Annotated in this window: 107 protein-coding genes and 1 tRNA gene; 50 read left to right on the top strand and 58 right to left on the bottom strand. The window is 66.7% G+C overall.

What is annotated here, in order from left to right:
- The coding region (locus C666_RS02070; RefSeq protein WP_004333093.1) for a murein hydrolase activator EnvC family protein at window positions 1-836 on the bottom strand (836 nt) is incomplete at its 3' end.
- 144 nt (window positions 837-980) lie between these two features.
- On the opposite strand from C666_RS02070, the gene C666_RS02065 reads away from it, so the two are divergent.
- From C666_RS02065 to C666_RS02040, 6 genes are read left to right on the top strand one after another with little or no spacing between them, the layout of a single operon-like run.
- Window positions 981-1,310, top strand: coding sequence for an ArsR/SmtB family transcription factor (locus tag C666_RS02065; protein ID WP_004333092.1), 330 nt, complete (start codon window positions 981-983; stop codon window positions 1,308-1,310).
- A gap of 34 nt (window positions 1,311-1,344) precedes the next feature.
- Complete coding sequence (locus C666_RS02060; protein ID WP_004333089.1) at window positions 1,345-1,761, top strand: rhodanese-like domain-containing protein; 417 nt, start codon at window positions 1,345-1,347, stop codon at window positions 1,759-1,761.
- A 2-nt stretch (window positions 1,762-1,763) separates the two neighbouring features.
- Window positions 1,764-2,033, top strand: coding sequence for a glutaredoxin 3 (grxC, locus tag C666_RS02055; RefSeq protein ID WP_004333087.1), 270 nt, complete (start codon window positions 1,764-1,766; stop codon window positions 2,031-2,033).
- Between the two features lie 39 nt (window positions 2,034-2,072).
- A complete protein-coding gene (secB, locus tag C666_RS02050; RefSeq protein ID WP_004333085.1) occupies window positions 2,073-2,531 on the top strand; it encodes a protein-export chaperone SecB in 459 nt (152 codons plus the stop codon).
- Window positions 2,532-2,545: 14 nt separating this feature from the next.
- Window positions 2,546-3,010 (top strand): SH3 domain-containing protein, encoded by a 465-nt coding sequence (locus C666_RS02045; RefSeq protein WP_004333083.1) that lies wholly within the window; start codon window positions 2,546-2,548, stop codon window positions 3,008-3,010.
- Entirely contained in the window at window positions 3,007-4,011 is a 1,005-nt protein-coding gene (locus C666_RS02040; protein ID WP_004333081.1) for an NAD(P)H-dependent glycerol-3-phosphate dehydrogenase, read from the top strand. The genes C666_RS02045 and C666_RS02040 overlap by 4 nt, the downstream gene beginning before the upstream one ends.
- Window positions 4,012-4,044: 33 nt before the next feature.
- Here C666_RS02040 and C666_RS02035 read toward each other — a convergent pair whose 3' ends face one another.
- Both C666_RS02035 and C666_RS02030 read right to left on the bottom strand, forming a co-directional pair.
- Window positions 4,045-4,509 carry a tRNA (cytidine(34)-2'-O)-methyltransferase gene (locus C666_RS02035; protein WP_004333080.1) on the bottom strand — a complete coding sequence of 155 codons (465 nt, stop codon included), beginning with the start codon at window positions 4,507-4,509 and terminating at the stop codon, window positions 4,045-4,047.
- Between the two features lie 49 nt (window positions 4,510-4,558).
- Window positions 4,559-5,290, bottom strand: coding sequence for a ComF family protein (locus C666_RS02030; RefSeq protein ID WP_281169776.1), 732 nt, complete (start codon window positions 5,288-5,290; stop codon window positions 4,559-4,561).
- Between the two features lie 146 nt (window positions 5,291-5,436).
- On the opposite strand from C666_RS02030, the gene C666_RS02025 reads away from it, so the two are divergent.
- Both C666_RS02025 and C666_RS02020 read left to right on the top strand, forming a co-directional pair.
- Entirely contained in the window at window positions 5,437-6,357 is a 921-nt protein-coding gene (locus tag C666_RS02025) for a methyltransferase domain-containing protein (RefSeq protein WP_004333076.1), read from the top strand.
- Window positions 6,358-6,382: 25 nt separating this feature from the next.
- The gene (locus C666_RS02020) at window positions 6,383-7,030 is read left to right on the top strand and encodes a pyrimidine 5'-nucleotidase (protein WP_004333074.1); all 648 of its coding nucleotides are present in this window, start codon (window positions 6,383-6,385) and stop codon (window positions 7,028-7,030) included.
- On the opposite strand, the gene C666_RS02015 is transcribed toward C666_RS02020, so the two are convergent.
- From C666_RS02015 to yihA, 3 genes are all read right to left on the bottom strand, one after another.
- A complete protein-coding gene (locus tag C666_RS02015) occupies window positions 7,027-7,551 on the bottom strand; it encodes a GNAT family N-acetyltransferase (RefSeq protein WP_004333072.1) in 525 nt (174 codons plus the stop codon). The two genes, C666_RS02020 and C666_RS02015, sit on opposite strands and share 4 nt — an antisense overlap.
- Complete coding sequence (hemB, locus tag C666_RS02010; RefSeq protein ID WP_004333070.1) at window positions 7,548-8,564, bottom strand: porphobilinogen synthase; 1,017 nt, start codon at window positions 8,562-8,564, stop codon at window positions 7,548-7,550. The genes C666_RS02015 and hemB overlap by 4 nt, the downstream gene beginning before the upstream one ends.
- 210 nt (window positions 8,565-8,774) lie before the next feature.
- On the bottom strand, window positions 8,775-9,437 hold the full coding sequence (gene yihA, locus C666_RS02005) for a ribosome biogenesis GTP-binding protein YihA/YsxC (RefSeq protein ID WP_004333068.1): 663 nt from the start codon (window positions 9,435-9,437) through the stop codon (window positions 8,775-8,777).
- A gap of 122 nt (window positions 9,438-9,559) precedes the next feature.
- On the opposite strand from yihA, the gene C666_RS02000 reads away from it, so the two are divergent.
- The 4 genes from C666_RS02000 to phoU all read left to right on the top strand — a co-directional run bounded on the left by C666_RS02000 (window position 9,560) and on the right by phoU (window position 13,143).
- Window positions 9,560-10,189 carry a c-type cytochrome gene (locus C666_RS02000; RefSeq protein WP_004333065.1) on the top strand — a complete coding sequence of 210 codons (630 nt, stop codon included), beginning with the start codon at window positions 9,560-9,562 and terminating at the stop codon, window positions 10,187-10,189.
- Window positions 10,190-10,424: 235 nt separating this feature from the next.
- On the top strand, window positions 10,425-11,663 hold the full coding sequence (gene moeA / locus C666_RS01995) for a molybdopterin molybdotransferase MoeA (RefSeq protein ID WP_028792144.1): 1,239 nt from the start codon (window positions 10,425-10,427) through the stop codon (window positions 11,661-11,663).
- Between the two features lie 16 nt (window positions 11,664-11,679).
- Entirely contained in the window at window positions 11,680-12,342 is a 663-nt protein-coding gene (gene rpiA, locus C666_RS01990; protein ID WP_004333061.1) for a ribose-5-phosphate isomerase RpiA, read from the top strand.
- A gap of 99 nt (window positions 12,343-12,441) precedes the next feature.
- The gene (gene phoU, locus C666_RS01985) at window positions 12,442-13,143 is read left to right on the top strand and encodes a phosphate signaling complex protein PhoU (RefSeq protein WP_028792145.1); all 702 of its coding nucleotides are present in this window, start codon (window positions 12,442-12,444) and stop codon (window positions 13,141-13,143) included.
- Between the two features lie 98 nt (window positions 13,144-13,241).
- On the opposite strand, the gene C666_RS01980 is transcribed toward phoU, so the two are convergent.
- From C666_RS01980 to C666_RS01960, 5 genes are all read right to left on the bottom strand, one after another.
- Window positions 13,242-13,514, bottom strand: a complete 273-nt coding sequence (locus C666_RS01980; RefSeq protein WP_004333056.1) for an oxidative damage protection protein — start codon at window positions 13,512-13,514, stop codon at window positions 13,242-13,244.
- A 2-nt stretch (window positions 13,515-13,516) separates the two neighbouring features.
- On the bottom strand, window positions 13,517-14,962 hold the full coding sequence (locus C666_RS01975; protein WP_004333055.1) for a diguanylate cyclase domain-containing protein: 1,446 nt from the start codon (window positions 14,960-14,962) through the stop codon (window positions 13,517-13,519).
- A complete protein-coding gene (gene argA / locus C666_RS01970; RefSeq protein WP_245603915.1) occupies window positions 14,959-16,317 on the bottom strand; it encodes an amino-acid N-acetyltransferase in 1,359 nt (452 codons plus the stop codon). Before argA ends, C666_RS01975 begins: the two co-directional genes overlap by 4 nt.
- Before the next feature lie 116 nt (window positions 16,318-16,433).
- On the bottom strand, window positions 16,434-17,918 hold the full coding sequence (pap, locus tag C666_RS01965) for a polyphosphate:AMP phosphotransferase (protein WP_004333050.1): 1,485 nt from the start codon (window positions 17,916-17,918) through the stop codon (window positions 16,434-16,436).
- A gap of 37 nt (window positions 17,919-17,955) precedes the next feature.
- On the bottom strand, window positions 17,956-18,678 hold the full coding sequence (locus tag C666_RS01960; protein WP_004333048.1) for a 16S rRNA (uracil(1498)-N(3))-methyltransferase: 723 nt from the start codon (window positions 18,676-18,678) through the stop codon (window positions 17,956-17,958).
- Window positions 18,679-18,728: 50 nt separating this feature from the next.
- Here C666_RS01960 and C666_RS01955 point away from each other — a divergent pair, with 50 nt between their 5' ends.
- The 5 genes from C666_RS01955 (at window position 18,729) to C666_RS01935 (ending at window position 25,056) form a co-directional block, all read left to right on the top strand.
- On the top strand, window positions 18,729-19,538 hold the full coding sequence (locus C666_RS01955) for an inositol monophosphatase family protein (protein WP_004333046.1): 810 nt from the start codon (window positions 18,729-18,731) through the stop codon (window positions 19,536-19,538).
- Between the two features lie 109 nt (window positions 19,539-19,647).
- Window positions 19,648-20,523, top strand: coding sequence for a phosphoribulokinase (locus C666_RS01950; protein WP_004333044.1), 876 nt, complete (start codon window positions 19,648-19,650; stop codon window positions 20,521-20,523).
- A 126-nt stretch (window positions 20,524-20,649) separates the two neighbouring features.
- Complete coding sequence (gene tkt, locus C666_RS01945; protein WP_004333042.1) at window positions 20,650-22,680, top strand: transketolase; 2,031 nt, start codon at window positions 20,650-20,652, stop codon at window positions 22,678-22,680.
- A 95-nt stretch (window positions 22,681-22,775) separates the two neighbouring features.
- Window positions 22,776-23,804 (top strand): type I glyceraldehyde-3-phosphate dehydrogenase, encoded by a 1,029-nt coding sequence (gap, locus tag C666_RS01940; RefSeq protein WP_004333038.1) that lies wholly within the window; start codon window positions 22,776-22,778, stop codon window positions 23,802-23,804.
- Window positions 23,805-23,871: 67 nt separating this feature from the next.
- Complete coding sequence (locus tag C666_RS01935; protein WP_004333036.1) at window positions 23,872-25,056, top strand: phosphoglycerate kinase; 1,185 nt, start codon at window positions 23,872-23,874, stop codon at window positions 25,054-25,056.
- Window positions 25,057-25,160: 104 nt separating this feature from the next.
- Here C666_RS01935 and C666_RS01930 read toward each other — a convergent pair whose 3' ends face one another.
- On the bottom strand, window positions 25,161-25,559 hold the full coding sequence (locus C666_RS01930) for a hypothetical protein (RefSeq protein WP_004333034.1): 399 nt from the start codon (window positions 25,557-25,559) through the stop codon (window positions 25,161-25,163).
- A gap of 214 nt (window positions 25,560-25,773) precedes the next feature.
- On the opposite strand from C666_RS01930, the gene pyk reads away from it, so the two are divergent.
- Entirely contained in the window at window positions 25,774-27,231 is a 1,458-nt protein-coding gene (pyk, locus tag C666_RS01925) for a pyruvate kinase (RefSeq protein ID WP_028792146.1), read from the top strand.
- A 26-nt stretch (window positions 27,232-27,257) separates the two neighbouring features.
- On the opposite strand, the gene C666_RS01920 is transcribed toward pyk, so the two are convergent.
- From C666_RS01920 to aspA, 5 genes are all read right to left on the bottom strand, one after another.
- Window positions 27,258-28,586: a sigma-54-dependent transcriptional regulator gene (locus C666_RS01920; RefSeq protein ID WP_004333031.1), complete on the bottom strand. Its 1,329-nt coding sequence runs from the start codon at window positions 28,584-28,586 to the stop codon at window positions 27,258-27,260.
- Window positions 28,579-30,444, bottom strand: a complete 1,866-nt coding sequence (locus C666_RS01915) for a sensor histidine kinase (protein WP_004333028.1) — start codon at window positions 30,442-30,444, stop codon at window positions 28,579-28,581. Before C666_RS01915 ends, C666_RS01920 begins: the two co-directional genes overlap by 8 nt.
- 87 nt (window positions 30,445-30,531) lie before the next feature.
- Window positions 30,532-31,287 carry a sulfite exporter TauE/SafE family protein gene (locus C666_RS01910; RefSeq protein WP_004333027.1) on the bottom strand — a complete coding sequence of 252 codons (756 nt, stop codon included), beginning with the start codon at window positions 31,285-31,287 and terminating at the stop codon, window positions 30,532-30,534.
- 102 nt (window positions 31,288-31,389) lie between these two features.
- A complete protein-coding gene (locus C666_RS01905) occupies window positions 31,390-32,691 on the bottom strand; it encodes a dicarboxylate/amino acid:cation symporter (protein WP_004333025.1) in 1,302 nt (433 codons plus the stop codon).
- Between the two features lie 37 nt (window positions 32,692-32,728).
- Window positions 32,729-34,126 (bottom strand): aspartate ammonia-lyase, encoded by a 1,398-nt coding sequence (gene aspA / locus C666_RS01900; RefSeq protein WP_004333023.1) that lies wholly within the window; start codon window positions 34,124-34,126, stop codon window positions 32,729-32,731.
- 522 nt (window positions 34,127-34,648) lie between these two features.
- Between aspA and fba the strand changes: the two genes are divergently transcribed.
- The 3 genes from fba to C666_RS01885 all read left to right on the top strand — a co-directional run bounded on the left by fba (window position 34,649) and on the right by C666_RS01885 (window position 37,853).
- Complete coding sequence (gene fba, locus C666_RS01895; protein WP_004333022.1) at window positions 34,649-35,713, top strand: class II fructose-bisphosphate aldolase; 1,065 nt, start codon at window positions 34,649-34,651, stop codon at window positions 35,711-35,713.
- Between the two features lie 146 nt (window positions 35,714-35,859).
- Window positions 35,860-37,158: a DUF3422 family protein gene (locus C666_RS01890; protein WP_028792148.1), complete on the top strand. Its 1,299-nt coding sequence runs from the start codon at window positions 35,860-35,862 to the stop codon at window positions 37,156-37,158.
- Window positions 37,159-37,259: 101 nt separating this feature from the next.
- On the top strand, window positions 37,260-37,853 hold the full coding sequence (locus C666_RS01885; protein WP_004333018.1) for a LysE family translocator: 594 nt from the start codon (window positions 37,260-37,262) through the stop codon (window positions 37,851-37,853).
- Here the strand turns inward: C666_RS01885 and C666_RS01880 are convergent.
- Both C666_RS01880 and C666_RS01875 read right to left on the bottom strand, forming a co-directional pair.
- Window positions 37,785-38,657, bottom strand: coding sequence for a helix-turn-helix transcriptional regulator (locus C666_RS01880; protein WP_038000533.1), 873 nt, complete (start codon window positions 38,655-38,657; stop codon window positions 37,785-37,787). The two genes, C666_RS01885 and C666_RS01880, sit on opposite strands and share 69 nt — an antisense overlap.
- Window positions 38,658-38,723: 66 nt before the next feature.
- On the bottom strand, window positions 38,724-39,779 hold the full coding sequence (locus C666_RS01875; RefSeq protein ID WP_004333014.1) for a choice-of-anchor A family protein: 1,056 nt from the start codon (window positions 39,777-39,779) through the stop codon (window positions 38,724-38,726).
- 175 nt (window positions 39,780-39,954) lie between these two features.
- Here C666_RS01875 and C666_RS01870 point away from each other — a divergent pair, with 175 nt between their 5' ends.
- The 3 genes from C666_RS01870 to C666_RS01860 all read left to right on the top strand — a co-directional run bounded on the left by C666_RS01870 (window position 39,955) and on the right by C666_RS01860 (window position 44,033).
- On the top strand, window positions 39,955-40,890 hold the full coding sequence (locus C666_RS01870; RefSeq protein ID WP_004333012.1) for a phosphoribosylaminoimidazolesuccinocarboxamide synthase: 936 nt from the start codon (window positions 39,955-39,957) through the stop codon (window positions 40,888-40,890).
- Between the two features lie 176 nt (window positions 40,891-41,066).
- Entirely contained in the window at window positions 41,067-41,840 is a 774-nt protein-coding gene (locus C666_RS01865) for a DUF2189 domain-containing protein (protein WP_004333010.1), read from the top strand.
- Between the two features lie 123 nt (window positions 41,841-41,963).
- Window positions 41,964-44,033, top strand: coding sequence for a M3 family metallopeptidase (locus C666_RS01860; RefSeq protein ID WP_004333008.1), 2,070 nt, complete (start codon window positions 41,964-41,966; stop codon window positions 44,031-44,033).
- A 265-nt stretch (window positions 44,034-44,298) separates the two neighbouring features.
- Here the strand turns inward: C666_RS01860 and C666_RS01855 are convergent, their stop codons facing one another.
- Genes C666_RS01855 through C666_RS01840 form a run of 4 tightly spaced genes read right to left on the bottom strand, consistent with a single transcriptional unit; the run spans window position 44,299 to window position 46,991 of the window.
- Window positions 44,299-45,216 carry a ZIP family metal transporter gene (locus tag C666_RS01855; protein WP_004333006.1) on the bottom strand — a complete coding sequence of 306 codons (918 nt, stop codon included), beginning with the start codon at window positions 45,214-45,216 and terminating at the stop codon, window positions 44,299-44,301.
- A 13-nt stretch (window positions 45,217-45,229) separates the two neighbouring features.
- A complete protein-coding gene (locus C666_RS01850) occupies window positions 45,230-45,853 on the bottom strand; it encodes a superoxide dismutase (RefSeq protein ID WP_004333004.1) in 624 nt (207 codons plus the stop codon).
- A gap of 38 nt (window positions 45,854-45,891) precedes the next feature.
- Window positions 45,892-46,353 carry a DUF2753 family protein gene (locus C666_RS01845; protein WP_051019859.1) on the bottom strand — a complete coding sequence of 154 codons (462 nt, stop codon included), beginning with the start codon at window positions 46,351-46,353 and terminating at the stop codon, window positions 45,892-45,894.
- Between the two features lie 17 nt (window positions 46,354-46,370).
- The gene (locus C666_RS01840) at window positions 46,371-46,991 is read right to left on the bottom strand and encodes a DUF2325 domain-containing protein (protein ID WP_004333000.1); all 621 of its coding nucleotides are present in this window, start codon (window positions 46,989-46,991) and stop codon (window positions 46,371-46,373) included.
- 474 nt (window positions 46,992-47,465) lie between these two features.
- Between C666_RS01840 and xth the strand changes: the two genes are divergently transcribed.
- Together xth and C666_RS01830 are read left to right on the top strand one after the other, a co-directional pair.
- Window positions 47,466-48,230 (top strand): exodeoxyribonuclease III, encoded by a 765-nt coding sequence (xth, locus tag C666_RS01835; RefSeq protein WP_004332998.1) that lies wholly within the window; start codon window positions 47,466-47,468, stop codon window positions 48,228-48,230.
- Between the two features lie 4 nt (window positions 48,231-48,234).
- On the top strand, window positions 48,235-48,909 hold the full coding sequence (locus tag C666_RS01830; RefSeq protein ID WP_004332996.1) for a Crp/Fnr family transcriptional regulator: 675 nt from the start codon (window positions 48,235-48,237) through the stop codon (window positions 48,907-48,909).
- Between the two features lie 55 nt (window positions 48,910-48,964).
- On the opposite strand, the gene C666_RS01825 is transcribed toward C666_RS01830, so the two are convergent.
- Window positions 48,965-51,454 (bottom strand): TonB-dependent siderophore receptor, encoded by a 2,490-nt coding sequence (locus C666_RS01825; protein WP_004332994.1) that lies wholly within the window; start codon window positions 51,452-51,454, stop codon window positions 48,965-48,967.
- Between the two features lie 505 nt (window positions 51,455-51,959).
- On the opposite strand from C666_RS01825, the gene C666_RS01820 reads away from it, so the two are divergent.
- Window positions 51,960-52,151, top strand: coding sequence for a YgaP family membrane protein (locus C666_RS01820; protein ID WP_004332993.1), 192 nt, complete (start codon window positions 51,960-51,962; stop codon window positions 52,149-52,151).
- Window positions 52,152-52,282: 131 nt separating this feature from the next.
- Here C666_RS01820 and rsmA read toward each other — a convergent pair whose 3' ends face one another.
- From rsmA to C666_RS01800, 4 genes are read right to left on the bottom strand one after another with little or no spacing between them, the layout of a single operon-like run.
- Complete coding sequence (rsmA, locus tag C666_RS01815; protein ID WP_028792150.1) at window positions 52,283-53,086, bottom strand: 16S rRNA (adenine(1518)-N(6)/adenine(1519)-N(6))-dimethyltransferase RsmA; 804 nt, start codon at window positions 53,084-53,086, stop codon at window positions 52,283-52,285.
- A gap of 22 nt (window positions 53,087-53,108) precedes the next feature.
- Window positions 53,109-54,140: a 4-hydroxythreonine-4-phosphate dehydrogenase PdxA gene (pdxA, locus tag C666_RS01810; RefSeq protein WP_038000535.1), complete on the bottom strand. Its 1,032-nt coding sequence runs from the start codon at window positions 54,138-54,140 to the stop codon at window positions 53,109-53,111.
- Window positions 54,137-55,453: a peptidylprolyl isomerase gene (locus C666_RS01805; RefSeq protein ID WP_004332988.1), complete on the bottom strand. Its 1,317-nt coding sequence runs from the start codon at window positions 55,451-55,453 to the stop codon at window positions 54,137-54,139. Before C666_RS01805 ends, pdxA begins: the two co-directional genes overlap by 4 nt.
- Before the next feature lie 31 nt (window positions 55,454-55,484).
- On the bottom strand, window positions 55,485-57,995 hold the full coding sequence (locus C666_RS01800) for an LPS-assembly protein LptD (RefSeq protein WP_004332987.1): 2,511 nt from the start codon (window positions 57,993-57,995) through the stop codon (window positions 55,485-55,487).
- Between the two features lie 98 nt (window positions 57,996-58,093).
- Between C666_RS01800 and C666_RS01795 the strand changes: the two genes are divergently transcribed.
- From C666_RS01795 to C666_RS20295, 5 genes are all read left to right on the top strand, one after another.
- Entirely contained in the window at window positions 58,094-59,128 is a 1,035-nt protein-coding gene (locus tag C666_RS01795; RefSeq protein WP_004332986.1) for an aminoglycoside phosphotransferase family protein, read from the top strand.
- Window positions 59,129-59,135: 7 nt separating this feature from the next.
- Entirely contained in the window at window positions 59,136-59,852 is a 717-nt protein-coding gene (murU, locus tag C666_RS01790) for an N-acetylmuramate alpha-1-phosphate uridylyltransferase MurU (RefSeq protein ID WP_028792151.1), read from the top strand.
- 299 nt (window positions 59,853-60,151) lie between these two features.
- Window positions 60,152-61,522 carry an aminopeptidase P N-terminal domain-containing protein gene (locus C666_RS01785; RefSeq protein ID WP_004332983.1) on the top strand — a complete coding sequence of 457 codons (1,371 nt, stop codon included), beginning with the start codon at window positions 60,152-60,154 and terminating at the stop codon, window positions 61,520-61,522.
- A complete protein-coding gene (locus C666_RS01780) occupies window positions 61,515-62,720 on the top strand; it encodes an FAD-dependent monooxygenase (RefSeq protein ID WP_004332982.1) in 1,206 nt (401 codons plus the stop codon). Before C666_RS01785 ends, C666_RS01780 begins: the two co-directional genes overlap by 8 nt.
- 50 nt (window positions 62,721-62,770) lie before the next feature.
- Complete coding sequence (locus C666_RS20295) at window positions 62,771-62,947, top strand: hypothetical protein (RefSeq protein ID WP_154666170.1); 177 nt, start codon at window positions 62,771-62,773, stop codon at window positions 62,945-62,947.
- A 231-nt stretch (window positions 62,948-63,178) separates the two neighbouring features.
- On the opposite strand, the gene C666_RS01775 is transcribed toward C666_RS20295, so the two are convergent.
- A complete protein-coding gene (locus tag C666_RS01775; protein WP_004332981.1) occupies window positions 63,179-65,527 on the bottom strand; it encodes a TonB-dependent siderophore receptor in 2,349 nt (782 codons plus the stop codon).
- A 94-nt stretch (window positions 65,528-65,621) separates the two neighbouring features.
- Window positions 65,622-66,914 carry a sigma-70 family RNA polymerase sigma factor gene (locus C666_RS01770; RefSeq protein ID WP_028792153.1) on the bottom strand — a complete coding sequence of 431 codons (1,293 nt, stop codon included), beginning with the start codon at window positions 66,912-66,914 and terminating at the stop codon, window positions 65,622-65,624.
- 213 nt (window positions 66,915-67,127) lie between these two features.
- Between C666_RS01770 and dusB the strand changes: the two genes are divergently transcribed.
- From dusB to arsC, 7 genes are all read left to right on the top strand, one after another.
- The gene (gene dusB, locus C666_RS01765) at window positions 67,128-68,150 is read left to right on the top strand and encodes a tRNA dihydrouridine synthase DusB (RefSeq protein WP_028792154.1); all 1,023 of its coding nucleotides are present in this window, start codon (window positions 67,128-67,130) and stop codon (window positions 68,148-68,150) included.
- Window positions 68,147-68,386, top strand: coding sequence for a helix-turn-helix domain-containing protein (locus C666_RS01760; RefSeq protein ID WP_004332978.1), 240 nt, complete (start codon window positions 68,147-68,149; stop codon window positions 68,384-68,386). Before dusB ends, C666_RS01760 begins: the two co-directional genes overlap by 4 nt.
- A 91-nt stretch (window positions 68,387-68,477) precedes the next feature.
- Entirely contained in the window at window positions 68,478-70,085 is a 1,608-nt protein-coding gene (purH, locus tag C666_RS01755; protein ID WP_004332977.1) for a bifunctional phosphoribosylaminoimidazolecarboxamide formyltransferase/IMP cyclohydrolase, read from the top strand.
- Between the two features lie 42 nt (window positions 70,086-70,127).
- Window positions 70,128-71,423, top strand: a complete 1,296-nt coding sequence (gene purD, locus C666_RS01750; RefSeq protein ID WP_004332976.1) for a phosphoribosylamine--glycine ligase — start codon at window positions 70,128-70,130, stop codon at window positions 71,421-71,423.
- A 110-nt stretch (window positions 71,424-71,533) separates the two neighbouring features.
- Entirely contained in the window at window positions 71,534-71,866 is a 333-nt protein-coding gene (locus tag C666_RS01745) for a YegP family protein (RefSeq protein ID WP_004332975.1), read from the top strand.
- Between the two features lie 6 nt (window positions 71,867-71,872).
- On the top strand, window positions 71,873-72,781 hold the full coding sequence (gene hemF / locus C666_RS01740) for an oxygen-dependent coproporphyrinogen oxidase (protein ID WP_004332974.1): 909 nt from the start codon (window positions 71,873-71,875) through the stop codon (window positions 72,779-72,781).
- A 48-nt stretch (window positions 72,782-72,829) separates the two neighbouring features.
- Window positions 72,830-73,201, top strand: a complete 372-nt coding sequence (arsC, locus tag C666_RS01735) for an arsenate reductase (glutaredoxin) (RefSeq protein ID WP_004332973.1) — start codon at window positions 72,830-72,832, stop codon at window positions 73,199-73,201.
- Window positions 73,202-73,264: 63 nt separating this feature from the next.
- On the opposite strand, the gene C666_RS01730 is transcribed toward arsC, so the two are convergent.
- Genes C666_RS01730 through hemC form a run of 4 tightly spaced genes read right to left on the bottom strand, consistent with a single transcriptional unit; the run spans window position 73,265 to window position 77,499 of the window.
- Window positions 73,265-74,488, bottom strand: coding sequence for a heme biosynthesis HemY N-terminal domain-containing protein (locus C666_RS01730; RefSeq protein ID WP_004332972.1), 1,224 nt, complete (start codon window positions 74,486-74,488; stop codon window positions 73,265-73,267).
- A 10-nt stretch (window positions 74,489-74,498) separates the two neighbouring features.
- Window positions 74,499-75,731: a uroporphyrinogen-III C-methyltransferase gene (locus C666_RS01725; RefSeq protein ID WP_004332971.1), complete on the bottom strand. Its 1,233-nt coding sequence runs from the start codon at window positions 75,729-75,731 to the stop codon at window positions 74,499-74,501.
- A gap of 9 nt (window positions 75,732-75,740) precedes the next feature.
- Window positions 75,741-76,544 carry a uroporphyrinogen-III synthase gene (locus C666_RS01720; protein WP_004332969.1) on the bottom strand — a complete coding sequence of 268 codons (804 nt, stop codon included), beginning with the start codon at window positions 76,542-76,544 and terminating at the stop codon, window positions 75,741-75,743.
- A gap of 22 nt (window positions 76,545-76,566) precedes the next feature.
- Window positions 76,567-77,499 carry a hydroxymethylbilane synthase gene (gene hemC / locus C666_RS01715; protein ID WP_004332966.1) on the bottom strand — a complete coding sequence of 311 codons (933 nt, stop codon included), beginning with the start codon at window positions 77,497-77,499 and terminating at the stop codon, window positions 76,567-76,569.
- A 254-nt stretch (window positions 77,500-77,753) separates the two neighbouring features.
- On the opposite strand from hemC, the gene ppc reads away from it, so the two are divergent.
- Window positions 77,754-80,504, top strand: a complete 2,751-nt coding sequence (gene ppc / locus C666_RS01710; RefSeq protein WP_004332965.1) for a phosphoenolpyruvate carboxylase — start codon at window positions 77,754-77,756, stop codon at window positions 80,502-80,504.
- Here ppc and C666_RS01705 read toward each other — a convergent pair whose 3' ends face one another.
- Both C666_RS01705 and C666_RS01700 read right to left on the bottom strand, forming a co-directional pair.
- Window positions 80,505-81,290 (bottom strand): LytR/AlgR family response regulator transcription factor, encoded by a 786-nt coding sequence (locus tag C666_RS01705; protein WP_004332963.1) that lies wholly within the window; start codon window positions 81,288-81,290, stop codon window positions 80,505-80,507.
- Complete coding sequence (locus C666_RS01700) at window positions 81,287-82,312, bottom strand: sensor histidine kinase (RefSeq protein ID WP_004332961.1); 1,026 nt, start codon at window positions 82,310-82,312, stop codon at window positions 81,287-81,289. The genes C666_RS01705 and C666_RS01700 overlap by 4 nt, the downstream gene beginning before the upstream one ends.
- Window positions 82,313-82,398: 86 nt before the next feature.
- Here C666_RS01700 and argH point away from each other — a divergent pair, with 86 nt between their 5' ends.
- Genes argH through C666_RS01670 form a run of 7 tightly spaced genes read left to right on the top strand, consistent with a single transcriptional unit; the run spans window position 82,399 to window position 89,011 of the window.
- On the top strand, window positions 82,399-83,832 hold the full coding sequence (gene argH / locus C666_RS01695; RefSeq protein WP_004332959.1) for an argininosuccinate lyase: 1,434 nt from the start codon (window positions 82,399-82,401) through the stop codon (window positions 83,830-83,832).
- A gap of 9 nt (window positions 83,833-83,841) precedes the next feature.
- Window positions 83,842-85,128 (top strand): serine/threonine-protein kinase, encoded by a 1,287-nt coding sequence (locus tag C666_RS01690; RefSeq protein WP_004332957.1) that lies wholly within the window; start codon window positions 83,842-83,844, stop codon window positions 85,126-85,128.
- On the top strand, window positions 85,125-86,027 hold the full coding sequence (locus C666_RS01685; protein WP_004332955.1) for a fructosamine kinase family protein: 903 nt from the start codon (window positions 85,125-85,127) through the stop codon (window positions 86,025-86,027). Before C666_RS01690 ends, C666_RS01685 begins: the two co-directional genes overlap by 4 nt.
- Before the next feature lie 34 nt (window positions 86,028-86,061).
- Complete coding sequence (locus C666_RS20290; RefSeq protein ID WP_154666171.1) at window positions 86,062-86,775, top strand: hypothetical protein; 714 nt, start codon at window positions 86,062-86,064, stop codon at window positions 86,773-86,775.
- Window positions 86,768-87,046 carry a hypothetical protein gene (locus C666_RS19505; protein WP_081593361.1) on the top strand — a complete coding sequence of 93 codons (279 nt, stop codon included), beginning with the start codon at window positions 86,768-86,770 and terminating at the stop codon, window positions 87,044-87,046. Before C666_RS20290 ends, C666_RS19505 begins: the two co-directional genes overlap by 8 nt.
- A 4-nt stretch (window positions 87,047-87,050) precedes the next feature.
- Window positions 87,051-87,923, top strand: coding sequence for an HprK-related kinase A (locus C666_RS01675; protein WP_028792156.1), 873 nt, complete (start codon window positions 87,051-87,053; stop codon window positions 87,921-87,923).
- Window positions 87,920-89,011 carry a nucleotidyltransferase domain-containing protein gene (locus C666_RS01670; protein WP_004332950.1) on the top strand — a complete coding sequence of 364 codons (1,092 nt, stop codon included), beginning with the start codon at window positions 87,920-87,922 and terminating at the stop codon, window positions 89,009-89,011. Before C666_RS01675 ends, C666_RS01670 begins: the two co-directional genes overlap by 4 nt.
- A 74-nt stretch (window positions 89,012-89,085) precedes the next feature.
- On the opposite strand, the gene grxD is transcribed toward C666_RS01670, so the two are convergent.
- The 11 genes from grxD to groES all read right to left on the bottom strand — a co-directional run bounded on the left by grxD (window position 89,086) and on the right by groES (window position 100,099).
- Window positions 89,086-89,415, bottom strand: coding sequence for a Grx4 family monothiol glutaredoxin (grxD, locus tag C666_RS01665; RefSeq protein WP_004332948.1), 330 nt, complete (start codon window positions 89,413-89,415; stop codon window positions 89,086-89,088).
- A gap of 109 nt (window positions 89,416-89,524) precedes the next feature.
- Entirely contained in the window at window positions 89,525-90,373 is an 849-nt protein-coding gene (gene prmC / locus C666_RS01660; protein ID WP_028792157.1) for a peptide chain release factor N(5)-glutamine methyltransferase, read from the bottom strand.
- An 11-nt stretch (window positions 90,374-90,384) separates the two neighbouring features.
- The gene (gene prfA / locus C666_RS01655; RefSeq protein ID WP_004332944.1) at window positions 90,385-91,464 is read right to left on the bottom strand and encodes a peptide chain release factor 1; all 1,080 of its coding nucleotides are present in this window, start codon (window positions 91,462-91,464) and stop codon (window positions 90,385-90,387) included.
- A gap of 55 nt (window positions 91,465-91,519) precedes the next feature.
- Window positions 91,520-92,773, bottom strand: a complete 1,254-nt coding sequence (gene hemA, locus C666_RS01650; protein WP_004332942.1) for a glutamyl-tRNA reductase — start codon at window positions 92,771-92,773, stop codon at window positions 91,520-91,522.
- 254 nt (window positions 92,774-93,027) lie between these two features.
- Window positions 93,028-93,103, bottom strand: a tRNA-Phe gene (locus C666_RS01645).
- Window positions 93,104-93,278: 175 nt separating this feature from the next.
- Complete coding sequence (locus tag C666_RS01640; RefSeq protein WP_004332940.1) at window positions 93,279-94,997, bottom strand: cation acetate symporter; 1,719 nt, start codon at window positions 94,995-94,997, stop codon at window positions 93,279-93,281.
- Complete coding sequence (locus C666_RS01635; RefSeq protein ID WP_004332938.1) at window positions 94,994-95,302, bottom strand: DUF485 domain-containing protein; 309 nt, start codon at window positions 95,300-95,302, stop codon at window positions 94,994-94,996. Before C666_RS01635 ends, C666_RS01640 begins: the two co-directional genes overlap by 4 nt.
- Window positions 95,303-95,486: 184 nt before the next feature.
- Entirely contained in the window at window positions 95,487-96,971 is a 1,485-nt protein-coding gene (locus tag C666_RS01630; RefSeq protein WP_004332936.1) for a sensor histidine kinase, read from the bottom strand.
- On the bottom strand, window positions 96,946-97,632 hold the full coding sequence (locus C666_RS01625; protein ID WP_004332935.1) for a response regulator transcription factor: 687 nt from the start codon (window positions 97,630-97,632) through the stop codon (window positions 96,946-96,948). Before C666_RS01625 ends, C666_RS01630 begins: the two co-directional genes overlap by 26 nt.
- Window positions 97,633-98,101: 469 nt before the next feature.
- The gene (gene groL / locus C666_RS01620) at window positions 98,102-99,754 is read right to left on the bottom strand and encodes a chaperonin GroEL (protein WP_028792158.1); all 1,653 of its coding nucleotides are present in this window, start codon (window positions 99,752-99,754) and stop codon (window positions 98,102-98,104) included.
- Window positions 99,755-99,808: 54 nt separating this feature from the next.
- Window positions 99,809-100,099 (bottom strand): co-chaperone GroES, encoded by a 291-nt coding sequence (gene groES, locus C666_RS01615; RefSeq protein WP_004332931.1) that lies wholly within the window; start codon window positions 100,097-100,099, stop codon window positions 99,809-99,811.
- Window positions 100,100-100,544: 445 nt separating this feature from the next.
- Here groES and C666_RS01610 point away from each other — a divergent pair, with 445 nt between their 5' ends.
- Both C666_RS01610 and C666_RS01605 read left to right on the top strand, forming a co-directional pair.
- Window positions 100,545-101,717 (top strand): glycoside hydrolase family 2 TIM barrel-domain containing protein, encoded by a 1,173-nt coding sequence (locus C666_RS01610; RefSeq protein WP_004332929.1) that lies wholly within the window; start codon window positions 100,545-100,547, stop codon window positions 101,715-101,717.
- Window positions 101,718-101,836: 119 nt separating this feature from the next.
- Window positions 101,837-102,478, top strand: coding sequence for a DUF938 domain-containing protein (locus C666_RS01605; protein ID WP_306415760.1), 642 nt, complete (start codon window positions 101,837-101,839; stop codon window positions 102,476-102,478).
- Between the two features lie 36 nt (window positions 102,479-102,514).
- Here C666_RS01605 and C666_RS01600 read toward each other — a convergent pair whose 3' ends face one another.
- Both C666_RS01600 and C666_RS01595 read right to left on the bottom strand, forming a co-directional pair.
- Window positions 102,515-104,278, bottom strand: a complete 1,764-nt coding sequence (locus C666_RS01600; protein WP_004332924.1) for an autotransporter assembly complex protein TamA — start codon at window positions 104,276-104,278, stop codon at window positions 102,515-102,517.
- A gap of 9 nt (window positions 104,279-104,287) precedes the next feature.
- Window positions 104,288-105,289, bottom strand: coding sequence for a class 1 fructose-bisphosphatase (locus tag C666_RS01595; protein WP_004332920.1), 1,002 nt, complete (start codon window positions 105,287-105,289; stop codon window positions 104,288-104,290).
- A 264-nt stretch (window positions 105,290-105,553) separates the two neighbouring features.
- On the opposite strand from C666_RS01595, the gene C666_RS01590 reads away from it, so the two are divergent.
- Window positions 105,554-106,804 carry a D-amino acid dehydrogenase gene (locus C666_RS01590; RefSeq protein ID WP_004332919.1) on the top strand — a complete coding sequence of 417 codons (1,251 nt, stop codon included), beginning with the start codon at window positions 105,554-105,556 and terminating at the stop codon, window positions 106,802-106,804.
- A gap of 52 nt (window positions 106,805-106,856) precedes the next feature.
- On the opposite strand, the gene C666_RS01585 is transcribed toward C666_RS01590, so the two are convergent.
- From C666_RS01585 to C666_RS20285, 9 genes are all read right to left on the bottom strand, one after another.
- Window positions 106,857-107,345, bottom strand: coding sequence for a hemerythrin domain-containing protein (locus C666_RS01585; RefSeq protein ID WP_004332918.1), 489 nt, complete (start codon window positions 107,343-107,345; stop codon window positions 106,857-106,859).
- 9 nt (window positions 107,346-107,354) lie between these two features.
- Window positions 107,355-107,843 carry a ClpXP protease specificity-enhancing factor gene (locus C666_RS01580; protein WP_004332916.1) on the bottom strand — a complete coding sequence of 163 codons (489 nt, stop codon included), beginning with the start codon at window positions 107,841-107,843 and terminating at the stop codon, window positions 107,355-107,357.
- A 60-nt stretch (window positions 107,844-107,903) separates the two neighbouring features.
- The gene (locus C666_RS01575; RefSeq protein WP_004332914.1) at window positions 107,904-108,500 is read right to left on the bottom strand and encodes a glutathione S-transferase N-terminal domain-containing protein; all 597 of its coding nucleotides are present in this window, start codon (window positions 108,498-108,500) and stop codon (window positions 107,904-107,906) included.
- Between the two features lie 108 nt (window positions 108,501-108,608).
- Complete coding sequence (locus C666_RS01570; RefSeq protein WP_004332912.1) at window positions 108,609-109,364, bottom strand: cytochrome c1; 756 nt, start codon at window positions 109,362-109,364, stop codon at window positions 108,609-108,611.
- Entirely contained in the window at window positions 109,361-110,629 is a 1,269-nt protein-coding gene (locus tag C666_RS01565; RefSeq protein ID WP_004332909.1) for a cytochrome b, read from the bottom strand. The genes C666_RS01570 and C666_RS01565 overlap by 4 nt, the downstream gene beginning before the upstream one ends.
- Before the next feature lie 3 nt (window positions 110,630-110,632).
- Entirely contained in the window at window positions 110,633-111,226 is a 594-nt protein-coding gene (petA, locus tag C666_RS01560; protein WP_004332907.1) for a ubiquinol-cytochrome c reductase iron-sulfur subunit, read from the bottom strand.
- Window positions 111,227-111,408: 182 nt separating this feature from the next.
- Window positions 111,409-112,002 carry a recombination mediator RecR gene (recR, locus tag C666_RS01555; RefSeq protein ID WP_004332905.1) on the bottom strand — a complete coding sequence of 198 codons (594 nt, stop codon included), beginning with the start codon at window positions 112,000-112,002 and terminating at the stop codon, window positions 111,409-111,411.
- Between the two features lie 13 nt (window positions 112,003-112,015).
- A complete protein-coding gene (locus C666_RS01550; RefSeq protein ID WP_004332903.1) occupies window positions 112,016-112,339 on the bottom strand; it encodes a YbaB/EbfC family nucleoid-associated protein in 324 nt (107 codons plus the stop codon).
- 57 nt (window positions 112,340-112,396) lie between these two features.
- Window positions 112,397-113,279, bottom strand: an 883-nt coding sequence (locus C666_RS20285; RefSeq protein ID WP_442478143.1) for a DNA polymerase III subunit gamma/tau C-terminal domain-containing protein, incomplete at its 5' end; no start/stop codon positions are given.

Here is a 113,279-nt window from a genome sequence, read left to right as displayed (position 1 = left end):
GCCGCCGCGGCGCGCGCCTCGGCGGCCCGGCGTTCGGCAGCGCGCTGTTCGGCCAAGCGTCTCGCGGCCTCGCGCGCGGCGGCCTCGCGCGCACGCTTGACCAGCGTGTCGATCACGCGCGCCAGGCGCTGCTCATCGTCGCGCAGCGTCGCCACCTCGCGCTTCTGGGTCTGCAACTGCTTCGAGATCTCGGCCAGCGCCTCCTTGCGCTGCAGGAGGCTGGCTTCGAGCCGGCTGCGCTGCGCATGCTGCTCGGCCTCGAGCGCGGTGACGCGATCGCGTCGACGGCCGATCTCCAGCGAGCGCTGCTCGGTTTCGCGCAATTCGGCACGCATGCCCTCTATCAGGCTCAGGCGGGCGCGGCCCAGGTGTTCCAGATAGTAGGCGTCACGCGCGATCTGATTGGGATCGCGCGCCGAAAGCAGCGGCGCCACGCCATCGGCGGCACCGTGCACATAGTGCCGGCGCAGCCATTCGGCAAGTTCGCCGCGCCGGGACGCGATCCGCGCCTCCGCTTCGCGCTGCGCGCGCTCGAGCTCCGCCAGTTGGGCATCGGCCTCCGCACGCTCGCGCTGCAACTGCAGCACGCGGCGCTGCGCGCGCGACACCTCGCGCTCGGATTCGGCCAGCGCCTTCGCGGCGCCCGAACGGTTCGCCTCGGTGCGCGACATTTCCTGCTGCAGCTCGCGGATGCGCTTCTTCAGGTCGTCGAGGTCCGAACGCTTGCCGGCGATGTCACCCGCCGCCTGGGCGCGGGCCACTTCGGGAGCCACGCCCGGCATCAGCGCACAGCCGATGACGAGAGCAGCCAAGTAGCGACGGCCGGCGATGCGCATGAAGCGAGGATTCCGTTTGAAATGGATGGCGTGGGATTCAGGATGCGGCTTTGATCCGCAAACGGCCGGCGACAATCCTTGCCGGATCGCGCAAGACGAAGACGCGTTATTTTATACTAGCGCTTTGCCCCTGCCGGCCCCATCGTGAACAAAGACGACATCTTCACGCTCATCGACAAGAACGAGCACATCGAGACTGCGGCGCGTGCGCTCAAGGCGATCGCCCATCCGCTGCGCCTCAAGATCCTGTGCGTGCTCGGAGAAGGCGAAGTCTGTGTGCAGGACATCGTCGATGCGGTCGGCACCTCGCAGAGCAACATCTCGCAGCATCTCGCCATCCTGCGCGACAAGGACGTGCTGCAGACACGCAAGGACGCCAACCGCGTCTATTACCGTGTCGGCGATCCGCGCACCCTGCAGCTCATCGTGCTGATGCGCGAGGTGTTCTGCGGCGGCGGCAGCGAACAGGGCTGATTCGCCCCCCATCCCAACCGGAGCATCTTTTTTCGTGGAATTCCTGCAACAGAACTGGTACTGGGCGGCACTGGCCGCCGCAAGCGGCAGCTGGCTGACGGTCGAGCTGATTCGTGGCCGTGGCGACAAGAGCCAGCTCTCCCCGGTCGAGGCCACCCTGCTGATCAATCGCGAGGACGCCATCGTCATCGACGTGCGCGAACAGGGCGAATATGCCCAGGGCCACATTCCCAACGCCCGCCACATCCCCGCCGGCGACATCGAACGCCGCAGCGCCGAACTGGAGAAGTGGAAGAGCCAGCCCCTGATCCTGTGCTGCACCAGCGGCGCGCGCTCGGCCTCGGCTGCCGCGCAGCTGCGCAAGGCCGGCTTCGACAAGGTCTACAACCTGCGCGGCGGCATGATGGAATGGCAGAAAGCCGGACAGCCGGTCAGCCGCAAGAGAAAATGAGCATGCAGGCCGCAATCCGCATGTACGCCACGGCCACCTGCCCCTACTGCATACGCGCCGAGCAATTGCTGCGCAGCAAGGGCGTGGCGGAGATCGAGAAGATCCGCACCGACCTCGACCCCGCGCAGCGCGAGCACATGATGAAGATCACCGGACGCCGCACGGTTCCGCAGATCTTCATTGGCGACTACCATGTCGGCGGCTGTGATGACCTGATCGCACTCGACCGCGCCGGCAGGCTCGAACCGATGCTGCGCGGCGAACTCGCCTGAGCCTTCCTTCCAATCCTTTATTCCACCGGACCACATTCAATGTCTGAAAACACGCAACCCGTCTTCTCGATCGAAAAGCTGTACGTCAAGGATCTGTCGCTCGAAGTCCCGGGCGCCCCGCAGATCTACCTCGAACGCGAGGCCCCCCAGGTCAATGTCCAACTGCGCACCGAGGGCAAGAACATCGACGATGGCGTCTTCGAAGTGACGCTGACAGTGACCGTATCGGCCTCGATCGGCGAAGACCGCACGCTGTTCCTCGTCGAAGTGGCGCAGGGCGGCATCTTCCAGATCCGCAACGTGCCCGAGGCCGATCTCGAGCCGGTGATGATGATCGGCTGCCCCAACATCCTGTTCCCGTACGCGCGCGAAGCCGTGTCGGACGCCGTCACCCGTGCCGGCTTCCAGCCCGTGCTGCTGTCGCCGGTCAACTTCGAGGCCCTGTACCAGGCGCAACGCCAACAGGCCGCGCAGCAGGGTGAAACCCCGATTCAGTGACGAGGCCTGACGCCATGAAACGCCTGCGCCGCATTTCCCTTCCCCGCCTCGCCACGATGCTCGTCGCACTCGCCGGTGCAGCGGCAGGGCCGGCGCAGGCGATCGAATTCCGATCGCTGACCGAACCGGCGATCCTGTACGACGCCCCCTCCGAACAAGGCAGGCGCCTGTTCATCCTGCGCCCCGGCACACCGGTCGAGGTCGTGGTCACGCTCGACAAGTGGATCAAGGTGCGCGAACCCGGCGGCTCGCTGAACTGGGTCGAGCGCCGCGTGCTTGCCAATCGCCGCACCGTGCTCGTCACGGCGGAACGCGCCAGCATCCGGCGCGAGGCGCACGACGGAGCGCCGCTCAGTTTCGAGGCAACTCGCAATGTCGTGCTCGGGCTGGTCGAGCCCCCCTCGCTCGGCTGGGCCAAGGTACGCCACACGGACGGGCTCGAAGGCTACGTCCGCGTCAGCGAGGTGTGGGGGCTGTGATCCCCGCGCCGAGCCGCCAGCGCATCGCCGTCTTCGGGGCCGGAGCCTGGGGGACCGCCCTGGCGCAGGCTTTCAGCGGCGCGCACGACGTCCGTCTGTGGGGCCGCGACGCGGAACACCTGCAGATGCTCGCCTTGACGCGCGAGAACCGCCGCTACCTGCCCGACATCCGCCTCAGCGACAAGCTGCGCTTCGAACCCGATTTCGCCCGCGCGGCACGGGAGGCGGACCTGCACTTGGTGGTCACACCGCTGGCCGGGCTGCGCGACGCGGTACGCACGCTCCACCATCTGCAGCCCGGCACCCCGCTGCTGTGGGCCTGCAAGGGGCTCGAGGCCGGAAGCGGGCGGCTGCCACATGAAATCGTCGCCGAGGAACTCGGCGCGAATGCCGCCAGTGGCGTGCTGACCGGCCCCAGCTTCGCCGCCGAGGTGGCGCGCGGCCTGCCGACCGCCATCACACTCGCCGCCACGGACGAAGCCTTTGCGCGCCACTGGGTGGCGGCCCTGCACCAGCCCCGCCTGCGCATCTATGCCAACACCGACGTCGTCGGCTGCGAGATCGGCGGCGCGATCAAGAACGTCATGGCGATTGCCGCCGGCGTCTCGGACGGCATGGGCTTCGGCCTCAATGCCCGCGCCGCGCTGATCACGCGCGGGCTCGCCGAGATCTCCCGCCTCGCCGCCGCGCTCGGCGGAAGCAGCGAGACGCTGATGGGCCTGACCGGCATGGGCGACCTCATCCTGACCTGCACCGGCGACCTGTCGCGCAATCGCCGCGTCGGCCTGGCGCTGGCCAAGGGCAGCACGCTGGCGGACATCCTGCGCGATCTCGGCCATGTTGCCGAAGGCGTCTCCACCGCACGCGAGGTCGTCGCGCTGGCTCGCCGCAACGGCGTCGAGATGCCGATCTGCGAGGCCGTCGACGCACTACTGCACCACGGACTGGATGCCCGCAGCGCGGTCGAGAAGCTGCTGGCGCGCGACCCCCGCCACGAATAGCGCTTCACCGCCTCGACGGGCGCACCTTCTTCCTCACCCCGCGCCGGCAAAACCCTGCTGGCGCCAGGCTTCGTATACGACCACCGCCACCGCGTTCGACAGATTGACGCTGCGATTGGTCGGCCGCATCGGGATTCGGATGCGCGCCTCGGGCTCGAAGCACGCCAGCAGTTCCGCCGGCAGGCCGCGGCTCTCCGGACCGAACACGAATACGTCGCCCTCGCGATAGGCAAGGCTGTCATGGCGCCGTGAGCCGCGTGTCGACAGCGCGAAAAACCGCCGCCCTTCCAGCGCCGCGCAGCACCGTGCCCAGTCCTGGTGCACGGTGACGCAGGTCAGGTCGTGATAATCCAGGCCCGCGCGCGCCAGATGCTTGTCGGACAGATCGAAACCGAGCGGCTCGATCAGGTGGAGACGACTGCCGGTATTGGCTGCGAGACGGATGATGTTGCCGGTATTGGGCGGAATTTCGGGCTGGTAGAGGACGATCTCGAACATCGAAGCAGAAATGGCTGGCGCGCCTTGCGCGCGAAGCCGGCACTGTAGCTCAGGCAGGCGCAGGCGTGCGGGCGACGACCAGATTCGTGACCCGGACCGCCCCCTGCCGCTTGAGGCAGCGCGCCAACTCGTTCAGGGTCGCGCCCGTGGTCATCACGTCGTCGACCACCAGCACGTGCAGCCCATCCAGCGCGCGGTCGCAGCAGAACACCCCGCGCGGACTGCGCAGGCGCTCGTCACGCGCGAGCGAAGCCTGCGGCGGCGTGTCGCGCAGCTTGCGCACGCGCGCCAGTTCCATCGGCAAGCCCGTCGAGCGCGCCAGCGGCCGGGCAAGCTCCACCGCCTGATTGAAACCGCGTTCCGCGAGCCGGCGCACATGCAGCGGCATCGGCAGGATGAGGTCGGCGCCAAGCGCGGCCGACTCCCCCAGCGCACACAATTCCGCGGCAAGGAACGCGGCCACGCTCAATTGGTGCCGGTACTTGAGCGCATGGATCAGCACGTCGATCGGAAACGCATAATCGAACAAGGCCAGCGTCGCATCGTAGGCCGGCAGCTCGCGCAGACACTGGCCGCAGGGACCGCCGCCGAGCCCCGGCAAGGCGCAGACCGGGCATGCCGAGCGCGGCCGCCGCGGCAGCTCGGCGAGACAGGCCGCGCACAATCCGCTTTCCCCGGCGGCCTCTCCGCAGACAAGGCAATCCTGCGGCATCAGGATATCCAGCAGGCTGGCCAGCAGGCGATGCGGCTCTCGGGCTCGGTTTGACAAGGTTTCGATCAATGGCAGAACATTCGGGCCTCGCCATTACAGCCCGTAACGCCGGAAATGACAACGACTTCAATCGATCACGGCGACGCGGCGCATCGAGGCGGCCGCGCCACGGCTTGCAGCCTGGGCCTGGCCACCCTCTTCGCAGGAAGCGCACGATGAACGAACGGACCGGCGACGAGGGTTTCGCCCTCGACCACGGCCTGCTGCGCCGGCGCTTTGGCCGCGCAGCCGCAAGCAGCGACGGCGCCGACGTCCTGGCGCGCGAGATCGCGCGGCGGATGGACGAACGCCTCGAATACATCCGCATCGAGCCGAAGCGCGTGCTCGACCTCGGCTGCGGCACCGGCCCGGATCTCGCGCAGCTGGCGCGGCGCTTTCCCCGCGCCGCCATACTGGCCGCCGATTTCGCCGCGCCGATGCTGGCTCGGGCAGGCCTGCGCCAGCGCGGCGAAGCACCGCAACCCGGCCTGCTGCGCCGCCTGCTGGGCAGCAGGCCCGCCCCCCTCCCGCATGCCGTCGCCGACGCCCGCAGCCTGCCCTTTGCCCGCGGCAGCCTTGGCATGGTGTGGTCCAACCTGATGCTGCCCGCGCTCGACGATCCATTGCCCGCGCTGCAGGAAATCCACCGCACGCTGGAAGTCGGCGGCTTGCTGATGTTCTCCACGCTCGGCCCCGACTCGCTGCGCGAACTGCGCGCCGCACTGCCGCACACGGCCGGCGAGCGCGTGCACCGCTTCATCGACATGCACGACCTGGGCGACGCCCTGGTGAAGGCCGGCTTCGCCGATCCGGTCATGGACATGGAAATGCTGACGCTGACCTACACCGAACTCGACGGCCTGCTGTCCGATCTGCGCGCGACCGGCGCCGCCAACGCCGCCCTGACCCGCCCACGCGGCCTGTCGGGCCGGACGGGCTGGGCGCAGGCACGCGCCGCCTACGAGGCGCTGCGCCAGGACGGGCGGCTACCCGCCACCTTCGAGGTCATCCAGGGCCACGCCTGGAAAGCCGCGCCGAAGACCACCGAGGACGGCCGCAGCATCGTCCGCTTCCAGCCCCGCCCCACCGCACGCTGATCATCCCGCCACCAGGCACGCCCCCATGCCCAAGCGCACCATCTGGCTGTTCGACCTCGACAACACGCTGCACAACGCCAGCCCGCACATCTTTCCGCACATCAACCGCAGCATGACGGCCTATCTCGAACGGCACCTGGCGCTGTCGCGCGACGAGGCCAATACGCTGCGGATGAGCTATTGGCACCGCTACGGCGCCACCCTGCTCGGGCTGATGCGCCACCACGGCACCGACCCGGACCACTTCCTGGTCGAGACCCACCGCTTCGACCGCCTGCACGAGATGATGGTGTTCGAGCGCGCGCTGCGCGGCATGTTGCGCAAGCTGCCCGGCCGCCGCTTCGTGTTCTCGAATGCACCACGCCACTATGCGCTGTCGGTGCTCGACATCATGGGCATACACGGCCTGTTCGAAGACGTGATCGGCATCGAAGACCTCGACTACCACCCCAAGCCCGGCATTCGCGGCTATCGCAAGCTGCTGTCCTCGCGCCGCCTGAACCCGGCGCGCTGCATCATGCTGGAGGACTCGGCCGTCAACCTGCGCACGGCGAAACGGCTCGGCATGCGCACGGTGCTCGTGGGGCGCGACCTGCGCACCCCGGCCTATGTCGACTTGAAACTAGCTTCGATCCTGGATCTTCGGCGCCAGCTCGGGCGCCTGGTCCGCTAGCCCTGCCAGGCCGGGCCATACCGCATGAACACGGCACCAGCGCCATAGCCATCTGGCAGCGCCAAAGGCTCGGCGGCGAAACCGAGCCCGCGCCAGTACGCCACCGCATCCGCCAGCGCCACCAGCGCCAGCGCCTGATGCCCGGCCCGCTCCGACCACGACCGGACCTTGCCGAACAGGCCGCGGCCCACGCCCAGGCCGCGCGCGCGCGGGGATACGGCCAGATCATGCAGGAAACCATGGTCCGCACGCGGCGGCAGGTTTTCGATCTGCGCATGCAGGCAGGGCGCGCCGGCGGACCACGGATGCGCGAACACGTAGCCCAGCCCCTCGCCGCCCCGCTCGGCGAACCAGCATCCCTCGGGCGCGAGGCTCAGCTTGCGGCCGAGCACGTCGGCGGATTCCTGGTAGGCGTCGCCATAGGCTTCGCGCTGGATGCGCATCACGGCATCGAGGTCGTCCATCCGCATCGCCCGCAGCGCCACGGCCGGGGACGCCGCAGCCAGCGCGTCGGCACTCACGCGCTGGCCTTCATCCAGCGCGCAGCTTCGAGCGCGTAATAAGTCAGGATGCCGTCGGCACCGGCACGCTTGAAGGACAGCAGGGCCTCCATCGCGCAGGCCTGGTCGTCGAGCCAGCCATTGGCCGCGGCCGCCTTGAGCATCGCGTACTCGCCGCTGACCTGGTACACGTAGGTCGGCACCTCCAGCTCGCGCTTCACGCGGCGCACGATGTCGAGATAGGGCATGCCCGGCTTGACCATGAACATGTCGGCGCCCTCGGCGATGTCGAGCGCCACTTCGCGCAAGGCCTCGTCACTGTTCGCCGGGTCCATCTGGTACGTGTACTTGTTGCCCCTGCCGAGGTTGCCGGCCGAGCCGACTGCGTCGCGGAACGGGCCATAGAAGCTGGATGCGTACTTGGCCGAATAGGCGAGGATTCGCGTATGGATGAGCCCGGCGCCGTCGAGCGTCTCGCGGATGCGGCCGATGCGGCCGTCCATCATGTCGGACGGCGCGACCACGTCCGCGCCGGCCTGCGCATGGCACAGCGCCTGCTTCGCCAGCGCTTCGAGCGTCTCGTCGTTCATCACATAGCCGCGCGGATCATCCGGGTCGATGAGCCCGTCCTGGCCATGGCTGGTATAGGGGTCGAGCGCCACGTCGGTGATGACACCCAGCGCCGGAAAGCGCGACTTCAGCGCCTGAACGGTACGCGGCACCAAGCCGTCGGGATTCCAGGCCTCCTCGGCGCCGTCGGTCTTGCCGCCCGCATCGATCACCGGGAACAACGCCAGCGCCGGTACGCCGAGCTTGAGCGCATCCTCGGTGGCATACAGCAATTTGTCGATCGACATGCGCTCGACACCGGGCATCGAGGCCACCGCCTCGGTCCGGTTTTCGCCGTCCAGCACGAACACCGGATAGATCAGGTCGTTGGCCGTCAGCACGTTCTCGCGCATCAGGCGGCGGGAAAAATCATCGCGGCGCATGCGGCGCATGCGGGTGGAAGGAAAGGCTCCGGTCGGTCGCATCTCTTGATCTCGCGTATCGGGTTTCAGAAGGTCCCGGCCCGACATGCCAGCGCAGGCCGGGGACACATGAGGTAACGCATTGCCAGCGGAACTTTCGGCAAAAACGTTCTATCTTAGCAAGCGGACGGCGACGCATTCGTGCGCTGCTTCGTCTCCCGCTTCACCTCCCTGAGCGGGTGCCTCGCACCAGCGAGGCATTTTCACCCCCGACTACTCCCCTGGTCGGGGGTTTTTATTTGCGCCATCCGCCATGGCGGGCTCATCGCCCGCGGCAGGTCCGCCCAGGCCCAGCCAGGCGGCGATGACGCGCTCCGCCTCTTCGACGCCGCTCTTCTTCAGGCTCGAGAACAACTGCACCGTCACCTGCGGCCCCAGCGGCGCGAGCTGGCGCCGCACGTCCTGCAAGACCGCGCTGGCCGCCCCGCGGGACAGCTTGTCGCTCTTGGTCAGCAGCACGTGCATGGGCCGCCCCGACGGCGCGAACCAGTCGATCATCTGGCGGTCGAGCGGCGTCAGCGGATGGCGCGAATCCATGATCAGCACCAGCCCGATCAGGCTTTCCCGCTGGCGCAGGTAGTGCTCGATCAAGCCTTGCCATTCCCGCCGCACCTTCTCGGGCACCGCGGCATAGCCGTAACCCGGCAGATCGACCAGCAGCGCGCCGCTGTTGAGGCGGAAGAAGTTGATCAGTTGCGTGCGCCCCGGGGTCTTGGACACGAAGGCCAGGCGGACATGGCCCGCCAGCGTGTTGATCGCACTCGACTTGCCCGCATTGGAACGCCCGGCAAAGGCGATTTCGGCGCCGGAGGATGGCGGCAGGCCGGACGGCTTGGCGATGGATATCTCGAATTGTGCGTTGCGGAAGATGGGCATGAAAAAGAAGGGCGAAAGACCGGCCGAATGCGCTACAAAGCCCGCATCGCATCGCGCAAGGCGGGTTTCCTGATATAGAATACCGCGTTTGAAACAATCACTCACGGCTTTCCGAGGACATCATGACCAAGCGTTCCCTGCTGCTCTCGTCCCTGTTGCTCGTCACCGGCGGCCTGCAGGCCCAGGAACAGGCTCCGGACCTCGCCAAGGCGAAACAGACTGTCGAAACCCTCTGCGTCGCCTGTCACGGCACGGATGGCAACAGCCAGCTGTCGGCCAACCCGAAGATCGCGGGGCAGCATGAGGACTACCTCTACAAGCAGCTGCGCGAGTTCAAGGGCTGGAATGGCGAGGCGCCGGCACGCGAAAACGCGGTCATGACGGCGATGGTCGACGGCCTCGAAGAAGCCGACATGAAGGCACTCGCAAGGTACTTCTCGTCTTTCGAGCTGCAACCCGAACCAGCAAAGAACCTCGACACCATCGAACTCGGCCAGAGCATCTGGCGCGGCGGCATCGCCGCCAAGGGTGTTCCCGCCTGTGCCGCCTGTCACGGCCCGGCCGGCGCCGGCCTGCCGGCGCAATACCCGCGCATCGCCGGCCAGTTCGCCGAATACACCGAAACCCAGCTCAAGTCCTTCCGCGACGGCGGACGCGAGAACGACCCGAACCGCATGATGCGCATGATCGCGCTCAAGATGACCGACGCCGAGATGAAGGCCGTTTCGGACTTCGCCGCCGGCCTGCGCTGAACAACCGCTGGTTGCCGACGAAACCCGGAAAGGGGTGGAGCGATCCACCCCTTTTTCATCGCCGGGCCTCCCCGGGCTGAGACGGCTGCGCCCCCGCATGGAGGGCAAGCGCGGCGGCCTTACATCGCACCGGCCGGCGAGGCGCCGATATGCCCGGCCTGGCGCACCCATCCCGTTGTGGGAGAATGAGGGCCATCCCGGCCCGATCGGGCCGTCCTTTCCCGAATCCACGCAGATGCCCCAGTTTTCCTCCGGTGATGATTTCCTGAGCGCTGCCGCTGCGCGCAGCCTGATCCTCGACAGCCTGTCGCCGGCGGGGGGCTGGGAGCGGGTCGCAATACGCGCCGCGCTCGGACGGGTTCTCGCGCATGATGTGCGCGCTCCGTGCGACGTCCCCGCTCACGACAACTCGGCCATGGACGGCTACGCCGTGCGCGCCGCCGACCTCTCCTCCGATGCCGAGGCCACGCTCGCCGTGACCGGCACCGCCCTGGCCGGCCACCCCTTCCCGGGCGCAGTCGGCACGGGCGAGGCGGTACGCATCATGACCGGCGCGCCGATCCCGCAGGGGGCGGACACCGTCGTCATGCAGGAGGCCGCCCGCCGCGAACAGGAGGATGTCTTCATTCCCCCCGGCCAGAAAAAGGGCCAGAACGTGCGGCGCGCGGGCGAGGATCTCGCCGCGGGCAGTATCGCGCTGGCCGCCGGCAGGCGCTGCGGCCCGGCGGAACTCGGGCTGATCGCCTCGCTCGGTATCGCGGAAGTCACGATGCGCCGCCGCCTGCGCGTCGCCTTCTTCTCGACCGGTGACGAACTCGCATCGATCGGCCAGCCGCTGGCAGCGGGCAAAATCTACGACAGCAACCGCTACACCCTCTTCGGCGCACTGTCGCGCCTGGGCTGCGAGTTGCTCGACATGGGCGTCGTGCCCGACGACCCGGCCGCGCTCGAAGCGGCTTTCGTGGACGCCTCCCGGGCGGCCGACGTCATCATCACCAGCGGCGGCGTATCGGTCGGCGATGCCGACTTCATCCGCGACATGATGGCCCGCCTGGGCGAAGTGTCGTTCTGGAAGCTGGCGATCAAACCCGGTCGGCCAATGGCCTTCGGCCGCATCGGCGGGGCCGTGCTGTTCGGGCTGCCAGGCAATCCGGTGGCGGTCATGGTGAGCTTCTACCAGTTCGTGCAGGACGCCCTGCTGACACTGATGGGCGTGGCGCCACTGCCGCCGGCGGGCCGCTTCGCCGTCCGCGCCGGCTTCGCCATGCGCAAGCCGGCGGGCCGCGTCGAATACCTGCGCGGGCGCCTGCAGCACGATGGTGCCGGCCCCTGTGTCACGCTGGCCGGCGCGCAGGGATCGGGCGTTCTGCGCTCGATGTCCGAGGCCGATTGCTTCATCATCCTGCCGGAAGACTGCACCGGAGTGCAGGCCGGCGACATCGTCTCCGTTCAACCTTTCAACGGTCTGGCCTGACGGCCGGGAAACACACATGACACAGGACGAACTCAAGCGCGCCGCCGCGCTCGCCGCACTCGACTACATAGAGGACGACAGCATCGTCGGCGTCGGCACCGGCTCGACGGTGAATCACTTCATCGACGGCCTCGCCGGCATGCGCGGCCGCATCCGCGGCGCGGTCTCCAGTTCCGAAGCCAGCTCGAAGCGGCTCGCCGCGCACGGCATCCAGGTGTTCGATCTCAACGACGTCGACAGCCTCCCGGTCTATGTCGACGGCGCCGACGAAATCGATGCCGGCTTCGCCATGATCAAGGGCGGTGGCGGCGCACTGACGCGCGAAAAGATCGTCGCCGCGGTATCGCAGCGCTTCGTGTGCATCTGCGACGCGAGCAAGCGCGTGCAAACCTTGGGGCGCTTCCCGCTGCCGGTCGAGGTCATTCCGATGGCGCGCAGCCATGTCGCCCGCGAACTTGCCCGGCTGGGCGGCGAACCGCGTCTGCGCGAGGGCTTCGTCACCGACAATGGCAACCTGATCCTCGACCTGCACGGCCTCGCGATCGACGACCCCGCGGGCACCGAGGCACGCATCAACCAGATCGTGGGCGTGGTCACCAACGGGCTCTTCGCCGCACGCGGCGCCGACCTGCTGCTATTGGCCGGCGCCCAGGGCGTGGAGCGCTTTCAGCGCGCCTGACCGGCACGGTGCGGAGCCGCCCCGGTTTCGTGACATGAAACAAAACCTTAACTTTACGATGCTAGCCTGCGTGCTTCCATCGACAGGATCATGGCGAAGATGACGGAACATACCTACAAACAGTTCACCACCGAACTGGAAGAAATCCGCAGCGGCGTGCTGCAAATGGGCGGAATGGTCGAGGCGCAGGTCACGAACGCGCTCGAAGGCCTGCGTACCGGTAACCTCCCCCTTCTCGACCAGGTCATCGATGGCGACCAGCGCATCAACCTGATGCAGAAGCAGCTCGACGACGCATGCAACCACATCGTCGCCATGCGCCAGCCCGCCGCGATGGACATGCGCCTCGTGATGACGGTGATCAGGTCGGTCACCGACCTCGAGCGCATCGGCGACGAAGCCAAGAAGATGGCCAAGTCGGCCAAGCGCCTGCATTCGGCCGAACTGAGCTTCGCCCCCCGCATCGACCTGTCCCAGCCGGCCCAGGCGGCGCTGGCGATGCTGCACGCGGCGCTGGACGCCTTCGCACGCGCCGACGCTTCCGTCGCGCCGCGCATCGAGCGCCAGGACGCCGAGATCGACGCCAGCTTCAAGGCGACCATGCGCCAGTTGATCACCTACATGATGGAAGATCCCCGCACGATCACGAGCAGCCTCGAGCTGCTCTTCAACGCCAAGGCGATCGAGCGCATCGGCGATCATGCGATGAACATCGCGGAATACGTGGTCTTCCTGGCCCAGGGCGAGGACGTACGCTACGCCAAGTCCGAAGAAGCGCAGCGCGGCGCCGACAAGAGCTGAGCGCGACGCCTTCTGGCGGCACGGAGCGAAAAAGGGATGGCTGCGTGCCATCCCTTTTCTTTTGATACTGCTGTTCCGGAGAACAGCGGGCCCGCAACTTACTGGGCAGGCGGAACGTAGCCGCCGATCTGGTCCGCGCCGCCTTCGAAGAAGTGCTTCTCCATCTGCTCGGCCAGATACTTGCGCGCACGCGCGTCCATCAGGTTGAGGCGGTTTTCGTTGATCAGCATGGTCTGGTACTTGACCCATTGCTGCCACGCCTCCTTCGACACGCTGTCGAAGATGCGCTTGCCGAGCGCGCCCGGCACCGGCGGAAGATCCAGACCTTCCGCCTCGCGGCCCAGTTTCACGCAATTAACCATGCGAGCCATGTTCAATCCTCTTTGCTATCGGGTTCATCGGAGCTCGAAGCCGGTATTCTAGCGGATTCGCCCCCTCCCCTCGCGGACAAGGTCCAGCGATTGCGCCCCTCGGCCTTCGAGCGATACATCGCCTCGTCCGCGGCCAGGATCAGGCTCTCGGCATCGAACCCGTTATCGGGGAACAGCGCGATGCCGATGCTTGCAGTAACCCCCGTCTGCCGCCCGTCGAACTCGAACACCAGCCCGCCGATCGAGTCGCACAGGCGGTTGGCCAGTTCCGACATGGCCGAAGCCCGGGCATCGGGGACGAGCATCGCGAACTCGTCGCCGCCGACGCGGAAGAACATCTCGTTGCGGCGCACGACGCCCCCGACGCGCTCCACGAGCCCCACCAGCACCTGATCGCCCGCCTGATGGCCGAAGGCATCGTTGATCGGCTTAAAGCCGTCCAGGTCGATCCCCAGCAGCCCGACCGCGGTGCCGCGCCGCGCGGCGTCGGCCAGCATGCGCTCCAGTTCTTCGTGGAAACGGCGCCGATTGAAGATGTTGGTCAGCGGATCGCGCTCCGCCATCGAGATCAACTGCGCCGAGATGCGGCGCGCCTCGGTCACGTCCTCGTAGATCCAGACCCGGCCGATGCGATGGCCCTCGCTCGCGCCGGCCACCACCGCCGAGCGGTCGGTGACGATACGGCCGTCGGCGAAACGGAATTCGTACGCGTCGCTGATGGGCTGGCGCGTATTCAACACCTCGGCGACATGGGCGAAGTAGGCCTGCGCGTCTTCCAGCAAGGGGGCCGCCCTGCTTTGCAGCACGCTCTCGCGCATGCCGATCAGGTGCGCATCGAGCGGATAGCCCCATATCTCGAGCATCGCGCGGTTGTAGTACAGCACCCGTCGGTCCTGGTCCATGAAGATGATGCCCAGGCGGATCAGGTTGAGCAGCGCCGCGAGGCGCTGACGCTCGTCGTTGCTCCGCAGCAGGTAGTGCTCGCGCAGGGCCTGGGCGCGGCGCAGCTCGGTGACGGTCTCGAGCAGCTTGTACTCGGTTTCCTTGCGCGTCTGGATGTCCTCGGCCGACAGACGCAGCGCAACCGCGCCGTGCTCCGCCCCCGCCACGGCACGCCAGTGGGAGGCCACCCAGGCGGCCTCGCCATCGCGCCGCCGCAGGCGGAGCTCGAAATCCTGCGCCACCCCATCCGCCACCACCTGCGTGATCAGGCGGCGGCAATGGGCCCGGTCCGACTCATGCACCAGCATGGCAAGGATATCGTCCGCCGCGAGGCACTCCTGCGGCGTCATGCCGGTGACCCGCTCGATCGAGGGGCTGATCCACAGCAGGCGCAGCTCACGATCGAACACCGCCTCGATGCCATGGACGCCTTCCGCCACCTGGCGCAGCAGCGCCAACTGGGCATCGGACTGCTTTTTCGCAGCAAGCCTGGACCAGGGAATCATAGGAGCTTCACGAAGACCTTGGAGCGCCGCTGCAGGTTGTACAGCTCCCGCTTCTGGCGCGGCAGCGCCTCGGGGCCGATCTCGCTGAAACCGCGCTCGCGGAACCAGTGCGCGGTGCGCGTCGTCAGCACGAACAAGCGCTCCAGCCGCTGCACGCGGGCGCGGCGCTCGATACGCTTCAGCAACTGGTCGCCGAGGCCGGCGCGACGATATTCCGGCGTCACCGCGAGACAGGCCAGTTCGGCGGCGTTGTCCTCCGAGAACGGATACAGGGCGGCACAGCCGACCAGCATGCCGTCGTGCTCGACCACGGTGAAACGCTCGACTTCCTGTTCGAGCAGTTCACGGCCGCGGCGCACCAGGGTGCCGTCGGCTTCCATCGGCGTGATCAGCGAGACGAGCGCAGCGACATCGTCGATCGTCGCCTCGCGCAGGCGGAACAAGGGGTCGCGCGACACCACGGTCCCGACGCCCGCGTGGGTGAAGAACTCCAGCAGCAGGCCGCCGTCCTTGTCGCGGTCGATCAGGTGGCAGCGCGCCACGCCGCGGCGCACCGCGCGGATTGCGCTGGGCAGGAAGAGGCCGAGGTCCTCGGTGAGCCCCTCTCCGGTTTCCACCTTGGACTGCGCCTCGTCCGCCGTCACCGACTCGACGAGCTCGCCTTCCGCGTCCAGCAGGCCGGGCGCATCGCACAGATAGATGAGCTTCTCGGCCTTCAGCGCCACCGCGACCGCCTCGGCCACTTCTTCCATCGCGAGGTTGAATATTTCCCCCGCCGGCGACACGCCGAGCGGCGTGATCAGCACCACGTTCTGCTGGTCGAGGTCGGCGTTGATCTCGTCGGCGATGATCTTGCGCACGGCTCCGGTGTATTGGTAATCGACGCCATCGACCACGCCGACCGGGCGCGCGGTGATGAAGTTGCCGCCGGTCACGCGCATGTAGCTGCCGGCCATCGGCGTATTGGGCAGACCCTGCGACAGCAGCGCCTCGACCTCGAGGCGGGTCACGGCCATCGCCGACTTGACGCACTCCAGCGCCTCGCCATCGGTCACCCGCAGGCCATGGAGAAAGCGCGGCTCCAGGCCGCGGCGCCCCATTTCGATGTCGATCTGCGGCCGCGCGCCATGCACCAGCACCAGGCGGATGCCCAGCGCCGCGAGCAGATTGCAGTCGTAGGCCAGGCGCTGTGCCCGTTCGCCCGCCGCCACCTCGCCGCCGAAGCCGACGACGAAGGTCTTGCCGCGAAAGGCATGGATGTAAGGTGCGGCACCGCGCACCCAGGCGACGAACTGGGAGGTGGGGTCTTCGGGCGCCGGTGCGGCCGGCACGGCGGGGGTCGATTCAGCGTTCACGCATTCACCGCGGCAAAGACCGGCCGGGCAGCGTTGGCATGCCGCCCGGCCGATGGGATTTCGGATGCCAGGATTCTAACGGATGCATCCACACCGCGACATCGCCACGCTGCAACTCAGGCCAGCGCGGCCTCGAGGCGTTCGCAGATCGTGCGCAGGATCTTGATCCGGGCAAAGTACTTGTTCTCGGCCTCCACCAGCGTCCACGGCGCATTCTCGGTACTGGTGCGGTCGACCATGTCACACACGGCGCGGGCGTAATCGTCCCATTTCTCGCGGTTGCGCCAGTCTTCGGCGGTGATCTTGAAGCGCTTGTGCGGCTCGGCCTCGCGCGCCTCGAAGCGGGCCAGCTGTTCGTCCTTTCCGATCGCGAGCCAGAACTTGACCACGACGACGCCGGCGGCGGCGAGTTGGTCCTCGAAATCGTTGATTTCGGCATAGGCCCGCATCCAGTCGGCTTCCGAGCAGAAACCCTCGACACGCTCGACCAGCACCCGGCCGTACCACGAGCGGTCGAACACGATGGTCTTGCCGCGCGCCGGCAGATGGCGCCAGAAGCGCCACAGGTAGGGCTGGGCGCGCTCTTCCTCGGTCGGCGCGGCGACCGGCACCACGCTGTACTGGCGGATGTCCAGCGCCGCGGTGACGCGGCGGATGGCGCCACCCTTGCCGGCGGCATCCGCCCCCTCGAACACCAGCACCAGCGCATGCTTGCGGAACGCCGGCTCGCGCGTCAGCAGCGCCAGCCGGCCCTGATAGCGCTCGAGCGCCTCGTCGTATTCCTTCTTGCTCATTTCCTGGCGCAGCACCAGGCTGTTGAGCAGGTCGCGCTGATCGATGAGTGGCGGCAGGGGCGGCGCCAACTGGCGCGGCGCATGCTTCAGGCGGGCGACGTCCAGGCGCTTCTCCAGCGCGGCGAGCAGCGTGCGGCCGACGAACAGCGCGCGAAACCGCGGGTCACTGCCGTCGACGATCATCCACGGCGCGTTGCCGGTGCTGGTCTGGCGCAGCGCGCGGGCGGCCACGTCGCGGTAACGCTCGTACTGCTTGTAGAAGCGCCAGTCGCGCTCGGTGATGCGCCAGCGCGTGCGCGGGTCCTTTTCCAGTTCCTCGAGGCGCTTCTTCTGCCCGCTCTTCGACAGGTGAAACCAGAACTTCACCAGCAGCACGCCCTCCTGCACCAGCATGTCCTCGAAGCGGCGGATTTCGTCGAGGCGCTGCTCGAAATCGGCCTTGCTGCCGATGCGTTCCACCCGGTCGCGGATCGGCTGCGTGTACCAGTTGTTGAACATCACACCGATCTTTCCGCGCGGCGGCAGCGCACGCCAGAAACGCCACATGAACGGACGCTCGCTCTCCTCGGCGGTCGGCTGGTCGAACGCCCAGCCCTCGATATGGCGCGAATCCATCCACTCGTCGAGCAGGTTCATGGTCTCGCCCTTGCCCGCGCCGTCGATGCCGTTGATCAGCACCACGACGGCGAACTGCTTGAGGTCGAGCACCTCGTACTGGGCATTGAGCAATGCCGTGCGCAGCGGCGGCACGGCGGCGTCGTATTCTTCCTTGTCGGTCTTGTGGCCGAGTTCAGCGGATTCGAACATCGTGGCTCCCTGTGGTTTGATGAATCGGCGCGCCGGGTCAGAAATCGCCCCAATGCGCCTGCAGCACCGCCAGCGCGGCCAGGCCCGCCGTTTCGGTCCTGAGCACCCGCGGCCCGAGCGTCACGCGCTGCAGACCCGCCGCATCGCACGCGGCAAGCTCGCTTTCGGTCCACCCCCCTTCGGGGCCGACCAGCACATGCACGGCACCTTCCGGCCGCTCACGCGCCGGAAAGCCAGCGCCGCCGCCCGGCGCCAGCACATAGGCGCACTGCCCGCGCATGGCGTCGAGCCATTGCGCCAGCGGCCGGACCGACGCCACCTCCGGAATACGGTTCCGCCCGCTCTGCTCACAGGCCGAAACCGCCACCTGCTGCCAATGCGCGCGCCGCTTGTCGGCGCGCTCGCCCGACAGGCGCAGCACCGAACGCTCGGCCTGCACCGGGTGGATCGCCGCCACACCCAGCTCCACGGCCTTCTGCACCACCCAGTCCATCTTGTCGCCGGCGGCCAGCGCCTGGGCCAGGACCACGCGCACGGGGGACTCCCGATCACATGCGTGCCGCTCGCCGAGCAGGGCAAAGCCGGCCTTGCCACGCACGGCCAGACGCGCCTCGACCTCGCCGCCCTCGCCGTCGAACAGCACCATCGGCGCGCCGTCACGCAAGCGCAGGACACGCAGCGCATGGTGGGCGAGATCGTCCGGTAGCGCCACCTCGCCGTCGCCGGGCAGACGCCCGGGGAAATGGAAACGTGAAATCATCGTAAGATTATAGGCCCCGCATCCCGAAAGCCGACCGGCCAGGAGCCCGCATGTCCACCGCAGCCCAACGCCTCGCCCGTGCCCGTGCCCTCGAATCGATGGTGCGCGACATCGCCCGCGAAGAGATCCTGCCCCGCTACCTGAAGTCGGCGCGCAACCGCAAGCCCGACGGCTCCTTGTTCACCGAGGCCGACCTCGCCTCGCAGCGCTGCTTCAGCGAAGCCCTGCCCACCCTCCTGTCCGGCGCGGTACTCGGCGAGGAAATGACCGCCACCGAGCAGGCCCACCTGTGGAACGAAGGCGGGCGCGGCCTGTGGTGCATCGACCCGATCGACGGCACGACCAACTTCGCCAACGGCATTCCGCTGTTCGCCGTGTCGATCGCCTACCTGATCGACCACGAACCGGTGCTGGGCGTCGTCTACAACCCGATCACGGACGAATCCTTCTATGCCGCGCGCGGCGCGGGTGCCTATCTCAACGGCACCGAACTGCCCCTGCGCGAAGGGGCATCGAGCCTGAGCGACGCGGTGGCCGGGGTCGATTTCAAGCGCATCAGCCACCATCTGGGCGACGAACTCGCCGTGCGCCCGCCCTATTATTCGCAGCGCAACTTCGGCTCCAGCGCGCTCGAATGGTGCTTCGTCGCCGCGGGCCGGCTGGACGTCTACCTGCACGGCGGCCAGATGCTGTGGGACTACGCTGCCGGACGGCTGATCCTGGCCGAAGCGGGCGGCGTGGCCGAAGCGCTGGGCGGCGGCTCGCTGATGTCCGGCCCGGCGGTCAAGCGCGGCGTGATCGCCGCCGTCAATCCGGGGCTGTTCTCCGAATGGTCGGCCTGGGTCAAGGCGCGATCCTGATCGTTCGGGGCGGCATCCCGGCAAGCGCATCGGCGCGCGGCCTACCCCGCATTGCTGCACCGCAATATACTGCGCCCCATGCACCTGTCCGTGCAGCGCGGAGACCAACATGTCCATGAAGCACCCGATCATCGCCGTCACCGGTTCGTCCGGCGCCGGCACCACCACGGTCAAGCACACCTTCGAAGCCATCTTTCACCGTGAGCACGTCAATGCCGCCGTCGTCGAGGGCGACAGCTTCCACCGCTACACGCGGGCGGAGATGAAGGTGCAGATCGAGGAAGCCGAGCGCGCCGGACAGCGCGGCATCAGCCACTTCGGCCCGGAAGCCAACCTGTTCTCCGACCTCGAGAGCCTGTTCCGCTCCTATGGCGAAGCCGCCACCGGGCGCCGCCGGCACTACATCCACAACGAAGCGCAATCCATGCGCTGGAACCTGCCGATGGGCACCTTCACCGAATGGGAAGACCTTCCGGTCGGCACCGATTTCCTGTTCTACGAAGGCCTGCACGGCGCGGTCGTCACCGACACCGTCGATGTGTCGCGCCATGTCGACCTGCTGATCGGCGTGGTGCCGACGATCAACCTGGAATGGATCCAGAAGCTGCACCGCGACACCAAGACGCGCGGCTACTCGGCCGAAGCGGTGCAGAACACGATCCTGCGCCGCATGCACGACTACGTGCATTACATCGTCCCGCAGTTCGCCCGCACCCACATCAACTTCCAGCGCGTGCCGGTGGTCGATACCTCGAACCCCTTCATCGCGCGCGACGTGCCCACGCAGGATGAATCCATGGTCGTGATCCGCTTCAAGGACCCGCGCGGCGTGGATTTCCCCTACCTGCTGCGCATGATCCACGACTCGTTCATGAGCCGCGCCAACACCATCGTCATCCCGGGCGGCAAACTCGACCTGGCGATGCAACTGATCCTGACGCCACTCATCTGGAAGCTGATGGAGCGACGCCGGCAATCGGTGTAGCCGTCGGCACGATACCGCCGGCACATCGCCGGACATGCCGATGCTGCGTTGCGGCATTGGCATCCGCGGGGGCTTTTAAGGGATAATTGCGGCTTTTCCGATGGTGGCCTCCGGCCCGAGAACAGCATGCAGTCGACCCGCAACGTCAAGCCCCCGGTCTTCAACCCCATTACCGGCGCGATCCGCGCCCTGGCGATGGATGCCGTGCAACAGGCCAACTCCGGCCACCCCGGCGCACCGATGGGCATGGCCGAGATCGCCGAAGTCCTGTGGCGCCACCACCTGAAGCACAATCCGGCCAACCCCGGCTGGGCCGACCGCGACCGCTTCGTGCTGTCCAACGGCCATGGCTCGATGCTGATCTACGCGCTGCTGCACCTCACCGGCTACGATCTGCCCATCGCCGAACTCAAGCGCTTCCGCCAACTGCACAGCAAGACCCCCGGCCACCCCGAATACGGCTATGCCCCTGGCGTCGAGACCACCACCGGCCCGCTGGGCCAGGGCATCACCAACGCCGTCGGCATGGCGCTGGCCGAGAAGGTGCTCGCCGCCGACTTCAACCGCCCCGGCCATGAAGTGGTCGACCACCACACTTGGGTCTTCCTCGGCGACGGCTGTCTGATGGAAGGCATCTCGCACGAAGCCTGCTCGCTCGCCGGCACCTGGGGCCTGGGCAAGCTCATCGCCTTCTACGACGACAACAACATTTCCATCGACGGCCATGTGGACGGCTGGTTCACCGACGACACGCCGAAGCGCTTCGAAGCCTATGGCTGGCAAGTGATCCGCGATGTGCAAGGCCACGACCCGGCGGCGATCGAAGCCGCCATCCAGCAGGCCAAGGGCAATACCGCGCAGCCCACGCTGATCTGCTGCAAGACCATCATCGGCGCCGGCGCCCCCAACAAGCAGGACAGCCACGACGTCCACGGCGCCCCGCTCGGCGCTGCCGAGATCGAGGCCGCGCGCGCCCACATCGGCTGGAACCACCCGCCGTTCGAGATCCCGGCCGAGATCTACGCCGCCTGGGATGCGCGCGCCAAGGGCGCCGCGGCCGAAGCGCAGTGGAACGCCCGCTTCGCTTCCTACCGCGCCGCCCATCCCGAACTCGCCGCCGAATTCGAACGCCGCATGGCCGGCGATCTGCCCGCCGACTGGAATGCCCACGTCGAGGCTGTGCTCGCCAAGGTCATCGACAAGGCCGAGACCATCGCCACGCGCAAGGCCAGCCAGAACAGCATCGAAGCCTATGCGCCCAGGCTGCCCGAACTGCTCGGCGGCTCGGCCGACCTCGCCGGCTCCAACCTCACGCTGTGGTCCGGCGCCAGGGGCGTCCGCAAGAATAGCGGCGGCAACTACGTGTATTACGGGGTGCGCGAATTCGGCATGGCCGCGATCGCCAACGGCGCCAGCCTGCATGGCGGCCTGATCCCCTACACCGCCACGTTCCTGATGTTCAGCGAATACGCGCGCAACGCCCTGCGCATGGCCGCGCTGATGAAGATCCGCCAGGTCTTCGTGTTCACGCACGACTCGATCGGCCTCGGCGAGGACGGCCCCACCCACCAGCCGGTGGAGCAGATCGCCACGCTGCGCCTGATCCCCAACATGGATGTCTGGCGCCCCTGCGACACGACCGAATCGGCCGTGGCCTGGGCCTGCGCCGTCGAACGCAGAACCGGCCCGAGCAGCCTGTGCTTCTCACGCCAGAACCTGCCCTTCCAGGCCCGCGATGCCGCGCAGGTGGCCGGCATCCGGCGCGGCGGCTACGTCCTGTCCGAAGCGGGCAACGGCTCGCAGACGGTGGCCGCCCAAGCCGTTATCATAGCGACCGGCTCCGAAGTCGCGTTGGCGGTCTCCGCGCAGAAAACGCTGGCCGGCGAAGGCATCGCCGTCCGCGTCGTCTCCATGCCGAGCACCAACGTCTTCGACCGCCAGGACGACGCCTGGAAAGCGGGCGTGCTGCCCAAGGGCCTGCCCCGCGTGGCCGTCGAAGCCGGCGTCACCGACGGCTGGCGCAAGTATGTGGGCCTCGAAGGCGAAGTCGTCGGCATCGACCGCTTTGGCGAATCCGCCCCGGCCGGCGAGCTGTTCAAGCTCTTCGGCATCACCGCCGAAGCCGTGGCGGCCGCGGTCAGGAAGGTTCTCGCCTGAGCAGGCGGGCAGACAAGAACATCGGCGCACCGTCCGCCGGGGCGCTGCAGGCAACGTGAATCCGGTTTCGTACATCTAGTGAGGGAGAAGAATCGATGAGCATCAAGGTCGCCATCAACGGTTTCGGTCGTATCGGTCGCTGCACGCTGCGCGCCATCTACGAACAAGGGCTGCAGAACGAATTCGAAGTGGTCGCCATCAACGCCTCCGGCGATCTGGCCACCAACGCCCACCTGCTCAAGTACGACACCACCCACGGCCGCTTCGCCACCCCGGTCGACACCGAGGGCGAGAACACCATCATCATCGACGGCAAGAAGATCCCCTTCTACTCCACCAAGGACCCGAAGGGCGTCAACTGGGGCAGCCACGGCGTGGACGTGCTGCTGGAATGCACCGGCGCCTACACCACCAAGGCCAAGGCCCAGGCCCTGCTCGACCAGGGCGCCCGCCGCGTGCTGATCTCGGCGCCGGGCGGCGACGACGTCGACACCACCATCGTCATGGGCGTCAACGAAGGCGCGCTGAAGGCCGGCCACACCGTGGTCTCCAACGCTTCGTGCACCACCAACTGCCTGGCCCCGGTGGCCAAGATCCTGGCCGACAGCGTCGGCATCAAGCAGGGCCTGATGACCACCATCCACGCCTACACCAACGACCAGGTCACCGTGGACGTGCGCCACAAGGACCTGCGCCGCGCCCGCGCCGCCGCCGCCAATATCATCCCGACCAAGACCGGCGCCGCCAAGGCCGTCGGCCTGGTGCTGCCGCAGCTCGTCGGCAAGGTGGACGGCTTCGCCCTGCGCGTGCCGACCATCAACGTCTCGCTGGTCGACCTCACCTTCACCGCCGAGCGCGCCACCACCAAGGAAGAGATCAACGAGCTGATGACCGCCGCCGCCAACGGCCCGCTGAAGGGCATCCTGGCCGTCAACACCGAGCCGCTGGTGTCCTCCGACTTCAACCACACCACGGTATCCTCCACCTTCGACGCCACCCAGACCCGCGTCATCAAGGGCGAGGACGGCTCGGTGCTGGTCAAGGTGCTGGCCTGGTACGACAACGAATGGGGTTATTCCTGCCGCATGCTCGACGCCGCCCGCGCCTTCGTCGCCGCCAAGTAAGCCGGCAAGCAATCGCAATTCACCAACGCCCTGCCCCGCAGGGCGTTTTCACGAGACTCACACGATCATGCAAGTCAAGAAGCTCAACGAACTCGACGTGCGCGGCAAGAAGGTCTTCATCCGCGCCGACCTCAACGTGCCGCAGGACGATGCCGGCAACATCACCGAGGACACCCGCATCCGCGCCTCCATCCCGTCCATCCAGTACTGCCTGGACAAGGGCGCGGCGGTGATGGTCACCTCCCACCTCGGCCGCCCGACCGAAGGCACGGTCGGCCCCGACGACACCCTGGCGCCGGTCGCCGTGCGTCTGGGCCAGTTGCTGAACAAGCCGGTCAAGCTGATCGCCGACTGGGTCGATGGCGGCTTCGAGGTCAAGCCGGGCGAAGTCGTGCTGCTCGAGAACTGCCGCTGCAACAAGGGCGAGAAGAAGGACAACGAAGAGCTGGCGAAGAAGATGGCCGCGCTGTGCGACGTCTACGTCAATGACGCCTTCGGCACCGCCCATCGCGCCGAGGCCACCACCCACGGCATCGCCCGCTTTGCGCCCGTGGCCTGCGCCGGCATGCTGATGGGGGCCGAGATCGATGCGCTGGGCAAGGCGCTGCACAACCCGAAGCGTCCGCTGGTCGCCATCGTCGGCGGCTCCAAGGTGTCGTCCAAGCTCACCATCCTCAAGTCGCTGGCCGACAAGGTGGACCAGCTCATCGTCGGCGGCGGCATCGCCAACACCTTCCTGCTGGCATCGGGCAAGCGCATCGGCGAATCGCTGGCCGAGACCGAGCTGGTCAAGGAAGCCCAGGCCATCATGGACATGATGAAGGAGCGCGGCGCCGAGGTGCCCCTGCCGGCCGACGTCGTCGTCGCCGACGAAGTGTCCGCGCTGGCACGCGCCAACCGCATCTCGGTGGACGAGGTCGGCCCGCACGACCGCATCCTGGACGTGGGCCCCAAGACCTCGGCCAAGCTGGCCGAGATCATCGCCAACGCCGGCACCATCGTGTGGAACGGCCCGGTCGGCGTCTTCGAGCTGCCCCAGTTCGCCGGCGGCACGAAGATGATGGCTTCGGCCATCGCCCACTCCGAAGCCTTTTCCATCGCGGGGGGCGGCGACACCCTGGCGGCCATCGCCAAGTTCCACATCGCCGACGACGTGGGCTACATCTCGACCGGCGGCGGCGCCTTCCTGGAGTTCCTGGAGGGCAAGACCCTGCCTGCGATCGCCGCCCTGGAAGAACGCTACACCGGCTGAGGAACAGGCGGGCCGAAGCACCAGAAGGGGACGCCGAGGCGTCCCCTTGTTTGTTCTCGGCACGCGGGAAGCGGATGGTGGCGGCGCCTTCCTCCGAGGCCGGCTCAGAGCATCGGATGGACCAGCAAATCGGTCTTGCGCCGACCGGGCGTGTTTCGGCGGTCTTGCGGCACGTCGGTGAACTGCATGCGCTGGGCATGGACGTAGGGGTCCCGGCGATTATGGTGGCGGCGGTCTTCGTAATGCAGGTAGATGCATTCACAGTTTCCGCGCCTGCAACCGGGCAAGGGCAGCCGGGGAGCGCGCGCGGCAAGGAAGCGCTCGCCCGCCATCCTGCGCACGGCATCACAGCCGCTGTCTCTGGCTTCGATCGTGACGCAGTGGTACGGATGGTTCGGCATGCCCGCGCGCACCGGCAGTGGCTGTGTCCGCCGGCGCAGACTGGTCCACGCGGCGAAGCACAGCAACGCAATGATCAGGCCAAGAACGACTGTCAGGTCCATGAATCCTTCCCTCATGCTCGTCTGCCAGACCCCAGTCTAGTCACTGCCGCATGATTTTTCCATTTCATCACATGCAATCGCGTTAGGCGGCTCATCCTCTGATGATTCCGCGGCACCACAAGCCATCGCCAGGCTCCGGTTTAGAATGCAAAGCGATGCGGCAGGCCGTACGATGCGCATCGACCGGCACCAGAACATGCATAGGGGAGAAGCCATGTCACGCCATACCAAGATCGTCGCCACGCTCGGCCCCGCCTCTTCCGACCCGCAGGTGCTCGAACGCATGGTCAGCGCCGGCATCGACGTCGTGCGCATGAACTTCTCCCACGGCAAGGCCGACGATCACGTCGCCCGCGCCACGGCGATCCGCCATGCCGCGGCACTGGTCGGCCGTCCGGTCGGCATCCTCGCCGACCTGCAAGGACCGAAGATCCGTATCGGCAAGTTTGCCGACGGCCGCATCGTGCTCGAGCGCGACATGCCCTTCATCCTCGATGCCGGCTGTGAGCTGGGCAACATGCAGCGCGTCGGGCTGGATTACAAGGATCTGCCCAAGGACGTGAAGCCCGGCGACGTGCTGCTGCTCGACGACGGCCGCATCAAGCTCGGCGTGCAGCGGGTAGCCGGCCGCGAGATCCACACCACCGTCAAGGTGGGCGGCGAGTTGTCGAACAACAAGGGCATCAACCGCCAGGGCGGCGGCCTGACGGCACCGGCGCTGACCGCGAAGGACATGGACGACATCCGCACCGCGGCGCAGATCGGCGTCGATTTCGTCGCCGTCTCCTTCCCCAAGAGCGCGGCCGACATGTACATGGCCCGCCAGTTGATGCGCGCGGCGGGCGGCGGCGATGCGCTGCTGATCGCGAAGATCGAGCGTACCGAAGCGGTCGCCAACCTCGACGAGATCCTCGACGCCTCCGACGGCATCATGGTGGCGCGCGGCGATCTCGCCGTCGAGGTGGGCGACGCCGCCGTGCCCGCGCTGCAGAAGAAGATGCTGCGCGCCGCGCGCGACCGCAACAAGCTCACGATCACCGCCACGCAGATGATGGAATCGATGATCTCCAGCCCGGTGCCGACCCGCGCCGAGGTCTCGGACGTCGCCAACGCGGTGCTCGACGGCACCGACGCGGTGATGCTGTCGGCCGAGACCGCATCGGGCCGCTTTCCGGTCGAGGTCGTCGAGGCCATGAGCCGGGTCTGCCTGGAGGCCGAGAAGTCGAACGAGGTGACGCTCGACCGGGAGGTGCTGAACCGGGTGTTCACCCGCATCGACCAGTCGATCGCGATGGCGGCGATGTGGACCGCCTACCACCTGAAGGTGAAGGCCATCGCCTCGCTCACGCAGACTGGCTCGACCGCCCTGTGGATGAGCCGCCTGAACTGCGGCGTGCCGATCTACGCGCTCACGCCCGAAGTCCGCGCGCGCAACCAGATGACGCTGTACCGCGACGTCTACCCGCTGCTGATGAGCCAGACCCACCAGGACCGCGACGTGCTGCTGTGGGAGGCCGAGCAGATCCTGCTCGAACAGGGCGTGGTCGATTACGGCGACCTGATCGTGCTCACCATCGGCGAGCCGATCGGCGCCTCCGGCGGCACCAACACCCTCAAGATCGTGCGTGTCGGCGACCATCGCCCTGGCGCCTCGGGCGCCCACGACTTCTAGACCGGGCGGCTGGCCCCGTCCGGACCTCAATCCCCGAGGCCGTACTTGCGCACCTTGTCGTGGAGCGTGGTCTTGGCGACCGCCAGCGCCTCGGCGGTGCGCGCCAGGCTGCCGTGCCGGCGCAGCGCATCGGCGATCAGGGCGCGCTCGAAGGCCTCGACGGTCGCGGCCAGTGCGCGCGGCCCTTCCCCCGGGACCTCGCCGAACGGCGGCGAACCCGCCTCGATGCCGAGCACGCAGCGATCGGCGACATTCCTCAGTTCGCGGACGTTGCCCGGCCAGTGGTAGCCGACCAGTTGCCGGATGCGTCCTTGCGTCATCTGCGGCACCGGGCGATCGTGCCGGGCCGCCGCCTGCAGCAGGAAATGCTCGAACAGCAGCGCAATGTCCTCCCGCCGCTCGCGCAGCGGCGGCAGCGGCACGGTGGCGACGGACAGACGGTAGTACAGGTCGGCGCGAAAGCGCCCCTGCCCGGCCAGCGCCAGCAGATCTTCCTTGGTCGCGGCGACGATGCGGCAATCGATCGGAATCGCGGTGTTCGAACCGAGGCGCTCCAGCGTGCGTTCCTGCAGCACGCGCAGCAGCTTGATCTGCATCGGCAGCGGCATGGTCTCGATCTCGTCGAGGAACAGCGTGCCGCCGTTGGCATGCTCGATCTTGCCGATGCGGCGCTTGCCGGCCCCCGTGTAGGCCCCGGCCTCATGGCCGAAGATCTCGCTGTCGAACAGGGTTTCCGGCAGCCCGCCGCAGTTGATCGCGACGAAGTTGCCGCCGCGGCGCGGGCCGGCCTCGTGCAGGCAGCGCGCCACCAGCTCCTTGCCGGTCCCCGTCTCGCCGTGGATCAGCACGTCCGCCGCGCTGCCGGCGAGGTTGCCGATCAGCGCGCGCACGCCGGCCATGCCCGGCGAATTCCCGATCAAGCGCGCCTCCAGCAGGTCGCGCTGCGCCAGCCGGCGGCGCAACGCGCGCACCTCCAGCACCAGGCGGCGCTTTTCGAGCGCACGGCGGACGGTATCGACCAGATGCTCGGGGGCGAATGGCTTCTGCAGGAAATCGTAGGCGCCATCCTTCATCGCCTGCACCGCCATCGAGATGTCGCCGTGGCCGGTGATCAGCACCACCGGCAGCTCCGGATCGGCGCGCTGCAGTTCGCGCAGCAGGCTCATGCCGTCCTTGCCCGGCAGGCGGATGTCGCTGACGACGACGCCGGCGAAATCCGCCCCCAGGCGCCGCAGGCCCTGCTCGGCGCTGCCGGCGCACTCGGCGGCAAGCCCTTCGAGCTGCAGCGCCTGCCGGCAGCCCAGCGCCACGTCCGGATCGTCTTCGATGATGAGGGTCTTGAGTTCTTCAGTCATGGCAGTGGGCAAGCGGAAGTTCGAGCGTGAAGACGGCGCCGCCGTCCGGATGGTTCGCGCCCTGCAGGCTGCCGCCGGAATCGCGCACGATGCCGGCGGAAATGGCCAGCCCGAGCCCCAGGCCGTCGCCCGCCTGCTTGGTGGTGAAGAAGGGCTCGAACAGGTGCGAGCACGCCTCGTCGCTGAGGCCCGGGCCATGGTCGCGGATCTGCAGGCGGACGGCGCCGTCCGCGCAGTCCCAGTCCAGCTCGATGCGCGGCCGCGGCTGCCCCGCCATCGCATCGAGCGCATTGCCCACCAGGTTGACCAGTACCTGTTCGAGCCGATTGGGGTCGCACGATACCACCGCCTCCTCGCGCGGCCCATGGCGCTCCACCACCGTCGCGCTGCGCCGCAGCCGCGCTTCGAGCAAGGCCAGGACATTATCCAGCGCCTGCCCCAGCCTGACCGGCTCGGACAGGCCGTTCGACTTGCGCGCGAAACTGCGCAGCTGGCCAGTGATGCGCCCCATGCGGTCGGCCAGTTCGGCGATGCGTGCCAGGTTCGCACGCGCGGTATCGGCGTCCCCCCGCTCGAGAAAGCGCCCGGCATTGGCCGACAGGGTCCGCAGCGCGGCGAGCGGCTGGTTCAGTTCGTGGGCGATGCCGGTGGACAATTGCCCGATCACCGCCAGCTTGCCGGCCTGGATCAGTTCTTCCTGCGCGGCCCGCAGCGTGCGCTCCGCCCGGATGCGTTCGGAGATCTCGTCTTGCAGCTTGTGGTTGGCGGCGGACAGATCGGCGGTACGCGCCTCGACCTTGTGCTCAAGTTCGTCATAGGCTTTTTGCAGGGTCTCGCGCGCGGCGAGCCGGTGGCGCAGATGGCGCCGCCGCTCCGCGACCACGGCCGCCAGCAGGCACAGGCAGGCCGCGGCGATCGCCGCCAGCGCCGCGCGGCTCTGCGCGAGGCTGTCGACCTGTTCGAGCTGCGACAGCACCGTCAGCGTCCATCGCGTATCGGCCATGGCGCGCGACTGGGCCAGGAAGCGCCCGCTGACCGGGTAGACGGAGACGGCTTCCGCGTCATCGCCGACGATCCGCACCAGCCGGGCATCATGCCCGTAGGCCGCGATCTCGCGCATGCCGAGCGGCTGCAGCGCACGGCGGTTGTACTGCTGGGTGTGGTCGAAGGCAGCGCGCATGCGTTCATCCAGGGAGCGCAGCAGCGTGAATTTCCAGCCCGCGACGGCGGACAGGATGACGACCCCGTTCTCGTCCGCGACCAGCACCGGCGCCTCCACGGTCGACCATGATTTTTCCAGTTGCTCGAGGCTGACCTTGACCACGGCGACCCCCAGCACGCCCTCGTCTCCCTCGCTGCCCGCCAGCCTGGCGGCTAGATAGTAGCCCGGGTCTCCACGCGTGGTGCCGATGCCGAAGAAGCGCCCCGTACCGCTGGCCATCGCATCGCGGAAGTAGGGACGGAACGAAAGGTCCTCGCCGACGAAGCTGTCGGCCTGGCGCCAGTTGCTGGCCGCCAGGACCCGCCCGTGCGCGTCGATGACATAGATCGACAGCGTGCCGGCGCGCGCGTTGAGCTTCTCCAGATGGACATTGACGCGCTTGGCGGCCTCGCCGCCCGCCGGCCCGGCGAGCAGGTCGAGGACCTCTTGCTCCAGGCTCAGCGTGCCGGGAAGGAAAGCGTACTTGCCGATCTCGCGTTCGAGGCTCGCGGCGTACAGGTCGAGCCGGTGCAGCCCGGTCGCCTGCAGTTCGGCGATGCCGAAGCGCTGCACGGCCAGGTAGGCCGAGAATCCGCTCAGGCCGACCAGCGCGGCACAGAACAGCGACAGCACCAGGGAACGAGCGCGGAAGAACATGGTGGACCTGCCCGGTCGAACGGGCTCAAGGAAAGGCAGGATGGCGCACGCGGCGCCAGCCTAGGTTAAGCCCGGGAGGCGGCCGCATCAATTGGCGAGATCGGCCAGTTGCTTGACGATCAGCACGATCACCACCCCGATGAAGGCCTTGCGGATGAAGCCCGCGCCATGCTTGAGCGCAAGACGGGTGCCCAGGTAGGCCCCGGCGAGATTGCAGGCCGCCATGACCAGCCCCACCTGCCAGAGGATGGGGCCGTCGCTGGCGAAATAGGCGATGGCCGACAGGTTGGTGGCGAAGTTGAGCACCTTGGCGCTTGCCGAGCCCTGCACGAAATCCATGCCGAACAGCCGCACAAAGCCGAACAGCAGGAAGCTGCCGGTGCCCGGGCCGAAGAAGCCGTCGTACACCCCGATCAGGCCCCCGAAGGCGATACCCTTCCAGCGGTCGGCCGCGGTCAGCGTCCGCGTCGCGCGGTGGCCGAAGTCCTTCTTCATGAAGGTATAGATCGCCACCGCCACCATCAGCACGACGATCAGGGGACGCATCATCTCGCGCGGCAGCCACGACACCAGCGCCGCGCCGCCCCATGCGCCGACCAGAGCCGCGACCGTCGCAGGCAGCACCACGCCCCACGGAATGCGGACGCTGCGCGCATAGCGCCACAGCGATGCCCCGGTGCCGGCGATGCTCGAAACCTTGTTGGTGCCGAACAGGGTCGCGATCGGCGCCTGCGGGAACTGCGACAACAACACCGGGATCTGGATCAGCCCGCCGCCGCCGACCACCGCGTCGACCATGCCGGCGAAGAACGCGGCGGGCGCGAGGATGTACCAATCGATCATAATGAAACCCTGCACTCGACGAAACGGCCCGGCGCGACACGCCGGGCCCGGGAGCGGAAGCCGGCACCCGCGGCATGGGCGCCGGAACCATGCGTCACGGCGTCAGGCCGGCTGCGGAAGCATGTCTTCGGGGGCCGGCAGCGCGTCCTCGGCCTCGGCCAGTTCGGGGGCGACCGGGTCGATGGCGCCTTCCCACTTGGCGACCACCGCGGTGGCGATCGCGTTGCCGAGCACATTGGTCACGGTGCGCCCCATGTCGAGGAAATGGTCGATGCCGAGAATCAGCAGCACACCGGCCTCGGGCAGGCCGAACATCGGCAGCACGGCCGCAACGACGACCAGCGCCGAGCGCGGCACGCCGGCGATTCCCTTGCTCGACACCATCAGCACCAGCAGCATGGTGATCTGGCTCGCCAGCGACATCTCGATGCCATACGCCTGGGCGATGAAGAGCGCAGCGAACGAGGTGTAGATCATCGAGCCGTCGAGATTGAAGGAATAGCCCAGCGGCAGCACGAAGCCGGTCACGCGGTTCTTGATGCCGAACTTTTCGAGCTGCTCCATCAGCTTGGGATAGGCCGACTCGCTGCTCGCCGTCGAGAAGCCGAGCAGCATCGGGTTGCGTACCAGCTTGAGCAGGCGGAACACCTCGCGCCCCAGGACGACGTAGCCGGCGAAGATCAGCACCGCCCACAGCACCGCCAGCGCCGCATAGAAGCACAGCATGAACTTGCCGAACACCGCCAGCATGCCCAGGCCCTGCGTCGTGATCGCCCCCGCGACGGCGGCGAACACGCCGACCGGCGCCACCCGCATCACGTAGTCGGTGACCTTGAGCATCACATGGACGATGTCATCCATGGTGCCGACCAGCGAGCGTGCCGTCTGGTTGTGCAGGTTGCCCAGCGCCAGCCCGAAGAACACCGCGAAGACGAGGATCTGCAGGATGGCGTTGTTCGCCATCGACTCGACGATGCTCTTGGGGAACACCTGGGTGATGAAATTCTTGAGATTGAGCGCGCCGGTCTTCAGGTCGGTGGCGGCGCCCACCTCGGGCAGCGCCACGCCCAGGGTGGCGCCGGGCTGCAGCAGGTTGGCCACGGTCAGCCCGATCATCAGGGACAGCAGCGACGCGCCGACGAACCACAGTACCGCGCGGCTGCCGATGCGCCCGACGGTCCTTGAGTCGCCCATGTTGGCCAGACCGGCCACCAGGGTCGCGAACACCAGCGGCGCGATGATCATCTTGATCATGCGCAGAAAGATGTCGGTCAGCACCGCGAAGTATCCGGCGATCTCCTTCGCGGCCTCGGCGCTGCCGGCCATCGTGTTGCAGGCGTAGCCGACGGCGACGCCCAGCACCATTGCAATGACGATCCAGGTCGTCAAGCGATTCATCTTCATGTCGCGTTCCTTTCGAGTTGTGTTGTCGCGCCGCGGCTCAGGCCCGGGCGGGAATCGGCTGCGGGCGGGTCAGCACCTCGGGGCGCAGCACCTCGGCCAGCGCCTCCGCGCTCATCAGCCCGCGCTCGAGGACGACCTCCGCCACGCCGCGGCCGCTGCGGAAGGCGTCGGCCGCCACCTCGGTGGCATGCGCGTAGCCGATGTAGGGATTCAGCGCGGTGACAATGCCGATGGAGCGCTCGACCGACGCGCGCAGCAGGTCGCGGTTGGCGGTGATGCCGTCGACGCAATGGTCGGCGAGCACGCGGCAACCGTTGGTCAGGTGCAGCACGCTCTTGAACAGGCTGTGGGCGATGACGGGCTCGAAGGCATTCAGCTGCAGTTGCCCGGCCTCGGCCGCGAAGCTCACCGTCAGGTCGTTGCCGATGACCTCGAACGCGATCTGGTTCATCACCTCCGGAATCACCGGGTTCACCTTGCCCGGCATGATCGAGGATCCGGCCTGGCGCGCCGGCAGGTTGATCTCGCCCAGGCCGGCGCGCGGCCCGGAAGACAGCAGGCGCAGGTCGTTGCAGACCTTGGACAGCTTGACCGCGACACGCTTGAGGACGCCGGACAACTGGACGAAGGCGCCGCAGTCCTGCGTCGCCTCGATCAGGTTCGGCGCAGTGACGACCGGCACGCCGCTGATCTCGGCCAGCAGGTGGCAGGCCAATGCCGCGTATTCGGGGTGAGCGTTGATGCCGGTGCCGATCGCGGTCGCGCCGAGGTTGATCTCGCGGATTAGCAGCGCCGCCTCCCTCAGCCGCCCCTCATCCTCGCCCAGCATCACGGCATAGGTGGAGAACTCCTGCCCCAGCGTCATCGGCACTGCATCCTGGAGCTGGGTGCGCCCCATCTTGAGGACGTCGGCGAACTCCTCCGCCTTGCGCTCGAAAGCCTGGCGCAGGTAGGCCATGGCATCGACGAGACGAAAGATGCCTGCATACGTGGCGAGCTTGAGCGCGGTCGGGTAGACGTCGTTGGTCGACTGGCCCATGTTCACATGCTCGTTCGGGTGCAGGTAAGCATACTCGCCGCGCCCATGGCCCAGCAGCTCGAGCGCGCGGTTGGCGATCACCTCGTTGGCGTTCATGTTGGTCGAGGTCCCCGCCCCGCCCTGGATGACGTCGACGACGAACTGTTCATGCAACTTCCCTTCGACGAGTTCGTCGCAGGCTGCGGCAATCGCCTCGCAGCGGCGCCCATCGAGCAGGCCGAGCTGGCGGTTGGCCTCGGCGGCGGCCTTCTTGATCTGCGCCAGGGCGCGGATCAGATCGGGATAGACGGCGATGGTGATGCCCGTGATCGGGAAGTTCTCGCAAGCGCGCAGCGTATGCACGCCGTAGTAGGCCGACGCGGGTACCTCGCGATCGCCAAGCAGGTCATGCTCCATACGAATGGTCGTCGTGTTCACAGTCTGTCTCCTTTGAAGTGGGCTCGTCGCGAATCGGCAAGAGCCGGGTATGCATTGCACGCCGCGTGCCAATGGCAGGACGCCATAAATTAATGTTTTGATTGAATAAAAAAGAATGGATGCAGACCAAAAGACGGAATTCCGGACGGCGGGCCGGATTTTCGTCCGGAAATCCGGACGAAAACCACGCCGCCGGCAGCGCGGACGGCAAGACGCGGACCGCGCCGCGCGCCTTCCGGCAAGCGCGGCGTTCCCGTCACCGGACGCCCTGGCGTGGCGACGCAGACCGAACTCCGGCGCCGATCCGCACCCGCAACGGAGCCATCGAACGGCCCGGGCATCCCCAGGGCCGTTTCCCTTGCGGCGGAACGGGTATGCTGTACCCGCCAACCGGCCCGCGCAGCGCATCGGCATGGCTCGTATTAGAATACGAGGCTGAGCGCCAAAGCGCCCCTTTCCGGAATGCCCCCAGCCCACCCGCCAGCCACCAGGAGAACCTACATGCCCCTCGTTTCCATGCGCCAGCTGCTCGACCACGCCGCCGAACACAGCTATGGCCTGCCCGCGTTCAACGTCAACAACCTCGAACAGGTCCAGGCCATCATGGAAGCGGCGTCCGAGTGCGACAGCCCGGTGATCATGCAGGCCTCGGCCGGTGCCCGCAAATACGCCGGCGAAGCCTTCCTGCGCCACCTGATCGACGCCGCCGTCGAAGCCTATCCGCACATCCCGGTCGTCATGCACCAGGATCACGGTCAGAGCCCGGCGATCTGCATGGGCGCAATCCGCTCCGGCTTCTCCAGCGTGATGATGGACGGCTCACTGCTGGAAGACGGCAAGACCCCTTCGTCCTACGAATACAACGTCGCCGTCACCCGTGAAGTAGCGAAGTTCTCGCATGCCATCGGCGTCAGCGTCGAAGGCGAGCTCGGCTGCCTCGGCTCGCTCGAAACCGGCCAGGCCGGCGAGGAAGACGGCGTCGGCGCCGAAGGCACGCTCGACCACTCGCAGATGCTGACCGACCCCGACCAGGCCGCCGACTTCGTCAAGCAGACCGACTGCGACGCGCTGGCCATCGCTATCGGCACCAGCCACGGCGCCTACAAATTCAGCCGCAAGCCCACCGGCGACATCCTCTCCATCGAGCGTGTCAAGGCCATCCACGCCCGCCTGCCCAACACCCACCTGGTGATGCACGGCTCCAGTTCGGTGCCGCAGGAGCTGCTCGAGATCATCCGCCAGTACGGCGGCGACATGAAGGAAACCTACGGCGTGCCGGTCGAGGAAATCGTCGAGGGCATCAAGTACGGCGTGCGCAAGATCAACATCGACACCGACATCCGCCTGGCGATGACCGGCGCGATCCGCAAGTTCCTGGTCGAGCATCCCTCCAAGTTCGACCCGCGCGAGTTCAACAAGCCCGCGCGCGAAGCTGCCAAGCTGGTGTGCAAGGCACGCTTCGAGGCCTTCGGCAGCGCCGGCATGGCCAGCAGGATCAAGCCCATCTCGCTGGAAAGCATGGCTGCCCGCTACAAGGCTGGCGAGCTAGCCCAGGTCGTGCGCTGAACGCCTCGGTCCCCGACATCCGGAACGCGCCCGCCGGGCGCGTTTTTTCTTGCCGCCCGGCCAGGCGCTTGTCACCGCCTGAAACGATGGGCAAGAATGCGCCTTCCCCAAACCACGCGGGGCGCCGCGGCGCCCGCAGCGAATCCATGCCCCCGTTCGAACAGCACCCCCTGCGCCGGACCCTCAGCGACGAAATCCATGCCCGGCCCCCCGTCGCGCTGGAGACTCCGGAGTTCGTCACCTACCTCGCCTTCATCCACCACGAAGGCAGCGCCGAACGCGAAACCGACCATCTGCAGGCGCTGGCGGAGCAACTGGGCCTGCCGGCACCCGACCACCGCTCCGGCCATGTCCTGCTGCAAGCGGACGGCTTCCGCCTGAAGTGGGAGCGGCACAACGAGTTTTCCAGCTACTGCTTCTTCCGCCGCTCCGCCCCCTCGGCGGCCGGTGCCGGCGACTACGCGCTGCTGCACGTGCCCGCCGCCTGGCGCGAGGCGATCCCCGGCCAGTTGATCGCGGCCACCCACATCGAGGTGCGCAGCACCGCCGACGTGCCGCCGCAAAGCGTGCTGCATCAACAATCGGCCCACGGCCAGGCCCTGGTCGCCTCGCAGGTGGCCGGCGGCGCCGGCTGGGTGCTGACCGATTTCCACCTGCACGAAGGCTTCTCCCACTTCCTCGTGCTGGACGACCATCTCACGCCACGCCAGGCCGGCCGCATCGCGCAGCGTCTGGTGGAGATCGAGACCTATCGCGTCATGGCCCTGCTCGCATTTCCGGTGGCGAAGGAAGTCGGCCGCCTGGTATCGCGCGCCGAAGACGAACTGGCGGACCTGATGGACGGCATGGACCAGGCGCGCAGCGCCGAGGACGACCGCGCGATCCTGACCCGCCTGTCGCGGCTCGCCGCCGAAGTGGAGCGCTCGGTGGCACGCACCACTTTCCGTTTCGGCGCGGCTGCGGCTTACTACCGGCTGGTGCGCCGGCGTATCGAGGATCTGCGCGAGGAGCGCCTGCCCGGCTTTTCGCCGATCAGCGAATTCATGGACCGCCGCCTGGTGCCAGCCATCGACACCTGTACCTCCATTGCCCGCCGGCAGGACGATCTGTCGGCGCGCATCGCGCGCAATTCGCAGCTGCTGCGCACCCGGGTGGACATCGAACTGGAACGCCAGAACCAGGAGCTGCTGGCGCAGATGAACCGCCGCGCCAAGATCCAGCTCCATCTGCAGGAGACGGTGGAAGGCCTATCGGTGGTGGCGATCACCTACTACGCCTCGCAACTGGTGAATTACGTCGCCAAGGGGGCGAAGACGCTCATCGCCCCCCTGACGCCGGAGAGCATCACCGCTGCATCCATTCCCGTGATCGCAAGCTTCGTCTTCATGGGGCTGCGCCGCATGCGCAAGGCGCTCGCCAAGGAAGGGGGCGGCGGCAGCCGCTAGGCACCTGCCGCGCATCCGCCGGCCCGACATCAATTCCGTTCAAGACCGCGGACGGCAGGCGCTTCAACATTCACGGCCCTCGATTACCCAGGAGCCCGTGAATGAGCCTTGCGCTGATCCTTCCCATGTCGGCGTTCGCCCTCGCCGCCTCGATTTCCCCCGGCCCGGTCAACATGGTCTGCCTCGGCAGCGGCACCCGCTACGGCGTACGGGCAAGCCTGGGCTTCGTCAGCGGCGCAACGGCAGGCTTCATCGCGCTCTTCGCCGCGGTCGGCCTGGGGCTCGCCACCGCCATGGCGCAACTGCCGCTGCTGGCGACGCTGCTACGCTGGAGCGGCATCGCCTTCCTGCTTTATCTGAGCTGGCAGCTCGCGCGGGACGACGGCGCCCTCGACGCGCGAAACGCCGATGCGCCGCCGGGCTTCATGGCCGGCGCCCTCATGCAGTGGCTCAATCCGAAAGCCTGGCTGGCCGCCGCGTCAGGCATCGGCGCCTACACGAGGGGAGCGGTTCTGGAGGAGCTGGCACTGTTCGCCGCGCTTTACGCGCCGATCTGCTGGGCCTCGCTCGCCTGCTGGGTCTTTGCCGGCGCCTTCCTGCGGCGCCGCATCACCCGCCCATCCAGGCTACGCGCGATGAATCGCGTGCTCGCCGCCTTGCTCGCGGGCAGTTGCATCTTCCTCCTCATCGACTGAAGGCTGGCGATACTGCCCGGGCGTAGCGGCCAGCAGCCGCTTGAACATGCGCTGGAAATGGGCCTGATCCGAGAACCCGCTCTCGAGCGCGGCATCGGCAATCGGACTCCCGTTCCGCAGCGCCCGCTGGCCGAGCCGGACCCGGCGATTGATCGCGTAGGCGTGCGGCGTCATGCGGAAGTAGCGCTTGAAGCTGCGGATCAGATGCCCAGGGCTGACGTCGGCCCGCCGGCACAGCGCATCGAGCGATACGTCGCCGGCGCAATGCGCATCCAGATAGTCCGCCACCGCGCTCAGCCGTGCCGGCGCCGTCCTCGCGGCCTCGCACACGGCAAGGCGGGGCAGGATATCCGACAGAAAGGCGACGAGGCGGGCATTCTTCCGCGCCGCGGACGGAGCAGGGTCGAGCAGGCATGCGGCGAGGCCGACGAAAGCCTCGAAGACTGCGGGCGAGCGCATCACGTCGGGCGCCAGATCCTGCCATTCCGGCGTGCGGACCAGGCCGAGCCGGCAACGCAGGCCGGCAAGCCACTGCGCGTCGATGTACAGCATGAGATACGCCCACGGCCCGCCTTCGAGCGGATTGCAGGCATGCACCCATTCAGGGTTGATGAGCACCAGCGTGCCGGCCTCAACATGGTAGCGACGGTGCCCGCAGACGAAGCTGCTCTCGCCGCGGACGATCGCCCCCATCGACCATTCGGCATGCGCATGGGGAGCGTAGCAGACGCTCCGGCCGTCATCGACCTTTCTCAATTCGACATGAGGCAGCGCGGGGTCGCGCCAGAAAACGGGCTTGCTCATCGGGGCCTCGCGGACACGGCTTGTTCCGGCGGAGTTTAACGCGCCGCCGGGGTCCGCCGCCGACACTCAGCCCGCGTGCGCCTCGCGCGGCCGTGCAGCCGCGCGCCGGAACACTGCCAGCGCACCCAACGCGGCGAGCAACAGCGCAAACGAGCCGGGCTCGGGCACCGCGTTGGCGGGCGGGACGAGCGGCGCACGGGCACTGGGCAGGGAAGCGTTCAAGGGCTGCAGATGGACCTCGCCGCGCTGGTTCAGGGAACTCACCACGACCGTGCCTTCGATGTTGTTGTAGTTGGTGAAGCTCGCATTGGGCGCCAGCACGCTGCCGCCGAACTGGTTGCGGATGGTCAGGTTGCTCGCATTGTAGAAATTCCACACGGCCCGGCTGCCGATGCCCTGCGCACTGCCGCCGAGGAAATTCGCGGAGAAGTCGAGCAAGAGCTCATCGACGTTGAAGACGAGCAGATCGGCACCATTCGTGTTGAACAGGAATTCTCCCTTGCGGAACACGTCGGCGTCGATCCCGCTGAGGTCGAACACCGCGATGCCGTCGGCGCCGGCGACGGCGTTGAAGACGGCGCGGTTGCCGTCGAATGCGACCGTGCTGCCGGTAGCGCTGAGCTGGCTCAGTTCCCGGGACAGGTCGCGCATGTTCGCTTCGATGCCCTCGGGCGCGGATTGCGCCGGCGCATCGCTCAGTCGCCCGCGATTGAAATTGACGTTGGCCGCGCTGCCGCCGACGTAAGCGCCACCACCGTTGAAGTTGGTGTTGGCCACGCTACCGCCCACGTAGGCACTGCCGTTGTTGATGTTGCCCGACGCGAGACTGCCGCCGACGGAAATGCCGCCGCCGTTCACATTCACGTTGGCGGCGCTGCCGCCGACGGTGAGCCCGGCATAGGGCGAGGCCGGCATGCGCCCGAGGTGCTGGCCATAATCCCCACCGGACAGACTGCCGCCCACGTAGGTTCGACCATCCACATGCGAAGAGGAGCTCGCGCTACCGAACACGATCAGGTTGAACTGCTGCATCGTCTCGGTGGCGCTGAGCGGCGCGGCCTGGACTTGGAAGCCGAAACCGGAGAGAAGCAGGGCGGTGGCGAAAAAGCGCTTGGGAGACATGCTGCGGGGCCTTCCTGTTGGATTCATCAATAACGAAGACAATACTAAAATTCGCGAAATCGCCTCGTGACCTCGATCACAGCCGCCCGCATCGCCCGCCACGCGCGAGGGCCACAGCGCGTACCGGGCGGCACTCCCCTATAATCGCGGTTTTGCCAGCAACCGAGGCCAGACCGTGGCGACGCCCCTATTCGATACTTCCATCAAGAGCCTGCCGCTGCTCGGCCGCGGCAAGGTACGCGACATCTACGCCATCGACGGCGACAAGCTGCTGATCGTCACCAGCGACCGTCTGTCCGCCTTCGACGTGATCCTGCCGGACCCGATTCCGGACAAGGGTCGCGTGCTGGTGGCTCTGGCCAACTTCTGGTTCGAGCGGCTCGGCCACATCCTGCCCAACCAGCTCACCGGCATCGACCCCGAAACCGTCGTCGCCGACGACGAACGCGACCAGGTGCGCGGCCGCGCACTGGTGGTCAAGCGCCTGAAGCCGCTGCCGATCGAAGCCGTGGTGCGCGGCTACGTGATCGGTTCGGGCTGGAAGGACTACCAGGCCACCGGCGCCATCTGCGGCATCGCCCTGCCCGCCGGCCTGCAGCAGGCGGCCAGGCTGCCGGCGCCGATCTTCACCCCCTCGTCCAAGGCCGACATGGGCGAGCACGACGAGAACATCTCCTTCGAGCAGGCGCAGGCGCGCTGCGACGCGATGCTGGCGGACGCGCTTGCCGGCACCGACAAGAGCGGCGCCCAGCTCGCGGAAGAAGCGCGCAAGGCCGCCATCGCCCTGTACACGGAAGCGGCGGACTATGCCGCCGGCCGCGGCATCATCATCGCCGACACGAAATTCGAGTTCGGCATCGACGCCGCCGGCACGCTGCACCTGATCGACGAAGCCCTGACGCCGGACTCGTCCCGCTTCTGGCCTGCCGACAGCTACCGCGAAGGCATCAGCCCGCCCTCCTTCGACAAGCAGTTCGTGCGCGACTACCTGGAAACGCTCGACTGGAACAAGACCGCTCCCGGCCCGAAGCTGCCGGCCGACGTCATCGAGCATACCGCCGGCAAGTATCGCGAAGCCTACGAGCGCCTGACTGGCAGCAAGCTCGCCTGATATCCCGCCCGGCCCCCGATGCCCGGCCACGGGCATCGGGGCAATCCCCAGCAACAAGAACGACTCGCATTCGCGAACCGGCTGTTTTTTTCCTGGTCTCAGAGGCAATCCGACGCCGCCGCGCAAGGCGTGGCGGTGCGGTGTGTTCGACCCACGTCAAATCACCGGAGGTTGCCATGGACAAGCCGTTCAATTCGCTGGAACAGCATTTCCAACTGCCCCACGTGCGCGAAGTCGATGCATTGCGCCCCTTCGAATGGCTGCGCATGGGCTGGAACGACATGCGCGAAAACCTGGGCGCCAGCCTCGCCTACGGCGTCCTCCTTGCCGCGATCGGGTACGCCATCCTGTCCTATGCTGCGACCACGCCCTATCTGTTCACCGCAGCGATCTCGGGTTTTCTCCTGATCGGCCCGGTTGCGGCCGCGGGACTGTACGAGATATCCCGCCGCCATGAGCGCGGCGAGCCGGTTTCACTGGCCGGCTCAGTGCGCGGCCTGTGGCGCCACGCGGACGGCATGGCCTATTTCGGCGCCTTCCTCGCCATCACCCTGATCGGCTGGGAACGCATGTCGGCGATCCTGTTCGCGCTGTTCTACGGCGGCAGCCTGTCGGAAGTGGGCAATTTCTTCCGCGACGTGTTCCTTTCCGGCAACCACCTTTCCTTCGTCGCCGCCTACATGTTGATCGGCGGCGTGCTGGCGGCGGTGGTGTTCTCACTGTCGGCGATCGCGATCCCGATGATGATGGACCGGGACACCGACGCCATCACCGCGGCCATGACCAGCCTTCGCGCGGTGGGCGTCAACCTTGGCGCCATGGCCGTATGGGCGGCGTTGATCGTCGTGCTGGTCGCAGCCGGCTTCGCCACGATGATGATCGGCATGACCATCCTGCTGCCGCTGCTCGGCCACGCCACCTGGCACGCCTACCGCGACATGGTCCGCTGAGCAGGCCTCGCCTTGACGCCCCGTGGGCGCCGATCGCGGCGCCCACGGTTTTTTTTGCGGCACAATAGCCCGCAGCCTGGCCCCTCGGCCGCAACTCACAACCGCACACAGAGATTCAGCCCCATGAACGATGCCGTCGCCAACCCCTTGCTCGATTTCTCCGGCATGCCACGCTTTGCCGACATCAAGCCGGAACATGTCGCCCCCGCCATCAAGAGCCTGATCGACGAGAACCGCAGCCTGATCGAACGTCTCACCGCCGACCCGGCCACGCCCACCTGGGACGGCTTCGTCGGCCCGATGGACGAAGCCGGCGAACGCCTCGGCCGTGCCTGGGGCGTGGTCGGCCATCTGCACAGCGTGTTCGACGTGCCCGAATGGCGCGAAGCCTACAACGCGATGCTGCCCGATATCTCGCGCTTCCACGCCGAGGTCGGCCAGAACCTGGCACTGTTCCGGAAGTACAAGGCACTGCACGACAGCCCCGAGTTCACCACCCTGTCGCCGGTGCGCCAGCGCATCCTGGAACATGCGCTGCGCGACTTCCGCCTGTCCGGCGCCGAATTGCCTGACGAACAGAAACCGCGCTTCCAGGCCATCCAGGAAGAACAATCGCAGCTCGCGGCGAAGTTCTCCGAAAACCTGCTCGACGCCACCAACGCCCACGCGGAGTGGATCACCGACGAAGCCGGCCTTGCGGGGATTCCGGACGACGCTGGCGAGGCCGCGCACGCGGCAGCCCAGGCCGACGGCAAGCCGGGCTGGAAGTTCACGCTGCAGATGCCGTCCTACCTGCCGGTGCTGCAGTACGCCGACGACCGCGAACTGCGCGCGCGCATGTACCGCGCCTACGCCACCCGCGCCTCCGAGCTGGGCGAGCCCGAACTCGACAACGGCCCGCTGATCGGCCGCATCCTCGCGCTGCGCGACGAGGAAGCGCGCATGCTCGGCTACCGCAACTTCGCCGAGGTGTCGCTGGTGCCGAAGATGGCCGACACGCCCGACCAGGTGCTCGGCTTCCTGCACGACCTCGCCGCCAAGGCCAAGCCCTTCGCCGAGCGCGATCTCGCCGAACTGCGTGCCTTCGCCGCACAAGAGCTGGGTCTTGCCGAGCTGCAGCCCTGGGACCTCGCCTATGCCTCGGAAAAGCTGCGCGAACAGCGTTACGCCTACTCCGACCAGGAAGTGAAGCAGTACTTCCCCGAACCCAAGGTGCTGGACGGCCTGTTCGGCGTGATCCGCGCGCTGTACCGCGTCGACATCCTGCCCGACGCAGCGCCGACCTGGGACCCGGACGTGCTTTTCTTCCGCATCGAGAAGGAAGGCGAACTCGTCGGCCATTTCTATCTGGACCTGCATGCGCGCGCCACCAAGCGCGGCGGCGCCTGGATGGACTCCGCCCGCAGCCGCCATCGCGATACCTGGGGCAGCGATACGCCGATCGCCTACCTCGTATGCAACTTCCCCGGCCCGGTCGGCGGCAGACCCGCCACGTTCACGCACGACGACGTGCTGACGCTGTTCCACGAGTGCGGCCACGGCCTGCACCACCTGCTGACGCAGGTGGACGAACTGGCGCTCTCCGGCATCAACGGCGTGGAATGGGACGCGGTCGAACTGCCGAGCCAGTTCATGGAGAATTTCTGCTGGGAATGGGACGTGCTGCAAGGCATGACCGCCCATGTCGACAGCGGCGAACCGCTGCCGCGCGCGCTGTACGACAAAATGATCGCGGCAAAGAACTTCCAGAGCGGCATGCAGACGGTGCGCCAGCTCGAATTCTCGATCTTCGATCTGCGCCTGCACGGCGAGGCGGGCGCCGCGGCCGGGCCGGTGCCCATCGAACGCGTGATGGCCCTGCTGGACGAGGTACGCAAGGAAGTCGCGGTGATGATTCCGCCCGCCTGGCACCGCTTTCCGCACAGTTTCTCGCACATCTTCGCCGGGGGCTACGCGGCCGGCTACTACAGCTACAAATGGGCGGAAGTGCTGTCGGCCGATGCCTTCGAAGCCTTCGAGGAAGCCGGTGCCGGCAAGGGCAGCCTGCTCGACCCCGAAACGGGCGCGCGCTTCTGGCGCGAGATCCTTGCCGTGGGCGGCAGCCGCCCGGCACTGGAATCGTTCAAGGCCTTCCGCGGCCGCGAGCCCAGGGTCGACGCGCTGCTGCGCCACAGCGGCATGGTGAGCGCCTGAAACCCGGACCGCTTGGCCCCCTGCTGCCGAAACAGCAGGGGCGAATGATTCCGCCAGCCGGACAGGACCGAGCAGCGCCGCGCTCGGCCGTGCAGGCGCCGCGCCGGCGCTGTTCTAGCCACAATACGGTTCAGATAAGCGTGGCGGCTTGTTTCCGTAGGCGCGGCGTCAGCCGCGAATGCCTGTTCAGCAAATGCGCCACTTCTTTCGCGGCTGACGCCGCTCCTGCAGTGACGAGGAGCGCACTCACTGAACCGTATTGGGTCTAGCCGAGCGCCGTATCGAGCACCATCATCAGCACGAAGCCGATCATCAGGCCCGCCGTCGCAAACGCCTCATGCCCCTTGCGGTGCGACTCCGGAATGATCTCGTGGCTGATCACGAAGAGCATGGCACCTGCGGCAAACCCCAGCCCCCACGGCAACAGCGCGGCCGAATAACCGACGATCGCCGCCCCCGCCACAGCACCAACCGGCTCCACCAGCCCGGACGCGATCCCCAGCGCGACAGCGAATCCACGGCGATACCCCGCCGCGAGCAGCGCAGCCGCCACGACCAGCCCCTCGGGCACATCCTGGATCGCGATGCCCATGGCCAGCGCGTTCGCCCGCATGCCCTCGTTGCCGGCATAGCCCACCCCGATGGCCACACCTTCGGGAAGATTGTGCAAGGCAATCGCGATGACGAACAGCCAGGTGCGGCGCAGTTTCTTCGCCACCGCGCCTTCACGCCCCTTGATGAAGTGTTCGTGCGGCAGCAGGCGGTCCATGGCCAGCAGCACGACACCGCCGAGCAGGATCGCCGCGCCGACCACGCCACCGGCCGACCACGGACCTCCGCCGAACGTCCCGGCATCCTGCGCCGCCTGCAAGCCGGGAATCACGAGCGAGAAAGCGCTCGCAGCCAGCATCACGCCCGCCCCAAAGCCGAACAGGCTGTCCTGCACGCGGTCTGAAAGGCGCTGCGACAGCAATACCGGCAAAGTCCCCAGCGCCGTGGCCAACGCAGCCACCGACCCGCCGATCAGGGCGCTCAGCACGGCCGGATCGCTCTGGACGAAGCGCCACGACTGCATCAGCAGGACCAGCAAGCCGGCCGCGGAAATGACCAGGCCGATCCACGTCTTCGGCCGCCACGAGCGCCACCACGGGCGCGGTGAATCCAGTGCTGGCGTCTCGTCCATGTGACCGTCCGGCTTATCCCCGCGCCACGGCATGGCGACGGGCGACCTCGGCCCAGTCGATGACGTTGTAGAACGCAGCGATGTATTCGGGGCGCCTGTTCTGGTACTTCAGGTAGTAGGCGTGCTCCCAGACGTCCAGTCCGAGAATGGCCGTATTGCCCGAGCCGATCCCCAACATGGCCGGATTGTCCTGGTTGGCGCTGCTTTCGACGGCCAGCTTGCCGGCCTTGTCCACCGACAACCAAGCCCAGCCGCTGCCAAAGCGGCTCAGGGCGGCTTTCGTGAAAGCCTCCTTGAACGCATCGAAACCGCCCAGGTCGGCATCGATGGCACGGGCCAGTTCGCCGCCAGGCAAGCCGCCGCCGCGAGGCGACATGACGGTCCAGAACAGACTGTGGTTGGCATGCCCGCCGCCATTGTTGCGCACCGCCGCACGCAGGCTTTCCGGCAGCGACTCGACGCCGGCGATCAGGTCCTCGATGGCGCGCCCAGCGTGCTCGGTGCCGTCCAGCGCCGCATTGAGATTGTTCACATAGGTCTGGTGATGCTTGGTGTAATGGATTTCCATCGTCCGCGCGTCGATGTGCGGCTCCAGGGCGTCGTAGGCGTAGGGCAGTGCGGGCAGGGTATAGGGCATGTCGATCGACCAGTGAAGTGAGGGAAGGAACTACAGCATCAATGCAGGCACGCCCCGGCCGCGGCCGGCAGCATGCCTTCATTTCCAAGAACGGCCATGATCTCGGGACGGTCACCGTATTCGGAGCGGTGCAGGATCAGGGCCGCATGGGTCTCACGGCTATGGCGGCCAGCCGCCATCCGCAATGATGCGGAAGCCGTCTCGTCGCACATCAATGACATCAGCGTGCGATGCGCGGCGCACAGGCAGGCCGCAGCTTCGCCACTCCGGCCGTCATCCACTAAGGCGTCGGCCAGATTGAGGTGGGTGACCACGAAGGCCGCAACCCGGTCGTCGTCCATGACCTCGCCGCCAGGGCCGGCGAGCAGCACGTATGCGATCTTCTGCGCACGCAGGTACAGGGCCCGTGCCTGCGCCGGCCTTCGGCCGCGGTCGGCGTCCAGCCCTTGTGCCATCAGCCTCTTCCACTCGTGCAGCAGAGCTTGCTGCCGGCCGGCCATCACGCAGTGGAGATGGCTCATGCCGACGTCCCCGAGGGATCGCTCGCGAGACTCAGCACCTGCAGTTCTCCAGCACCGGCCTTCCGGGTCCGGGCAATGCCCAGCACCTCGGCCTGCTCGACGAGGACGCAGGTCTTGTTCATGCGCTTGCAGTAATCCTGAACACGCCAGTAATCGCCATGGCTCAGGCACCCGGTCTGGCAGATCACCAGATCGGCGGCGTGCAGGCTGGCCTCCAGCGCCTCGGGGCCATCCGGGTGCGGCAGCATCGCGGGCAGCGGCGCGACCTCCTCAACGGGCGGCGCGGCACCGTGCGGGCGTTCCCAGTGCAGGCGTTCGCGCATCAGCACCTGGATGCGCGCAAGCAGCGTTTCCACATGCCGCACCAGCGTAATGCGCTTGGGCAGGCCGGGGATCGCCGCCTCCAGTGCCGCGCGGTCCTCCCGTTCCCAGGCCAGTGCGGTCACGCGCAGGACGACGTCCGCGCGCAAGCGCATCACCTGCGCTTCCAGACGCTTGATCTCGAGCGCCTGCGCATGCAGCTGCTCGCTGCAACGCAGTTGTACTCGACCGTAGTCGCGCATCAGCACGTGGTGCTCTCGGGCGAGCTTATCGAAGTCATGCTTGGCATATTGCATGGTCGGCCTCACAAGTCTTGAGCGCACAGGGAATACGGCAATCGAAACGTTTCATCGCGAACGATGGGAGCAAATCCGGCCAACACTATAAATGAGAATCATTTTTACTAAAATAGGCTTGTGACCGAATATTCCTGCGCAGCAACAGGAAATGGGGGCCGAACCGGCCTCTGCCTCGGGGCCTGATGCAAGCGAGCCTGGCGAATCGGGATGCCGCCGCAAAAAACGCGCACGCTGCTCCGTTACATTTCATTGCGTAATGTGCGCCACCTCCGCCCCCACCGGGGCCCAGTTGCTGCTCGACACGTCGCTCGGCCTGACCGGTGTTGCATGAAGTGGAAAGTCATGGATAAATGTTCAGCCCCAGCGCGGAGATTCCATCGCGCTCAGGATTTGTAGCCAGCTTTGTGGCCAGCACGCCCCACGGGCAGGCGAACACAAAAAACATAAACTGAATCAATACGTTATGAAGCCATGAAAATTGTTACGTGGAACGTCAACTCCCTCAAGGTCCGCCTGCCCCACGTCGTCGACTGGCTCGCCGAGAACAAGCCCGACGCGCTGTGCCTGCAGGAGTTGAAGCTCGAAGACAAGGCTTTTCCCGCCGCAGCGCTCGAAGCCGCCGGCTACCATGCCGTGTTCATCGGCCAGAAGACCTACAACGGCGTCGCCATCCTGAGCCCCCATCCGTTCGACGAGGCCACGGTGGTGCGCAACATTCCCGGCTTCGAGGACGAGCAGAAACGCATCATCGCCGCCACCGTCGGCGGTGTGCGGGTGGTATGCGGCTACTTTCCCAACGGCCAGGCGGTAGGCTCGGACAAGTTCGCGTACAAGCTCGAATGGCTCGCCGCGCTGACCGGCTGGCTGCGCGAAGAACTGAAGACGCACGATCGCCTGGTACTGGCGGGCGACTTCAACATCGCCCCCGAGGACAGGGACGCCCATCCCGACTGGAAGGACGAAATCCACGTTTCCGTCCCCGAGCGCGCGGCTTTCCGCGCGCTGCTGGACCTCGGGCTGATCGACGCCTTCCGTCTGTTCGAGCAGCCCGAGCGCGCATTCTCGTGGTGGGACTACCGCATGATGGCCTTCCGCCGCAATTTCGGCCTGCGCATCGACCATCTGCTGGTGTCCCCCGCGCTGCGCGAAGCCTGCCTCGGCTGTGTGGTGGACAAGGCGCCCCGCCGCCTGGAGCGGCCGTCCGATCACGCCCCCGTCGTACTGGAGCTTGCCTGAGGCCATGAACGCCCCCGAAACCGATCGCCTGTCGACCTGCTACCCGATCCTCGACCAGTTGTCCGCGAGTGCGCGGGCGCGCATGTTGCAGCGTGTCCAGTGGATGCGCGTGCCGCCCGGCGCGATGCTGTTCGACGACCAGCAGGCCTGCGAAGGTTTTCCTTTCGTCGTCGAAGGCTCGGTGCGCGTCAGCAAATGCGCACCGAACGGGCGCGAACTACCGCTGTACCGCGTCGCACCGGGCGAGACCTGCATCATCTCGTCGTCCTGCCTGCTCGGCCACGAGGACTACAATGCGCGCGGCGTCACCGAAGCGGAAACGCTGTTGATGATGCTGCCGAAGGCGGTGTTCGACGAGATGATGGACGAGCGCCCGTTCCGCGACTTCATCTTCCATCTCTTTGCCGAACGCATCGCCGACCTGATGCAATTGATCGAGGAAGTGGCCTTCCGCAAGCTCGACCAGCGCCTGGCGGCCTTGCTGCTGGGCAAGGGCCGCACGCTGCACGTCACCCACCAGCAACTGGCCGACGAACTCGGCAGCGTGCGCGAGATCGTCAGCCGCCTGCTGAAGAACTTCGCCGACCAGGACCTGGTGCGGCTGTCGCGCGAACAGGTGGAAATCCTCGATCCGGCCGGCCTGCGCCGGCTGGCGGCGGAGGGTTCGCCAAAGGTCTGAAACGGCATGCCCGCCCTGCTGCGCATGCGCGCCGGGGCGGGAACGATGCCAAGGACTACAGCGTTCCACGCAGAGTCAGCATGAAGCTGCGCGGCTCGCCGTAGATGTTGTTGCCCGCCGTGCTGTTGACCGAGCGGAAGTAATACTTGTCGAAAACGTTATTGACGTTGAGCGCTAGACTCCAGCTCGGATTGATACGGTACTGCGCGAAGGCGTTGTACACCGCGCGCCCCGGCGAGACGAAATCGTAAGCGACGGCCGGGCCGCTGAAATCCCCCCTTGCCGCATTCCAGGTCCGTACCGTGCCCGAGCGGAATACTTCGGACTGCGCCTTCACGCCACCGCCGATCCGCCACCCGGATGCCGCGCCGTCCAGGCGATAGGCGGCCCACAGGCGCAAGGTGTGCTTTGGCGTGTAGCTCGCGTAGCGGTTGCCGTCGTTCGCCCCGTAGTCCGTCTTGTTGTCGTCGTAGGTGTAGCCCGCATTGATCTGCAGGTTGGGCGTCAACTCACCGCTGACATCGATCTCGACCCCGCGCGAAAGAAACTTGCCGTCGCCCGCATAGCAGCAATCGAGTCCGTCATCGTCGAAGTTCGGGTCATCGAAGAGTTTGACCGCGAGATGCTTGCGCCTGGCCTGATACAGCGTCAGGTTGGTGTTGAGCATGCCCTCCAACAACTCGCCCTTCATGCCCAGCTCCCAGCTCGTGCCGCTGACTTCGGACAGCGGCTGATAGCTCGCCGTGTAGTAGTGGCTTTGGTCCTCGATGCTCTTCGCCATCGTCAGATAAGCCGTCCATTGCCTGTCGAAATCGTAGACCAGCGCGTAATAGGGCGTGAAAGTGTCGTCGCCATCCTGCTTCTGGTTCAGTATCTCGCTGACGCCGCCGTAGTTGCGGCTTTCATAGCTGGAATAGCGCCCGCCGAGCACGAATTTGAGCGGACCGTGGATCTGGAACTTGCCATAGCCATACACGCCTTTCCGATCCGTTTCGTAGCGCTGGATGTTCTGTGCCCGCCAGGGGCCGAGCACCGGCGGATGGTCCGGATCGAAGGTCGCCCAGTCGATCGGGACGAAGCCCGCGCCATTGGCGAACATCTGCGGCCCGCGGTTATTGTCGTTCTCGGTGTGCAGGTAGTCCGCCCCGAAAACCAGGCTGTGCTCCCGTCCGAGCCAGCCGAAGCTGCCGCCGACATTGACGTCGACGCTGTCGGAGCGGCTGGTCGAGTTGCCGGCCCGCACCATCATCTGCGTTCCGGTCGTCGTGCCCGGGGTCACCGCGCCGTTGTAGTGCGCGAAGCGGATGTCGCTGGAAGATTCGGTCCGCGACACGCCCGCCTTCAGCTTCCACTGCGCTGAAAAGGCATGCTCCAGGCGGGCAAAGTAGTTTTCCGCCTCGCTGTTGCGGTAGTCGTACGCGGGCGAGCCCTGGCTTCTCGACAGCGGCAGCGGGTCGCCGTTGCTGTAGCGCGGCAATCCGGGCGGCGCCGAGTCCCGCCCGCTGCCGGACTTCCTGTCCCTGCTGGCGCCCAGCGTCAGAGTGGTGTCGTGCGTCAGGTCGATGTCCAGTACGCCGTAGACCATGTGGTTGTGGCGGTCTGCGTTGTCCCAGAATTTCTGGGTGTCGTTGTACGACGCCACGACCCGGCCCCGTACGTTGCCGGAAGCGGTCAAGGGGCTGCTGATGTCGAATTCGCCCCGGTAGTTGTCCCACGAGCCCGCCGCGAGCGTCGCTTTTGCCTGGAACGCGTGCAAGGGCCGCTTGCGGACGAGGTTGATGCTGCCCGATGGCTCGCCGTTGCCGGAGAACAGGCTGTCCGGGCCGCGCAGCAACTGCACGCTGTCATACATGGCGAGCGCGGCATTGACGGAACTGTCCATCGAGTCTTTTTCCCGGACCATGCTGCCGTCGACCAGGATGTTCGTGATCTCGAAGCCGCGCGAATACCAGCTTTCAGCCGACCACTGGCCATTCGGCTCGATGGTCACGCCTGGCAGTTGTTCCAGCGCCTCGTTCAGCGAATGGATGCCCTGGTCTTCCAACTGCTGCCGCGTCAATACGGAAATCGAACGGGGAATCTCGCGCAACGATTGCGCCGTCTTGGCGCCCACGCCAACCCGTGCCGGCGTGTACGAGTCGCTGTTTTCGGTCAGTTCCGACAAGGGCCGGGCCGTGACCCTGATGGGTGGCAGCGCGCTGCCTTCTTCCCCCACAGGCCCTGACGCCATCGGCGCCATGCCGGACGCCCGGGAATGCCCGTCCGGCGCCCCCGGATCGGCGGCGGGAAGGGCTTCTCCGGCCGTCGCCGGATCCCCGATCGTGATCACGCCCTGCCGCGCACTGACGATGGTCAGGCCGCTGCCTTCGAGCAGGCGCATCAGGGCGACACGGGGATTGTGCGCCCCTCGCAGGGCGCTCGCGCGCTTGCCGGCCAACGAACGCTCGTCGTACACCAGCCGGAGATGCGCGGGCGCCTGCGCGGCGAACGCCTGCAATGCCGTGTTCAGGTCCTGGGCCGGGATGTCGAACTCGAAGGTCCGCATTTGCCCTTGTCCGGGCTGATGCGCATGTGAATGATCATGCTCGTGCTCCTGCGCTGACACCGGAGAAACGGTGGCCAGCGCAGCCGCCAGCGCAGCAATCGCGTGGCACACGCGAGCGTATGCCGGCACCTGGACGCGCCCTTGCCTTCTATTGTCTTTCATTGGATTCCCTGGTCGATACCCGCGCCGGAGACGCACGGACATCGCATCGAAAAGAGAAGAGGAATGCGTACCCGATACGTGCACGCGCCACGTTGATGGCTGGCTGGGATGTGGCGGAGTCCGGAATTCGGCAGCCTGCGCTGCCTGCCCCGCATAGGCTGGCTACAACGCAGTCATCGTAACAACAATCATTACTATTTGTAAATACTCTAATATTGCAGCGCACACACGGACAGCCCCCCCGTCATCCGGAACCCGTCCGCTCTGTAACCATGGTTACAGACGGCCGGCATGGCAGCGTGATCCAATCGCGCCACTATCCCATCCCTGCAAGGAGCAGCTCATGAAGAAGAACGTTGGCGGCATCGACAAGATCCTGCGCATCCTGGTCGGCATCGCGCTGATCGCCTGGGCCCTGATGGGCGGCCCCGTGTGGGCCTGGATCGGCATCCTTCCGTTGTTCACCGGCGCGCTGGGCTGGTGCCCGCTGTATCCGCTGCTCGGCCTCAATACCTGCCCGCTGAACAAGAAATGACGCGTGGCGCGGTCCGGCGAAATGCCGGCCGCGCATCCGTCACCCCCAGCCATACGGGGTGGCAAACAATCGAAAACGGCAGCATCCATCTGGATCCTGCCGTCTTCGTTGAACGCTACTCAGTCGCCGCTTCAGCCGCGACCGCTGCAATGGTTCGCGATCGCCACGAACTGCGCCACCGAAAGCTTTTCCCCCCGCAACCCGGCATCGATGCCCACCGCATCGAAATCGGCATCGCCCATGAATTCACGCAGCGTGTTCTTGAGCGTCTTGCGGCGCTGGCCGAAGGCCGCGGTGACGATCGCCCCGAGCAAGGCCTCATCCTGCGCGCCGAGCTGCGCCCTGGGCAGGGGCGCCATGCGCACGATGCTGGACATGACCTTGGGCGCGGGGCGGAAGGCGCCCGGTGGCACATCGAACATCCGGCCCATGCGGAAGCGGTACTGCAGCATCACCGACAGGCGGCCGTATTCCTCGGTCCCCGGTTCTGCCACCATGCGCATGACGACTTCCTTCTGCAGCATGAAGGTCATGTCCTTGACCCGCTCGGCAAAGCCCGCGAGATGGAACAGGATGGGCGTGGAGATGTTGTACGGCAGGTTGCCGACGACGCGCAGCGGCTGCCCGGCATCGGCGCACAGGCCGCCGAAATCGAACTTCAGCGCATCACCTTCATGCACCGTGAGCTGGGCCGGCGTATAGCGCTCGTGCAGGCGCGCGATCAGGTCGCGGTCGATCTCGACCACGTGCAGGTGGCCGAGGCGCTCGATCAGCGGCGCGGTCATCGCCCCCAGGCCGGGGCCGATCTCGACCATCGGTTCGCCCGCCTGCGGCCGGATGGCATCGATGATGCGGCGGATGATGTTGGGGTCGGACAGGAAGTTCTGGCCGAAGCGCTTGCGCGCGCGGTGGCCGTCGGTTTCGTGGTCTTGCATGGGAATCCTCGTTGCCGCGCCTTCAGGCAGCGGCGCCGGCTGCGTGTGCGGCGCGCGCAGCAAGCATCGTGGCCGCCAGTTCCAGCGCGGCGAACAGGCTTCCGGGGTCGGCCCGGCCGCTGCCGGCAAGGTCGAGCGCCGTGCCATGATCGACCGAGGTCCGGATGATCGGCAAGCCGAGCGTCACATTGACGCCGCCGCCGAAGCTCGCGTGCTTGAGCACCGGCAAGCCCTGGTCGTGATACATCGCCAGTACCGCATCGCCCTGCGCCAGCGTATGCGGCACGAACAGCGTGTCCGCCGGCAGCGGACCGGTGAGGTTCATGCCTTCGGCACGCAGGCGCGCCAGCACCGGCTCGATGACGTCGATCTCCTCGCGCCCCATATGGCCGCCCTCGCCCGCATGCGGGTTGAGGCCGGCGACGAGGATGCGCGGCGCGGCGATGCCGAAGTGCCGTGCCAGGTCGGCATGGACGATGCGCAGCGTTTCTTCCAGCGCCGGCTGCGTGATCGCCGCAGGCACCCGGGCCAACGGCAGATGGGTCGTGGCGAGCGCGACGCGCAGGCCACCGCCGACCAGCATCATCACCACGCGCGGCGTGCCGGTGTGTTCGGCAAGATATTCAGTATGTCCGCTGAAGGGCAGCGCATCGCCCCCGCCGAGGCTTTCGCAGATCACGCCCTTGTGCACCGGCGCCGTGACCATGGCGGCGAACGCCCCGTTCTGGCAGCCGCTGATCGCGCGATCGAGCAGGCCGAGCACATAGGGGCCATTGGCCGCATCGAGCACGCCAGGGCGGGATGGCCGGGCAAGCGGCAGATGCAGCACCTCGACCGTGCCGGACGGCACATCGGCATCCGGTAGCCAGGACTGGAACATCGCGGCGCTGCCAGAAGAGGCGGCACGTTCGCGCAGCAGACCGAGATCGCCGAGCACCACCGGCCTGACCGGCCATTCGCGCTCGGCCAGGCGCGCACAGAGTTCGGGGCCGACGCCGGCCGGCTCACCGCTGGTGACGGCGACGACCGGCCTCAAGGCTCCGGCAGCGCTCACTCGCGGTCCAGGCGCAGGTCGACGTAGGTGCTGTCGCGCAGTTGGCGCAGCCAGTCCTCGTAGGCCTCGTCCGCCTTGCGGTCGCGCAGCGCGGCGCGCGCGGCATTGCGCTTGCGCTCGTCGGTGACGTCCTGCACGCGGCGCTCGACGACCTGAATCAGGTGCCAGCCGAACGGCGATTGCACCGGCGCGCTGATCTCACCCGGCTGCAGCGCGTTCATCGCACGCTCGAACTCGGGCACGGTATCGCCCGGGTTGAGCCAGCCCAGGTCGCCGCCCTTCGCTGCGGACAGGTCTGCCGAATTGGCCTTGGCCAGGTCGGCGAAATCTGCGCCATTGACGACGCGCTCGCGGATGCCCAGCAGACGCGCTTCGGCATCGGTGTCGGAGAGCACTTCCGACGTCTTGATCAGGATGTGGCGGGCGCGGGTCTGCTCCATCTGGGCCACGGCGGTATCGCCGCCGCCACGGCGGTCGATCAGGCGCACGATGTGCAGGCCGGACGCGCTGCGCATGACGGGTGAAGTCTCGCCAGGCCGCATGTTGCGCACGGCCTCGGCGAACAGCGCCGGCAGGCGGTCGAGCGCACGCCAGCCCAGGCTGCCGCCCGACAGGCCATCGGGAGCATCCGACACCTCGGCCGCGACACGGGCGAAATCCTCTCCCGATCGCAGGCGGGCCATCACCCCCTCCGCACGCTGGCGCAAGGCCTCGATCTGTTGCGGCGAAGCCTGTTCGGGCGCCCGCAGCAGGATGTGCGCGACCTCGAACTCCTGGCCAGAGAATGCATCGGGGTTGCTGGCGAGGAAGTTGTCGATTTCCGCTTCGGTGACGACGATCTTGCTCTCGACCTCGCGCTCGCGCAGACGGGTCAGCAGGATCTCGGTGCGGATCTCGTCGCGGAAACGAGACCAGGACACGCCATCCCTTTCCAGCGTTTCACGCAACTGCTCGAGGCCCAGCTGGTTGTTCGCGGCGATACGCTCGATCGCGCGCGCGAGGGTGGCGTCATCCACCCGCAGCGAAGTGTCCCGCGCCAGTTGCAGCTGCGCACGTTCGACGATCAGGCGCTCCAGCAATTGCTGCTCCAGCACCTCCTTGGGCGGCAGCTCGACGCCCTGGCGCTGCAACTGCCGCACGACCTGATCGACACGCGCCCGCAACTGCAGCGCCGTGATCACTTCGTCATTGACGACGGCGACGATGCGATCGACCGCGACCGCCTGCGGCGCCGCATGAAGCGGAAAGTTCAGGGCCAGGCTGGCAAGGCCTGCGGCAAGCAGCAAACGGGGGCGGGACAGGGTACGGTTCATGGTCTTTATTTGAGGGGTGGCTCGCACGGTTTCAATCCATGCCGAACACGCGGTCGGCCGAAGAGTCGTTGATCTTGCCATAGCCAGGCACGCTGCGCGTCAGCAGGTTGAGCGGGTTGGAGCCGATGCCGGCCAGGTCGTTGAGTTCGAGCTGGACGTAGATGGACTGCGAGACGTCGTCGCGCTCGATCGCGAAGCGATGCACGGCGACACGGAACACCCAGCAGCCGCCGTTGTACTCGAGGCCGCCGATCGCCTCGGTGACGCGGTTCTCCAACAGCGAATGCGTCACCCGGCCAACGCCGTACCAGCCCCGCCCGAGCGGCCACTGGCCTGACACATCGACATCCTCGAGGCCGACGAGGTTTTCCGCGATGCGCAGTTCGGGCGCATAACGATAGCTGATGTTCAGCACCTTGGCGTAGTCGGGCTGGTAGCGCAGGTTGAAATTCGCCCGTTCGGTCCGGCTGGTCTCGGTGTTGTACTGCAGGTAGGAATTCAGCGAGAACTCGCGGGAAATCCGCCCGCCGAGCCCGAGGAGAACCTCCGTGCCACGACCTGCGTCCCTCAGTTCGTCCTCGTTGTACAGGTAGACTTTCTGGTCGGAAAAATAATAACGCTGCCCGATCATGGCGCGCAGGCGCTCCACGCCGCTGCCGGAATCGATGAAGCGCGTGGTCAGCGCCGCGGTGAGATCGTTGGCGTCGCCGATCCGGTCGCTGCCTGAGAAGCGGTTCTCCGAGAACATCTGCGCAAAGCCGACGTCGAAGCGGCTGGTGTCGAAGTTGGGAATGTCGGCCTGGTCCCGCGACGGAACCCGCAGGTAATACAGGCGCGGCTCCAGCGTCTGCAGGTAGTCGCCGCCGAAGATCGTCGCCTCGCGCTCGAAGAACAGGCCCGAATCCACCGAGAAGATCGGCGCCGAACGCGTGATCGAACTGCGCTGCGTGGCGGTCAGCGGCGAGCGGTCGATGTCGTAGCTGGTGTAGTGCAGTCCCGCCTTCGGCGTCACGAACCAGGCTGCCCCGGCCAGCGGCAAGGCAAGCTGCGGGTAGGCGACGAAGCGTGTTCCCTCGTCCTTGTTCCGGTCCGCATCGGGATGCGCGAACTTTACGTATTCGGTGCTGAAGGATGCCGACAGCCCTCCCGGCAGGTCCGGGCGCTGCCCCTTCACCAGGATCTGCGGCAGGCGTCGGTAGGGCGCGACGTTTCTCGACTCCTCATCCGGATTCAGCGTCTGGTAGCTCTGTGCGCGGATGACGGCATTCCACCAGCTCGACCCCCGATACACGAGCTGCCCCTGCCGCAGCAGGTTGACCCGGGACGCGACGCCGATCCGGGACGACAGATCCTCGAAGTAACGGTCGTCCGACACCGAATTCAGATCCAGCGAGCCGTACAGGCTCGGCGTGATCCGCTGTTCGTGCTGGATGGACGCCAGGGTACGCTCCTCTCCCGCCAGGCGGTCCTTCGGCATCCACTCGACGCGCGACTCGCCCCGGTAGGTTTCGCCCAGGTAACGGAATTCGCCGCCGATCTGGACGCCGCGCCGGCTCATGAAGCGCGGCGTGATCGTCGCATCGTAGTTGGGCGCGATATTCCAGTAATACGGAACCGCGAGATCCGCCCCCGTCTTGTTCGACGAACCGAAGGTCGGCGGCAGCAGGCCGGACTGGCGCCGTGCGGTCAGCGGAAACTCCGCCCACGGCATCCAGAGAATGGGCACGTCCATGAACACGATCGAACCGTTGCGTGCCGTCCCGACCTCGCGGTCGTAGTCCAGGTCGAGCTCGCGCGCCTTGATGTACCAGTCGGGGTCGCTGGCCTGGCAAGTCGACCAGGTCGCGTTTTCCAGGCGGTACTGGTTCTCGCCCTCCAGGCGCAGCAGATCGGCCTGGCCACGGCCCGACACCGTCCGTACTTCCTCCCCGGTCAGATTCGGCTGGCGCTGGCGCGTAAGCTCGTAGGCCGGCGACTCGAAGGTGCCCGTACTCTCGCCGACCACCATCGTCGCCTTCGGCCCGGCGATGGAATCCTCGCCCTGCCGCAGCTCGACATTGCCCTCGGCCACGGCCTCGTCGATCGGCTCGCGGTAGGTGACGCGATCGGCGGTAAGAACCATGTCGTCACGCTGCAGCTCGGCGTCGCCGTCGGCAACGAGTTCGATACTGCGCGCACCGAGAATCCTCAGCGCCTTGACCGAGGTGCTTCCCGCTGGCAGCGCTGCCGCTTCAGGGGCGGGGCGCCTCCGCGCCTGCTCGGCCTGTGCCGGCGGCGAAGCCGGGGCCGGCTGCGTCTGTGCAGCCCGTCCTTCGGCAGGCGGCTTCACGTCCGGAGCCGCCTGCGCCGGAACGGGTCTGGAAGCGGCTGCAGGCGCCCCGGCCGTCACCGCGCCGGGGGCGGACGCCGGACTGGCAGCGGCCTTCGGACTGCGTACCAGGTCGGGCGAAACGACCAGGGGCTGCAGGCCGGCCGCAAGCGCCGTGCCGGACATCCAGCACAGCAGGAAAGGGATCAGGCGCATGCGCGTATTCAGAGGCATGACAGGCGAACGGTTCCTGTCGTTCGCAGGGCAATCCCCTGTCGCACGACCGTGTTGATAAACTCGCGGATTGTACACGAACGCCCGTGGAGAACCGCTTGCAACGCCTCGAACAACTGCGCGCCTGGCTCGCATCCATCCTGCCCGGCCAGGCCTTCAACCTCGCGCCTGCCTCTGCCGACGCCAGCTTCCGCCGCTACTTCCGCGCCACGTTTGCCGACGGCGGCCCATCCCGCATCGTCATGGACGCTCCGCCCGAAAAGGAAGACATCCGCCCCTGGCTGCAGGTGGCCGCACTGTTCCGCAATGCCGGGGCGCACGTGCCCGACGTACTGGCGCAAGACCTCGAACACGGCTTCCTGCTGCTGTCCGACCTCGGCGCCACGACCTACCTCTCCGCCCTGCAGACGGCCGGTGGCGCCGACCTGCACGACGCCGCCCACCTCTATGCCGACGCGCTCGGCGCACTTGCCGCCATCCAGCATGCCAGCCGCCCCGGCGTCCTGCCGGAGTACGACCGCGCCCTGCTGCTGCGCGAGATGATGCTGTTCCCCGAGTGGTACATCGCCCGCCACAAGAACACGACGCTGAGCGACGCCGAAGCGGCACAACTGCGCACCGTCTTCGACCGCATCCTCGACGTCAACCTCGCCGAACCCCGGGTCTTCGTGCACCGCGACTACCACTCGCGCAACCTGATGCGGCTCGCACCCGGCGACGGCCTCGGCCCCAACCCCGGCATCATCGATTTCCAGGACGCGGTGCATGGCCCCATCACCTACGACCTCGTGTCACTGTTCAAGGACGCCTACATCCGCTGGGACGAAGAGTTCATCCTCGATCTGCTGATCCGCTACTGGGAAACGGCGAAGAAACTCGGCCTGCCGGTGCGCGGCGAGTTCGCCGATTTCCACCGCGACTTCGAATGGATGGGCGTGCAGCGCCACCTCAAGGTACTCGGCATCTTCGCCCGCCTCCACCACCGCGACGGCAAGGGCGGCTACCTGGCCGACATGCCGCTGGTGATGGACTACCTGCGCCGCGCCTGCAAGCGTTACCGCGACCTCGGCCCGCTGCTCAAGCTGCTCGACCGCCTCGACCCCGAGGACACCCAGGTCGGCTATACCTTCTGAGCCAAAGATGAAAGCGATGATCTTCGCCGCCGGCCGCGGCGAGCGCATGCGCCCGCTGACCGACCAGCGCCCCAAGCCCTTGCTCGAAGCGGGCGGCAAACCCCTGATCGTGTGGCAGATCGAAGCTCTCGCCCGCGCCGGCATCGGCGACATCGTCATCAACCACGCCTGGCTCGGCGACCAGATCGAGGCCGCCCTCGGCGACGGCGGGCGCTACGGCGTGCGCCTGCATTACTCGGCGGAAGCAAGCGCGCTGGAAACGGCCGGCGGCATCGCCCAGGCCCTGCCGCTGCTGGCCGACACGCCGGAGAACGCAGCCGGCGAAATCTTCCTTGCCGTCTCCGGCGACATCCACACCGACTACGACTACCGCCGCCTGCTGCCGCGCGCCGCCGAAATGGCCGGCAGCGCCGAACCGCGCATGCACCTCGTCATGGTGCCCAACCCGCCTTTCCACCCGGCTGGCGACTTCGCCCTCGGCAGCGGCGGCCGATTGTCGCTGGACGGCGCCGAACGCCTCACCTTCGGCAACATCGGCCTCTACGATACCCGCCTGTTCAGCGCCATCGCCCGCGGCGAAAAAGTGGCGATGACCCCCTACTACCGCAGCGCCATCGCCGCCGGCCACGCCACCGGCGAACGCCACGACGGCCACTGGGAAAACGTCGGCACCCCCGCCCAGCTTGCGGCGCTCGATCGTAGCCTGCGGACCGGAACAGGCTGAGTACGGAAACAGCCAACCAACACGAGCATGAGCGATATCGGTCCGCTCAGAATCTTCCAGTGCCGTCCACGACACCTTGGCCTGCGATCATCGATCCTTGTGAGGCCTGCCCAGGATTGCACATGGACAGTCGGCAAACACTTCCAACGGCACGCCAAAACGTCGTGCAAGTGCCTTAATCTGACGCAGGTTGAGGGCGCGCTTCCAGGACACACGGGAGAGAGGCAGCAGATTCGATCGCCACCCAGAGGCCCAAGGGAAGCCGTAGCAGACCGGTGCAACAGTGCGATAATCGCGCAATGAACGTACCGCCCCCACCCGCCCCGAGCCGTCCCGATTTCGCCGCCACGCCCGACCTCGCCCCTTTCCGCGCACGCCGCACGCGCCTGCTCGCACGCATGCAGGCGGCGGGCGGCGGCGTCGCCGTGCTGCCGACCGCACCCGAGCGCATCCGCAACCGCGACGCCCATTACCCCTACCGGCACGACAGCTATTTCTACTACCTCACCGCCTTTCGCGAACCCGAGGCCGTCGTCGTGCTGGTCGCGGGAGAGCAGCCGAAACAGATCCTGTTCTGCCGCGAGAAGAACGAAGAACGTGAGATCTGGGACGGCTACCGCCATGGCCCGGATGCGGCGCGCGAAATCTTCGGCTTCGACGAAGCCTGGACCATCGGCGACCTGGAGAAGCGCCTGCCCGACTACCTGGCCGACCAACCGCTGGTGTGGGCCAGCCTGGGTTACGACAACATATGGGACGCCACCGTGCTGGGGGCGCTGAACAACGTGCGCGGCAAGGCGCGCAGCGGCATCGCGCCGCCGCATTCGATACGCGATCTGCGCGCCGAACTCGACGAGATGCGCCTGGTCAAGGACGCCGCCGAACTCGCCACCATGCGCCGCGCCGCAAGGATTTCCGCCGCGGCCCACTGCCGCGCCATGCGCGCCACCCGCCCCGGCCGCCACGAATACGAGATCGAGGCCGAACTGCTGCACACCTTCCGCAGCGCCGGCAGCCAGGCGCCCGCCTACACCTCGATCGTCGCCGGCGGTGCCAACGCCTGCGTGCTGCACTACGTCGAAAACGACCACCTGCTGCACAACGGCGACCTGCTGCTGATCGACGCCGGCTGCGAACTCGACGGCTACGCCTCGGACATTACCCGTACCTTCCCCGTCAACGGCCACTTCGGCGCCGCGCAGCGCGAGGTATACGAAATCGTGCTGGCCGCGCAGCATGCCGCCCGTGAGGCGACCCGCCCCGGCGCGCACTGGAACGAACCCCACGAAGCCGCGGTGAAGGTGCTCGCCCAGGGCATGATCGACCTCGGCCTGCTCGATGGCAGCCTCGACGGCGTGATCGAAAGCGGTGCCTACAGCCGTTTCTACATGCACCGCACCGGCCACTGGCTGGGCATGGACGTGCATGACGCTGGCGAGTACAAGGTCGGCGGCGAATGGCGCCCGCTCGTCGAGGGCATGGTGCTGACGATCGAGCCCGGCTGCTACATCCGCCCGGCGGCCGACGTCCCCGAACGTTTCTGGAACATCGGCATCCGCATCGAGGACGACGCGGTGGTGACCTCCAGCGGCTGCGAGCTGATCACCGGAGACGTCCCCAAGGCCGTTGCCGACATCGAGGCCCTGATGCGGGAGACACGCCATGGCTGACATCCCCTCCGATACCACGCACGACCTGCTCATCGTCGGCGCCGGCCCCGTCGGCCTGGCGCTCGCGCTGGCGCTGAAGGATGCCGGCCTCGACATCGTGCTGGCCGACGCCCGGCCCCGCGAAGCGGTCAGCAGCGACCCGCGCGACCTCGCGCTGGCGCACGGCAGCCGCCTGACGCTGCAAGGCCTCGGCGTGTGGGATGCGCTGGCGGCCACCGCGATCGAGCACATCCACGTCTCGCAGCAAGGCGGGCTTGGCCGCACCCTGATCGACGCGGCCGAGCATGGACTGCCCGCGCTGGGCTACGTCGTATCGGCCGGCGAACTCGCCGCCGCCCTGCGCGCCGCCGTCGACGCCGCCGGGATCCCGGTGCTGGACGAAACCGAAGTCCTCAACCTGGCTCCCGGCAGCGACGACATCATCGCCAGCCTGGCCACCCCCGGCCGCCCGGCCGCCACGCTGCGCGCGCGCCTGGCCGCCTGCGCCGAAGGCGGGCTACGCACCGACGACCCGGACGTGGCCGAACGCAACTACCACCAGCACGCCCTGATCGCGCAGCTTGCCGTCGCCGGCGGCCATCGCGGCACGGCCTTCGAACGCTTCACCCGCGAAGGCCCGCTCGCCCTGCTGCCCAAGGGCGAAGGCTATGCGCTCGTCCATGTCGCCCGCCCCGACACCGCCGACGCCCTGCTGGCGCTGGACGACGAGGCCTATCTCACCCGCCTGCAGGCCCACATCGGCAACCGCGTGCAGCTCAGCGGCGTCGGCAAGCGCCTGCGCTACCCACTGCTGCTGCGCTACCGCGAATCGGCGGTCGGCGCGCGCACGGTGTGGCTGGGCAATGCCGCCCAGACTTTGCACCCGGTCGCCGGACAAGGCTTCAACCTCGCCCTGCGCGATGTCTGGGCGCTGGCCGATACGCTGCTGCGCCACTGCGACGCAAGCGCGCGCGCCACGCCCCCCCCCTCGCCGCGCGACCCCGGCACCCCCGCCGTGCTGGCGGCCTATGCGCGCAGCCGCAGCCTCGACCGCCTCGGCACGATCCGCTTCACCGACACCCTGGTGCGCGTGTTCAGCAACGATTTCGGCCCCCTGCGCCATGCACGCGGCGCGACCCTGTTCGCGCTCGACGTCTTCCCGCCGCTGCGCAACTTCATCGCCCGCCGCATGATGTTCGGCGCCCGCGCCTGGCCCTGAGCTGGAAGCCCGCCAATAGTGCGGGCGACCACTCGCCGCATTCGGAAATCGTGCGCCAGGCATTGAGAGCGAGCCTGGCGGCCGAACTGCAGGAGACGTCGGCCGCCGGCTGCTGGCTGGCGCAATGGAGCGGCCGGTTGGCCGAGCCCAAAGTCGAAGACGCGTCGCAGGCCACTGATGCCGATGCCGCGCGCCTGCGCCACCTGCTGTGCAAGCACGTCAAGTGACGAGCCATGCGCATCCTGCTGGACATCAACATCTTTCTCGACATTGCCTTCGCACGGCCGGGGCAGGCCGCCTCGGCCGCCCTGAGCCCCGAGGCGTTTCTCGAGCAGGCCGAAGGCATCCGATAACAGGCAATCCCATGCCCATCGGTAGCGCCGCGTTCTGGGAACAATCGCAAAACGTCACGGCCCCGGCGATCGATTTGTCCGGGGCTGTTCAAATGGCTGAGCTGATCAAAAGCGGTACTTCGCGCTCAACCAGACATTGCGCGGATCGCCATAGCGGCCATAGCCATCCAGAATGCCAGAGATATATTTCTCGTCGAACACATTGTTGATGTTCAACTGGAAGCTCAGATTGTCTCCGGCCTGATAGCTGGCGAAGAGATGGAGCAAGGCATAGCTGTTCTGCACGGCATCGATGCCACCGGGGCCGGAGCCTTTTTCGTAGATGCGACTTTGCCACGTCACATGTCCGCCGAGCACCACCTTGCTGAGCGCGCCAGGCAACCTGTGGGAACTGCTCAGCCGGAGCAGTTTTTCAGGCTGGGTCGTTTCCAGATAGGACTCCTTACCGTTCTTCATGGTGCGCCTGGTGAAGCCTGCGGAAATGTTCCAGTCCGGCGTCAGCTCTCCCGATGCCTCCAACTCATAGCCATCGACGGTCGCGCCACTGATGGCTTTGTAACGGTATTCGCCATCGACGATTGCGTCGAACGAGGCCAGGTTGTCCTGTTTCACCTTGAACGCGGCGGCCGATACCGTCAACCGGCCGTCGTAGAACTCGCCCTTCACCCCCGCCTCGTAGTTCTTGCCGATGACTGGGTCCAGCAGATTCCCGGCCCGGTTGCGGGCGGTCTGCGTCTTGAAGATGTCGGTGTAGCTCGCGTAGACCGAGTAGTTGCGGGAAATGTCGTAGACCACGCCTGCATAGGGCGTCAGTTCATCGCGGTAACGGGCTGAGGTACGCACGCCGTTGGCGATGATTTCCTGCTCGGCATCGGTGACCCGCAGGCCGACGATCAGCTTCAGCGGGTCGGTAACGTTCCAGCGGCTGGTCAAATAGGCCGCTCTTTCGCGTTGTTCGAACTGCTGCGTGCTGGCCCCGTTGCCTGCGTGCGGCTCAGGGAAATTGTGCCGGTCGTAAAAACTGCCCAGCGGCGCACCGTAGTGGCGATAAAACCACTCGGTATCGGTTTTGCTTGTGTTTCTGGCATAGCCCAGAACGAGCTCATGCTCGCGTCCGAAAAGGCTAAACAGACCAGCGGCATGGATATCCAGCGCCTGCTGCTGGCGACGGCTGTCCTGGGACTGGTAATCGGCCTCCATGCCACCCCCTGTTACCCGATCCGGAAAGCCCCAGGTGCCCATATGCTTGGGAAACGTCTTTGCATCCCGGTCGGTGTACTGCAGTTTGGTGGTCCAGCCATTGGCGAACTGCTTTTCCAGACCGACGAAAACGGACGTGCTCTCGTTGTTGATGTAAGCCCATTTGGCGCCCGTGCTGGTGGAGCGGGAGAAATTGGTGCGACTGCCATCGGAGAAAAATAATGGAACGGGGGGATACCAAGTCGCGCCATTCACATGGCTCTTGCGGTAGTCGACGCCGATGCTCAGCACCGCATCGGCAGGCAGGTCAGCCTCCAGAATGCCGTACAAGGCGCTGGAGTCCTTCTGATAGTTCTCCATGAAGGACTTGCCGTCCGCATAGGCGCTCACCAGACGCCCACGGACTTTGCCTTCAGCAGCGATAGGCCCGGACAAATCCACTTCAGTCCGGTAGGTGTCCCAGCGGCCGGCGCCAATCTGTGCATATCCTTGAAAGTCTTTCGTCGGCCGCTTTCTGACCAGATTGACGGTGGCGGAAGGATCTCCCGTGCCAGCCAGTAGCCCCGTCGCGCCGCGCACGATTTCCACCCGATCGTAGAGCGCCGTGTCGGAAAAGGCGTCGGAATCGAAGGAATTACTGGCGTAGGAAGGCAGACCATCGATCTGGATCTTGCTGATGGTGAAACCACGCGCGCTGAAGTCCCCACGGTCGGATTCGTATTTGTTCTGGGTGATACCGACGCTTCTTTCGAGCACGCTCTCAATGCTGGTGAGTCCCTGATCCTCGATCTGCTGGCGCGTTACCACGCTGACCGACTGCGGTGTCTGGCGGACGGAAAGTCCGAGCCGGGTTGCCGTATTCATGGCACTGGTAGTGTAGCCACCAGTATGTTCCGTGGCCGCGCTGCGGTCGATCGCAGCGGTCACCGTCACCGGCGCCAGGGCCGTGACCCCATCCGTTCCGACCGCTTCGATGACCAGCGTATTGCCTTCGACACGCCCACGCAGGCCCGTCCCCTGCAACATCTGGCTCAGCGCTTCGGAAAGGTTGCTTGCGCCATGAATGGCCTGTGCCTGCTGGCCGCGCAGAAGCTCCGGCGCGGCCAGTACCTGCAGGCCCGCCTGGCGGGTGAGTTGATCGAGGGCCTGCGACAACGGCTGGGCAGGCTGGTCGAAGGCGGCGGCGTGGACGATGGCGGGGGCGCTGCCGAGCGCGAACAGGGCGGCGGCGAGCAGGGTGGTGCATGGGGCCATGGTGGCGATGTTCCTGTATGGGTTGAAGGAAGGTTGTCGCTGCTTCAACCGCTAGAACGCGCCAGCCGCAAAAGTACCCCCAGAAAAATGAAATTTAGGCTCGCCGGACGATGCGCAGCCCGCCATCGGATTCCTGCACCAGACGGACCGGCAGGATGCTGGGCAGTTGCCGCAGCCAGGCCTTGCTGTCGGCGATGCTGACGCGGCCGTAGACCCGCAGCCCGGCAATGCCGGGTTCCACATGAATAGCATGCGGCGTGTAGCGGGACAAACGCTGCACGGCTTGCTCCAGCGGAACGTCGTCGAAGTTCAGCCAGCCCTCACGCCAGGGGGCCGCGTGGCCGGGCTGTCCGTGGGAGACATCGGCGGTGAAGCCGCCGCGTTCGCGCACACTCAGGCTTTCGCCCGCGCCGAGTTCGCGCGCGCTGCCGTCGCCCGCCTGCACCCGCACACGGCCGGATTCGACGTCCACGCGCACCTGCCCCGCCTCCACATCCACCCCGAAGCGCGTGCCGAGCACGGTGATGCGCACATCCAGCGCATGCACGGTGAATGGGCGGCCGGCGTCGCGCACGACCTGGAAGAACGCGGCGCCCTGGCGCAGCGTGGCGACGCGGCGGGTGGCGTAGTAGGCGAATTCGATGGCCGTGGCGCTGTCGAGCAGCACGCTGCTGCCGTCGGGCAACGCCTGGCCGTCGAAGCGGGCGCTGGCGGTGCTCCATGCGCCGCGCCAGTGGGGAACGAGGTGGCGCCAGCCCTGCCATGCGGCAGGCAACGCGAGCAGCGCACCGGCCAGACCGAGCAGGCGGGACAGATTCTTGCGTCTGGCCCTGCCGGTGGCGGCCGGCGGGGTCTCGCCGCGGCGGGCGTAGAGGGCGTTTTCCAGGCGCGTCGCGGCGGTGGTGATCTCCCGTTCGACGGTCTTCAGCGAGACACCATATCGTTCGGCGATGTCGGCCCGGGCGGCACCGTCGAGACGGCTGGCGAGAAAGATGTCGCGCGTGCGGCGGGGCAGCCGGTCGAGTGCGGCGCCGATGTGTTCGAGCGCCTCCCGCGTCAGGTGGGTATGGCCGATGTCGGGGACGGTGGCCAAGGCATCCAGGCTGGCCGGATCGTCGACGGTGACGAAACGCTCGCGGCTGCGGCTGGCATGGCGGCGCTCATCGATTTCGAGGTTGGCGGCGACCGTGTAGACATAGGCGCGCAGCCCGTCCTCATGCCCGAGGATGAAGGCACTGCCATCTTGTTCGGCGAGTTGCAACCAGGTTTCCTGCATCAGGTCCTGCGCGGCATCCGGGCACCGAGTGCGTTTGGTGAGAAAGCGCAGGAGCCCTGCGTAATGTTCCTGGTAGCAGGCGAGCAAAGGATTGGAAGCTAGACCGGACACGCCGTTCACCCTGCGGTAAGTGGCAAAGAACGTGATTCTATGTGCGACCGATTCTCATTTCAATTTGACTGAACCTGCTCCCCTGCCTTGCCTTGACCACACCCCACGGCGGCATGCCCGGGGATGAAACGGCCACGCCGCCGTCCCTCATCCAGCGCAGTGTGGGGTAGAATGCGCGTCTTTCCGATTTTTTACGACGCCCTTCCCACGCCCATGCAGTTCGCCGGCTTTACCTTGCGCAACAACCTCTTCGTGGCACCGATGGCCGGCGTGACGGACCGTCCTTTCCGCCAGTTGTGCAAGAAGCTGGGCGCAGGCGTCGCCGTGTCCGAGATGGTCACCTCCAACTCGCTTCTGTACGGCAGCGAGAAGACGCAGCGGCGCGCCAACCACGACGGCGAGGTCGATCCGATCTCGGTGCAGATCGCCGGCGCCGACCCGGCGATGATGGCCGAGGCCGCGCGCTACAACGCCGACCGCGGCGCGCAGATCATCGACATCAACATGGGCTGCCCGGCCAAGAAGGTGTGCAACGTCATGGCGGGTTCGGCGCTGATGCAGGACGAACCGCTCGTCGCGCGCATCCTGGAAGCGGTGGTCAAGGCCGTGCCGCACACGCCGGTCACCCTCAAGTTCCGCACCGGCTGGAATCGGCAGAACAGAAACGCCCCCGTCGTCGCCCGCATCGCCGAGGAGTCCGGCATCCGCGCCATCGCCATCCACGGCCGCACGCGCGCCGACCAGTACATGGGCGAAGCCGAGTACGACACCATCGCCCAGGTCAAGACGCTGGTGAAGATCCCGGTGATCGCCAACGGCGACATCGCCACGCCCGAAAAGGCGAAGTTCGTGCTCGACTACACCGGCGCCGACGGCGTGATGATCGGCCGCGCGGCGCAGGGGCGGCCGTGGATATTCCGCGAGATCGAACACTATCTGGCAACCGGAGAACTGCTCCCGCCGCCGCTCGTCAGCGAAATCCATCGTGTCTGCCGCGAACACCTGGCCGACCTCTACGGTTTCTACGGCGAGGACCGCGGCGTCAAGATCGCGCGCAAGCACATCTCCTGGTACACCAAGGGCCTGGTCGGCTCCGCCGCCTTCCGCCGCACGATGAACCAGATTCCCGACATCCCCGCGCAGCTCGCTGCGGTCGACGCGTTCTTCGGCCAGCTCGCCGACGCCGACGCCCGCCTGAGCTACGAGGCCGAACTTCCGCAGGAACTCGCAGCATGAGCGGCCGCAGCAACGAGATCGCGGAGGCCGTCCTCCGCACGCTGGACCAGTATTTCCGCGACCTCGACGGCGAGAAGCCTGCCGCCATCCATGACATGGTGATCCGCAACGTCGAACGCCCGATGCTGCAGTTCGTACTGCAGCAGGCCAGAGGCAACCAGACCATTGCCGCCGAGATGCTGGGCATCAACCGCAACACGCTGCGCCGCAAGCTGACCGACTACGAACTGCTGTGACGAACACGACGATCGCGCCGCCGCGCGATCAAGTGCCTGCATCGCAGTCCAGCCCGTTTTTCCGTTTTCAATCCTCGCTTTCGATCCCACGATGAACGTCACCCAAGCCCTGATCAGCGTTTCCGACAAACACGGCGTGCTCGATTTCGCGCGCGAACTCGCCAGCCTCGGCATCAAGCTGCTGTCGACCGGCGGCACCGCCAGCCTGCTGCGCGAGGCCGGCCTCGACGTGACCGACGTATCCGAGCACACCGGCTTTCCGGAAATGCTCGACGGCCGCGTCAAGACGCTGCATCCGAAGGTGCACGGCGGCATCCTCGCCCGCCGCGACCTGGCCGAGCACATGGACACGATCGCCGCGCACGACATCGGCCGCATCGACCTCGTGGTGGTCAACCTCTATCCCTTCCAGCAGACCGTGGCCAAGCCCGACTGCACGCTGGAAGACGCCATCGAGAACATCGACATCGGCGGCCCGACCATGGTCCGCGCCGCGGCCAAGAACCATGGCAACGAGGAAGGCGGCGTCGGCATCGTCACCGACCCCGAGGACTACGCCGCGATCATCGCCGAACTCAAGTCGAACGGCGGCAGGCTCAGCCACAAGACCCGCTTCGCGTTCGCGGTGAAGGCCTTCACCCACACCGCGCGCTACGACTCGGCGATCTCCAACTACCTCACCGCGCTGGTCACCAACGAAGCCGGCGACGTGTCGCTGCAGACCTACCCCGAGCGCCTGCAACTGGCCTTCGACAAGGTGCAGGACCTGCGCTATGGCGAAAACCCGCACCAGAGCGCGGCCTTCTACCGCCAGCCGGGCGCGGCCGAGGGCGGCATCGCCGGCTACACCCAGCTGCAGGGCAAGGAGCTGTCGTACAACAACATCGCCGACGCCGACGCCGCCTGGGAATGCGTGAAGGCCTTCGAGCACGCTGCCGCGGCATCCGCCTGCGTCATCGTCAAGCACGCCAACCCCTGTGGCGTGGCGCTGGGCGCCAGCCCGCTGGAAGCCTACAACAAGGCCTTCTCCACCGATCCGACCTCGGCCTTCGGCGGCATCATCGCCTTCAACGGCGAAGTCGACCGCGCCGCTGCCGAGGCCGTGTCCGCGCAGTTCCTCGAAGTGTTGATCGCGCCGTCCTACTCCGCCGATGCGCTGGCGCTGCTGCGCGCCAAGCAGAACGTGCGCGTGCTGACCTGCCCGCTCGGCCAGCCTGCCGGCGCCTTCGACTACAAGCGTGTCGGCGGCGGCCTGCTGGTGCAGAGCGCCGACGAAGCGCGCATCCAGATCGCCGACCTCGGTACGCAGTTGAAGGTCGTCACCAGGCGCTCCCCGACCGAAACCGAACTGCGCGACATGCTGTTCGCCTGGCGCGTGGCCAAGTACGTGAAGTCGAACGCCATCGTCTATTGCCGCGACGGCATGACCATCGGCGTCGGCGCCGGCCAGATGAGCCGCGTCGACTCTGCCCGCATCGCCAAGATCAAGGCCGAGAACGCCAGCCTGTCGATCCCGGGCTGCGTGGTCGCGTCGGACGCCTTCTTCCCGTTCCGCGACGGCCTCGACGTGCTCGCCCAGGCCGGCGCCACGGCGGTGATCCAGCCGGGCGGCTCGATGCGCGACGCCGAGGTCATCGCCGCGGCCGACGAGCAGGGCATCGCCATGGTGTTCACCGGCTTCCGCCACTTCCGCCACTGACCGCGGTAGGCGCACCAACCCAGCAGAAACTCGGAGCAGTCCATGAAAGTCCTCGTCATCGGTTCCGGTGGCCGCGAACACGCGCTGGCCTGGAAGCTCGCCCAGTCGCCCAAGGTCACCCGCGTGCTGGCAGCGCCAGGCAACCCCGGTACCGCGCGCGAGCCCAAGGTGCAGAACGTCAGTGTCGGCGCCACCGCGGTGTCCGATCTGGTCGAGCTCGCGCGTGAAGAGCAGGTCGCGTTTACCGTGGTCGGACCCGAAGCTCCGCTGGCCGCAGGCGTGGTCGACGCGTTCCGCGCGGCCGGGCTGCCGATTTTCGGCCCGACCCGGGCGGCCGCCCAGCTCGAAAGCTCGAAGGACTTCGCCAAGCAGTTCCTCGTGCGCCACGGCATCCCGACAGCCAGGTATCAAACCTTCTCCGACGCCGCCGCGGCGCATGCGTACATCGACGCCGAGGGCGCCCCGATCGTCATCAAGGCCGACGGCCTCGCCGCCGGCAAGGGCGTGGTCGTGGCGATGACGGCGGACGAGGCACACGCCGCCATCGACATGATGCTGCTCGACAACAAGCTGGGCGTCGACTACGGCGAAGCCGGCGCGCGCGTGGTCATCGAGGAATTCATGCAGGGCGAGGAAGCCAGCTTCATCGTCATGGCCGACGGCAAGAACGCCCTCGCGCTGGCGACCAGCCAGGACCACAAGCGCCTGGGGGACGGCGACGAAGGCCCCAACACCGGCGGCATGGGCGCCTATTCTCCGGCGCCCGTCGTCACGCCCGACGTCCATGCCCGCGTGATGCGCGAGATCATCAACCCGACGCTTGCCGGCATGGCGGCCGACGGCCTGCCCTACACCGGCTTCCTGTACGCCGGCCTGATGATCGACGGCGAAGGCCGCCCGCGCGTGGTCGAATTCAACTGCCGCATGGGCGACCCGGAAACACAGCCGATCATGATGCGGCTCAAGACCGACCTCACCGACCTAGTCGAAGCCGCGATCGCATGCCGGCTGGACCAGACCGAGGCCGAATGGGACCGGCGCTTCGCGCTCGGCGTGGTGCTGGCCGCGGCCGGCTATCCCGACAGTCCGCGCAAGGGCGATGCCATCTCCGGGCTGCCCGGCGCAGAGAACGGCGACGTCCATGTGTTCCATGCCGGCACGGCCGAACACGAGGGCCGGGTCGTGACCTCCGGCGGCCGCGTCCTCTGCGTCACCGCCCTCGGCGACAATGTCCGTACCGCCCAGAAGCATGCCTACGAGGTCGCCGACGGCATCGTCTTCGATGGCCGCCAGTACCGCCGGGACATCGGCTACCGCGCGCTCGGGCGCAAGAACTGAGCCTGCGATGCGGTGCGCCAAGCACTGACAAGGGCAGGCGGCACGGCTATCCTACGGACGTGCGCGCCATCCGGCGGGCACGCCCACAATCCAATTGCATGGAGGCGTTGATGTCCGTCAAATTCGAGATCACCAAGAACGAGAAAGGCGAGTTCTACTTCAAGCTGCTCAATGCCGACGGCAAGACGCTGCTGCGCAGCGAGGGCTACAACGCCAAGGCGAGCTGCACGAACGGCGTCGAATCGGTGCGCAAGAATGCCGTCGACGAAAAACGCTACGAACCGAAAACCGCCTCGGACGGCCGTCCCTACTTCAACCTGAAGGCAAGCAACGGCCAGATCATCGGCACCAGCCCGATGTTCGCCGACGCGGCAGCCTGCGAAGCGGCCATCGCCGCCACCAAGGCCGACGCCGCCGACGCCCCGGTCGACGACAAGAGCTGAGCCACGATGAATCCTTCCACCGTCAAACCTTGGTTCACCGATCTCCAGCAACGCATCGTCGGTCGCCTCGAAGCCTTCGACGGCAAACCTTTCGAGGCTGATGGCTGGGAACGTCCCGGTGGCGGTGGAGGGCTGAGCCGCGTCATCGAAGAAGGCGACTTCTTCGAACGCGGCGGCGTCAATTTTTCCCACGTAATGGGCGACGGCATGCCGGCGTCCGCCACGGCGCACCGCCCCGAACTCGCCGGCCGACGTTTCGAGGCGATGGGCGTATCGCTGGTACTGCACCCGCGCAATCCCCACTGCCCGACGGTGCACATGAACGTGCGCTGCTTCGTCGCGCTGGCCGAGGGCAAGGCCCCGGTATGGTGGTTCGGCGGCGGCATGGACCTGACCCCTTACTACCCGGTCGAAGAGGATGTCCGCCACTTCCACGCCGCCTGCAAGGCCGCCGTGTTGCCCTTCGGCGGCGAGGCGGAATACGCCCGCCTGAAGGACTGGTGCGACCGCTATTTTTTCCTCAAGCACCGCAACGAGCCGCGCGGCGTGGGCGGCCTGTTCTTCGACGACCTGGGCGCCGACGGCAAGACGGATTTCGATACGGCCTTCGGCCTGACCCGTTCGGTCGGCGACGCCTTCCTCGACGCCTACCTGCCCATCGCCGAACGCCGCAGAAACCTAGCTTACGGCGAACGCGAGCGCGATTTCCAGGCCTATCGCAGGGGGCGCTACGTGGAATTCAACCTCGTCTTCGACCGCGGCACCCTATTCGGGCTGCAATCGGGCGGGCGCACCGAATCCATCCTGATGTCGATGCCGCCCATCGTCAAATGGCGCTACGACTGGCATCCCGAAGCCGGTTCGGCCGAGGCGCGGCTCTACGACGAATTCCTGAAGCCGCGCGACTGGGCCTGACCGGCACCCCGCGGCGCAAGCATCCACTCATCGCCCGGAAACCGTGACATGAGCGACATCAAGATCTTCCACAACCCCCAATGCGGCACTTCGCGCAATGTACTGGCCATGATCCGCGCCAGCGGCGAGGAACCGGACATCATCGAATACCTGAAAACCCCGCCTTCGGCCGAAGAACTGAAAGCGCTGGCCCGAGCCACCGGCGAACCACTGCGCGCGCTGCTACGCACCAAACAAGCCGAGTATCTGGAACAGGGGCTCGACGACCCCGGTCTGACCGACGATCAACTCGCCGCCGCGATGGCCGCCACGCCGATCCTCATCAACCGCCCCATCGTCGTCACGCCCCGTGGCACGCGCCTGTGCCGCCCGGCCGAACGAGTGGCGGAACTGCTGCCCGGTACGGCGGCAGCACGATAAGCGCTCCGCCTCAGGCACCGCTCTCGCGAACGGCGCCTCCGGACAGCCTTCCCGAAGGAAATTTCAGGCCGGCAGCAAGGCCGCGGTGGATTTCTGGCTGCTGCCGGCGACGATTTCTGCGGCAGCGCGATAGTAGGCCTGGGCCTCGGCACCGGACTCGAGGCTTTCGAGCAGATGCGCCAGGGCGAGATAGGCTTCCACCGTCGGCCCGTACTTGACCGACGACTCCAGGTAGCTCCTCGCCTTGCCCCAGAGTTGGGCGCTCGCGCACAACTGGCCGAGCGAGAACAGCAGACCTGCGTCGCGCGGCTGCTGCGGCAGCCAGCCTTCGGCCTTCTGCAGGCAGGCGCGCACACTACCCTCGCCTTCGTCCACGGCGCAGTGGGCATACTGCCGCGCCAGGTCGGAGTCCCAGCGTTCGTCGAGCAGGCGTTCGACCTGCCTGCGCGCAAGCTCGCCACGGCCGGCTTTGGCCAGCAGCGGCAGCACGCGCTCGATCAGGCCGCGGTCCTGCAGCTCGTTCGCGGGAATGCTCTTCCAGTAGGCCACCAGTGCGTCGCCGTCGCCCGCAAGTTCGCGCATCCGCTCGACATGGCCTCGACGCAGCATCGGCGCAGCCTGTTCGTCCAGCAGCGCCTTGTGCTTGCGCAACTGGCGGACGGTGCCGACCAGTTCTTCCCAACGCCCCAGGGCCGAGGCCACGCGCGCCTCCAGCCGCAGCATGGCGATATGGCGGTGCCCGCCTTCGCGCAGCGCCGCCAGCCGCGCCGCCGCCTCATCGAAGCGGCCGGCATCGACGGCGAGCTCCGCCTCGGTCATCAGGCGCGCGACATCTCCGTTCGCCCCCTTTTCCGCGGCATGGCCGAGCCACTCGCGATAACGCGGCTCATCCTGCATGGCATGCGCGGCGCGCGCGGCGACCAATGCCGCCATGGCCGCACCTTCGCCGGTCTCGTAGGCCCGCGACGCGGACTTGAGGGATTGCGAGAAGCGCCCCTCGAACAAGGCATTGACGGAGTCCGTCAGCGCACGGCCGGCGCGCTCGCGCCGACGACGCTCACGCCATTGCGCGACTCTCGTCGGCAACTGCAGCGTCCGGCTGATGACGCGGATGATGGCGTAACCGAGTGCAAAGCCGAGCACGACGATAACGACGAGCAGGTTCAGGGACAGTTGCAGGCGCCACGGCGGGGCCACCAGCAGCACGTAGCCGTCGTTGAGGCCGGCGATCATCGCCACGCCCACTGCGATGGCGAAGATGCCGATCAGCCAGATGAGGGTACGCATTGCCGTCCCCTCAGCGTGCCGGGGACGCGTCTGCCGCGTCCGGCTCGGGGTCGGCGGCAGGCTGGATGGCCGCCGGTTCGGGCTGCGCGGCCGGGCGTTCGCCACGAACCTGCATCGTGCGCAGCGCGGCGAAGCTCTCGGTCAGCGTGGGGAGCTCGGTTCGTATCGACACCGACTCGAGCTCTTTCAGTTCATGCAGCACGCCCTGCACGCGCTCGTCGCGCAAGTCGAAAAAGCGCTCGACCCAGGCCCGCGCCTGGGCGAGATCGGCGGCGTAGGTACGCCCGTCGCGCGCAAGCAGCGCAAGGCGGGCGGTGAGCAGCCGGATCTTCAGGTTCTCGCGCAGGAAGGTGTTCTGCGCCGGCGCCAGCAGCACCGGATCATCCTGGTCGAGACGCTCCATGCGCACGAGGCCGCGCACCTCGCGCCAGACATCGTCGGCGAGTTCGCGCGCATAGCCCAGGCCTTTCGCCAGCCAGTCGTCTGCGGCCACGGGGGCAGCGTCCCCGGCGTCGGGAGGAAGCTGCGGCGCAGGCAACTGCCCTTCGAAGGCGAGCGGCATCACGTCGGCGCGCTCCAGGAGGCGCTCCAGGCGCAGGCCGAGACCGGGCACATCGACCGCCGGCTGCAGCTTCAGCGCCTCGGTATCACGCGCCAGCGCACGGCGCAGCGGCGCATACTGGCCGCGATCGTACGCCGCAAGGCGTGCATCGGCCTGGTTCAGCGCGATCAGTGCCGCTTCGACGTTGCCCGCGAGCTGCAATTGCTGTGCGGCCAGGGCGACGGCCTGTTCGACCTCGGAGACGACATGGTCCTCGCGTGAGCGGGAGAACTCCTGGTACAAGGCCTCCAGCGCCGCGGCCTGGCCCTCGGTGGCCTCGACCTTGGATTCGAGCACGCCCAGCTTGCCCTGCAGCGAAGCAATGGTTTCCTGCTGCTGGCGCACGATGCCCCGGGCCTCGCTGGCCAGGCTTTCGCCTTCAGCCAGGCGGCTGGCGAGGGTTTCGCGCAGTTGCGCCGCCTGCACATGGGTGTCGCGCGCCTGCCAGGCGGACCAACCCGCCGCGCCACAGGCGGCAAGCGCAACCAGCAACGCCCACCAGGCGACGCTCTGGCGCGCGGCGGCGGACTCGGCCGCCGGAGGCTGCGCACGTTCGGTTGATTGTTCGGGCATGGCTTCGTCCTTGCGGGAAGATTGGGCAGCGCCCGGCGGCTGGGTCAGTGCAGGAAGTTCGTCGTTCATGACCAGAGTTTAACCAAAGTATCCCGTCAATGCCTGCAACAGGCCGTCATCGCCGGCCGCGGTCCCGGTGACCTCGATGAAACCGGCATCGCGCGCCTGCGCGGCGATGCGCGCATGGGAAGCGAACACGGGAACCTCGCGCAAGGCGTGCACACCCTCTGCCCCCAGGATCAGCGCAAGATTGCGCACCCCTTCGCTGCTGGTCAGCAACAGGCCGTCGAGCTTGCCCTGCGCGGCCGGCTGCAGCAGGAGGGCGGGGTCCGGCTGCGGACAGAAACGCTGGTAGCAGGTGACATACTCGACCCAGGCACCGCGTTCGCGCAGGGTGTCGCGGATCAGGTTGCGTCCGCCGTCTCCGCGAAAGATCACGACCTTGCGGCCGCGCACCGCCTCGGCGGCGAATTCCGGCAGGGCCAGCACCGATTCGCTGTCGAAGCCATCATCCGGCACGACGGCATCGACGAAACCCCGCTGCACCAGAACCTGTTCGCTGCCCTTGCCCACCGTCGCCACGCGCAGGCCCGCTGGCCACGTCCGGCGCGCGAGCACAAAGCCGAGCGCATGCTGGATGGCATTGGGGCTGACGAAGAAGGCGAGGTCGAACTCATCCAGGCGCGGCACGATCGCCTCGAGCTGCGCCGCGTCGGGCGCCGGCCCGATCGCCAGCACGGGGAAGCGGATCGCCCGCCCGCCCGCCGCCTCGATGCGCAGGCACAAGCTGTCGGCCTGTTCCAGCGGCCGGGTGACGGCCAGGCTGCGGCCGGCGAGGGGCAGGGCCTCGTTGCAGGCGACGGTCCGTGGATCGCGCGTCATGCCAGGATTCGGGCGCCGCCGCTCAGCCGATGTCGGCGAGGATGGCCTCAGCACCCTGCGCGCGCAGTTCTTCGGCCAGCGCCCGCCCCAGCGCTTCGGCTTCGGCGGGCTGGCCTTCGCGTTCGGCCCGCACGACTTCGCTGCCATCGGGGCGGGCCACGAAACCGCGCAGCCAGACCTTGCCGTCGCGCATCAGTGCATAGGCGCCGAGCGGAACCTCGCAGCTTCCGGCCAGCGCGCGCGCCACCGCGCGCTCGGCCAGCACGCAGGCGGTGGTGCCGGCATCGGCCAGCGGCTGCAGCCAGCCGACGACGTCCGCACGCGAAGACAGGCACTCGATGCCCAGCGCGCCCTGCCCTGCGGCAGGCAGCGAAACCTCGGCCGGCATCACCGAGCGGATGCGCTCGCCCAGGCCCAGGCGGGTGAGCCCTGCCGCGGCGAGAATGATCGCGTCGTACTGGCCTTCATCGAGCTTGCGCAGCCGCGTATCGAGGTTGCCGCGCAGGCTGGTCACACCCAGAAAGGGATACTGGGCATGGATCTGCGACTCGCGGCGCAGCGACGAGGTGCCGACGATCGCGCCCGGCGGCATGTCGGCGAGGCTTTCATAGCGGTTGGAGACGAAGGCATCCAGCGGAACTTCGCGTTCGGTGATGCAGGACAGCACGAACTCCTCGCCCATCACCATCGGCACGTCCTTCATCGAATGCACAGCGATGTCGGCACGGCCATCGAGCAGGGCGGTCTCGAGTTCCTTGACGAACAGGCCCTTGCCGCCCACCTTGGCCAGCGGCCGGTCGAGGATCTGGTCGCCGCGGGTGGTCATGCCCAGCAGATCGACGCGGCAGCCGGGATACAATCCTTCGAGGCGAGCCTTGATATGCTCGGCCTGCCACAGGGCGAGGCGGCTTTCACGGGTGGCGATGACGATGCGCTCGGGGTTCGCTTGGCTCACGGTTGGGGTCACTCAAGAACAGGATTCGATGATGCCGGGGAGACTCGATTTCTGCCGCACCGCAGCATCAGGGTTCGCACCAATGGTGCGCAGCATGGGCGCGATTCTAGCATGCGTGCCGATCGTGCCATGGGCAGCGCCAGCGGCCCCGCCCACGGCGGCACACAGTAGGCCGCGCCGAGGGCGAGCCCCGGCGATCAAGCGCGGCCGGCCTGCCCGGCCAGTCTCCCACTCCCACCCCAGACAGCATTGAAATGACCCAGGACAAAGACGCGCCGCTGCGCGAAGACATCCGCCTGCTCGGCCGCCTGCTCGGCGATACCGTGCGCGACCAGCAAGGCGCCGCGGCATTCGGCCTGATCGAACGCATCCGCCAGAATTCGGTACGCTTCCATCGGGACGACGACGACGGCGCCCGCCGCGAACTCGAGGACATCCTCGACGCCCTGTCGCGCGAGCAGACCATCCAGGTCGTGCGCGCCTTCAGCTATTTCTCGCATCTGGCGAACATCGCCGAGGACCAGCACCACATCCGCCGCTCGCGCGCCCACCTGATCGCCGGCTCTGCGCCGCGTGAAGGCAGCCTCGCCCACGCGGTCGATACGGTGCTCGCCAGCGGCGCCACCGACGCCGCCGGGCTGGCGGCCTTCCTCGACACCGCGCTGGTATCGCCCGTGCTCACCGCCCACCCCACCGAGGTACAGCGCAAGAGCATCCTGAACTGCGAAACCGTGATCGCCCGCCTGCTCGACGAACGCGACCGCATGCAGCTCACCCCCGACGAGGCCGAAGCCGCGCTCGAAGCCCTGCGCCGCGCGGTGCTCACGCTGTGGCAGACGCGCATGCTGCGCACCGCCAAGCTGTCCGTGATCGACGAGGTCAACAATGGCCTGTCCTATTTCGGCACCACCTTCCTGCACGAACTGCCACGCCTCTACGCCAGCCTCGAAGACCGACTCACCGCCACGGATCCCGGCCTCGACGGTACCGAGCTCGCCGCCTTCCTGCAGGTCGGCAGCTGGATCGGCGGCGACCGCGACGGCAACCCCTTCGTCACCGCCGAAGTACTGGACAAGGCCTTGTCGATGCAGGCCGCGGTCGCGCTCGACCACTACCTGGCCGAGTTGCACGCGCTGGGTTCGCAGTTGTCGATGAGCCAGGGTTTCGCAGGCGCCTCGGACGCGCTGCTGGCACTGGCCGAACGCTCCCCCGACAAGTCTCCCCACCGCAGCGACGAACCTTACCGGCTCGCCGTGTCGGGCATCTACGCCCGGCTCGCCGCCACCTACCGCAGATTGCTGGACCACGACCCCGCACGCCACGCCGTGGCCGACGCCGAACCTTATGCCGGAGCGGGCGAACTGGCGGACGACCTCGACACCCTGCACCGTTCGCTGCTCGCCAACGGCTCGGCGGCGCTCACCCGCGGCCGCCTGCGCCAGTTGCGCCGCGCGGTGAGGGTATTCGGCTTCCATCTCGCGCCGATCGACCTGCGCCAGAATTCCGACGTGCATGAACGCGTCGTTGCCGAACTGCTGGAGACCGCCTGCCCGGGCACGGACTACCGCGCCCGCGACGAAGCCGGCCGTTGCGCGCTGCTGCTCGAGGAACTCGCCACCGCGCGCCCGCTGGCCTCACCCCACCTGGCCTACTCCGCCGAAACCGAGGGCGAGCTGGCGATCTTCCGCAGTGCGCGCCGCGCCCACCTGCGCTACGGCACGGCGGCGATCCGCAACTGCATCATCTCCAAGACCGACGACGTCTCCGACCTGCTGGAACTGGCGGTGCTGCTGAAGGAAGCCGGCCTGCTGCGCCCGCTGGAGAAAGCGCTCGACGTCAACATCGTGCCGCTGTTCGAGACCATCGGCGACCTGGAGAATGCGGCCGGCGTCATGGACCGCCTGTTCTCGCTGCCGATCTACCGCGAACTGCTCGCCGCGCGCGGACAGACGCAGGAAGTGATGCTGGGCTACTCGGACAGCAACAAGGACGGCGGCTTCCTGACTTCCGGCTGGGCGCTGTACAAGGCCGAAGGCGAACTTGTCGCCATCTTTGCCCGCCACGGCGTGCGCCTGTGCCTCTTCCACGGCCGCGGCGGCTCGGTCGGACGCGGCGGCGGCCCGAGCTACCAGGCCATCCTCGCCCAGCCCGAAGGCGCGGTGCAGGGCCAGATCCGCCTCACCGAACAAGGCGAAGTCATCGGCGCCAAGTATGGCAACCCGGAAGTGGGCCGCCGCAACCTCGAAGTGCTGGTGGCCGCCACGCTCGAGACGAGCCTGCGCCCGGCCGACGCCAGCCCCACGCCGATGGCCTTCCTCGACACGATGCAGGCGCTGTCGGACGCAGCCTTCTCCGCCTACCGCAGCCTGGTGTACGACACCGAGGGCTTCGAGCGCTACTTCTGGGAATCCACCGTGATCAGCGAGATCGCGGCGCTCAACATCGGCTCGCGCCCCGCTTCGCGCAAGAAAAGCACCGCCATCGAGGACCTGCGCGCCATCCCATGGGTGTTCAGCTGGGCGCAATGCCGGGTGATGCTGCCGGGCTGGTACGGCTTCGGCAGCGCGGTACAGGCCTTCCTGGCGCAACACCCGGGGGACGGGCTGGCACTGCTGCAGCGCATGTTCCGCGAGTGGTCGTTCTTTGCCACGCTGCTGTCGAACATGGACATGGTGCTGGCCAAGAGCGACCTTGCGATCGCCAGCCGCTACGCGGATCTGGTCAAGGACGTCGCCCTGCGCGAGGAGATATTCGGCCGCATCCGCGCCGAACACCAGGCCACGGTGCACGCGCTGCTGCAGATCACCGGCCAGCGCGAACTGCTCGACGGCAACCCGCTGCTCAAGCGCTCGATCCGCAACCGCTTTCCCTATCTCGACCCGCTCAACCACGTACAGGTCGAACTGCTGCGCCGCCACCGCGAGCACGGCGAGGACCCGCGCATCCGCAACGGCATCCACATCTCCATCAACGGCATCGCCGCGGGGCTACGCAACAGCGGCTGATCACAACCCGAGCGCCTGCCGCACAGCCGGCCACTGCCGGCGGCTGACCGGCAGGCGCTCGCCGGGCCCCGCCAGGCCCTTCAGCAGCACTTCCCAACGGCCCTCGCCGTCGGGCTCGCCGACGCGCTCGACGCCTTGCACCGCCTCGCGTGCGACCAGGCAGTTGCGATGCACGCGCAGCAGGCGCTGCGGAAACTCCTGTTCGAGCTGCACCAGGGATTCATCGAGCAGATAGTCGCGCTCCGCCGTGCGCGCGGTGACGTACTTCAGTTCGGCCTTCAGATAGATCACATCGGCGACGGGCAGCAGCAGGATGCGCCCACGCTCGCTGACACTGAAGTGGCGCCGCTCGTTCGGCGCCAGCGCGGCCAGCCGCAGGTCGGACGACAACTGGCGGGTGCGCAGCTTGCCCAGCGCGGTCGCCAGCCGTTCGGCCCGCACGGGCTTGAGCAGGTAGTCGACCGCTGCGAGCTCGAAGGCCTCGACCGCGTACTGGTCGTAGGCGGTGACGAAGATCACCGGCAAGGGCGGCGACCGGCGGGCCAGATGGCGCGCGAGCTCGACGCCATCCATGGATGGCATGCGGATGTCGGCCAGCACCACGTCGGCCGTTTCGGCGTCGAGCAGGCGCAGCGCCTCGATGCCATTGGCGGCCATGCCGACCACGACGTTGGCGCAGGCCGGCGCAATGTCGCCGAGCAGGTCGCGCAGACGGCCGCGGGCAGGCGCTTCGTCATCGGCGATCAGCACACGCAGGGCGGCCGGCTTGTCGGCAGGTGAATTCATGGGGACGGACTCCGGTAAGGCAGGCGGATGCGGACGCGATAGCGGCCGCCGGCGCATTCGCAATCCAGCCCCGCCTCGAGATCGAAGAACAGCATCAGGCGCTCACGGATGTTGTCCAGCGCCATCCGGTTGCCCTCGTGGTGGCGGCCGACGTCGTGGACCGGGTTGTCGACCTCGAGCCGCAACTCGCCGCCATGCCGCTCGATGCGGATGCATACCTCGCCTGTTTCGCTCGAAGGCTCGATGCCGTGATAGACAGCGTTTTCCAGCAGCGGCTGCAGCAGCAGCGCGGGCACGCGCGCGCGCAGCAGCGCCGCGCGTTCGGCCGACCCCTGCGCCGGCAATTCCCAGCGCACCGCCAGGCGCTCGTCGAGGCGCAGGCGCTCGAGATCGACGTAACGCTCGCACAGCGCCACTTCGTCGCCCAGCGGGACAAGTTCGCGGTTCTCGCGCATCAGGACCCGGAACAGATCGGCCAGTTCTTCCAGCGCGCGCTCGGCCCGCCGCGGATCGGAACGGATGACGCCCAGCACGCCGTTGAGGCTGTTGAACAGAAAATGCGGGCGGATGCGGGCGGTCAGCGCCTGCAGGCGCGCCTCGGCCAATGCCGGCGAATAGCGCCGGCTGCGATAGTCGAAATACGACAGGCAGATCAATGCCGCCCCCAGCGCCCAGGCAAGGCGGCGGAACAGGCTGCCGCCCTCGACCAGGGGATAGCTGAGCGCCACCGCAAGCACCACCAGCGCCAGCAGCCCGCCCAGCGCGGACCGGGGCGGCAGGGCCCGCAGCCGGGGTGAGGCGAGATAGAGCAGCAGCACGACCAGCAACAAGGGCAGTTCGACGCGGCCGGCCATCAACACGGCCTCGCCGAACAGGCGCTCGCCCTCATCCACGCGCACCAGCAGCGTAGCCAACGCGAGCAGATTGACGGCCAGGAGCAGACGCAGGATGACACCCAGATTGCGGAAGTCCGGCAACGCCGGGGCGCCGAGCGGCGCGGGCTTTTGCTTTATAATTTCCATCGTTCTTCCGTGCCGCGGCCGCGGCCGAATCTCCCTCATGCAAGGCCTGCCGCACCGTGCAGGCCGACACCTTCCCGACACGCATTATGACAGACACCACGACGCCGGCAGCCGGCGGCAACGAACCCGCCAAGGCCTGGTCCGGCCGTTTCACTGAACCCGTTTCCGATCTCGTCAAGCGTTACACCGCCTCGGTATCCTTCGACCAGCGCATGGCCGGGCAGGATATCCGCGGCTCGCTCGCACACGCGAAGATGCTGGCAAGACAAGGCATCATCGCCGCCGCCGACCTCGCCGACATCGAACGCGGCATGGCGCAGATCCTGGGCGAGATCGAGCGCGGCGAGTTCGCCTGGAACCTGGACGACGAAGACGTCCATCTCAACATAGAGAGGCGCCTCACCGCCCTCGTCGGCGATGCCGGCAAGCGCCTGCACACCGGCCGCAGCCGCAACGACCAGGTCGCGACCGACATCCGCCTGTGGCTGCGCGACGCCATCGACCAGATCCTGGTGCTGATCGACGAATTCCAGGCCAACCTGCTCGACATCGCCGAAGCCCATGCCGGCACGCCGATGCCCGGCTTCACCCACCTGCAGGTCGCCCAGCCGGTCACCTTCGGCCACCACCTGATGGCTTATCACGAGATGAGCCGCCGCGATGCCGAGCGCTTCGCCGACTGCCGCAAGCGTGTCAACCGCCTGCCGCTCGGGGCCGCCGCGCTGGCCGGCACCAGCTACCCGATCGACCGCGAGTTCGTGGCCGCCGAACTCGGCTTCGACGAGGTCTGCCACAACTCGCTCGACGCGGTCAGCGACCGCGACTTCGCGATCGAGTTCTGCGCCGCGGCCGCGCTGCTGATGACCCATCTGTCGCGCCTGTCCGAAGAACTGATCCTGTGGATGAGCCCGCGCGTGGGCTTCATCGACCTGGCCGACCGCTTCTGCACCGGCAGCTCGATCATGCCGCAGAAGAAGAACCCCGACGTGCCTGAACTGGTGCGCGGCAAGACCGGCCGCGTCAACGGCAGCCTGGTCGCGCTGCTGACGCTGATGAAAGGCCAGCCGCTGGCCTACAACAAGGACAACCAGGAAGACAAGGAGCCGCTGTTCGATACCGCGGACACGGTCGTCGACACGCTGCGCATCTACGCCGACATGATCACCGGCATCAGGGTCAAGGCCGACGCGATGCGCGGCGCGCTGACCCAGGGCTATGCCACCGCGACGGACCTGGCCGACTACCTGGTGAAGAAGGGCCTGCCCTTCCGCGACGCACACGAAGCCGTGGCGCTCGCCGTGCGCGCGGCCGACGTCAAGGGCTGCGACCTGCCGCAGTTCTCGCTCGACGAGCTGCGCATCGCGATGGCGCATGTGCCGGGCGCCGCCGAACGCCTGGGCGAGGACGTGTTCGGCGTGCTGACCGTCGAAGGCTCGCTCGCATCGCGCAAGCACGTCGGCGGCACGGCGCCGGACCAGGTGCGGGCGGCGGTGGCGCGCGCGCGCAAGCTGCGGGCCTGAGCGGGCGCCGTGCCGGTGGAGCGGATTGGCAAGTACGAGATTCGCCGCCAGCTCGGCGAAGGGGCCACCAGCGTCGTCTTCCTGGCCTGGGACCCCTTCAACCTGCGCGAGGTCGCGATCAAGCGGTTACGCCGCGAAGTGCTCAGCGACCGCGAGCGCGGGCGGCTCTACCGCCAGCTCTTCCTCAACGAGTCGGCCTTCTCGGGCCGGCTGCACCACCCCCACATCGTCCAGATCCACGACGCCGCCGTCACCGAGGACGACGCCTACGTCGTCATGGACTACGTGCCCGGCGGCACGCTGGAACGGCTGACCCGCCCCGGCGCGCTCGCCGCCTTCGAGCGCATCATCGAAATCGTGTTCAAGGCCACGCGCGCGCTCGACTACGCGTTCCACCAGGGCATCACCCACCGCGACATCAAACCGGCCAACATCCTGCTGATGGCGCCCGAAGGCAGCGACATCCGCATCTCCGACTTCGGCGCCGCCCTGGTCACGGCGCGCGAGACCACACAGATATCGGGCGTCGGCTCGCCGGCCTACATGTCGCCGCAGCAGGTGCGCGAAGTGCCGCTCGACCATCGCACCGACATCTATTCGCTGGGCGTCGTGATGTTCGAACTGCTCACCGGCCATCTGCCCTTCGAAAGCGGCAACAACTACAGCCTGCTGTACCGCATCGCGCACGACACGATGCCGCGCCCGTCCGAACTGCGCCCGGACGTGCCCGAAGCGCTCGACGCCATCGTGCGCCGCGCCACCGAGCGCGACGTCGAACACCGCTACCAGAACTGGGCGGAGTTCTCGCACGATCTCGCGCTCGCTTTCCGCAACCGCAGCGTCGAGATCACGCGCGGCTCGGTACCGGAGGCGGAAAGGTTCGAGTCCCTGCGGGCGATGCACTTCTTCCGCGAGTTCTCCGACGCCGAGCTGTGGGAAGTGATTCGCGTATCGCAGTTCAGCCGCGTACAGACCGGCACGGTCATCATGAAGGAAGACGAAGGCGGCGACTCGATCTGCTTCATCATCGACGGCGAAGCCCGGGTCAAGAAACGCGGCCGGCTGCTCAACGTACTGACGGCGGGCGAGTGCTTCGGCGAGATCGCGGTGTTCTCCGCAGCGGCAGGCATACGTTCGGCCTCGGTCGAGGCAAGCACCGAAACCCGTCTCGTCACCCTTCGCGCCCACGCCCTGCGCCGTGCCAGCGACACCTGCCGCATGCATTTCTACAAGGCCTTTCTCGAAGTGCTGGCAACCCGCCTGTCGCTGGCCAGCGCCCGCATCGCCAACCTATGAACCACCCCGCCCTGCCTGCGATCGAATCCGCAATCCGCCAGCTCGCCGGCAACCGCTTCCGTATCCGCAGCGCCCATTCATCCGGCAACGGCCCAAGCCTGACCGTCGCGGACGGCAGCGCAAAGTACTTCGTCAAGCTCGGCGCCATCGATCGGCTGCCGATGTTCGAAGCTGAAATCGACGGCCTGCTCGCACTGGCGAGCACGGGCTGCTTTCGCACGCCGGCGCCGATCGCCTGCGGCAGCGGCGAAGACAGCGGCGAGGCCTTTCTCGTGCTCGAGCACCTGGAACTGCATCCATTGCAGTCCGCCGAACACGGCATCCGCTTCGCCGACGCGCTGGTCGCGCTGCATCAGACCACCGGCCCACGCTTCGGCTGGCGGTGCGACAACTTCATCGGTGGCACGCCGCAGCACAACGCCTGGGCCGACAACTGGGCGCTGTTCTTCACCGAACACCGCCTTCGCCCGCAATTCGCCCTCGCCCGCAGCAAGGGCTTCAGCGGCGAACTGCAGAAGCAGGGCGAACGCCTGTTTGACCGCGTACCGGCGTTGTTCCTCGACTATCGCCCACGCGAAAGCCTGCTGCACGGCGACCTCTGGCACGGCAACGCAGCCGTGCTCGCCGACGGCACACCCGCAATCTTCGACCCCGCCACGCATTACGGCGATCGCGAATCCGACATCGCCATGAGCGAACTGTTCGGCGGTTTTCCGGGCAGCTTCTATGCACGCTACCGTGCCGGCTGGGCACTCGACGAAGGCTATGAGGCGCGCAAACTGCTGTACGGCCTATACCACATGCTGAACCATCTGAACCTGTTCGGGCGGGGCTACCTGGGTGAGGCGCTGCGCCTCGCCACGCGGCTCAATGCGGCGCTATCGATGTGGAATCACTGACAGCGGCCCGCCTGGGCTACGGAAGGCGACCCGATTGTCGGGAATTCTTACACCAAAAATCCAAAGCCACAGTCCATCTCATAAAAAAATCATTTATTTCAATGACCTGATGCTTGCTCGAGCATTCAGGCGTGAAGTTTGCTACACCCAAGGCAGACAGTTGCTCTTGTCGTGGAACTCGAGCGGCTATAATTGCTCGAACATTGCCAGAAATTCAAAGAGGTTGAACATGACACACGCACCCCAGGACAACTCCACGGAGCAGCGGCGACGTTTGCTCAAGGGTGCATTGGGCGCGTCCACCGTCGTCACCCTTGGGTATGGCGCACCGGTCGCCGCAAGCTCGCTCAATTGCGTTGCCAAGGTCATTCGGGACGGGGGCCATCCCGCGAATACCAATCAGTTCTTCCTCGGTGACCTTCCTCCTGCCTCAACACCTGGCAACTGGGCCTGGAAGGAAGTAACAGTCAACATGTACTCCGGAGGTATCGAGGGTTTTGTGGCCGACGGCGTGGTCTATTCGACCGATAGCACTCTGGATCACCGGCAGCTTACTGGCGTCACCGTCGTGCCTACCCCAAATTATCCAAAGAAAGGCTGGGTGCTGGTCTATTTCGATAAGGAAGGTGGCGAAGCCGGAACTTATCCTGCAAAGAATGCAGGGGCCGGTGATTACGCACCAGCATCCGCATCCTGCCTGAATTCGATCAACCCAGGCGTCATGGGCGATTACAAATTTGGTGGCTGAGCAATCGCCGGTTCAGGCAGTCCATGGGGCGCTTGCCTGGCTGCAAGAATACTGCCCGTCCCTCGACGGGCAGTTTCTTTTTCTGGACCCGCTGTGGTGGGAAACCCACCAACTCAGCGAAGGCGCAGTACAGGTTCTTCGTGAAGCGGCCGAAGCCATCGAAGCCGGGCGTTTCGAAGACTTCCAACGCGACGTGGATGCTGCAGGAGGCTGGCCGCCGGGTCTGGAAAAACTGACCCACACGCTCCTCCTGGGTGACTCCCCCCGGTGAAAGAGTGAGGACGCCGGCATACCGTGTGCTCGACGTCGGCGCCGCGCGCATTGCAGTGCACTCGCCGATCGCCCGCTTCCACGCCGATCTCGACACCGTCTATCCGCACCAAGGCCGCGAAGATCCGGCTGACTTCGCCGACGTGCGCGTCACCCTGCTGCCCGATGCCCCCTTGCTACAGCCATGGAAGCGCCAGGTATCACTCTGGTCCGAAGCCTCTCGCCCCTTCGAACCCTACCCGCGCCACAGCGCACTGCCGCTGTTCGAGTGGGGCGGCAACTGGCTGCTCGCCCAGCGTCTCAATGCCTACCTGCTGCTCCATGCCGGCGTCGCCGCCCGCAACGATCGGGCGCTGATCCTGCCGGCCGCGCCCGGCTCCGGCAAGAGCACACTCACCTGCGCACTGCATCTGGCCGGCTGGCGTTTCCTGTCGGACGAATTCGGCGTGATCGAGCCTGATTCCGGCATGGTGCTGCCACTGCTCAAGCCTGCAGCATTGAAGAACCGCTCGATCGAAGTGATCGGCGCGCATCCTCGTGCCGTCCTCGGCCCGGTGTTTCCGGGAACGCGCAAGGGCGACGTCGCCCATTTCGTGCCCGACCGCGACAGCCACGAAGGCCGGCACCGTCCCGCCCGCCCGCGTCTCGTCGTCTTTCCGCGCTACCAAGCCGGCTCGCCGCTGTCATGCACACCGGTCCCCGAAGCCGAGGCTGCCATGCGGCTTGGCTTGAACAGCTTCAACTACCGGGCGCTGGGCCCCGTCGGCTTTCAGGCCGTAATCCGGCTCGCACGCGAGTCGCACGCCTGGGAGCTGGTTTACGACGACCTAGACAGCGCCATCGAAACCATCGAAACCCTGCTGGAACGCGCGCCATGAGCATATCGCTCAGTTCCGCAACCGGGCTCCTGCTGCAAGGCGTCGCAGGCCCGCTGCAACTCGCGGAATCGGACTGGGAGTACATCCTCCGTCTTGCCCGCATGAGCGGCCTGCATGGCCGGCTGGCCGCAGCAAACAAGGACAATCCCACGCTGCCCGCCCCCATTCGCCGCCACCTGCTGTCAGCCGAGCGAATGTGCGCCTTCAACGGGCAGATGCTGCAAGGCGAGCTTTCGAGCCTGGCGAGCTTGTGCGACGGACGCTTCCCTGTCCTGCTCCTCAAGGGCGCCGCCTACGCTCGCCAGAACCAAGCCTTCGCTCGCGGCCGCTTCGTCTCCGACGTCGATCTGCTGGTGCCTCGAGAACACCTCCGCAGCATGGAACAACGCCTGCGGTCCGCAGGCTGGAAGCCGGCCGAGCTCGACCCTTACGACGAACGCTATTACCGGGACTGGAGCCACGAAACACCGCCGATGCGCTTACCCGGGCACTTCCTGGAAGTGGATCTGCACCACGCGATCACACCGGTAACCGCAGGCCTTCGCTTCGACCCCGCGCCATTGTTCGATGCGAGCGAAGCACTGCCCGGCACTCCTTTCCGCGCCCTGTCGCTCGAGGATCAGGTGCTGCACGCCTGCCTGCATTGTTTCCAGGACGGAGACCTGTCGCTCAGAGTGCGCGAGGTGGCCGATATCGACGGCCTGCTCAGAAGCGCGGCCGGCCAGAACGAATTTGCCGAACGCCTGATCGGACGCGCTGCACGCCTCGGCCTGCAGCGCCCGCTATGGTATGGCCTGCGCTTCGCCCATGCCTGGATGGAAACGCCGCACGCACAGGAGATGCTGGCAAGACTCGAAGCGCCGCCGGCCTTGTGCCGCGCTGCGATGGAACGCCTGGTCCCGCTGGCCATGCTGCCGCCGGATCCGGACTTTCCGCCATCGGCCAGCGTGCGTCTGGCGCGGCTGGCCATGTTGACCCGCTATCACCTGCAGCGCATGCCCTTGCGCATGCTGCTGCCTCACCTGGCGCGGAAAGCGGGCTTGCGCATACGCAGCCGTTTCGCTGGGGCGCCCTCGCAAAATGCATGAAGCCAGCCTACAAGCTGGCTTCGATGAATGCACTTCCCGACGAATGTCAGGGTAACTACGGCCTTTGGCAGCTTTCAGTCCGCCCCGCCGATACCCGCATCGTTCAGCATCTGCTGCAGCTCGCCGTTCTGATACATCTCGCGCATGATGTCGCTGCCACCGACGAACTCGCCCTTGATGTAGAGCTGCGGGATGGTCGGCCAGTTGGAGAAGGCCTTGATGCCCTGGCGGATTTCGTCGTCGGCCAGCACGTTGACCGCCAGCACTTCCTTCACGCCACAGGCCTTCAGGATCTGCACGGCAGCCGAGGAAAAGCCGCATTGCGGGAACTGGGGCGAACCTTTCATGTAGAGAACCACGTCGTTGGAGGTGACCTGGTCGCGAATGACGTCTTGGATGCTCATGATTGGGGTCGTTAAAAGTTGAGTTGAATAGTCGGGTAATTCTAGGCAGGGCCGTGCCCAGCGTCAATATGACCCTCATGCCCGCCCACGGCGGATGCCACCTGCCGGCTCAGGCGCGCCCCAGCCAGCGGCCGCCCGAGACACGCTCGATACCGGCGATGTCCTTCCACGACGCAATTGCCGCAAAGCCGGCGTCGGCCAGCAGGCCGCGCACGGCGGCGGCCTGATCATAGCCATGCTCGAGAAACAGGTAACCGTGGTTCTCCAGCCTGGCGGGCGCCTGCATGACGATTTCCTGCAGATCGTCGAGCCCGGCCGGCCCTGAGGCCAGCGCGCCCGGCGGTTCGAAACGCACATCGCCCTGGTCGAGGTGCGGATCGGCCGCTGCGATGTATGGCGGATTGGCGACGATGAGGTCGAAGCGTTCTTCGCCCAGCGCCGTGAACCAATCGCTCTGCACGAAGGATACGCTGGCGCCGAGACGGGCGGCATTGGCCATCGCCACCCACAAGGCCTCGCGCGAGCAGTCGAGCGCGCTCACATCGGCTTCGTCGAGTTCCAGCGCCAGCGTGATCGCCAGCGCTCCACTGCCCGTCCCCATGTCGAGCACACGGACAGCCTTGCACCCGGAAAAATGCGCGAGCGCCAGCTCGACCAACAGCTCGGTATCCGGACGGGGAATCAGCACCGCGGGCGTGACGATGAATTCGCGGCCGAAGAACTCGCGCTCGCCAGTGAGATAGGCAACCGGTTCGCCGGCCAGACGGCGCTCGACCAGCGCACGATAGGCCCCCCAATCGTCGCCTGCGAGCCGCTGTTCGGGCCAGGCGACGAGCCGCGCCGCCGGGCATTGCAGCACATGGCGCAGCAGCACCCGTGCATCCATCAGATCTATGCGCGCCCTCGCCCAGGCCAATGCACCCGCGATGTCGACGCTGTCGGGATCCGCCCCCGCCATGCCCGGCATCATCAGTCGTCGGCCAGCGCCGCCAGCAGTTCGGCCTGGTGCTCGAGCGTCAGGGCTGCGACCAGTTCATCGAGCTCCCCCTGCATGACCGCCTCCAGCTTGTACAGCGTGAGGTTGATGCGGTGGTCCGTCACCCGCCCTTGCGGGAAGTTATAGGTGCGGATGCGCTCCGAGCGATCTCCGCTGCCGATCAGGCTCTTGCGCTGTGCCGCCTCGGCGCTCTGCAGCGCGCGGACCTTGGCGTCATGGAGGCGTGCCGCCAATACCGACATGGCCTGTGCCTTGTTGCGGTGCTGCGAGCGATCGTCCTGGCATTCGACCACGATTCCCGTCGGGATGTGCGTGATGCGCACGGCGGAATCGGTCTTGTTGATATGCTGGCCGCCCGCCCCCGATGCGCGGAAGGTATCGATGCGCAGGTCCGCGGGATTGATGTCGACTTCCGCCACCTCGTCGGCTTCCGGCAGCACGGCGACCGTGCACGCCGAGGTGTGGATGCGCCCCTGGGTTTCCGTCACCGGCACACGCTGCACGCGATGTCCGCCCGACTCGAACTTCAGCTTCGAGAACGCGCCAGAGCCGGCGACACGGGCGATCACTTCCTTGTAGCCCCCGAGGTCGGATTCGCTCGCCGATACGATCTCGACCTTCCAGCGCTGGCGCTCGGCATAGCGCGAGTACATGCGCAACAGATCGCCCGCGAACAGCGCGGCCTCATCACCGCCGGTGCCGGCACGGATCTCGAGGAAAAGGTTGCGCCCATCGTTGGGATCACGCGGCAGCAATGCGCGCTGCAATTCACCGTCGAGTTCCGCGATACGTTCCTCGCCGGCGGCGAGCTCCATCTCCCCCAGCTCGCGCATTTCCGGATCGGCGAGCAGTTCGCGGGCGGTCGTGCAATCCATTTCGGACTGAACGTAACGGGCATACAAAGCCACCACCGGCTCGATCTCGGCCCGCTCCCGCGACAGGTCGCGGAACGCATTCACATCGCGCGCGGCATCTTCGGCGGCCAGTGTGCGGTCCAGTTCCTGCAGGCGCGCAGCAAGATGTTCGAGTTTGTCCCGGATGCTCTGTTTCATGGATGGATGGCCCCGCCTCCACGCCGCAACCGGGCGCAGACACGGACGCAGTATGCTAACCCTGGTGGGGGAGATTGAAGAGCTGCTGCACGAACTGGCCGGCTTCGGCCTTGTGCTCGCCTTCCGCTTGGTTCAGATAGCGGGTCGGCCCGTGCATCAGCTTGTTGGTGAGACCATGGGACAGCGCCTCGAGCACCTTCTGCGGGTCATCACCCTTGGCGAGCAGGCGTACGGCACGTTCGAGCTCGGCCTGGCGCAACGCCTCGGCGTGCTCGCGCAGCGCCCGGATCGCGGGTACGGTCTGGCGCGCCGACATCCAGTGCAGGAAGCCATCCACCCGCGTATCGATGATCTGCTCGGCCTCGATCACGGCCTGCTGGCGGGACTCCATCCCGGCATCGACCACCTGCGCGAGATCGTCGACGGTGTACAGGAAAATGTCATCGAGCCCGGCGATCTCGGGCTCGATGTCTCGCGGTACCGCCAGATCGACCATCACCACCGGGCGGTGGCGGCGCGCCTTCACCGCACGCTCCACCATGCCGAGTCCGACGATGGGAAGGGGAGCCGCCGTACAGGATACGACCACGTCGAAACGCGACAGCATGTCGCCGACCTGGTCGATACGCATCGTCTCCGCCCCGAAACGCGAGGCCAATGCCAGCGCACGCTCTTCGGTGCGGTTGGCCACGGTCATCGACCGGGGCTGTGCGCCGGCGAAATGCGCCGCACACAATTCGATCATCTCGCCCGCGCCGATGAACAGCACATGCTGGTCGGCCACACGCTCGAAGATCCGCTCGGTCAGGTGCACCGCGGCGGCGGCCATCGACACCGTATTGGCGCCGATCGCCGTGGTGGAGCGAACTTCCTTGGCGACCGAAAAGGTGTTCTGGAACAGCTTGTGCAGCAGCGTACCCATCGTGCCCGCTTCTTCGGCACGACGTACGGCATCCTTGACCTGGCCGAGTATCTGCGGCTCGCCGATGACCATCGAGTCGAGGCCACTGGCAACGCGGAACACATGGCGGACCGCATCGCGCTGCGGATACGCGTACAGGTAGGGGGAAACGTCGTTGAGGGCGACCTTGTGGAAGCGTGCGAGCCAGTCGGCCGCATGCTGCGGCTGCTCGGCGGCGAAATAGAGCTCGGTACGGTTACAGGTCGACAGAATCGCAGCTTCGCGTACCGAATCGGCATGCGCCAGATCGTGCAGCGCCTGACCCAGCCTTTCAGGCTGAAACGCAACGCGTTCGCGAATCGCGAGCGGCGCTGTGTGGTGATTCAGGCCAAGGGCGTAAAGCTGCATTCGGGATCAGGCTGTTCAGCGCGCTTCGATGGAAAGGTGCGCATTATAGCACCCGCAATCAGCCTCAAAAATTGAGCGGAATCAGCCACTTCTTCTTTCAGTTCCAGCTTCGCCAGCACAGGCCCGCGGCCCGGCGGGGCCAGTGCGCCGTGCCGGCACGCCACTCCCGGGCGCACCATGCCCAGAACAATCGAAGCACCCCAAAAGCAAAAAGCCCGATCTTGCGGACCGGGCAAATGCTTGAACGAAATCAGTGGTGGCCAGGGACGGAATCGAACCGCCGACACGCGGATTTTCAATCCGCTGCTCTACCAACTGAGCTACCTGGCCGAAGAGGTGTGCATTATAGCCTGTATTCCTCATGCGTCAAGCGCTTTATATTCTTCTTCAGAGGCCTCGGGCAAATCGACAAAGAACAAAAGGCGGCAAGCCCGTGCTTGCCGCCTTTTGCATTGCGTCTTCCGCAGCCCTTCCCTCATGACGGAAGGGCTGTTTTTGCAGAGACTTAGTGGCTCGAGGCCGATGCAGCGCCAATCCCGGTCTCGGAACGCACGCGCTGGGCCAGGTAGCCGGCGCGGTCGGCCTTCGCACGGGCGCTGTTGTCGAGGATCGAGAACAGCCAGATGCCGAGGAAACCTGCCGTCATCGAGAACAGCGCCGGCGAGGTGTAGGGGAACAGTGCCGACCCCTTCGGGTTGCCCAGCGTCGCTTCCCACACCGACGGCGACACCACGGTGAGGCCCACGGCCGTGATCAGGCCAAGGAAACCGCCGATGGTGGCGCCACGCGTCGTGCAATCCTTCCACAGCACCGACATGAACAGCACCGGGAAGTTGGCCGATGCTGCGATGGCGAAGGCCAGCGACACCATGAAGGCGATGTTCTGCTTCTCGAACGCGATGCCCAGCACCACGGCGATGATGCCCAGGGCAATGGTGGTGATACGCGAGACACGCAGCTCCGACGCGGAATCGGCATTGCCCTTCTTGAACACCGTGGCGTACAAGTCGTGCGACACCGCCGAGGCGCCCGACAACGTCAGGCCCGCCACCACCGCGAGAATGGTCGCGAAGGCCACCGCCGACATGAAGCCGAGGAAAACGTTGCCGCCGACCGCGTTGGCGAGATGGATCGCCGCCATGTTGCCGCCGCCCTTCAGCGCGCCGCTCGGCTCCAGGAACTCCGGATTGTTCGACACCAGCACGATCGCACCGAAACCGATGATGAAGGTCAGGATGTAGAAGTAGCCGATCCAGGTCGTGGCCCAGAACACCGACTTGCGTGCTTCCTTCGCATCCGGCACGGTGAAGAAGCGCATCAGGATGTGCGGCAGGCCCGCGGTACCGAACATCAGCGCCATGCCGAAGGAAATCGCCGAGATCGGATCCTTGATGAACGAACCCGGCCCCATGATCGCCTGGGCGAGCACGCTGGCTTCTTCCGGCGACTTGCCGATCGCGACCGCGGCATCGGCCTTGACCTTCACCGAAGCGGCGAACAACTGCTCGGGCGAGAAGCCATAGTTCATCATCACGATGAAAGCCATGAAGGACGCACCCGACAGCAGCAGCACGGCCTTGATGATCTGCACCCAGGTCGTGGCCGTCATGCCGCCGAACAGCACGTAGACCATCATCAGCGCGCCGACGATGACCACCGCCATCCAGTATTCGAGACCGAACAGCAGCTTGATCAACTGGCCCGCCCCCACCATCTGGGCGATCAGGTAGAAAGCCACCACGACCAGCGTGCCCGATGCGGCGAAAGCGCGGATCGGGGTCTGCTCGAAGCGGTAGGCGGCCACGTCGGCAAAGGTGAACTTGCCGAGGTTGCGCAGCTTTTCCGCCATCAGGAAGGTGATGATGGGCCAGCCGACGAGAAAGCCGATCGAGTAGATCAGGCCATCGTAGCCACTGACCATGACCGCGGCGGAAATACCGAGAAAGGATGCGGCCGACATGTAGTCGCCCGCGATGGCCAGACCATTCTGGAAGCCGGTGATGCCGCCGCCGGCAGTGTAGAAGTCAGCGGCCGACTTGGTCTTGGCCGCCGCCCACTTGGTGATGAACAGGGTACCGGTGACGAACGCGGCGAACATGATGATCGCGGTCCAGTTCGTCGCCTGCTTTTCGGCCTGGCCGAGGTCGCCGCCGGCCGCCAGTGCGGCTGCGGACAGGAGGGCAAGGGCGAGACCGCCGCCCAGACGTGCGTAACGGCCGATCATTTGCCGCTCTCCTTGACGATTTCTTCAGTCATGGCGTCGAACTCCGAGTTGGCGCGACGCACATAAATGCCGGTAATGATGATGGTGAACACGATTACCCCGAAACCGACCGGAACACCGAGCGTCATCACGCCTTCGCCCAGGCGCTGATGAAACAGCTCCTTGTCGAAGGCGATGATCGCGGTGTAGCCGTAATACACGACCAGCATGATGATCGTGAGCAACCAACCGAAGCGCGTACGCGTACTTACGAGGCGCTGGTACTTCGGGTTGGCGACGATCTTCGCCACCATATTGCTTTCCATGTCTCCCTCCTGCTTGTTTGAACGGACCGGACACTGACCGGCTACGCTCAAATTATGCGAAGACACTTACGGCGTGCTTACAGGGTGTAAAAAAGTTTCTTTTATGCAGTTTTTTTGATTATTTATTGACCGTGATCAAACAACCCGCCTGTTTCGCCCTCCCTGCAGGGGGTCGAACAGGCGCTCACCCCAGCGGATAGACGTCTCCGTGCACGGGAGGGGGCGCCTGCAGATGGCTGCGCGGGAAGACGACCCGCGCGAGCGTGCCCTGCCCCGCCGGGTTGGCATCCAGCGTCACGGTGGCGCGATGGAGCTCGCCAATCTCGCGCACGATTGGCAGCCCCAGGCCAGAACCGTCAGCGCCGCTGCCCAGCACGCGATAGAAGCGTTCGAACACACGCTCCCGATCAGCCTCGGGGATACCCGGCCCGGTATCCTCGACTTCCAGGATGGGCGACCCCGCAAAGCGCGTCCGCACCGTCACGTGCCCGCCGCGCGGCGTGTACTTGATCGCGTTGTCCACCAGATTCTTGACCATTTCACGCAGCAGCACCGGATTGCCCTCGACGCGCAGCTCTCCATCGCTTCCTTCCGCGCCGAGATCGATATCCTTCGCCTGCGCACGCGGGAACAGCTCCAGCGCCACTTCCCGCACGACCGTGCCCAGGTTCACCGGCTCGACCGCATACAGCTTCTCGAAACTCGCCTCGGCACGGGCCAGCGACAGCAACTGGTTGATGAGGTGGGCCGCGCGATCGGTACTCTCGGCGATGTGGGCCAGCGACAGGCGCAACTGCTCGGGGTCGGTCTCATGCAAGGCCAAGTCGGTCTGCATTTTCAGCCCGGTCAATGGCGTGCGCATCTGGTGGGCCGCATCGGCGATGAAGCGCTGCTGGGCCTGCAGATTTTCCTCCAGGCGCGCCATCATGTCGTTGAAGGCGACGATCAGCGGCCGCACCTCCTCCGGCACGCTCGCCGGCTGGACGGGCGAGAGATCGGTCGGGCGCCGCCGGCGAATCAGGCTCTGCAGCCGGTTGAGTGGCGTGATGCCGCGCGACAGTCCGACCCAGACGAGCACCACGGCCAACGGGATGATGGCGAACTGCGGCAGCAGCACGCCTGTCACCACGCGCGAGGCGAGGTCGCCGCGCTTGTTGCGCGTTTCCGCCACCTGCACCAGTACCAGCGGCGAACCCTCGCCTTCGCCCGGACGCAGCATTCGATAGGCGATCCGCGTTTCCTCGCCATGGATGGTCTCGTCGCGGAACAGCACGTCCTCACCCGCCAGGCTGACCGGCCCCAGCGGCCTCGGGATGTCCGGATCGCCGGTAATGACTACGCCGTGCTCGTCAGCCACCTGGAAGTACAGCACATCATCCTGATCCGCGCGGAACAAGGCACGCGGCGGCGCCGGAAAACGCACGGCCGGCTTCCCGTCCTCCAGCACGACCATGCGGGACAGCGTACGGACGCCGTCTGCCAGTGCAAGGTCATAGGGCTGGTTGGCGATGTTGTCGGCGACGTTATGCGTGATGATGATCGAAATCGGCCACAGGAACAGCAAGGGCGCGAGCAGCCAGTCGAGGATCTCGCCGAACAGCGAATTCGGCGGCCCCGCACGCTTCGAGCCCGATGCCGCCTTGTCAGGCCTTCGTCGCCGGCGCCGCATCCGAGTTCTCCAGGCAATACCCCAGCCCGCGAACCGTCACGATGCGCACACCGCTATCCTCCAGCTTCTTGCGCAGACGGTGCACATAGACCTCGATGGCGTTGCTGGAGACCTCTTCCCCCCAGCCACAAAGATGGTCCACCAGCTGGTCCTTGCTCACCAGCCGCCCCACACGCAGCAGGAAGACCTCCAGCAGGCCGATCTCGCGCGCCGACAGTTCGAGTACCTGCCCATCGACCTTGACCACGCGATCGGCCTGGTCGTAGGACAGGCGCCCCAGCTCGAGACAACGAGCCTGCCCCGTACCACGGCGCGTCAGCGCGCGCACGCGCGCCTCCAGCTCCGGCAAGGCGAACGGCTTCGTCATGTAGTCGTCCGCGCCCGCATCGAGGCCTCGGACACGGTCATCGACGCCGTCCTGCGCAGTCAGGATCAGTACCGGCAGCGCCGACTTCCTCGCCCGCAGGCGCTTGAGCACCTCGATCCCCCCCAGCCGCGGCATGCCGAGGTCGAGAATGAGCAGATCATAGGGCTGGGAGGCCAGGGCCGCGTCGGCATCGGCGCCGTTATCGACGTGATCCACGGCATATCCATTGCGCTTGAGGGCACGGCCGATGCCATCGGCGATCACGGGATCATCTTCTGCCAGGAGGATGCGCATGAAATTCCGGATGTAAGTTACGTGTAAGCGGATGCGCCTAGCATCGGCTCCGCTGTTCTCCTTTTGCTCGGTCATCGGAAGCGCATCGGCCCTTTGCCGGCACGCGCTTCAGGGAGCGGCCCGGATACATCCGGTCGTCGCTCCCTACCGATTTTTAGCCGGGACGAGAACACCCTGGCCCTGTGTTCCACCCAGGCCCCGGTTCTGTCTCGCCCCCCGGGCTCCGCGCCCGGCCCGCCGTGCTCCCGCCTCCCCGCACTCGCCCTGGCAACAGGCAAGCGCCACCGATGCGGTGGAAGCGTCCAATTATCCCACGGTTTCCAGCCAGATCGGCAACGCCGCCCTGGCCTCTCGCGCCATGCGCCGACAGCGGCGGACAGACCCCATACGACGAAGGCCCCGCTTGCGCGGGGCCTTCGCTGAACGACGGGCCGCAAGCCCCGCCCAAGCGGGGCCTGCCGGCAAGGCATCACATGCCCATGCCACCCATGCCGCCCATACCACCCATTCCGCCCATGTCGGGCATGCCGCCAACCGGCTTGTCTTCAGCCAGTTCACCGACCATGCAGTCGGTGGTGAGCATCAGGCCGGCGACCGAAGCGGCATTCTGCAGCGCGGTACGGGTCACCTTGGTCGGATCCAGCACGCCCATCTCGACCATGTCGCCGTACTCGCCGGTGGCCGCGTTGAAGCCGTAGTTGCCCGAACCTTCGACGACCTTGTTCACCACCACGCTCGGCTCGTCGCCAGCGTTGGCGACGATTTCGCGCAGCGGCTGCTCCATCGCGCGCAGCACGATCTTGATGCCGGCGTCCTGGTCGTGGTTGTCGCCCTTCAGGCCGTTCAGGTTGGCGCGGGCACGCAGCAGCGCGACGCCGCCGCCCGGGACGATGCCTTCTTCCACTGCAGCGCGGGTGGCGTGCAGGGCATCCTCGACACGGGCCTTCTTCTCCTTCATTTCGACTTCGGTCGCGGCACCGACCTTGATCACTGCGACACCGCCGGCCAGCTTGGCCACGCGTTCCTGCAGCTTCTCGCGGTCGTAGTCGGAGGTCGCTTCCTCGATCTGCACGCGGATCTGCTTGACGCGGGCTTCGATGCGCTCGGCTTCGCCGGCACCATCGATGATGATCGTGTTTTCCTTGCCCACTTCGATGCGCTTGGCCTGGCCCAGATCTTCCAGCGTGGCCTTTTCCAGCGTCAGGCCGACTTCTTCGGCGATCACCTGGCCGCCGGTCAGGATGGCGATGTCTTCCAGCATGGCCTTGCGGCGGTCGCCGAAGCCCGGGGCCTTGACGGCGCAGGTCTTCAGGATGCCACGGATGTTGTTCACCACCAGGGTGGCGAGCGCTTCGCCCTCGACGTCCTCGGCGATGATCAGCAGCGGACGGCCGGCCTTGGCGACTTGCTCCAGCACCGGCAGCAGATCGCGGATGTTGGAGATCTTCTTGTCGAACAGCAGAACGAACGGGTTGTCGAGGATCGCGACCTGCTTGTCCGGGTTGTTGATGAAGTACGGCGACAGGTAGCCGCGGTCGAACTGCATGCCTTCGACGACGTCGAGTTCGTTGTTCAGCGACTTGCCGTCTTCGACGGTGATCACGCCTTCCTTGCCGACCTTGTCCATCGCATTGGCGATGATGTCGCCGATGTCGCTGTCGGAGTTGGCCGAGATCGAACCGACCTGGGCGATTTCCTTGTTGGTCGAGCACGGCTTGGACAGCTTCTTGAGCTCTTCGATGGTGGCGGCGACGGCCTTGTCGATGCCGCGCTTCAGGTCCATCGGGTTCATGCCGGCGGCGACGAACTTCATGCCTTCACGCACGATCGACTGGGCCAGCACGGTGGCGGTGGTGGTGCCGTCACCGGCGATGTCCGAGGTCTTGGAAGCCACTTCCTTGACCATCTGCGCGCCCATGTTCTCGAACTTGTCCTTCAGTTCGATTTCCTTGGCCACGGACACGCCGTCCTTGGTCACCGTGGGGGCGCCGAACGAACGCTCCAGGACCACGTTGCGGCCCTTCGGGCCCAGGGTCACCTTGACCGCGTTGGCGAGAATGTTGATACCGGCGACCATGCGTTCACGGGCGGAATCACCAAACTTGACTTCTTTAGCTGCCATTCTTAGAACTCCAGAATTTATTCAGGTTAGCGCTTCAGGGATACGGGAGAAGGCTCAGCCCTCGACCACGCCCATGATGTCTTCCTCGCGCATCACGAGGAGCTCTTCGCCTTCGACCTTGACGGCCTGGCCGGCATACTTGCCGAACAGGACCTTGTCGCCCACCTTGACGGCCATCGGACGCACATTGCCGTCATCGAGGATCTTGCCGTTACCGACTGCCAGGACTTCGCCCTGATCGGGCTTTTCGCCTGCGCTGTCTGGGATCACGATGCCGCTGGCGGTCTTGCGTTCGGCTTCCAGACGCTTGACGATCACGCGATCGTGCAGGGGACGAATCTTCATCGAGTTCTCTCCTATCTACGGTTCAACTGTTTGGGTTGCTTGGTTGCGGGCCAGCCCGCAGAAAATTCGCAGTGGCCCCAGGGCGCGGCGACTTCGCCGTTGCCCGAAGCTTGTTAGCACTCACTGCCAACGAGTGCTAATAATAGGGACGGGGTCCGGGGATTTCAAGTGCGGCGGGCGTGAATATCGACACGCCTGGAGGGTTTGATTCATACGGCATTCTCGTCGAGCACCACTGAATCGTGAGTTTTCCCGGCCGCCGCCGGCCGCCTCTGCACGCCCCGCACGCAAGAGATGCCAAACGTGGACCGCGCCGGCTACCGGCCCTACGCCCAACGACAGGATGGTTTGGGGGCACAATGGTCCCTGCAACGGCACTTTCGCTCCGTCTCTCGGCGCCATCTTCATGTCCACTCCCCTCCTCCGCCCCGTTCTCCGCTTGCTCATGGCCGCGCTCGTGCTGCTCGGCGCCATTGCAGCTACGGCGAGCGAAACCTGGCAGGGCGCAGCCTTCGAAGGCGACCGCGCCAACCTCGAACGCTTGGCCAAAGCCGGCGCCAAGGTCGTGCGCGTCTATCGCGCCAACGACGCCTGGGTGCTGGACGAGGCGGAGCGGCTGGGCATGAAGGTGGTGATGGGGTTGTGGCTGGAACATCCACGTCACGGTTTCGACTACACTGACGCCGCCGCGGTGCGCGCACAGGAAGAAGCCGTGCTCGACTTCGTCGTCCGCCACCGCAACCACCCGGCGCTCCTCGCCTGGGGTGTGGGCAACGAGATCGAGACCGGCGTCGCCGATCCACTGCCACTGTGGCGCGAGCTCGATCGCCTCGCCGGCCTGGTGAAGCGCCTCGACCCCGCGCACCCGACCCTGATGGTGGTCGCCGACACCGGGATGGACGCCTTTCGCACGCTGGCCGGCTGCTGCCCCAATGTCGACCTGCTCGGCATCAACGTCTATGCCGGCGCGGTGTTCGACCTGCCGCAGCGCCTGCTCGCGGCGGGCATCGCCAAGCCGGTGGTGGTCGCCGAGCTCGGTCCGCTCGGCCAATGGCAGGCAGGGCGCAAGCCCTGGGGCGCGCCGGTGGAACTCACCAGCACCGAGAAGGCGCGCTTCTTCACCGAAGCCCTCTCTTTTCTGAAGGATCAGCCGCAGATCCGCGGCGCCTTCCCCTTCCTGTGGGGCGCCAAGCAGGAACAGACTGCGACCTGGCACGGCCTGCTGCTCACCGACGGCAGCGAGACCGCGATGACCGACGCGCTCGCCGCGGCCTGGGGGCGGCCGGTGGCGAAGCCCGCACCGGAAATCCGCGGCATCGGCATCGGCGCGGACGAATTCGCCCCTGGCGTGGAAATTTCCGCGGGCGTCGACGCCGTCGCTCATGATGGCTCGGCGCTGACGACCGAATGGACGGTCCTCGCCGAAGCCACTGATTTGCGCAAGGGCGGCGACGCCGAGGCGCCTCCGCCCCGCACCGAGGTCCGAGTGCGGCAGGCGGACGCGGCCACCGTGCGCTTCGTGGCGCCGGCCGCGCCGGGTGCCTACCGCCTGTTCATCACCATACGCGACCGGAACGGCAAGGCAGCGACTGCCAATCTGCCCTTCAGGGTCCGCTGACCGCAAGCGCGGGCTGAACACCCCCCTCCACAGGCAGCGGACAGCACCATGGCCAAGCACTCCGCCAGGTACGCAGCCAAGGATGATGAGCGCCGGAAAACTCGACGCTGCATGACACAATGTGCCGACGATTCAGCCCGCCCCCCTTTCCCATGTCCGACGATCGACGCCTCTTCTCTCCTTCCACCGAACGGAACCGCGGGTACATCCTGGAAGTCTTGCGGCGGGTGCTGCCGGATACGGCCACAGTACTGGAGGTCGGCAGTGGAACCGGAGAACATGCCGTGCATTTCTGCACGCACATTCCGGGACTTCGCTGGCAACCGACCGACGGCGACCGCGGCGCGATCGGCTCGATCACGGCCTGGATCTCGCACGCCGGCCTGTCCAACATCGCCTTGCCGCTCGAACTCGAACTGCACGACGAAACCTGGCCGCTCCAGCACGCTGACGCCGTGGTGGCAATCAACGTGCTGCACTATTCCCCGTGGTCGAGCACAGCGGCGCTGTTCCGCGGCGCGGCCCGCATCCTGCCGGACGACGGCGTCGTGTATTGCTATGGCCCCTACCGCCGCGGCAACGCACACACTGCGGCGTCCAACGCCGCTTTCGACGAATGGCTGCGCAGCATCGACCCCCGTTTCGGCGTCCGCGACCTGGAGGCCGTGGAGGCCGAAGCCTGCAGACATGGTTTACGGCTGGACGAACTCGTCGAGATGCCTGCCAACAACCTCAGCCTCGTGTTCCGGCGCCGCGCCTGACCGCTCCAGGACGATTGCCGCTTCGTACGCCGGCGCTCAGAAAGCGATCGCCACCCCGAAGTGCAGCCGCAGCTTGCGCTCCTCGTGCCCCCAGGCAAGGTCGATCGCCAACGGCCCGGCCGGGCTGCGCCAGCGTGCGCCGACGCCATATCCCGCGTGCAGGTCGAAATCCTCGCGCGTGTCGGCCGCATCCCCGGCATCGACGAACACGGCCGCCCCCCACTGCGGCCGGAACCAGCGCACGTACTCCGCACTCATCGTGCCGAGGTAGCGCCCACCGACGGTCGCCTCTCCCTCGCTGACCCCCAGGCTCTGGTAGGCATAGCCGCGTACCGACTGCGCACCGCCCGTCCGGAACAGGAAATCCTGCGGAATGCCCTCGCGCGAATCGGCCAGGGTCACGCCGGCCTCACCACGCAGGATGAAGACGTCGCGTTCGCCCACGGGCTGGTAGCGTACGGCACGCCCATACACACGAACGAAATCGCGGTCGGCGAGCGCAACCGCCGCACCGCCGCCAAGCTGAAATTCGAGCACGTGGCCGTGCGTGGGGTCGAGCAGATCGTCGACCGCGCGCTGGATCCAGGTCCAGTTGACGGTCAGCGTGTTCTGCGAACTTGCTTGGGCGCCATCGGGCCGCATGCGTTCATGCTGCAGGCGCAGTGCGAGCTGGGTCTCGATGTCGCCGCGCACCGTGGTGCGCGCCACCCCGACCGCCTGGGACTCGATCCGGAGGCCTTCGAGATCGCTGCGATCGACGAGGGCACCGAAACTGTCCCGATGGCGCCCCGATGGCGGCAGGAAAACATCGGCATAAGCAGACTGGCGGCGCTGCTCGAGGCGCAGGCCCGTAGACAATTCCCAGCCACGGCGCAGCAGATTGGCATCGCGATAAGTGGCTTCGACGCGAAAGCCGGTGTTGCTTGAAACGCCCGCACCGAAGCCGATGTACCTGGGCCGCGCCTCGGCCACCTGAACCCGCACCGGGACGGCAGCGGCCAGGGCCGGATCGCGGTCGATATCCACGATCACAGAGGCAAAATGCGGGGTGTTCTGCAAGCCCGTCTGGAACGCCAGCAATTCCTCGCGATCATACGGCGCCCCGGCCTTCAGGCGGCTGTAGCGCTGTACCAGATCGGCGGGCAGTTCCTGCAGGCCGCTGACCTCGAGTTTCCCCAGGTAGAAGGCCGGGCCGCTGTCGAGCGTGATGCTCAAGCGCACCGACGCCGCCTCCGGATCGACCTCGGCACGGCTGGCAACGATGCGTGCGGCCGCATAGCGCCGCGCGGCAATGGCATCGAGCAAGGCCTGCTTGGCCGCATCCCAATCCGCCTGGCGGAAAGGCGCACCCGCCGGCAGGCTCCAACGGGCACGCAACGCGTCGAGGTAGACCGCCCCGCCCTGCTCCTGCTGCCCACCATCCTCCCGCGCCAGCGCCACCTCTCCTTCGAAGGCGATCGACACCTGCTCGACTCGCGCACGCGGCCCCGGCTCGACTTTCAGCAGCCAGCGCCCGGCTTCGCTGCGATCGATGCCGATCACCGGCGAAAAATAGCCCTCGGTGGCGAGCAGTTGCTCCACCTCGCGCCGCGTGCGGCGCACCATCGCGCTGCGATCGGGCGCGGCCTCGGGCAGCGCGAGTTCGTCACTGCGCAGCAAGCGCACATGGCGTTCGAGCAAGGGACGCACCTCGTCCGGCGCCTCCAGCGCCACGTCCAGCGCCTGCTGTGCAGAAGCGGGCAGGGCCGCTTGCAGCGCCGCACCCAGCAACAGCGATACGAAGCCCTTGCGAACCCCCATGCGCCGCGATCAATCCTCTCGATGGTATGCGGTGACGCGCTCGACCTCGGCCTTCGAGCCGAGGATGACCGGCACGCGCTGATGGAGCGCCCGCGGCTGGACGTCGAGGATGCGTTCGCGTCCGGTCGTCGCCGCGCCGCCGGCCTGCTCGACGAGCATCGCCATCGGATTCGCCTCGTACATCAGGCGCAGCTTGCCGCCCTTGTCGCGGCACTTTTCGTCGAGCGGATACATGAAGATGCCGCCGCGGGTCAGGATGCGGTGCACGTCGGACACCATCGACGCCACCCAACGCATGTTGAAATCCACGCCGCGCGGCCCCGCCGCCCCCTGCTGCAGTTCGCCGATGTAGCGCTGTACCGGCGCTTCCCAGAAGCGCGCATTCGAGGCGTTGATGGCGAACTCCCGTGTTTCCTCGGGAATCGTCATGAAGGGTTGGGTATAGATGAAACTGCCCATCTCACGGTCGAGCGTGAATGCATGCACGCCGTGGCCGACCGTCAGCACGAGCTGGGTCGCCGGGCCATAGACCGCATAGCCCGCCGCCACCTGTTCGCGTCCGGGCTGCATGAAGCTCTCTTCGGTCGGGCGTTCTCCGCCCGGCGGCATGCGCAGCACCGAGAAGATCGTGCCCACCGAAATGTTGACGTCGATGTTCGACGAACCATCCAGCGGATCGAACAGCAGCAGGAAACCGCCGGTGGGATAGTCGAAAGGAATCTGGTGAACGGTCTCGACTTCCTCCGAGGCCATCGCCGCAAGGTGGCCGCCCCACTCGTTGGCCTGCAGCAGGATCTCGTTGGCGATGACATCGAGCTTCTTCTGCGCCTCGCCCTGCACATTGTCGGTGCCGGCCTCACCCAGCACGCCGGCGAGCGCTCCCTTGGAGACATTGACGCTGATGGCCTTGACTGCCCGGGCGACGACCTCGATCAACAGACGCAGGTCGGCGGTAATGCGACCGGCACGCTGCTGCTCGATCAGGAACTGGGTGAGGGTGACGCGACGCATGAGGGGACTCCGTGAATGCGATGAATGCTGACAGCAGCGAATTATCCCGGTTCCTCGCGTTCCGCGCACGGCAAAATGGCCACCGCGTGACAGCCGCCTCCCCCCAGGAGCTTTCCTCCCGCCCTGGAACGGCCTGAAGACAGGAAATTGTCTCGAACGGTTTCATCGGGCGCATCGGACGGCTATGATCGCCCCTCGGCCGCGGCGGGAACCTCACCTTCGAAGCCCGACTCGTACAGCCGTCTCTCAACCTGTCCCCACTTTATGCATGTCATGGTTCTCGGCGCCGGCGTCACCGGCGTCACGACCGCCTGGTATCTGCGGCAGGCGGGGTTCGAAGTCAGCCTCATCGACCGCCAGCCGGGCGCCGGCCTCGAAACGAGCTTCGCCAACGGCGGCCAGATTTCCATCAGCCATCCAGAGCCCTGGGCCAATCCCTCGGCGCCCTGGCTGGCCTTGCGCTGGCTGGGGCGCACGGATGCGCCGCTCAAGCTTCACCCGGCACGCGATCCGGCCCAATGGCGCTGGGTGATCGCCTTCCTGCGCGAATGCCTGCCCTGGCGTACCCGCCACAACACCGCCGCCATCGCTGCCCTCGCCGTCTGGAGCGGACACTGCCTGGCAGAACTGCGGGACACGACCGGGCTGGAATACGAACAGCGCACCCGCGGCATCCTGCACCTGTTCAACAGTACGCGGGAATTCAGGCATGCCACGCGCCGTGCGGCGGAACTGGCACACTTCGGCATCGAGGCCCGTGTTTGCTCGGCAGCGGATTGCGTCGAGATCGAGCCGGCGCTGGGCTTCCGGCACGGCCACCTCGCCGGGGGCATGTATGCGCCCGGAGATGAATCAGGCAATGCGCATCTCTTCACCCAGGCGCTGGCGGAGCGGCTGGGGCAGGCAGGCGCGCGGCTTTACTGGAACACCCGGATACTGCACTTGAATCATCGCAACGGGCGGATCGATGGTGTCGACATCGCGGATGCGGCTGGCCGCAAAGGCGTACTGAGCGCCGACGCGTATGTCGTCTGCCTGGGCAGTTACAGCCCGCGGCTGCTCGCCCCGCTCGGCATGCGCCTGCCGATCTACCCGGTAAAGGGCTACTCCATCACCGCCCCGCTCACAGAGCCCGCCAGGGCCCCGGAAGTCAGCCTCACCGACGAGTCCCGGCGCATCGTGTGCTCGCGCCTGGGCAACCGCCTGCGCGTTGCGGGCACAGCGGAATTGAATGGCTTCGACACCCGGGTGAGGCCGGAACGCATCCGCCCCCTGGAGGAATGGGCAAGGCAGAACTTTCCCGGCGTGATCGACGAGACCCGGATCACTCCCTGGGCCGGACTGCGCCCCGCGACACCGGGCAATCTGCCCTTGATCGGCAAGGGACCCTGCCCGAAGCTGTGGCTCAACACCGGCCATGGCACGCTGGGCTGGACGCTTGCCTGCGGTTCGGCGGCCGCACTCGTGCAATTGATGCGCGGCGAATGGCCCCCGATCGCCTACCCTTTCCGCTGAAGTTTCCGTAGCCGGCCGCTTCGGGGACAGCAGAGGGCCGGCGCGCTTTCGCTCAGGCGCACGCAGCCTTGTTGTCGGCCGTCAGCGTGGCACAGGCACAGCCGGCGGACGACTTCGCATCGTCCTCCCCGCCCGGAGCGAAACACGCCGTCTCCACGTCGTAGCCGACGCTATTGAGATGGAAGGCCAACGCCGCATCCATGCCATTGGTGTGGTTCTCGAACCACGCAGGCAGTTCCTGGATCAGCCGCTTGGCGAAGAACATGTCGCCATTGGCCACACGCTTGCGGATGTCGTGCAGAACAGCCAGTACGCGTTCATGTTCGGCACGATGGCAGCCGGGGAAATCCACCGCCTCCATCCAGCGGTTTTCCTGGGCGAAGTGCGCTTCGGTATGCGCCACGAAAGCATCGTAGGCGGCCAGGAAATCCTCCGGCGCGGCAGCGGCGACCACGTTGTAAAGCTCGACGAACTCGCGATGCGTGTCGTCCATCCGTGCAAGGCCATTCTCGAGCTGCTCGTTCCAATCCAGGCTCGGCATGGGAACTCCTTATTTGACGACGGTCAGGTGGGACGGACGCGGGCGGCGCGGCGCGTCGTCGGCCGATTTCGCAGCTTCCTCGCGGACCTTGGCCGCCGCATCCCCCATCTCCTCCACGGCCACCGGACCTTCGCCACCCTCGTCCTGCGGGACGGACGCGAGCCCGTCAGCTTCGTCCTCATCCTCGAACTCGGGCTCGAAGGCCATGCCTTGCCCGTTCTCGCGCGCGTAGATCGCGATCACATTGACGACCGGAATGGCCAGCGAATGCGCTACGCCGCCGAAGCGGGCCTGAAAGGTGATGAAATCATTGGCCATCTGCAGATGGCCGGTAGCCTCGGACGACAGATTGAGCACAATCTGGCCATCGCGGGCATAACCGGGCGGCACGCGCGTCTGCTCGTCCACCAGGGCGGCGAGATAAGGCGTGAATCCCTGGTCGACACACCATTCCCAGATGGCGCGCAACAGGTAAGGCTTGGTCGATACGGTGCTCATGGGGTTTCCATCAGGCGATGCCGCACGCCGGGCGCGCGGGCATCGCGGGTTGGACGACAATCAGCGGCGCATCACCTTCTCGGAAGGCGTCAGGGCGTCGATGAAGCCCTGGCGGCTGAAGATGCGCTCGGCGTACTTCATGAGCGGCGCCGCAGCCTTGGGCAGTTCGATGCCGTAGTGCTCAAGGCGCCACAGCAGCGGCGCGATGGCCACATCCAGCATCGAAAACTCGTCGCCCAGCATGAACTTCTGCTTGGTGAAGATCGGCGCCAGCTGGGTCAGTTGGTCGCGGACATGGCCGCGGATCTTGTCCACACCCTTCTGGTTGGCCTCGAGCGCCTCGAGGTGCGAGAACAGTTCGTTCTCGAAGGTATGCAGCAACTGCCGCGCGCGGGCGCGCATGATCGGGTCGGGCGGCATCAGTTGCGGATGCGGGAAGCGCTCGTCGATGTATTCATTGATGATGTTCGACTCGTATAGCACGAGATCGCGGTCTACCAGCACCGGCACGCGGTTGTAGGGATTGATGACAGCGATGTCTTCGGGCTTGTTGTAGAGATCGACGTCGATGACTTCGAAGTCCATGCCCTTCTCGAACAGGACGATCCGGCAGCGGTGGCTGAAAGGATCGGTCGTGCCGGAATACAGATTCATCATGGTGTTGCCACTCCGGGGATACAAAAGCAAAAGCGCACCGCGCGAAACCGCGCGGTGCGTCTGGGGTAGGACTGCGTCAACAGGCCTGGCGGCCGGTCGCGATTTCGATCAATGAATGTCCTTCCAGTAGTTCTTTTTCAGCGCATAGGCCAGCACGAAGAAGCCTGCCAAGAAAATCAGTACGACAGTACCGATCGCCTTGCGTTTCTCGGCCACGGGCTCGCCCATCCACACGAGGAAGGAGACCAGGTCGGCGACGGCCTTGTCATACTCCTCCACCGACAGCTTACCGGGCTTGGCGAGCGACAGTTCGACATGCTTGGAGCCGTTTGCGTTCTGGGTGACCTTGGCCACCTGCTCGCCCTGCAGCTCCCACAGCACGTGCGGCATGCCGACGTTCTCGAAGATCACGTTGTTCCAGCCCGTGGGACGCTCGGTATCACGGTAGAACTGGCGCAGGTAGGTGTACAGCCAGTCCGCGCCGCTGCCATCGCCGGAGGCACGCGAACGAGCGATCACCGACAGGTCGGGCGGCGCGGCGCCGAACCATGCCTTGCCGTCCTCGCGCTGCATCGCGATCTTCATCAGGTCGCCGACCTTCTCGCCGGTGAACAGCAGGTTGTCGCGAATCATCTGCTCGGACAGGCCGATGTTCTCCAGCTGGTTGTAGCGCACGTAGGATGCGCCGTGACAGTTCAAACAGTAATTGACGAACAGTTTGGCGCCATGCTGCAGTGCAGCCGGCTCCGTGCTCACCGGCGCCTTGTCGAGATTCACCGAGGCATCGGCCGCCAGCGCAAGCGCCGGGGCGAACAGCAACACGGCCGCCGCACGCTTGATGAGATTGATCACGCGCATTTTCATTTGAAGTTCACCCTTTCCGGTTCGGCCTTGCACTTGTCGAGCTTGCTGTACCACGGCATCAGCAGGAAGAACGCGAAGTACAGCACCGAGCAGATCTGCGACACCAGCGTACGCCCCGGGGTCGGGGGCAGCACGCCCAGGTAGCCCAGGATGAAGAAGCAGACGACGAAGATGGCCACGGCGATCTTGAAGATCGGCCCCTTGTAGCGGATCGACTTCACCGGGCTGCGGTCCAGCCAGGGCAGGAAGGCGATGATCACCACCGACGCGCCCATCGCCACCACGCCCCAGAACTTGGCGTCGAGGCCGAACAGCGGGTAGGTGACCGCACGCAGGATCGAGTAGAAGGGCGTGAAGTACCACACCGGCGCGATGTGCGGCGGCGTCTTCAGCGGGTCGGCCGGGATGAAGTTGTTGAACTCCAGGAAGTAGCCGCCGCCTTCAGGCGCGAAGAACACCACCGCGCTGAAGAAGAACAGGAAGGCGACGACGCCGACGATGTCCTTCACCGTGTAGTACGGGTGGAAGGGGATGCCGTCGAGCGGAATGCCGTTGGCATCCTTTTTCTTCTTGATTTCCACGCCGTCGGGGTTGTTGGAACCGACTTCGTGCAGCGCGATGATGTGCGCGGCGACGAGGCCGATCAGCACCAGCGGCACGGCGATGACGTGGAAGGAGAAGAAGCGGTTCAGCGTGGCATCGGACACCACGAAGTCGCCGCGGATGACCAGCGACAGGTCGGGACCGATCACCGGGATCGCCGAGAACAGGTTGACGATGACCTGTGCGCCCCAGAACGACATCTGGCCCCACGGCAGCAGGTAGCCCATGAAGGCCTCGGCCATCAGCACCAGGAAGATCAGCGTGCCGAAGATCCAGATCAGTTCGCGCGGCTTGCGGTAGGAGCCGTACAGCAGGCCGCGGAACATGTGCAGGTACACGACGATGAAGAACGCCGAGGCACCGGTCGAGTGCAGGTAGCGGATCAGCCAGCCGCCCGGCACTTCGCGCATGATGTACTCGACGCTGGCGAAGGCTACCGGCACGCCGGCGGCGTTCAGCGACGCATCCGGCTTGTAGTGCATGACCAGGAAGATGCCGGTCAGGATCTGGATCACCAGCACCATCAGCGCCAGCGAGCCGAAGAAGTACCAGAAGTTGAAGTTCTTCGGGGCGTAGTATTCGGTGAGATGCCCCTTGATGGATGACGTCAGCGGAAAACGCTCGTCGATCCAGTTCAGCACAGCCTGGGATTTGGTCGTCATCGCTTATGCCTTCCCGTCTTCGCCAACAAGAATGGTGGTATCCGCGAGATAGTGGTGCGGCGGAATTTCGAGGTTGTCCGGCGCTGGCATGCTGCTGAACACGCGGCCGGCGAGATCGAAGATCGAACCATGGCAGGGGCAGAGGAAGCCGCCGGGCCAGTCCGCGCCCATGCCGCTCTCGGCGCCCATCTTGAATTTCTCGGACGGGGAACAGCCCAGGTGGGTACAGATGCCGACCGCGACCAGGTACTCAGGGTTGATCGAGCGGTGCTTGTTCTTGGCATAGTCCGGCTGCATCGGCTTGTCGGACGCGGGATCGCTGACCTTGTCCTCGGTCTTGTCGAGAGACGCCAGCATCTCGGACGTGCGGCGCAGGATCCACACCGGCTTGCCGCGCCACTCCACCGTCATCATCTCGCCCGGAGCGAGCTTGCCCACATCCACCTCGACCGGCGCACCGGCTGCCTTGGCACGCTCGGACGGCGTCAGGCTGGCAACGAACGGCACCGCTGTTGCCACAGCGGCGACACCGCCTGCGGCGGACGTCGCCAGCAGCAGGGTGCGGCGGCCGCTGTCCATCTTTTGATCAACGCTCATGACCCTCTTCCCTGAAAGGAAAACGAAAGACCCGGATACAAATAACTGCGGAATTATAGCGGAGTCACTGCAGCAGAGAAAGCTCAAAGGCCGGATCACCAATCGGAACAAGGCTTTCCGCGTGGCGTCGATGCGACGAAAGGCCGCAGCAGGCAGCATTTCTGCTGCAGCGCAAAAGCCGTTCAGACCGAGCGCCGTTCGACCAGCGCCTGGGCAATCGTTCCTGTGTCCGTATGCTCGAGCTCGCCGCCGACCGGCACCCCCCGTGACAGGCGGCTGACCTTCAGCCCCCGTGCAATCAGCAGGCTGGCGACGGTGTGGGCGGTCGCTTCGCCTTCATTGGTGAAGTTGGTGGCAAGAATGACTTCCTCGACCTTGCCATCCGTTGCCCGCGCGATCAGCTTGTCGAGCTTCAGTTCGCGCGGCCCGATCCCATCGAGCGGCGACAAGCGCCCCATCAGCACATAATAGAGCCCGCTGTAGGATTGCGTCTGCTCGATCATGGCCAGATCGGCGGGCATCTCGACCACGCACAACAGAGACGCGTCGCGGCGCGGGTTAGCGCAGCGCTGGCAAACGGCGTCCTCGCTGAAGGTATTGCAGCGCTCGCAATGGCGCAGCACCTCCAGCGCATGCGCAAGTGCGCCGGCGAGCCGGCCTGCGCCACGCTGGTCGCGCTGCAGTAGATGGTAGGCCATGCGCTGAGCCGATTTCGGCCCGACGCCGGGCAGGCAGCGCAGGGCCTCGATCAGCTCGTCGAGGCTGGAAGGCGACACCGCCCCGCCTCCGTCAGAACGGCAGCTTGATGCCGGGCGGCAGGTTCAGGCCGGCGGTGAAGCCCGACATCTTCTCCTGCGTCGTGGCCTCGACCTTGCGCACCGCGTCATTGAGCGCGGCGGCGACGAGATCCTCCAGCATTTCCTTGTCGTCCATCACCGAATCGTCGATCGACACGCGGCGCACGTCATATTTACAGGTCATCAGCACCTTGACCATCCCGGCGCCGGACTGCCCCTCGACCTCGACCGAAGCGAGCTGGTCCTGCATCTTCTTCATGTTTTCCTGCATCTGCTGGGCCTGTTTCATCAGGCCGGCGATTCCGCCTTTCATCATGTTGCGCACTCCACTGAAAATTGATCGGGGGGATGTAAGAATGTGCCGTGTAGCGGTTCAGAGCGGCTTTACGCTGCTCTCGACCAGCGTCGCATCGAAACGTTCGATCAGCTCGCGCACGAAGGGGTCGGCCTCGAGCGCCGCGACCGCCTCGGCATGGCGGGCCCGGCGCTCGATCTCGTCGCGCTGGGCCGGGGTTTCTCCCGCGATATCGCCGACGTCGATGCGGACACGGGTCGCCCGCCCCGTCGCACTGCCGAGCATGTCCTCCAGACGTTCCACTGCGGCACGGTTCATGTCGAGCAGGTGACGGTGCGCGCTCGACAAGCGCAGGCGCAGCTCCTCACCGTTGAAATCCACCCACTCGCAATGCTGGGCAAGCTCGCGGACCAGGCCACCGAGCTCGAGGGCGCGGATCGCGCCACGCCAGTCGCCCATGGCCAGCAGGGCAGGCATGTCGCCGCTGGCGCCGCCGGGTGCGGACGCAGCCGACACAGCGGATGCAGGCCGCGGCGATTGCGCGCCTGCCTCTGCTTCCACCGGAGGAGTATCCGGGGCGCCCGGCAGCGTCTTCGGCGCCGCGCGGCCGCGCACGGCAGGCTCGACCGCCGCCCCTGGCGGCATCGCCTCGGGAGCCGCGTAATCCCCTGCGTAGGCCTCCGGCGGCAGATCCTCCCATGGCGGCACGTCGTGGTCGCCGTGAGCGCCCCCCGCAGCCGAACCGGCACCGGGCTCCGGCCGCGGGGATTCCTGCGCAACTACGCGGGGTGCGGGGCCATCCCCGGGGCGGGCGGCGGCATCCGCCACGCGCCCCACGGCGGGAGCGCCCTTCCCGACGGAGGAAACTGCGGCGGGCGCGGCGGTACGCGGCGGAGGCGCGGCACCCGCAGCAACCGGCGCTCGCAGCGCGATTGCCGCATGCGCTCCGCCAGGCGGCTCG

This window comes from Thauera linaloolentis 47Lol = DSM 12138, from assembly GCF_000310205.1.
GTDB lineage: Bacteria > Pseudomonadota > Gammaproteobacteria > Burkholderiales > Rhodocyclaceae > Thauera > Thauera linaloolentis.
This window is presented reverse-complemented; position numbering and strand designations above follow the sequence as displayed.

Bases quoted from the DNA above. Each gene is read 5' to 3' on its own strand.
- rpiA (WP_004333061.1), top strand. From the start codon at position 11,680: ATGACACAGGACGAACTCAAGCGCGCCGCCGCGCTCGCCGCACTCGAC.
- C666_RS01875 (WP_004333014.1), bottom strand. From the start codon at position 39,779: ATGTCTCCCAAGCGCTTTTTCGCCACCGCCCTGCTTCTCTCCGGTTTC.
- C666_RS01860 (WP_004333008.1), top strand. From the start codon at position 41,964: ATGAACGATGCCGTCGCCAACCCCTTGCTCGATTTCTCCGGCATGCCA.
- petA (WP_004332907.1), bottom strand. From the start codon at position 111,226: ATGAGCGTTGATCAAAAGATGGACAGCGGCCGCCGCACCCTGCTGCTG.
- C666_RS01590 (WP_004332919.1), top strand. From the start codon at position 105,554: ATGCATGTCATGGTTCTCGGCGCCGGCGTCACCGGCGTCACGACCGCC.
- C666_RS01720 (WP_004332969.1), bottom strand. From the start codon at position 76,544: ATGACGCGCGATCCACGGACCGTCGCCTGCAACGAGGCCCTGCCCCTC.
- tkt (WP_004333042.1), top strand. From the start codon at position 20,650: ATGCAGTCGACCCGCAACGTCAAGCCCCCGGTCTTCAACCCCATTACC.
- C666_RS01865 (WP_004333010.1), top strand. From the start codon at position 41,067: ATGGACAAGCCGTTCAATTCGCTGGAACAGCATTTCCAACTGCCCCAC.
- C666_RS01700 (WP_004332961.1), bottom strand. From the start codon at position 82,312: ATGGAAATTATAAAGCAAAAGCCCGCGCCGCTCGGCGCCCCGGCGTTG.
- pyk (WP_028792146.1), top strand. From the start codon at position 25,774: ATGTCACGCCATACCAAGATCGTCGCCACGCTCGGCCCCGCCTCTTCC.
- C666_RS01915 (WP_004333028.1), bottom strand. From the start codon at position 30,444: ATGTTCTTCCGCGCTCGTTCCCTGGTGCTGTCGCTGTTCTGTGCCGCG.
- C666_RS01885 (WP_004333018.1), top strand. From the start codon at position 37,260: ATGAGCCTTGCGCTGATCCTTCCCATGTCGGCGTTCGCCCTCGCCGCC.
- C666_RS01825 (WP_004332994.1), bottom strand. From the start codon at position 51,454: ATGCGGACCTTCGAGTTCGACATCCCGGCCCAGGACCTGAACACGGCA.
- fba (WP_004333022.1), top strand. From the start codon at position 34,649: ATGCCCCTCGTTTCCATGCGCCAGCTGCTCGACCACGCCGCCGAACAC.
- ppc (WP_004332965.1), top strand. From the start codon at position 77,754: ATGACCCAGGACAAAGACGCGCCGCTGCGCGAAGACATCCGCCTGCTC.
- C666_RS01980 (WP_004333056.1), bottom strand. From the start codon at position 13,514: ATGGCTCGCATGGTTAATTGCGTGAAACTGGGCCGCGAGGCGGAAGGT.
- C666_RS01975 (WP_004333055.1), bottom strand. From the start codon at position 14,962: ATGATTCCCTGGTCCAGGCTTGCTGCGAAAAAGCAGTCCGATGCCCAG.
- rsmA (WP_028792150.1), bottom strand. From the start codon at position 53,086: ATGCAAGACCACGAAACCGACGGCCACCGCGCGCGCAAGCGCTTCGGC.
- C666_RS01800 (WP_004332987.1), bottom strand. From the start codon at position 57,995: ATGCCTCTGAATACGCGCATGCGCCTGATCCCTTTCCTGCTGTGCTGG.
- C666_RS01850 (WP_004333004.1), bottom strand. From the start codon at position 45,853: ATGCCCTATACCCTGCCCGCACTGCCCTACGCCTACGACGCCCTGGAG.
- C666_RS01930 (WP_004333034.1), bottom strand. From the start codon at position 25,559: ATGGACCTGACAGTCGTTCTTGGCCTGATCATTGCGTTGCTGTGCTTC.
- groES (WP_004332931.1), bottom strand. From the start codon at position 100,099: ATGAAGATTCGTCCCCTGCACGATCGCGTGATCGTCAAGCGTCTGGAA.
- phoU (WP_028792145.1), top strand. From the start codon at position 12,442: ATGACGGAACATACCTACAAACAGTTCACCACCGAACTGGAAGAAATC.
- argH (WP_004332959.1), top strand. From the start codon at position 82,399: ATGACAGACACCACGACGCCGGCAGCCGGCGGCAACGAACCCGCCAAG.
- C666_RS01880 (WP_038000533.1), bottom strand. From the start codon at position 38,657: ATGAGCAAGCCCGTTTTCTGGCGCGACCCCGCGCTGCCTCATGTCGAA.
- C666_RS01630 (WP_004332936.1), bottom strand. From the start codon at position 96,971: ATGCGGCGCCGGCGACGAAGGCCTGACAAGGCGGCATCGGGCTCGAAG.
- moeA (WP_028792144.1), top strand. From the start codon at position 10,425: ATGCCCCAGTTTTCCTCCGGTGATGATTTCCTGAGCGCTGCCGCTGCG.
- C666_RS01855 (WP_004333006.1), bottom strand. From the start codon at position 45,216: ATGGACGAGACGCCAGCACTGGATTCACCGCGCCCGTGGTGGCGCTCG.
- C666_RS01785 (WP_004332983.1), top strand. From the start codon at position 60,152: ATGAACGTACCGCCCCCACCCGCCCCGAGCCGTCCCGATTTCGCCGCC.
- C666_RS02045 (WP_004333083.1), top strand. From the start codon at position 2,546: ATGAAACGCCTGCGCCGCATTTCCCTTCCCCGCCTCGCCACGATGCTC.
- C666_RS01610 (WP_004332929.1), top strand. From the start codon at position 100,545: ATGGCCGCGCTCGTGCTGCTCGGCGCCATTGCAGCTACGGCGAGCGAA.
- grxC (WP_004333087.1), top strand. From the start codon at position 1,764: ATGCAGGCCGCAATCCGCATGTACGCCACGGCCACCTGCCCCTACTGC.
- dusB (WP_028792154.1), top strand. From the start codon at position 67,128: ATGCAGTTCGCCGGCTTTACCTTGCGCAACAACCTCTTCGTGGCACCG.
- C666_RS01805 (WP_004332988.1), bottom strand. From the start codon at position 55,453: ATGAACCGTACCCTGTCCCGCCCCCGTTTGCTGCTTGCCGCAGGCCTT.
- C666_RS01605 (WP_306415760.1), top strand. From the start codon at position 101,837: ATGTGCCGACGATTCAGCCCGCCCCCCTTTCCCATGTCCGACGATCGA.
- arsC (WP_004332973.1), top strand. From the start codon at position 72,830: ATGAGCGACATCAAGATCTTCCACAACCCCCAATGCGGCACTTCGCGC.
- C666_RS01820 (WP_004332993.1), top strand. From the start codon at position 51,960: ATGAAGAAGAACGTTGGCGGCATCGACAAGATCCTGCGCATCCTGGTC.
- grxD (WP_004332948.1), bottom strand. From the start codon at position 89,415: ATGAGCATCCAAGACGTCATTCGCGACCAGGTCACCTCCAACGACGTG.
- prmC (WP_028792157.1), bottom strand. From the start codon at position 90,373: ATGGCGGGGGCGGATCCCGACAGCGTCGACATCGCGGGTGCATTGGCC.
- C666_RS01730 (WP_004332972.1), bottom strand. From the start codon at position 74,488: ATGCGTACCCTCATCTGGCTGATCGGCATCTTCGCCATCGCAGTGGGC.
- yihA (WP_004333068.1), bottom strand. From the start codon at position 9,437: ATGCCCATCTTCCGCAACGCACAATTCGAGATATCCATCGCCAAGCCG.
- C666_RS01600 (WP_004332924.1), bottom strand. From the start codon at position 104,278: ATGGGGGTTCGCAAGGGCTTCGTATCGCTGTTGCTGGGTGCGGCGCTG.
- pap (WP_004333050.1), bottom strand. From the start codon at position 17,918: ATGTTCGAATCCGCTGAACTCGGCCACAAGACCGACAAGGAAGAATAC.
- secB (WP_004333085.1), top strand. From the start codon at position 2,073: ATGTCTGAAAACACGCAACCCGTCTTCTCGATCGAAAAGCTGTACGTC.
- aspA (WP_004333023.1), bottom strand. From the start codon at position 34,126: ATGGAGCATGACCTGCTTGGCGATCGCGAGGTACCCGCGTCGGCCTAC.
- hemA (WP_004332942.1), bottom strand. From the start codon at position 92,773: ATGCAGCTTTACGCCCTTGGCCTGAATCACCACACAGCGCCGCTCGCG.
- murU (WP_028792151.1), top strand. From the start codon at position 59,136: ATGAAAGCGATGATCTTCGCCGCCGGCCGCGGCGAGCGCATGCGCCCG.
- C666_RS01840 (WP_004333000.1), bottom strand. From the start codon at position 46,991: ATGCAATATGCCAAGCATGACTTCGATAAGCTCGCCCGAGAGCACCAC.
- C666_RS01780 (WP_004332982.1), top strand. From the start codon at position 61,515: ATGGCTGACATCCCCTCCGATACCACGCACGACCTGCTCATCGTCGGC.
- C666_RS01670 (WP_004332950.1), top strand. From the start codon at position 87,920: ATGAGCATATCGCTCAGTTCCGCAACCGGGCTCCTGCTGCAAGGCGTC.
- C666_RS01705 (WP_004332963.1), bottom strand. From the start codon at position 81,290: ATGAATTCACCTGCCGACAAGCCGGCCGCCCTGCGTGTGCTGATCGCC.
- C666_RS01580 (WP_004332916.1), bottom strand. From the start codon at position 107,843: ATGAGCACCGTATCGACCAAGCCTTACCTGTTGCGCGCCATCTGGGAA.
- C666_RS01625 (WP_004332935.1), bottom strand. From the start codon at position 97,632: ATGCGCATCCTCCTGGCAGAAGATGATCCCGTGATCGCCGATGGCATC.
- C666_RS01760 (WP_004332978.1), top strand. From the start codon at position 68,147: ATGAGCGGCCGCAGCAACGAGATCGCGGAGGCCGTCCTCCGCACGCTG.
- C666_RS01775 (WP_004332981.1), bottom strand. From the start codon at position 65,527: ATGGCCCCATGCACCACCCTGCTCGCCGCCGCCCTGTTCGCGCTCGGC.
- C666_RS01725 (WP_004332971.1), bottom strand. From the start codon at position 75,731: ATGAACGACGAACTTCCTGCACTGACCCAGCCGCCGGGCGCTGCCCAA.
- gap (WP_004333038.1), top strand. From the start codon at position 22,776: ATGAGCATCAAGGTCGCCATCAACGGTTTCGGTCGTATCGGTCGCTGC.
- C666_RS01745 (WP_004332975.1), top strand. From the start codon at position 71,534: ATGTCCGTCAAATTCGAGATCACCAAGAACGAGAAAGGCGAGTTCTAC.
- C666_RS01585 (WP_004332918.1), bottom strand. From the start codon at position 107,345: ATGCCGAGCCTGGATTGGAACGAGCAGCTCGAGAATGGCCTTGCACGG.
- C666_RS01595 (WP_004332920.1), bottom strand. From the start codon at position 105,289: ATGCGTCGCGTCACCCTCACCCAGTTCCTGATCGAGCAGCAGCGTGCC.
- C666_RS01920 (WP_004333031.1), bottom strand. From the start codon at position 28,586: ATGACTGAAGAACTCAAGACCCTCATCATCGAAGACGATCCGGACGTG.
- C666_RS01830 (WP_004332996.1), top strand. From the start codon at position 48,235: ATGAACGCCCCCGAAACCGATCGCCTGTCGACCTGCTACCCGATCCTC.
- purD (WP_004332976.1), top strand. From the start codon at position 70,128: ATGAAAGTCCTCGTCATCGGTTCCGGTGGCCGCGAACACGCGCTGGCC.
- prfA (WP_004332944.1), bottom strand. From the start codon at position 91,464: ATGAAACAGAGCATCCGGGACAAACTCGAACATCTTGCTGCGCGCCTG.
- C666_RS01950 (WP_004333044.1), top strand. From the start codon at position 19,648: ATGTCCATGAAGCACCCGATCATCGCCGTCACCGGTTCGTCCGGCGCC.
- C666_RS02025 (WP_004333076.1), top strand. From the start codon at position 5,437: ATGAACGAACGGACCGGCGACGAGGGTTTCGCCCTCGACCACGGCCTG.
- C666_RS01845 (WP_051019859.1), bottom strand. From the start codon at position 46,353: ATGGCCGGCCGGCAGCAAGCTCTGCTGCACGAGTGGAAGAGGCTGATG.
- C666_RS01570 (WP_004332912.1), bottom strand. From the start codon at position 109,364: ATGAAAATGCGCGTGATCAATCTCATCAAGCGTGCGGCGGCCGTGTTG.
- C666_RS01575 (WP_004332914.1), bottom strand. From the start codon at position 108,500: ATGATGAATCTGTATTCCGGCACGACCGATCCTTTCAGCCACCGCTGC.
- C666_RS01905 (WP_004333025.1), bottom strand. From the start codon at position 32,691: ATGAAGATGAATCGCTTGACGACCTGGATCGTCATTGCAATGGTGCTG.
- C666_RS02020 (WP_004333074.1), top strand. From the start codon at position 6,383: ATGCCCAAGCGCACCATCTGGCTGTTCGACCTCGACAACACGCTGCAC.
- groL (WP_028792158.1), bottom strand. From the start codon at position 99,754: ATGGCAGCTAAAGAAGTCAAGTTTGGTGATTCCGCCCGTGAACGCATG.
- C666_RS01935 (WP_004333036.1), top strand. From the start codon at position 23,872: ATGCAAGTCAAGAAGCTCAACGAACTCGACGTGCGCGGCAAGAAGGTC.
- C666_RS01640 (WP_004332940.1), bottom strand. From the start codon at position 94,997: ATGATCGGCCGTTACGCACGTCTGGGCGGCGGTCTCGCCCTTGCCCTC.
- C666_RS01550 (WP_004332903.1), bottom strand. From the start codon at position 112,339: ATGATGAAAGGCGGAATCGCCGGCCTGATGAAACAGGCCCAGCAGATG.
- hemF (WP_004332974.1), top strand. From the start codon at position 71,873: ATGAATCCTTCCACCGTCAAACCTTGGTTCACCGATCTCCAGCAACGC.
- C666_RS02035 (WP_004333080.1), bottom strand. From the start codon at position 4,509: ATGTTCGAGATCGTCCTCTACCAGCCCGAAATTCCGCCCAATACCGGC.
- C666_RS01955 (WP_004333046.1), top strand. From the start codon at position 18,729: ATGTCCACCGCAGCCCAACGCCTCGCCCGTGCCCGTGCCCTCGAATCG.
- C666_RS01960 (WP_004333048.1), bottom strand. From the start codon at position 18,678: ATGATTTCACGTTTCCATTTCCCCGGGCGTCTGCCCGGCGACGGCGAG.
- C666_RS01565 (WP_004332909.1), bottom strand. From the start codon at position 110,629: ATGACGACCAAATCCCAGGCTGTGCTGAACTGGATCGACGAGCGTTTT.
- C666_RS01635 (WP_004332938.1), bottom strand. From the start codon at position 95,302: ATGGAAAGCAATATGGTGGCGAAGATCGTCGCCAACCCGAAGTACCAG.
- C666_RS01890 (WP_028792148.1), top strand. From the start codon at position 35,860: ATGCCCCCGTTCGAACAGCACCCCCTGCGCCGGACCCTCAGCGACGAA.
- C666_RS01910 (WP_004333027.1), bottom strand. From the start codon at position 31,287: ATGATCGATTGGTACATCCTCGCGCCCGCCGCGTTCTTCGCCGGCATG.
- hemB (WP_004333070.1), bottom strand. From the start codon at position 8,564: ATGCGACCGACCGGAGCCTTTCCTTCCACCCGCATGCGCCGCATGCGC.
- xth (WP_004332998.1), top strand. From the start codon at position 47,466: ATGAAAATTGTTACGTGGAACGTCAACTCCCTCAAGGTCCGCCTGCCC.
- purH (WP_004332977.1), top strand. From the start codon at position 68,478: ATGAACGTCACCCAAGCCCTGATCAGCGTTTCCGACAAACACGGCGTG.
- C666_RS02000 (WP_004333065.1), top strand. From the start codon at position 9,560: ATGACCAAGCGTTCCCTGCTGCTCTCGTCCCTGTTGCTCGTCACCGGC.
- C666_RS01685 (WP_004332955.1), top strand. From the start codon at position 85,125: ATGAACCACCCCGCCCTGCCTGCGATCGAATCCGCAATCCGCCAGCTC.